Consider the following 115,343-nt stretch of genomic DNA (forward strand, 5'->3'; position numbering starts at 1 on the left):
GTCCGCGGGCACCCTGTTTCTCATGCTGGGCGTCTGCGGAGCATACTGGCGGCTCTACCGACCCGACCGCGAGCAGCCCCAGACGATGAGCGGCACGGAGCTGTCTAGACGCCGATGAGCTCGACGAGCTCGCTCACCCTGGCATCCCAACTGTGTGTGCGGGCGAACGAAAGGCGAGCCCTGCGCTCTTCCGCCGCCAAGGGCACCATCGTCGCCGCTCCGACTGCGGCGGCGAAACGGTCGGGCCCATCGGCGATGACGACCAGATCGGAGTCGAGCCAGTGAACCGCCGGCAGGTCGGTGGAGACCACCCGCAGCCCCGAGGCGAGATATTCGAGGGTCTTCAGCGGAAAGCTCGCGCGATTGAACTCGGTATCCGCGTACGGAGTGAGACCCACGGTGGCCTCGCGCAATAGGGCTTTCAGTTCGTCTTTATCGAGGCGACCGTGCCACGTGACGCCGGGAGCGGAGAGGAACTGATCGAGCTGCTGGGACACCGCTGGATCACGTTCGGCCCTCGGGCCGGCGACGTCGATGCGGATGCCCGCGGCGCGCACGGCCTCGAGCAACGCGACGTCCAGCCTCTCGTTCAGTTGCCCCACCACGACCGCGCTGCCCTGCGACGCGGTACCGAGAGCAGCGTCGTCGACCGGATCGCAGCCGTTGGCGAGCACGGAGACCGGGCGATCGAATCGCTGCACCAGATCGTCGACGAGAGTGGGCGAGACCGCGGCAACGACCGTCGCGGCAGCCATATTGGCCGCCAGCACTCGATCGGTTCGCCGACTGTCGACACCCATCAGCGCGGCGCCGGCCTGCCAGTCGTCGGTCACGTAGAGCAGGCGGGAGCGCGCGCCGAGCGCCGGGAACACGGTGCGGGGAGACGACAGGATGATCGCATCCACCGTTCCTCCCAACCGCGCGACAGCACGGCGGATCGCTGCTTCGTGCCAGCGGTCGGAGATGTCTCGGAGCACCGGGCGTGATGCGCCGGGAAGGCCGACGACCTGGAGCCGCGCGACCCCGGGAGCCACCAGATCGACGCCAGTTCGTGGCCGAGTGCCGTCAGCACGAGGCGTGAGGAACGACGATGGAGGGTCGACCCAGAGCACCGGCAGGCGACGTCCGATGGCGATGGCGAGCTGCCGGTCGGTGCCGGCCACATCGGTCCAGCGGCTCCCCGAGACGTAGACGATCGACGGCGACGGGATGGCCTGGGCGCTCACCGGCTGGCCACGGCTCGGCCGGCGACCGGGCGAGCGTTGAAGTCATCCGCCTGCTCACGGCCGAGGGCCCGACGCATCCGTTTGCCAAGGTAATAGGTGCTGTAGCGGGCAAGAGCCGCGAAATCTGCCACCGCGACTCTCGCCACGGACGGGCGCTGCTGCAGCGCGTCGCGATAGAACTGCTCTTGCCGCCCCCCGGCTGCGGTGAGGGAGAACCGCCCGGTCACGGTCTCGAGCCCGAAGGCCCCGAGCTCGACCTGTCTGGCCGGATCGGACAGGAGAGGGCGGAGGATGGCGTCGAGGTCGTCAGCGCCCGTCGCGGCGTCTGCTCCCACCCCGTACCAGCCCTGCCAGAGGAACTCGTCGAGGCTCTCGGGCGTGAGCAACTTCCAGTACCCGCCCTCCCCCTGAACCACGAGAGGCTTGCCGAAAGCGAGCGCGCGCAGGGCGGATCCGCCCATGCCGAGCGCGATGTCCGCGGCAGCGTAGGCGGGGCGAGGATCGCTGATCTGGCCAGTGAGGGTGACAACCGACATGCCGGTTCGCTGCTCGGCCAGGCGGATGCGCTCCTCGACCTCGTCTCGCGCGGGGCCGTCGCCGACCAGCACGAGCTGCGGAGGGTGCGCAGAATCACGCGCGATCTCGCTCACGACATCGATCGCGGCCAGAGTTCCCTCGAGCTTCAGCTCGTGAGCGAACCGGGTGACGGACACGATGGTCGCACGGCTCGGGTCGAGGCCGTGAGCGAGCCGGAAGTCATCCGTACCCACCGCGACGGTCGGATTGTTGATGCTGAGGTCAACCGGGGGTTCGATCACCATGGTGCCTCGGCGCCCTCGTCGATGTTCAGCGTCGGCGATCTGCTCGGTGCCGACCACCAGCGGCTGGGTGCGGGGGATGAAGCCGGGCACCGACATGGACATGACCGTCGACATGCTGACGACCCCCGGGCGCATCCGTGCGGCCAACGCCGCCTCGAGGGCCGGGGGCCACTCGTAGCCGTGCACGAGCTCGATGCCGCGGTCGTCGATGAGCTCGGCCAGAGCCCGGGCGACCGTCGGAGACGGCCGTTTGCCGGGCTTGGGCGCCGGAACGAACTCCAGCCCGAGCTCGGCGATTCGCTGCTCGAGCGCGCCTGGGGGCCCGAACACGATCACCTCGTGTCCGAGGTCCCGCACGGCGGCAGCGAGCTCGATGGCGTTCAACTGACTTCCACCGATGCCCAGATCGTGCGGATAGACCACGATTCTCATATGGTCATTCCCCGGTCGAACGCGGTCTCGGGACCGATCGCGTCATCGACGGGAACCGCGCTCGTGCCGAGAGTGCGGAACAGCGCGATCGTGGCCCGTTCCCGCAGCACGAGCAGGCCGATGATCGCCAGGGCGATGATGCCGGCGAGGAACGCGGCGAGGAAGGGGTTGGGGATGGTCTGGGCCAGCAGCCAGGACTCGCCCCAGACGACGAACCCCGCCACCAGCGGCAGCCACACCCGCGAGCCCACAGATCGAGCGCTCACCCCCGCTCGGGCCAATCGCCAGAGGTAGATCGGGGTGACGACCACGAGAGACACGGCGACCTGCGCCATGCCGACTCCGGCGATCCCGTGGAACAGTGCTCCGACGAGCAGCGCCGGTACGAGTGCGATCAGCCAGATCACCTGAACAACCAGCAGCGAGCCGGAACGCTTCTTGACCACGAGGTAGTCGTAACTGAGCTCGAACACGATTCGGAACGCGGCGAGCGCCGCGAGCCAGGTGAGGGCGCTTTCCGCCGGGATCCACTGCTCGCCGTAGACGAATTCGACGATCGGATGCGCGGCACCGGAGATGAAGAAACAGACCGGGATCGCGACGGCGGCCAGCACTCGCATGAGGGCGAGGAAGGTCGTGCGCATCTGCTCGGGGTCGTGCTGCAGGCGGGAAAATGCGGCAGGGGCGACACTGCGCAAGGGCTGCGAGAACACACTCACCGGCCAGCTCGAGAGGTTGAACGCCAGCACATAGAAACTCAACATGGTCGCCCCGAGGATGTTGCCGACCACGAGCTGGTCGGCGTACCCCACGGCGAAGACGATGATGCTGGATCCCGCGAGTGGCAGGCCGAACACCAGCAGCGGCCGCACGTGCTCGCGGTCCCAGCCGAACCGGAATGGCAGCGGGGAGAACGCGAACAGCAACACCGCAGAGACGACGGTGCCCGCGAGGCGTCCGATCGCCAAACTCATGGCGCCGAACCCGGTGAGCGCGAGCGCGACCGACACGATCGCTCCGACCCAGACGTTGCTCTGGTCGACGATCATGCGCGTGCCCTGCTTGAACTCGCGTTGCAACAGTGCGGCGGGCGTTGCGACGAAGCCATCGATCAGCACGCTGACCAGAAGCAGCCTGACCACGGGCGTGGCGGTGGGATCTCCCATCGCCTCGGCGAATGGTGCTGCGGCGAGATAGCCGCCGACGAACACGAGCGTGCTGCCGATGACCGAGATGGTGGTGACGGTCGACGCGATGGCACGCGGGTCGCCTGGCCACCGCACGATGGCGAGGCTTACACCGATGTCGTTGAAGCTCAGCACCGCCGCGAGGGCGACGAATGCGACCGCGTATGTTCCGAAAGCCTCCGGACCGAGCACGCGAGCGAGCACGATACCGATCCCGAGGCCGCCCACTTTAGACACCGCGGTATTCAGGAGACTCCAGCCGAGCGCGCGGGACGCCCCGGGGCCGCCCGCCGATTTCACCTTTCGTGCACGCACGTCAGACCGGTAACCCCGCGGAGCTGCGCGCGACGGCGGCGGCAAGCTGCTCGACGACGTACTCCTGCTGCGCCCGCGTGATGTGCGGGAACATCGGAAGCGACAGGATGCGATCAGACGAGTCCTCGGCGATCCGATACGAACCGCGCCCCAGACCGAGTCCCGAGTACGCCTCGGTGAGGTGCAACGGGGTCGGGTAGTGGATGGCTGCGCTGACACCGTGCTCGGCGAGCTCCGTGAGCACACGCTCGCGCTCGTCGACCTGCACCACGTACAGGTGCCATACCGGCACGGTGCCGGCGACCGGTGTTGGCGCGGTGACACCTTCGACGGTGGAGAGCAGGTGCCAGTAATACTCGGCCGCGGCGCGCCGACGCGCATTCCAGTCATCGAGTCGGCGCAGCTTGGCCGAGAGCACCACGGCTTGGATGGCGTCGAGACGGGAGTTGACGCCGATGCGGTCGTGCACGTACTTCGTGGTGCTTCCGTGTGCGCCGAGTGACCGCACTATGTGCGCAAGCTCAGGGTCGTTGGTGGTGACCGCGCCGGCATCCCCTGCTGCCCCCAGGTTCTTGCCCGGGTAGAAGCTGGTGGCAGCGATGGTGCCGAGCGAGCCGGCGCGACCGACGGGAGAGGACGAACCCTGCGCCTGCGCGTTGTCTTCGATCACCGGGATGCCGCTGCCGGCAGTGAGCTGCAGGATGCGCTCGACCGGCGCGACCTGACCGTACAGGTGCACGGGGACGATGGCCTGGGTACGCTGCGTGATGGCCGCGACGACGGCATCCGGGTCGATCAGCAGGTGAACCGGGTCGACATCCACCAGCACCGGAATGGCGCCGATGCGCGAGACCGCTTCTGCGGTCGCGATGAAGGTGTTCGCCGGCAGGATGACCTCTCCGCCGACTTCGACGCCCACCGCGCGAAGGGCGAGCTCGATCGCATCCGTTCCGTTCGCGACGCCGACGGCGTGCTCGACGCCGCAGTATGCCGCGAACTCGCTCTCGAAGTCGTCGACCGGCTGGCCCCCGATGAAGGCGGAGGTGGCGAACAACTGCTGCCACTTCGGCAGCACCTCGTCGGCGATCTCGTTCTGCTGTGACACCAGGTCGAGGAACGGAACCTTCATGCGGCAATCTCCAATCGTCGGGCCGGAACTCCGACCCAGGTCTCCCCTGCGGGAACATCTGTGGTGAGCACGGCCCCCATGCCGAGGGTTGCCCCGGGCCCGATGCGCACATTCTCGCGGACGGATGAATTCATTCCGAGGTATGCGGCCTCCCCGACCGACACCGTACCGCCCAGCACCACACCGGCACAGAGGGTCGCGAAGGAGGAGACCTCGTCGTCGTGGGTGAGGATGACGCCGGGCATCGCCACGACGTGGTCACCGAGGTGCACCCCGGTGGTGAGCACGACATTCGCGAGCAGGATACTGCCCACCCCCACCGTGCAGGTCGGCGGTATCACCACGCTGTCGTCGATGATCGTGGCGAAGTCTTCGGATGCCCGACCGACCTCGGCGAGACGACTCGCGATGGCACGTCGCCCGGCTCCCTTCCCCGCGCAGAGCAGAAGCTGTGCCTGCGGGTAATCGGTCGCGCGCTCGACCGAGCCGAGCACCGGCACGTCGTCGATCACGGTGCCGTGCTTGGTGGCGTCGTCATCGAGAAACCCGATGACGTCGTACTCCCCTCCCCGGCGGATCGCGGCGAGGGCCTCGCGGGCCAGGCCGCTCGCCGCAACGAGGAGGAGGTCTCTCACGCGGGCTCCGGCAGTCGGGCGGCCGCCTTCACGGCATCGATCACGCGGCTCTGCTCCTCATCGGTCATCTGGTGGAAGACCGGAAGGATGAGGGTGTTGTCGGTGAGACGCTCGGTGACGGTGAGGTCGGCATTCCCCGTGTCGACGCCGGCGTATGCCGGTTGACGGTGCGCGGCCATGATGCCGCGGCGGCCGGAGATATCGGCGAGCGCGAGCGACTCGAGCACCTCCTCTCGGGTGGCGCCGAACTCGGGGTGGATCTCCACCCAGTAGGACTGGAAGTTGCTCTCTCCCCAGGCGGGGTCGGCGATCGGGCGCAGACCGGGAACGCCAGCGAGCTCGTCGGAATAGCGTGCGGCGATCTCGCGGCGACGAGCGACGATCTCGGGCAGGCGTCCGAGCTGCACGATGCCGACCGCAGCCTGCATATCGGTCATGCGGTAGTTGTAGCCGACCTCGAGGTACTGCTCCGGCGGAGCCAGAACGCTGGCGGCCCGATCCTTGGCGGAGACGCTCATCGAGTGCTCACGCAGCTGGCGGGCACGGATGGCCCACTCCTCGTTGCTCGTGGTGAGCATGCCGCCCTCACCCGTGGTGAGCAGCTTGCGGGGGTGGAACGACCACGCGGCGATGTCTGCGCCTGCACCGACCGGGCGGCCCTTGTAGCGCGAGCCCGCACCGCAGGCGGCATCTTCGATCACGACGATGCCGCGCGGGTCGAGAAGGGCGCGGATCGAATCGATGTCGACCGGAACCCCGCCCTGGTCGACGATGATGACCGCCGTGGTCTTCTCGGTGAGGGCGAGGCCGAGAGTCTCTGCCGTGACGTTGCCGGTGAGCGGGTCGACATCCGCAAACACGGGACGGGCACCGACATAGGTCGGGGCGTTGGCCGTGGCGATGAACGAGAACGACGGCACGACGACGTCGTCACCACGCTTCACGCCGGCAACCACGAGGGCGAGGTGGAGGGCAGTGGTGCAGTTCGACGTCGCCACCGCGTGCTCGGCCTGCATGGCCTCGGCGAACGCAGCCTCGAAGGCAGCTACCCGGGGGCCCTGGGCGACCCAGCCGGAGGCGATGACCTCGGCAACAGCATCCGCTTCCTCGGTGCCGAGCCACGGCTTCATGACATTGATGCGGCTCATGCGGACACCGGAGTGCGGCCAGCGGCGATCTCCTCGCGCTGCGGGCGCCACCATGCCACCAGTTCACGCAGGCCCTCCTCGAGCCCGACCTGCGACTCGAAGCCGAGGTCGTTGCGGGCCGACGCGGTGTCGGCGAGGCGACGAACGACCCCGTTGACCGCGCGATCGGGCCCATGCTCGACCGAGAGGTCGGAGTCCATGGCGCGGAGCAGCGCCTGGGCGAGACCGAGCAGGCTGGTCTCCTCGCCGGCGGCGACGTTGTAGACGCCGTCGGTGATGTCGCTCTGGGCTGCGAGGATGTTCGCTCGCGCGATATCGGTCGTGTAAACGAAGTCCATGGTCTGGGCGCCGTCGCCGAAGATCAGGGGCGGCTGGCCATCGGCGATCCGCTCCATCCAACGGACGAGCACCTCGGTGTACAGGCCGTGCACGTCCATGCGCGGGCCGTAGACGTTGAAGTAGCGCAGTGCCACGTAATCGAGATCGTTCATCGCGCGGAAGCTGCGCAGCATCCCCTCGCCGAACGACTTGGCTGCGCCGTAGAACGTGTCGTTGTTGTGGTGGTGGTGACGTTCCGTGGTCGGGAACTCCTCGGCCATGCCGTAGACAGAGGCGCTCGACGCGGAGATGACTTTGGAGACCTTGTTCTCGACTGCCGCCTCGAAGATGTTGAACGATCCGTCTACTAGCACCTCGAGGGCCAGGCGCGGCTCCTCGGCGCACTGGGTGATGCGAATCGCGGCCTGGTGGAAGACCAGGTCCTTGCCCTTGACGACGTCGTGAACGAGGTCGCGGTCACGGATGTCTCCGTCGATGACGGTGACCTTCCCCGACGGCATCGCGGTCTCGAGGTTCGCCATGCGACCGCGCACGAAGTTGTCGAGCACGTCTACATGAGCCGCACCCGCCTCCAGCAGCTGGTCGACGATGGTCGATCCGATCGTGCCGGCGCCGCCGGTGACGAGTACATTCGCGCCCTGGATCTGGGTCATCTGGTTACCTCTTCCCGAGCCTCGCTGGACTCCACATTCGTGCTGTTTCCGTGTACTGCCAAGCTCGTGCTCGCCGCCTCGAGCACCGAGAGCACGCGCAGCCCCGCGCGGCCGTCGGTGCGGGCCGGACGGGATCCGCGGATGCTCGCGGCGAACTCCTCCGCCATGGCGGCGAGAGCCTCATGCTCTGGCAGCGCCGGCGACCAGGTGTCACCGAGGCGGTAGGAGATCGTCGAGGCACGACGATCCGCCTCATCGACGGACTGCTGCGCCAGGTCGACGCCGCGATCGTAGATGCTCAGGCGTTGCTGCGGATTGAGGTCATCCCAGACCAGGGTGCGCTTGGTGCCACCGATGATCATGCTGCGGATCTTGGTGGGGCTGAGCCAGTTGACGTGAACGTGCGCCATGGCGCCGCCCTCGAGAGGAAACTGCAGGTATCCGATACAGGCCTTGCCCGCGCCGAGCGGGTCTGCCCCGTGCGCGGAGACGGTGGGCGGAGTGAGACCGCCCGGCAGCACGAAGTCGATGATCGACAGGTCGTGCGGTGCGAGATCCCAGAGCACGTCGACATCCGGCTGGATGAGTCCCAGGTTGATGCGCACCGAGTCGATGAACAGGATGTCGCCGAGGTAGTCCTCGGCGATTAGCTCGCGGATCTTGAGCACGGCGGGCGTGTAGCAGTAGGTGTGGTCTGCCATCAGGGTGAGACCGCGGGATGCCGCCTCCTCGACCATCTCGAGTGCGCGCTCGCGGGTGTCGGCCAGCGGCTTCTCCACCACCACATGCTTGCCCGCACGGAGCGCGGCCATCACGACGGGGTGGTGGGTGCGGGCCGGGGTAGCGACGGCGATCGCGTCGATGTCGTCACGGGCGAGCAGCACGTCGAGGTCAGTCTCGACATCGATGCGTCCCACGCGGTCGGCGAGTTTCTGTGCGCGATCCTGGTCGAGGTCGCAGATCGCGACCAATTCCCAGTCCGGGCTGGTGCTGAAGTTGCGGGCCAGGTTCGGCCCCCAATATCCAGCTCCCACTACGGCGATACGCAGTCGTTGATCCATGGTGTTACCCCCAGTACATTCCAGGCTAAATTCGTTCCAACCACCAGCCCCCAGTAGGTGGGCTACGGCGTGGGGTTGAAGTTGACGTCGACCCAATAGTTGTGGTTCGCGTTGGATTTTGGCGCGGTGGTGCCGTAGACGTAGGCGCCGCCGAGCGTCGTGAGCGTTCCGCTGCTCACCGGGGTCGACAGACCGTTCAGATCGACCGCATAGTGGCCGGTCGGTAGGTAATAGGTAGCGCGGTACTCGGTGTTGGCCGCGATCGCGAGCGGCGTCGCGAACAGCACCGTCTGCCATCCGCCGTCCGTCTCCGAGGTGGCGTCCGCGCTTCCGAGCAGCGTGGTTCCCGACCAGAGGTACACGGTGTGCGTGCCGGTGTTGCCGGCTCCCTTGTAGAAGCGGATGCTCGACACCGTTCCCTTGACCGTCGACGAGAAGCGCACACCCACCTGAACCGGTCCGGGATCTGCCCACGTGGTGTTGGTCGGTGTCGCAGTGGCCGCGAAGAGCGTCGTTCCGGGGTTCGGATCGGTGACCGGGCCAGTCGGGGTGGGGGTCGGCGTCGGCGTCGGCGTCGGGGTGGGGGTCGGCGTCGGCGTCGGGGTGGGTGTCGGCGTCGGCGTCGGGGTGGGTGTCGGCGTCGGCGTCGGGGTGGGTGTCGGCGTCGGCGTCGGGGTGGGTGTCGGCGTCGGCGTCGGGGTGGGTGTCGGCGTCGGCGTCGGGGTGGGGGTGGGGGTCGGGGTCGGGGTCGGCGTCGGGGTCGGCGTCGGCGTCGGCGTCGGGGTCGGGGTCGGCGTCGGCGTTCCGGTCGGTGTCGTAGTCGTCGTTACCGCGAACAGCACGTCGACGAAGTAGTTCGTCGCCTGGAAGGTCGCCACCGGGCGTCCGCCGGACGGGGCGTACAGGTACAGCCCGTTGGTGGTCGCTGCTGCCGTGAGTGGCCCGGTCGTCTTCGCCGACGTGGCGAAGTACTGCCCGGTGCTCGAGTAATGGCCGACCGGCGCGAAGTACGAGACCGTGTACTTCTGGCCTGCGGTCAGCGCGACCGGTGCCGACAGCGTGGCGGTCTGCCATCCGGTCGCGGTCTCATTCGTGAACGTGACGGTGGCCAGCACGGTTCCGGTCGGAGACCACAGATGACCAACGTGCGTTCCCGTGTTGCCCGCTCCCTTGTAGAACCGGATGCCGGTGACCGACCCTGTGACCGACGGGGTGAACGAGACACCCAGTTCTACCGCATCGGAGTCGTTGTTCGACGCCACGCTCGGCGTCTCCGATCCGAAGATCGTCGTCGTCGTCGTGGTCGTGGTCGTGGTATCCACGGTGGTGAACGACCAGGTCATCGCCGACAGGGTTGCGCCGTTCGTCGCGGTCACTCCGGAGAGTGACACAGTGACGACCGCCTTGTTCGGCAGTACTGATGTCGGCGTGAAGGTCAGCGTCTTGCCGTCGGTGGACTTCGTCACGATGCCGGGGATGTTCGTGCCGCCACTGGAGGCGGTAAACGAATACCCGGTGCCGACAGGGGCCGACAGAGTGATCACGACCGCCGAGCTGCGACCCACATCGACTGTCCCGTCGACCGGCGTCTGGCTGATGACGACCAGCTTCGGCACCGTCGGGGCGAAGACCACGTCGACGAGGTAGCTTGCCGAACTGGTCGACCCCGGGAATGCGTCGGCGTAGGAGTACACGGCGCCTTGAGCGGGAACCTGTAGCGGCCCGGTGGTGACGGCTGCGGAGTAGTCGCCCACGTTCACCGAGTAGTACCCGACCGTAGTGCGGTAGCTGGCGACGTACGTCGTTCCGGCTGTCACCGACACGGGAGTGGCGAAGGTGACGGTCTGCCATCCGGCGGTGGACTCCGAGGTGAAGTTCGCCGTCGCGAGGCTGGTTCCGGTGGAAGACCAGAGCGTTCCGACGTGCGTGCCGGTGTTCTTTGGTCCCTTGTAGAACTTGACCGCCGTGATGGTGCCGTCGACGGTGGGGGTGAACTTCACTCCCAGCGTCACAGCAGCAGGGTCATCGGCCTGGAGCGTGCCCGGCGTAGTGCTGTCGCTGTAGAGCGAGCACGGGCAGACGCCGGCGGCAGGCGTGGTAGCCGCCGTGGTGAAGGTGTACGACGTTGTGCCGGAGAGCGCCCCACCGTTGGTCGCTGTGGCCGCGACCGTGACGGTGTAGAGCGTGCCGTTAGCCAGCGCAGCCGTCGGGGTGAACGTGACCGTGCGGCTCGTGGAGTTGTAGCTGCTCGTGCCGGCGACATTCGCCGAGGACGGACCGGTCACCGTAAGCGCTGCAGTCGATGGCGTGACGGCACGGGAGAACTGCGCGGTGATCGGAGCGGTGATCGCATTGCTGGTCGATCCCGCGTATGGGGTCTGGGCAACCACCGTCAATGGCGTCGTGTCGTCGGTGGTGAACAGCGCGTCGACGAAGTAGTTCGCGTTCTCGTAGGAACTCTGCGGGAACTCAGCGTTGGTGTTGTACACGCCCGCCGGTGGCACCCCGAACCCTCCCGCGACCGAAAGCGGGCCCGCCGTCTTTCCGCGGTAGTCCCAGTAGCCAGAGGTCGCCGAGTAATGACCCTTCGGTGCATAGTACGAAACCGTGTACGACGACCCGGCCGACACGGGTACCGCGGTACTGAAGGCTGCGCTCTGCCATCCCGTGGCGGTCTCGTTCGCGAAGGTCACGGTGGCGAGCTGAGTACCCGTCGAGCTCCACAACCTTCCGGTGTGCACCCCGGTGTTCGCAGCGCTCTTGTAGAAACGCACGCCGGTGACGAAGCCGTCGGTGGTGGGGCTGAACTTGAGACCGAGCTCGACCGCCGAGGCGTCTCCGGCATCCGCCACGGCAGGCGCCTCGGCGCCGAACACGCTGTACGGGCCTCCGACGGTATACGTGACGCTGGCCGGGGTCGCCGCGTAGTTCGCGCTGTCGTCGACCGCGCGAATCTTCACGGTCTGTGAGCCGGTTCCCTGCTGGACGAAGGTGTACGACCAGTTGGCCTTGCCCGTGGCGGGATGCCAGGTGGTTCCGCCGTCGGTCGAGACGTTGACGCCGGCGACGACGCCGCCGACATCAGAGGCCGTGCCGGAGACGGTCACCGAGGTTCCGTTCGCAATCGTCGCCCCAGCCTGCGGCGCGGTGATCGTCACGGTGGGCGCGGTCTTGTCGGTGCTCGCCGTCGCCGCTACGAGCGGCGAGGTGATCGTGGTCGCGGTAGCGCCCTGGTCAGCCAGGATGTTGACCTGGGCCTGCTGCATCCGCACGTCGGCGGCTGCTCCGGCACCGTCGTGTTCCTGGTCGAGTCCCCAGGTCCACTGGATGGTTCCGGCGCCGAAGACGAGGGCTCCGCTGGCGGCCCGGTACAGGGTCACATGGTGCGTCGTTGTACCGGCGGCGACGACCGACCCGTAGTCCTGGAGGTACTGCGGAGTCGCGCCGACGGTCGTGGAAAGATCAATGAGGCCGGACGGGCGGAAGCCGTTGTCGAGGTCTTCATCGGACTCGTACCCGATGGTGTGCGGGGCGAGCGCCTGAGTAGAACCTGCCGCGAGCGAGGTCAGCGAGGTGTTGCGCCACAGCCGACTCTTTCCCTCGGCCGCAGACACACTGATCGCCAGGTCGGTGTTGTTCGACATATACATCGTGCCGGTGAGGGAGTTCTCGGGCTGAGCGGCGCCATTGGCCGTGGAGGCGAAGCGCGGGTCGCGCCAGGTGCCCGTCCAGGTCGAGCTTGGATCGATCTTCGCGTTCGACCAGGTCTCTTTGTATGACACGAGGGTGCGATACGCGGTGGCGGAGGTATCGACTGACGCCTCGTAACGGGTGTGCCAGTAGACCTCATTGCCCGACAGGAATTCCATGTTGACCCCGGCGTCCCGCGCCGCCTCGACATTGGCACGCTGCCCGGTCGACCAATACTCGTCGTGACCGACAGAGAGGAAGACACTGTGATTGGTCAGCAGCGAGCCGTAGCGATCGGTATCCACGCCGCTGAAGTAGCTGACGTCATAGCCGTTCTTCTCCAGGAAGCGCACCATCGGGTACTCGTTGGCGAAGTAGAAGTCGCGCCCGCTGTCGTTGCCGCGCGTGACGATCGGCCGGTTGTAGCTGATCTTGTAGGCACGACCATTGGCCGCACCCTGGTAGAAGTCCGAACCGCCGTAGGTGTTGTAGGCCTGCCAGGTGGGGTCGGAGGTCTGGAACAGCACCTGCGAGTGGCTCGAGTCGTCGCGCACGATGAAGGTGATGTGGCTGCGGTCGCCGTTGTCTGCGCGCTGCAGGACGGCGATGTACACGCCAGATACCGCGTCGGAGGGAACGGTCCAGGACGCGGAGACGCCCCAGGTGCCACAGTCGTAGAGCTCGGTCGTCGAGTCGGAGATGCACTGCGGCTGCTTCTGCGGCAGCGTTGCCGACGGCGTGACCGTGGCGATTTTGCGCGCGCCGAGGCCCTGGTAATAGCCCGTGCGGTAGATGTTGATCGAGTACGCCGACGCCGTGGTGTCGATCTTGAAGTCGATCTTCTTGCCGACATTAACGCTGATATCGGTGGAGAAGCCCTGGATGGAGGGGTCGCCTGCGCCAGTGATGTCCCAGTCGTCCGGGTTGGCGCCGGGCTTGCTGTTCTCACACGCGATCAGATTGATCGTCGCGCCACAGGACGAACCGGTCGCGGTCGCCGCGGGTACGACGCCGACGACGATAGTCGAGAGGGCAAGCAATACGGCAGCGCCAATGGCCACTGACATACGGGTAACGCGTCGCTGGCGCGCAAAAATACTGGGTAGCGAGATTCGGGTTCTCACAGTGGCAATAGTGCCACAGCGGAAGTAACCCGACGACCCCCCTTTCGGGGACCGAGTACGTACCCCGTTTTACACGTCAGTGAACCTGGCCTCGTCGACCCGATCCGTCGCGAACCGATCTGTCGCGAATCGATCCGTCGCGAACCGATCTGTCGCGTCAATCGTCGCGGTGAGGATGCCCGGCTCGTCGAAGGCGTGCCCGGCATCCGGCACCATGGTGAACTCCGCCTCCGGCCAGGCACGATGCAGATCCCAGGCGGTGGTCGGCGGCGTGCAGGCGTCGTACCGGCCCTGGATGATCGCGCCCGGGATGTCTCGCAGCCGGTGTGCATCACGGATCAGCTGTCCCTCGTCGAACCACCCGTGGTTGACGAAGTAGTGGTTCTCGATGCGGGCGAAGGCGGTCGCGTAGTGCGGATCGGCGAATACCGCGACGACATCCGGGCGGGGCAGCAGGGTGATGGTCGACGCCTCCCAGGTCGACCACGCGACGGCCGCGGGCCCGTGTACTGCCGGGTCGACATCCGTCAACAGGCGGTGATAGGCGTCGATCAGGCCGCCGGCGCGTTGGTCGACCGGCACCGGCGCGACGAACGACTCCCAGAGGTCGGGAAACAGCTGATGAGCGCCGCCTCCCTCGTAGAACCAGTCGAGCTCGCGTTTGCGCAACGTGAAGATGCCGCGCAGCACCAGCTCGCTCACGCGGTCGGGGTGGGTCTCGGCATAGGCCAGCGCGAGCGCGCTCCCCCACGAACCGCCGAGCACGAGCCAGCGGTCGATTTCCAGGTGCTCGCGCAGACGCTCCAGGTCGGCGACCAGGTGCCAGGTCGTGTTGACGCTCAGGTCCGCATCCGGATCGCTCGCGTGTGGGAGGCTCTTGCCCGAGCCGCGCTGATCGAGGAGCACGATGCGGTAGCGCTCCGGATCGAACAACCGACGGTGCCTCGGGCCGCTCTCCCCGCCTGGCCCACCGTGCAGGAACACCGCGGGCTTGCCCTGGGGATTGCCACTGACCTCCCAGTAGATGCTCTGGCCGTCGCCGACCTCCAGCATTCCTGACTCGAACGGCTCGATTGCTGGGTAGAGATCACGCATTGCCCCAGCCTAGGAGGCCGGACTCTGCCTACGCGGCGCCGACCACCTCGAGGATTGCCTCTCCGTACTTCGCCAGCTTGTTCGCGCCGACGCCGGTCATGGTGCCGAGCACATCGAGGCTGGCCGGGCGGCCCGACGCGATCTCGCGCAGGGTCGCGTCGTGGAACACGACGTAGGCGGGCACGCCCTGCTCCTTCGCCTCAGCCGCGCGCCACGCGCGCAGGGCGTCGAACAGCGGCGTCGCGCCGGCGGGCAGGTCGGCGACGGCGGTGCGACGGGCGCGGGATGCCCGTACCGGGCGCTCCGCCTCGCGCCGCAGCATCACCGCGCGCGAACCGCCGAGCACCGCGGCGCTCGCCTCGGTGGTGAGCAGAGTTCCGAAGCCGTCGCTGTTCACCGCGAGAATGCCCTGGGCGAGCAGCTGGCGCACGACGCCGCGCCACTCCTGCTCGGTGAGCTCGGTGCCGATGCCGAATGTGCTCAGCGAGTCGTGGCGGTTCTGGGTGACCTTCGCGGTCATCCGGCCGAGCAGGATGTCGATGAGCTGCCCGGCGCCGTAGCGCTGATTACGTTCGCGCTGCAGCCTGACCACGGTGGAGAGCAGCTTCTGCGCGGGGATCGTGCCGTCCCACGCCTCGGGCGGCGACAGGCAGGTGTCGCAGTTGCCACACGGCGTTGAAGTCTCGCCGAAGTAGGCGAGCAACTGCACCCGGCGGCACTCGACCGTCTCGCAAAGTGCCAGCATGGCGTCGAGGTGCATGCCGAGGCGGCGGCGGTGCTCGGCGTCGCCCTCGGACTGGTCGATCATGCGGCGCTGCTGCATCACGTCTTGCAGGCCGTAGGCGAGCCACGCGGTGGAGGGCAGACCATCACGACCGGCGCGACCGGTCTCCTGGTAGTAGCCCTCGACCGACTTGGGCAGATCGAGGTGCATGACGAAGCGCACGTCCGGCTTGTCGATACCCATACCGAAGGCGATGGTGGCGACCATGACGATGCCGTCTTCACGCAGGAACCGCGACTGGTTGGCCGCGCGCACCCGGGTGTCGAGACCGGCGTGGTACGGCAGCGCGGGGATGCCACTCTGACTAAGGAAGTCGGCCGTCTGTTCTACCGACTTGCGCGACAGGCAGTACACGATTCCCGCATCGCCCGCGTGCTCGCTGCGCAGCAGTTCGAGCAGCTGCTGTTGGGGTGCGTTCTTCGGCGCGATCCGGTACTGGATGTTCGGCCGGTCGAAGCTTGCGACGAAGTGCTTGGCGTCGGCCAGCTGGAGTCGCTTCTGAATCTCGAGGTGGGTCTGCTCGGTCGCCGTCGCGGTGAGGGCGATGCGCGGCACGGCCGGCCAGCGCTCGTGCAGCATCGACAACTGCAGGTAGTCGGGGCGGAAGTCGTGACCCCACTGCGACACGCAGTGCGCCTCGTCGATGGCGAACAACGAGATGGTGCCGCGGTCGAGTAGATCGGCGGTGGAGGAGACGCGCAACCGCTCGGGCGCGAGGTAGAGCAGGTCGAGCTCCCCCTCGAGGAACGCGCGCTCGACGCGCTGGCGCTCGCCGGCATCTTGGGTGGAGTTGAGGAACGCCGCACGCACGCCGACGGCGGAGAGGGCATCCACCTGGTCTTGCATCAGGGCGATCAGCGGCGAGATGACCACGCCGGTGCCCTCGCGCACGAGTGCGGGAATCTGGTAGCAGAGCGACTTGCCGCCACCGGTCGGCATGAGCACGAGGGCGTCTCCGCCGTCGACGACCTGCTGGATGATCGCGGCCTGATTGCCGCGGAACGACTCGTAGCCGAACACGGTGTGCAGTGCCTCGGCGGCGCTGGCATAGCTCGGAGCCGCGGCCTTCACCGCGGCGACGGACACGACCTCCCGGTCGGGCGGGGGTGGCGGAGCGTCCCAATCATCGGGAGCATCCGAGTCATCGGGCGGGACGAGGTCATCCGGATCCCAGTCCGCGTCCGCATTCCAACTCACCTGGCGAGTCTAATCGTGACCACCGACGGCCCGGCCGGCCGCGGCCGCCATGGGGATAACCGCTACGGTATCGGGATGCTGGCAGTCGCAATCGGTGTGCTCGCTGCCCTCGTCTACGGTAGCGCGGACTTCATCGGCGGCATCGCGTCGAAGCGCATCAGCCCGGTGCGGGTGACCGCGATCGGCGGGCTATCCGGCCTGGTGGTGCTGCTTCTGCTCCTCCCGCTCGTCGGAGGCGCGTGGTCCTCGCAGGCCGTGATGCTCGGCGCCCTTTCCGGAGTGAGCGGCGCAATCGGCGTCGCCCTGCTCTATGCCTGCCTCGCGATCGGTCCGATGAGCATCCTGTCGCCGCTCACTGCCGTGGTGTCGGCGATCGTGCCTGTGCTTGCCGGCGCGATCCGCGGCGAGCGCCTCAACCTGCTCGGATACGTCGCGATCGGCATCGCGCTCGTCGCCGTCGTGCTGGTCGGCTTCGTGCCGGAGAAGGGGGCGCTGCGGCCCTCCGGTCGAGCTCTGCTCATGGCCGTCGGCGCGGGCGCGTTCATCGGCGGCTTCCTGATCATCATCGACCTGACGCCCGACGATTCCGGCCTGGCGCCGTTGGTGACCAGCCGCGCTGCCAACGCGGTGATCATGTTCGCTGCGGTCGGCATCCTGGCTCTGATGGCCCGACGTCGCGGGACCGCCCCGACGCGGCCGAGCTGGCGGCCCGGCCTCCGTCTCGCCGTCATCGGAGGAGTGGTGGATGCCTCGGCCAACGCCCTGCTACTGCTCGGTTTACGGCTGGGCGAACTCACCATCCAGTCGGTACTCACGGCGCTCTACCCGGCCGGCACGATCATCCTGGCTGCGGTGATCCTGCGCGAGCGCATCGCTCCGGTGCAGATCATCGGACTCGTGTTGGCCCTGGTCGCGGCCGCACTGCTGGCGCTGGCCTGATCCACTCCGTCTACCACCCTAACGAGGGACACCGTTTGGCCCCATGGCCCCTCACGTTCACCCGGTGTTGGTCGGATCCCCTTTGTCTAGGTGCGGTAGCACTCTCGCACCCGTTGACCACAGGAGCATTCCCATGACTCGAACACCCCTGTTTCGTTCCCCCTCACGACGCCGGCGCGTCTTCGCCATCGGCGCCATCATCGCCGCCGCCACCATCGTGGTCCCCACCGCCGCCAACGCGGCCGTCAACCTCGCTCTGAGCGACAACGGTGGCGCCGTGCGCAACACCGGCGACAAGACCCAGGAAGTGCGCTCGGCCATCAACGGCAACGCCGCCAAGAACGTCATCCTCCTCATCGGCGACGGCATGGGAGACTCCGAGATCACGGTAGCCCGCGACTATCAGTACGGTGCCGCCGGCCGATTCCCGGGCATCGACGCTCTGCCGCTGACCGGTCAGTACACGACCTACTCGCTCTACAAAGACGGCGTCAACAAGGGAAAGCCCGACTACGTTCCGGACTCAGCCGCCACCGGCAGCGCATGGTCGACGGGCACCAAGACCTACGACAACGCCATCTCGGTCGACATCAACGGCAAGCCGCAGCAGACGCTCATCGAGATCGCCAAGGCGAACGGCTTCAAGACCGGCAACGTCAGCACCGCAGAGATTCAGGATGCGACGCCGGCCGTCGAGGTCGCCCACGTCGCCTCGCGCAGCTGCTACGGCCCCGACACGGTAGCCTGCGGCGCCGACGCGCTGGCAGCGGGCGGTCTCGGATCGATTAGCGAGCAGCTGATCGGCACGCGCCCCGACGTCACCCTCGGCGGTGGCTCCACCACGTTCGAGCAGACGGCGAAGGCCGGCCAGTGGCAGGGCAAGACACTGTTTCAGCAGGCCAAGGATCGCGGTTACCAGGTCGTGACGGATGCTGCCGGTCTCAAGAACGTGCGCGCAGCAGACCAGACGTCGCCAGTGCTGGGCCTCTTCACCCCCGGCAACTTCCCCACACGGTACGCGCCTACGACCGCCACCATCGGTGGGGCGGACGCGGCTCCGGTCACCTGCCAGCCGAACCCGGATCGCCTGAGCACCGACCTGTCTCTGGCCTCCCTCACCACCAAGGCCATCTCGCTGCTGCAGAACAAGCAGGGAGGCAAGGGCTTCTTCTTGCAGGTCGAGGGGGCGAGCATCGACAAGCGCGATCACTCGGCCGATGCTTGTGGCCAGATCGGCGAGACCGTCGACCTCGATGAGGCAGTGCAGGCCGCGCTGGCGTTCGCCAAGAAAGACGGCAACACCCTCGTGATCGTCACCGCCGACCACGCCCACACCAGCCAGATCGTCGACAGCACCCCGCCGACGTCGCTGAGCACCGCCCTCACCACCAAGGACGGCACCACGCTCAAGGTTTCCTACGGCACCTCCGCGGCGGGCGGCTCACAGCAGCACACCGGTACCCAGCTTCGTATTGCGGGCTTCGGCCCTGGGGCCGCGAACGTGGTCGGACTCACCGACCAGACGGACAACTTCTTCACCATGGCCAACGCCCTGCGCCTCGACCGCAACACGGCGGCGCTGAGCAACCAGGCTCGGGCCAGCGTCGCGCGCGGCACCGTTCGCGCCGGCGACACGGTGACCGTTTCGGCGAAGCGATTCACCGGTGACCGCCAGGTATCCGCGACCGTGCGTCCGGGTGCGATCGACCTCGGCCAGAAGGACGTCATCGACGGCGCCCTGGAGTTCTCCTTCGACGCGCCCACCAAGGCGGGAAGCTACTCGGTCACTCTGACGGGAGCGCAGTCCGGCCACACCGAGACGGTGACGTTCTCGGTCCGCTAGGTACACAAAGCGAAACGCCCGCCCCTCGTGGGGCGGGCGTTTCGTCGTTCACACGGCAGTGCTCAGGCTGCGTCGAGCTGCGCGATCTCCTCCGGCGTCAGCTCCACATCCACGGCCTGCACCGAGTTACGGATGCTCTCCGGGCGCGACGCACCGGGGATCGGGATGACCCGAGGCGACTTGGACAGGTGCCAGGCGAGGCTGACCACCTGCGGGGTCAGCCCGCGGTCGTCGGCGATCTTCTTGAACGGGGCGAACCGGTCGCCGAGCTGCCCGGCCGCCGAGATACCACCGAGCGGGCTCCAGGGCAGAAACGCGATGCCGAGTTCGTCGCTGAGTACCAGTTCCGGCTCGCTCGAGCGATACGCGGGCGAGAACTGGTTCTGTACCGACACAAGCCGACCGCCCAACACCTCCTGGGCCACACGGATCTGCTCCGGGTTGGCGTTGGAGATGCCGGCCATGCGGATCTTGCCTTCGTCGAGCAGGTCGCGGATGGCGCCGACCGAGTCTTCATACGGCACCTTCACGTCGGGGCGGTGCAGCTGATACAGGCCGATCGCGTCGACGCCCAGTCGTTTCAGCGATGCCTCGGCCGCCTCTTTCAGGTGTTTCGGGCTGCTGTCGATCGTCCACGAGCCGTCCCCGGGGCGAAGGTGGCCGCCCTTGGTCGCGATCAACACCTGTGAGGTGTCGCCGCCGTACGAGGCCACGGCCTTCGCGATCAGCGACTCGTTGTGTCCCACCTCGCCGGCGTCGCGATGATAGGCGTCGGCCGTGTCGAAGAAGGTCACGCCCTCCTCGAGAGCCGCGTGGATGGTGGCGATGGAGCGCTGCTCGTCTGGTCGACCCTCGATCGACATGGGCATGCCGCCGAGTCCGATTGCGCTGACGGTGACGTCGCCGATGGTGCGTGTTTTCATGGTGTCTCTTTCGTTTCGCGAGTGTAGGTGGGGTGAGCGGTCACCAGGCGTAGTGCTCTGGTGCCGTCTTGTGGCCGGGGAAGATCTCGTCGAGTCGGGCGAGAGCGGCAGCATCCAGAGTCACGCCCAGGGCGCGGATGCCGGCGTCCAGCTGCTCTTGCGTGCGCGGTCCGATGATCGGCGCGGTCACCGCGGGCTGGTGCAGCAGCCAGGCCAGGCCCACATCTCCCGGCTCGCGTCCGAGCTCCTCGGCGAAGTCCTCATACGCCTCGATCGCCTCGCGATGGGTCTCGAGCGCCTCCTTCGCGCGGCCCTCGAGCCGGCGCTTGCCGTCGCGCTCCTTGCGTACGACGCCGCCGAGCAGCCCGCCCTGCAGCGGCGACCACGGAATGATGCCGAGGCCGTTCGCCTGCGCGGCCGGGATGACCTCGAGCTCGATGTCCCGCGTGAGCAGGTTGTAGATCGACTGCTCACTCACCAGCCCCGAGTAATTGCGCTTGCGGGCGGCCTCCTGGGCGGTCGCGATGTGCCAGCCGGCAAAATTGCTGCTGCCGGCATACAGGACCTTGCCCTGCCCGACCGCGGTCTCCATCGCCTGCCAGATCTCGTCCCACAGGGTCTCCCGGTCGACGTGATGGAACTGATAGAGGTCGACGTAGTCGGTCTGCAGGCGCTGAAGCGAGGCATCCAGCGCCAGACGGATGTTGCGGGCCGACAGCTTGCCATCGTTCGGCCAGTCCGTCATGTCGCCGTAGACCTTGGTGGCGAGCACCACCTTGTCGCGGCGGCCGCCGCCCTGGGCGAACCAGTTGCCGACGATCGTCTCGGTGGCGCCCTTACCGAGTTCGCCGCCGTAGACGTTGGCGGTGTCGAAGAAGTTGATGCCCTGGTCGAGGGCCGAATCCATGATCGAGTGGGAGTCGGGTTCCGGCGTCTGCGGACCGAAGTTCATGGTGCCGAGGCACAGGCGCGAAACGGTGAGGCCGGAGCGGCCGAGGTGTGTGTAGTCCATTGACCCCAGGGTGGCCTCGAGAACGGCCCTTGTCTAGCTCTCGTCGCCTAGCTTCGTCGTCTAGCTTTCATCGTCTAGCTTTCATCCAAGATGAGTCGCTTACCCATGGTCTCGGCCTGCTCCTGGCCGTACGCGAGGCCGCGATAGAAGCCGATCACCCGCTTGTTGTCGGAGCGGATCATCACGTGGATCTTCGGACATCCGAGCTCCGCCAGCAGCCGCTCGGCCTCGGCCATGAGGGCGTGACCGAAGCCATTGCCCTGCTGCGCCGGGTCGACCGCGAGGTAGTACACCGACCCGCGGTGCCCGTCGTAGCCGACCATCGCGCTGCCGACGACTGCACCGCCCAGCTCGCTGATTAGGAACAGCTCCGGCTGCACGGCGAGCTTGCGACGGATGTCCGCGCGCGGATCGTTCCACGGACGCACCAGGCCCGCCGCACTCCAGAGGGCAACCACGGCATCGGTGTCGGACTCGCGGAACGGGCGGATGAGCATCCGTCCACTGTATGCGCCAGGCCCACCGCCCTGCCTCATAACCACGTTTGCCCGAATCTGCAGGTTTGGAGGGTCTGAAACCTGCATTTTCGGGCAAACGTGGGTGGCTGGGACCTCAGAGACGACGAAGGGCGCCCACCCCGGAGGGTGAGCGCCCGTCGTTGCGGAACTGGTTACAGCGCGGCGAGCGTGCTGATCACGCTGTCGCCGGGAGCGGCTGGCTCGATCTGCGCCTTGATCTCGGCGCGACCCAGCAGCTCGTCCATGCGACGACGACGTGCACGCGAGATGAGCGTGACGACGGTGCCCTGCTTGCCCGCGCGGCCGGTACGGCCGGAGCGGTGCAGGTAGGTCTTGTACTCGTCGGGTGCGTCGGCCTGAATCACGAGGCTGATGTCATCCACGTGGATGCCGCGGGCCGCGACATCCGTTGCCACCAACACGTTGACCCGGCCGCTGGTGAGCAGCTGGAGGTTGCGCGTGCGGCGGGACTGGTTGAGGTCACCGTGCAGGGAGGTGGCCGGGATGCCGGCGTCCTCGAGCTGGTCGGCCAGCTGCTCGGCGAAGGCACGGGTGCGGGCGAAGATCAGCGTCTTGCCCTCGCCACCGGCGAGCTCCTCGATGATGCGACCCTTGTCGCGCTGCTCGATGAGCAGAACGCGGTGGTCGATGGTCGACGACGCCTGGTCCTCACCGGCGACCTCGTGAACCGACGGGTTCTTGAGGTACTGGTTGACGAGGGTGGCGACACCCTTGTCGAGCGTGGCGGAGAACAGCAGCTTCTGACCGCCCTTCTTGGTCTCGTCCAGGATGCGCTGCACCGGCTCGAGGAAGCCGAGGTCGCACATGTGGTCGGCCTCGTCGAGCACGGTGATCATGACTTCGGAGAGGTCGAGGCGACCCTGCTCCACGAGGTCTTCGACGCGACCCGGCGTGGCGATGACGATGTCGACACCGCGCTGGAGCGTGGAGACCTGCTTGAACTGGGGCACGCCACCGACGATGGTCGTGGTGAACAGGCCGACGCTGCGGGCGATCGGCTGCACGGTGCGGTCGATCTGCATGGCGAGTTCGCGGGTCGGGGCGAGGATCAGCGCACGGGGCTTGCGGCCCGGCTTGCGGTTCTTGCCACCCTCGTTCTCCATGAGGCGCTCGACGAGCGGTGCGCCGAAGGCGATGGTCTTGCCGGAGCCGGTCTTGCCACGGCCGAGCACGTCCTTGCCGGACAGCACGTCGGGGATGGTCGCAGCCTGGATCGGGAACGGGGTCTCGGCGCCCATCGCCGTGAGCTGGCGAGTCATGTTGTCGCCGATGCCGAGGTCTTTCCAGGTCTTGCCCACGGCGTCATCGGCCGTGATGGTCTTGGCCTCGAGGCGCTCGAGCACGACGTCTTCGTGCGCCGCGAACGACGCCGACTTCGTGTCGTGCTTCGCGGGGTAGTAGTCGCTGTCACGACGCGGCGCGCGGTCATCGAAGGAACGCGCGGGACGCTCCGTGCGGGCCGGGCGGTCACCGTACGACGGACGCTCCGTGCGGGCCGGACGGTCGCTGAACGACGGACGCTCCGTGCGGGCCGGACGGTCGCCGTACGAGGGACGCTCCGTGCGGGCCGGACGGTCACCGTACGACGGACGCTCGGTGCGGGCCGGGCGGTCGTCATATGAGCGGGCCGGACGGTCACCGTACGACGGACGCTCGGTGCGAGGCGCACGGTCGTTGGTGGCCGGGCGGTCACCGTACGAGGGACGCTCGGCACGGGCCGGGCGGTCGCCGTAAGCCGGACGCTCTGAGCGCTGCGGGCGGTCACCGTAAGAGGGACGCTCCGTGCGAGCCGGACGGTCGTTGTACGAGGGACGTTCGGTGCGGGCCGGACGGTCGCCGTAGGAGGGACGCTCGGTACGGGCCGGACGGTCGTTGTATGAGGAACGCTCGCCGCGCTGCGGGCGGTCACCATAGGAGGGACGCTCGGTGCGGGCGGGGCGGTCGTTGTAGGACGGGCGCTCGGTGCGAGCCGGGCGGTCACCATAGGAGGGACGCTCGGTGCGGGCGGGGCGGTCGTTGTAGGACGGGCGCTCGGTGCGGCCGTATGCGGGACGCTCGGTGCGCTGGGCACGGTCACCGTACGAGGGACGCTCGGAGCGGCCGGTCGTCGGGCGCTCGGCGCGCGGCTCCCAGTTGGGGCGGCGGTCGGTGGAGGCCGGGCGGTCGCCGGTGCGAGCGGCGCGGTCATCCTGCGTCCAGCGCTTCTTGGCCGGGGCAGCGTCACCGTGGAAACCGCGGTGGCCTTCGCTGCGGCTGCCGGTCTTGGGAGCGCCGGTGTTGTACTTCTTGGTCGGTCGGCCCGAGGCCGCCTTATTGTCGAAATTAGGCATAGGTGTTTTCCGGGTTGTGTTTAGTTGCATGGCAGCGCGCAACCAACAAGCAGCGCTTCTGCTGGAACCCGGGCAGTCTTTGGCCAGGACCGTTCACATACGTGATTGTTCCCTTTGTGAACCAAGGAGTAGTTGGTCCACGTTCTGCATGCGCGTTGTTATGTGCACTTCGCAGAGGGAAACCGGCCCGAAAGACTTACAAACCCATTCGCAAGATTTCGCGATGTCTAGAGCCGACTGGACTACGTTACCTGATATCGCGCCTATTTGCACGGGGATGGGGAAAGTGCGCAGACGTCTCCTTGCGGCCGTGACCGGCGCGATGATCACCCTCGCTCTGGTCGGATGCTCCGCCGGCCGCAGCACGCCGTCGCAGGAGAGCGTCACCATTCCGCAACCCGCGTATCCGCAGTTCAAGACCTACCCATCGGTGCTGGTGAAGGAGAACGTCACCTTCCGCCGCGACGGCGAACGTCGCGAGCGGCTCAACGTCTGCCAACCGCAGAAGAAAAGCGACGGCGACCGCGCCGGCATCGTTCTCGTGCACGGCGGGAGCTGGCGAGCGGGAGACAAGAGCAGCCCCGAATACAACAGCGTCTGCCAATGGCTCGCTTCGGCCGGTTTCGTGGTGTTTTCCCTCGACTACCGCCTCGCGCCCGAGTTCCCGTTTCCCGATGGGCTTGACGACGTGAAGGCCGCCGTGCGGTGGGTGCGAAGCCATGCCGACGACTACTCGGTCGACCCCGCGCGCATCGGCGCGATGGGCGGCTCTGCGGGCGGAAACCTGGTTTCGATGCTCGGCACGGCAGGTCACGGAAGCCGCGCCGCAGGTGCCCGAGTCGCCGCCGTCGCTGAGCTCAGCGGTCCGGCCGACCTCACCACGAAAGGCGCGGAGCTGCCGAACTTCATCCCGCTGCAGCTGGCTTACCTGAAGTGCGAAAAGCTCTCCGACTGCGCGTCCGCGAGAAAGGCGTCGCCGATCTACCAGGTGGATGTCACCGACCCGCCGTTCTTCGTCGGCCACTCGCTCAACGAGCGCATCCCGCTCTCCCAGAGTGAGGCGTTCGTTAAGGAACTGCGCGCGCACGGCGTCTCGACCACCTTCGTCACCGTGCGCGGCTCACTGCATTCGATCGCGATGCTCGGGCCGAACATGAAGAAGCGCATCGTCGCGTTCTTCCACGAGCACCTCGACCCAATTTAGCTGATGAACCGCGCGGCGTCCCCTCCGGTCGCCGCGACCTCGATCCGGCCCCGCATGTCGTCGGACATCTCGGGCAGGGCATCTAGCGGGTACCAGGCCGCCGCGGTGTTCTCGCCGTCAGCAGGAAACGGCTCCCCCGACACGTAGCTGCAGCGGAAGACCAGGTCGAGGTACCGCGATCTGTCGCCGTTGGAGTAGACGACCAGCGGGATGGTCTGCACTGCGCTGAGCAGGTCGGCCCGGGCGACGATATCCGCTTCCTCGAGCACCTCGCGCACCGCCGCCACCGCGGGCTCCTCGCCCGGGTCGACGATGCCGGTCACCGGCGTCCAGGCGCCACTGTCGGCGCGCTTCACCAGCAGCACCTCGCGCCCGGCTGGCGCGTCCCGCAGCACGACGGCGGTGACGCCCGAGAGCCACAGCTCGTCGTGCCCGATCTTCTCGCGCAGGGCCAGGACGAAGTCGGGGGTGGGCATGCGCCAACCCTAGCCAGCGCCCGCCGAGTCTTCACAAACGGCGGTTCGTTTCGCAACCACGCGCCGTTTGTGAAGACGCGGTGTACGCGGTGTACTCGGTGCGGCGTCGGCGATCTCCCGCGAGTTGTCATTGATCGACGTTTCAGATCGCGAATGAGGTCGATCTGTGACAACTCGTTAGTGGCAGTACCCGTCCGGAGCCGTTATTCAGGAGGTGCTGAACAACGGTCTCCCGAGCGTGATGAGTTGCGCAGAGCGCATCGAGTGCCGTTTGTGCGGTCCGGAAATCCACCAACAGCACGAAATGGCATCTCGACGTGCGCGGGCATCCGTTCTGCAGGAACTCCTGCAGAACGGAGTGCGAACCCCGACCGCTACGCCCGGGGCCGGGGCTACGCGGTGGGCGGCGGGAAGTCCGCTGCCGGGGCCGTGGTCGGGGCGGGCAGCGCCGCCAGCTCGCGCGCGGCGCGGCGGTCGTCACGCCGTTCCTTCGCGCCCTCCACCAGGTAGTAGAGCACCGGCAGCACGATCAGGGTGAGGAGAGTGGATGACACCAGCCCACCGATCACGACGATGGCGAGTGGCTGCGAGATGAAGCCGCCATGCCCGGTCAGCCCGACGCCGAGCGGGATCAGCGCGCCGATCGTCGCGAGCGCCGTCATGAGAATCGGACGAAGTCTGCGCGAGGCACCGTGCGTGATCGCGTCGGCCACCTTCATGCCGCGCCGCCGGTACTGGTTGATCAGGTCGACCAGCACGATCGCGTTGGTGACCACGATGCCGATCAGCATCAGCACACCGATCAGCGAGGCGACACCGAGCGGGATGCCCGAGATCACCTGCAGCAGGATGGCGCCGGTGGCCGCGAACGGCACCGACACGAGCAGCAGCAGCGGCTGGCGCAGGCTCTTGAATGTCGCGACCATCACCACGTAGACGATGAGTATGGCGGCCAGCAAGGCGAGACCGAGCTGCCCGAACGAGTCGCTCTGCTGCGAGGTGACCCCGCCGAGAGTCGCGTCGGCACTCGACGGAAGCTTCGCCTTGGCGACCGCGGCCGCGACCTCGGCCGAAGCGCTTCCGGTGTTGTCGGTGCCTGGCGTGACGGTGATGGTCGCGCTGCGCAGCCCCTTGATCGTGGTGACGCTCGACGGGCCCTTGACGGTGCTGACGGTCGCCAGGTCGCTGAGCGACTTCGGCCCGGTGACGGTGGGAATGCTGAAGTCCTTCAGCTCCTGGATCGACAGTGGTGCGCTCGAGTTGGCCACATAGATCGACAGCGTCTTCTCGTCGATCACGATGGAACCGGTAGCGCTCGGGTTCATCGCCTGGGTGACGATGCCGCCGACCTGGGTCTCGGTGAGTCCGGCCGCTGCGGCCTTGGCGCGGTCGATCTGCACCGCGATGTAGGGCAGCGATGCCGACAGGTTGCTGTTCGCGGCGGAGACGACGGAGAGGCCCTTGACTTTGTCGAGGATCGCGCTGGAGGCCTTCGCGAGGTCTGCCTGGCTGCCGGCGGTGATGTCCACCTCGATGTTGCTCGAAGCGAACCCCGACTGGGCGCCCGCGACGACGATGTCGCCTTCGCCGGTGATCTTCTTCAGCTCCCTGGTGATGGTGTTCTGCAGCTTCTCCTGGTCGGCATCGGGGTCGGTGGTCACCGAGTACGTTGTCGCCCCGCCGCCGGAGAACGCCGAGCGCAGTGCGCTGCCGCCGGAGCCGATAGTGAGGAGCACCGTATCGACGCCCGAGATGTCGCGCAGGGACTTTTCGACGGAGTCTGACGCGGCATCCTGCGCCTCGAGGCTGGTGCCGAGCGGGAGCGTCTGCGTCACCGTGACGGTGTTCTGGCCGCTGTTGCCGATGAAGTTGGTCTTGAGTCCGGTCGCGGCGACGCCGGAGCCGAGCAGGATGACGATGGCACCGATCAACACGATGGCCGGGAACTTCAGAGTCCAACGGATGACCGGCAGGTAGACCTTCTGCAGTCGCGTCGGGGTCTCCAGCTCATCCGCCTGGTCCGCGGTAACGAGCTCGGTACCTGCATGCTTGTGGCCCTGCTTTTTGCGGCTCTGTTTGGAGCGGCCGAGGAACCAGTACGCGAGAACCGGCACGATGGTGAGCGAGACGAACAGCGACGCGGCGAGCGCCATCGCCACGGTGAGCGCGAACGGCCGGAACAGCTCACCGGTGAGCCCGCCGACGAGCGCGATCGGCAGGAACACGGCCACCGTGGTGACCGTGGAGGCGGTGACCGCCGTAGCGACCTCGCGTACACCGGTGAGGATGGCCGCGAGTTTTTCTTCGCCCAGGGCCAGATGCCTCTTGATGTTCTCGATCACGACGATCGAGTCGTCGACCACGCGTCCGACGGCGATGGTGAGGGCGGCCAGCGTGATGATGTTGAGCGTGTAGCCGGAGGCGTTCATGCCGATGAAGGTGATGAGCACCGACAGCGGGATCGACACCGCGGCGACCAGCGTCGAGCGGAACGAGAACAGGAAGACGAAGATGATGATCACGGCGAAGACGAGGCCGAGCAGGCCCTCCTGCGCCAGGCTGTCGATCGACTGGGTGATCGAGGGCGCCTGATCGGAGACCACCGTCAGTTTCGTGTTGTTTCCGAGCTGCTTCTCCAGGGTCGGGATGTCTGCGCGCACGAGTTTGGACACCTCGACGGTGTTGCCCGCGGCGGTCTTCGTGATGCTCAGGGTGACGGCATCCTTGCCGTTGACGCGGGAGTAGCCGGCGATCGGGTCGTCGACGATGGCGACCTTCGCGACGTCGCCGATGGTCGGTGCGACCTCGCTCCGGCCGCCAAGCACCGGCAGTGCTTCGAGTTCGGCGACCGAGGTGAGCTTCTCGCCGGACTGCACGGTGAGGGTCTTGCCGTCTTCGGTGATCGAGCCACTCGCCAGCAGGGTGCCGTTGGCGCCGAGGGCGGTCTTGATCGCCTGGATGCTGAGGCCGTCCGCAAGGAGGGTGTCGGCATCCGGGGTGATGGTCACCCGCTGGGATGCAGCGCCGAGCAGGCTGACGTCGCTGACCCCGTTGAGCTGCTTCAGATCGGTGACGGTGAGAGACGAGAGCTTGGAAGCGAGGTCGTGCTTGTCGAGGTCGCTGGTGACGGCGAGCTGCACGACCGGGAAGTCGCTGAGGCTGAACGTGATGACCTGGGGCGTGACGCCGTCGGGCAGTCGGCTGGAGATGCGGTCGAGGGCGAGCTGAACCTTCTGCTCGGAGGTGGCGATGTCGGTTCCGTATTCGAACGAGGCGGTGACCGTCGATGCGGACGTGTTCGACGTCGCGGTCGTGCTGTCGAGGTGCTCGATGCCCTGGATTGCGCTCTCGATCGGCGTACTCACGTCGGTGTTCACGACGTCGGGTGATGCGCCCGGGTAGCCGGTGACGATGAACACCGATGGCAAGGAGAGCGAGGGGATGAGCTCCTGCTTGAGCGAGGCGAGGGAGATGCCGCCGAACACGGCGATCACGACCGAGATCAGGGCGATGAGCGAGCGGTTGCGCAGGCTGAAGACAGAAAACAGGTGCACGTGACTCTCCTGGTGCTGCGGCGGTGGGTGGCAGGGTGCGATAGCGCACGACGCCGTGCCTCTCGCCCAGTATCGCAGGGGGCCTGCGCCAGGCGCGTACTCCGAAGGGAGTAACGCGGTGCTCAGACCACTTCGGCCACGAACGACTGATCGAACAGCGGGCCGCGAGCGAGCGATTCCCAGGCGGCCGATAGAGCCGCGACCGCGCGGTCGGTCTCCTCGGCGGAATAGCTGATCGGGATGCGGAGGAAGCGCTCGAAGGCGCCGTCCAGGCCGAATCGCGGCCCGGCCGCGAGCAACAGCCCCTCGTTGCGAGCCGCGAGGGTCAGCTGCGAGCTGACCGGCGCGCCGAGGTTCACCCACGCGGTGAGCCCTCCCTCGACCCGTGGCATCCGCCAGTCGGGAAAGGCGGCGGCGAGCGCCGAGGTCAGGTGTTCCCGCCCAGCCCGCAGCTGCTGTCGTCGGGTCTCGAGGATGCTGTCGTAGTCGGCGAACAGCCGAGCAACCAGCAGCTGCTCGAGCGTGGGAGTGCCGAGGTCGCCGGCCATCCGTGCGCGGGCGAGTTTTTGGATGAGCTGCCGCTCCGCCCGGATCCAGCCCACCCGCAGACCACCCCAGAGGGTCTTGCCGACCGAGCCGATCAGCACGGCCGGCCCGTAGGCGGCCAGCGGCAGGGGGGTCTCGGCGCGATCGATGTCAAGTTCGGCCATGGTCTCGTCGGCGACGATGGTCGTCCCCTGCGCTGACGCGAGGTCGAGCATCCGTTGCCGCAGCTCCGGCGACATCGTGCAGCCGGTCGGGTTCTGGAAGTCGGGCATGACGTACCCCATGGCGGGGCTGGTGCGCTGCAACGCCTGCTCGAGGCCGGGGACATCCCACCCTTCATCGCCCTCGCCCAGATCCGTGGTCACGCTCACCGGGACGAGTCGGGCACCGGTGAGGCGCAACGCCTCATAGGCGTGCGGGTAGCTGGGCGATTCGACCAGCGCGCTGTCACCCCGACCGAGCAGCGTGCGCGAGAGCAGGGCGATGGCATGCTGAGCGCCGATCGTCACCATGATCTGCTCGGGCTCCGTCGGCAGGCCGCGCGCGGTGTAGCGATCGGCGATCGCCCGGCGCAGCACGGGCAGCCCGATCGGATCGAAGCCGGTGTCGCCCAGGTGCGCCGGCAGGTCCTCCGCGGCGAGCACCGCCGCACGCGCGACCAGCGCAGAGGCGGGAAGTGCGGCCTTGCTGAAGTCGAGGTAGCCGCCTGCCGTCGGCTCGTTCTGAAGCGGGGAGCGCCCGGGCAGCCGCGCGACGCTGCCAGACCCACGGATGCTGTCGAGGTATCCGGCATGCCGCAGCTCGCTGTACGCGGCCGTCACCGTCGTGCGGCTCACGCCCAGCTGCGCGGCGAGCTCACGCTCGGCCGGAAGCCGGGTGCCGAGCGCGATGCGCCCGTCGAGCACCAGCAGTCGCACGCGTTCGGCGAGCGCGGTGTAGGCCGGGCTCGCCGTCGAACCGCGCCACTCCGCCACGAGGGGGGCCAATATCCGAGCCGAGAGGGATGCCATCGGGCCACTTTATGCGAATTGGCATCTTGATAACAGGCCAATTCTGCAATTGGCTACGTCTATGCATCCGTCCCTGATCCTCAGTCGCCGCGTCGCCCAGCTGCTCGTCGGCCTGTTCGCCTACGGCTTCGCGATCGGGATGATGGTGCAGGCCGGCATCGGCGTCGCGCCGTGGGACGTGCTGTCGCAGGGCATCGCTCTCCACACCGGTATCCCGTTCGGCTGGGTCACCAACATCATCGGTGGGGTGGTGCTGCTGCTGTGGATCCCGATCCGCCAGAAACCGGGCCTCGGAACCCTGCTCAACGTGCTGCTCGTCGGCACCAGCGCACAGGTCGGCCTCACTCTCGTTCCCCCGCAGCACGAGTGGTGGTCGCAGGCGTTGTTGTTCGCCGGCGGGCTCGCCCTGCTCGCCGTGGCGACCGGGCTCTACATCGGCGCGAACTTCGGGCCGGGCCCGCGCGATGGACTCATGACGGGCATCCACCGCCGCTTCGGCTGGCGCATCTGGTTGGTGCGCACCGCGATCGAGGTCACGGTACTGGCCATCGGCTGGCTGCTCGGCGGCAATGTCGGCATCGGCACTGTCGCCTTCGCGCTGCTGATCGGCCCGATGGTCACCGTGACGATGCCGCTGCTCGCCGTGCCAGTGGCGCGCACGCGCGAAGTCGTCGAAGCGGCTGTGGTGTCATGATCGCCTCGCTGCCACGTGCTGCGATCGTGCTCTGGGCAATGCTCGCCACGCCACTTCCACAATGAAGCTAATCCGAACTGAACGACATCCGAACTGAAGCCACTTCCGAACTGAGCCACTTCCGAAATGAAGGTGATTCTCGAGACACGCCGCTCATCCAGCACGAAAAGGGTGTGTCGCGAGAAAATCTCCTTCATTTCGGAAATGGGCTGAGCTCCTTCGGTTCGGAAATGCGGGAGGCCAGTTCCGAAATAGCGGAGCTACAGCTCGCGGTCGGCGAAGATCCGCATGGCGTCGCGCACGAAGGTCGCGCCATCGACCCCGCCGTAGTTCGCCGCGAACCGCTCGTCTGCGACATACATGTCGCCCAGGCCGACGAAATACTCGCGGTCCACCGCAGGCAGACCGGGTATGCCGCTCAGCCAGTCGAACTGGCGCCGCGCTAAGGCCTGCGCACCCTCGCTCCCGACGGGGATTCCGGATGCCGCGGCCTCCCGCCACCCCGTCAGCAGCGAGTCCTGCCTCTCCCGCCAGCGCGCACGCTCCCCGTCGGACATGCCGCGCCACCACCGGTCGCCGTCCGCGTAGGATTTCGCGCCCCACCGCTCCTCGACCTCGTCCCGATAGACGGTGTGATCGAACCCGTCCAATGCTTCTTCCGCCATCAGTCCTTCTCCTGTTCTCAGTTTCTCGATCGTCGACTCGACCGTGCCGATCTGGCGATCGAGCCGGTCCTTCTCCTGGCGCAACCAGCGCAGGTGGGCGCCCAGGGCATCCGCGTCGTCGGTCTGCCCGGAGAGCAGTTCGCCGATAGCGGGCAACCCGAGCCCGAGATCGCGCAGCAGCAGGATGCGCTGCAGTCGCACGAGCGACGCCGCGTCGTAATAGCGGTAGCCGTTCGCCCCGATGCGGCTCGGCGCCAACAGTCCGAGCTGGCCGTAGTGGCGCAGCGTGCGGGAGGTGGTGCCCGAGAGGCGTGCGATCTGCTGAATTGACCAGTCCATACGCATGACCGTAGAGCTTGACGTCGCGTCAACGTCAAGAGCGAACTCTTGCATCGATCGGACATCGAGATATATCGTGTTCGTGTCGCACTCGCGATATATCTCGAATCATCGAAGGGAGCCGAGATGGCTCAGGAGAAATGGCTGGTGGATGGCGAGAAGGTCATCGACCTCGAGAACATCCACAGCCTGAAGGTCAGCATGATCGGCGGATCGATCAACATCGTCGGGCACGACGAGCCGGGCACCCGCGTCGAGGTGCACGCTGTGCGCGGCAAGTCCCTGCGAATCGCGGTAGACGGTGACCGCCTGGAGGTCGACCACCCACAACTCAGCTGGGACAACTTCATCGAGGTGTTCAGCAGCTTCACCGGCCGTGCCAGCGCCGACGTGAGCATCATGGTGCCGCGCGATGTCGCCCTCAAATTCGGCGTGGTCAGCGCCAACGCCCTGATCAGTGGACTCAGCACCAACGCCACCATCAGCACCGTCAGCGGCGACGTGGTCGTCGACGACCTCACCGGCGCCGTGCAACTCAATGCGGTGAGCGGGGAGATCGCGGTGCGCGGCCACCACGGCACCATCGGCGCCAAGACCGTGAGCGGCGACATCACCGCCACCGGCGAGATCGACAAGTACTCGAGCGACAGCGTCTCGGGTGACGTCTTTCTCGACCTCACCGGCACGCCCGACGTGGTGCGGGTGAACACCGTCAGTGGCGACGTCACCATGCGCCTCGCCGCTGGCCTCGCCGCGCAGTACACGATCTCCACCGTCGGCGGAAAGATTCAGCTCGACGACTCCGAGATCCGCGGCGTCAAGGGCAGCTACTCGGGGCGCTACGGCAACCTCGACCAGTACTGGCTCGAGTTCCGCGCCAACACCGTCAGCGGCAACATCAGCGTGCTTCACGCGGTGAGCGCATGACCCCGGTATTCGGCCACGGCCACCTGCGCCTGTACCTGCTGAGCCTGCTGTCTGAGCGCCCGATGCACGGCTACGAGCTGATGCAGGCACTCGGCGATCGCTTCGGCGGCACCTACATTCCGAGCGCTGGCACCATCTACCCGCGCCTTGCCAAGCTCGAAGACGAGGGCCTGGTCACCAAGGCCGCGGATGGTCGCAAGACCGTCTATGCGATCACGGATGCCGGGCGCGCCGAACTCGAGGCCCGCGCCGGCGAGCTCGACGACATCGAGAACGACGTCACCGACTCGGTGCGCCGACTTGCAGACGAGGTACGCACCTCGGTGGGCGATGCCATGAAGACCCTTCGCGCCGATCTCGCCTCCGCGGCACGGGATGCGAGACAGGATGCCCGACAGTCCGGTCGATCCAGCCGGGTCGAGCCGGAGTCTGTGACCATCACCTCGCGACTGCGCGAGGCCGAAGCGGTGGTCACCGAGTTTCGGCATCAACTGCGTGCCGACCTCCGCGTGATGGCCGCACACGGTGAGCTCGGCGAGGGAACGGTCACTTTGCTGCAGACGCGGTTGGACGAGGTGCGGAAAGCCGTACGCGCGGGTTCGTGATCGAGGGAATCTTCTCGGTTACTGAGATGTTAGGAACGGATTGCGCCCCTCGGCGAGCGCGGGTGTATCGTCGCACCTCGTGACTAGCGAAGTTCGGTCGCCCAAGCGGTGGCTGATCGGGGAACCGCTGGCGTCCGAGAAAATCGAAGGCCAGCTCCTCCCGAAGCATTTGGCGTTGCCTATTTTTGCTAGCGACGCCCTGTCTTCTGTTGCGTACGCGCCGCAGGAGCTTCTCCTTATCCTTACCCTCGGCGGGCTCGCGTTTTTGAGCTTCGCCCCATGGGTAGCTGCCGCCGTGGTGCTGCTGCTGATCGTGGTCGTCGCCTCCTATCGCCAGCTGATCAAGGCGTACCCGTCCGGCGGTGGCGATTACGAGGTCGCCCATCGCAATCTGGGCGAGAAGGCCGGCCTGGTGGTCGGATCCGCTTTGTTGGTCGACTACGTGCTCACCGTCGCGGTCTCGGTCGCATCCGGTGTGGACAACATCATCTCGGCCTTCCCCCAGCTGAATAACTACCGCGTCGAGATGGCGATCGGCTTCGTCGTCGTGCTGGCTGCGATCAACCTGCGCGGAGTTGCCGAGTCGAGCAAGGCCTTCGCGCTTCCGACCTACCTTTTCATCGCCAGCGTCGGGACCATGATCATCGTCGGTCTCGTGCGAGTCGCCCTCGGTGACGCCCCCATCGCCGCCTCCTCGGTGTTCACGGTCAAAAACCCGGAGCACCTGGCCCAGCTCGGCTTCATCCTGCTGCTGCTTCGGGCCTTCGCCAGCGGATGTTCGGCGCTCACCGGTGTCGAGGCGGTCGCGAACGGCGTGCAGGCGTTTCGCCACCCCAAGATCAAGAACGCCCAGGGCACGCTGGTGCTGATGGGTTCGATCGCCATCGTGCTGTTCGTCGGCCTGATGGTGCTCGCGCTGATCAGCAAGGTGCACTACGCAGAGTCGGCCTGCGATTTGCAGGGCTTCACGGACTGCACCACGGCGCCGCAGACATCCGTCATATCCCAGATCGCCGCCGCCGTCTTCCCGGGCAACGGCTATTTCATGTTCTACATCATCCAGGGGACGACGGCGCTGGTGCTGCTGCTCGCCGCGAACACCGCGTTCAACGGCTTCCCGCTGCTCGGTTCGGTGCTGGCCCGCGACAACTACGCTCCCAAGTCGCTTCAGACGCGCGGTGACCGCCTGGTGTATTCGAACGGCGTGCTCGTACTCAGCGGCGTCGCCATCCTGCTGCTCGCGGTCTATCGCGCCAACCCGACCGCGCTGATCCAGCTCTACATCATCGGCGTCTTCGTCTCGTTCACGCTCGGCCAGACCGGCATGGTCGTGCACTGGACCAGGATGCTGCGGGCCGGCTGCGCAAACCGCGGCCAGGTCTATCGCTCCCGGGCCATCAACGCCATCGGTGCGATCTTCACCGGCCTCGTGCTCATCGTGGTGACGATCACCAAGTTCACCCACGGTGCGTGGCTGGTCTTCGCCATCATGCCGGTGCTCTTCTACCTGATGTTGCGTATCAACCGGTACTACAAGAAGGTCGCGCAAGACATCGAGGTCGACCCGACCACCACGTTCGGTGCCACCGGCGACCACGCGATCGTGCTGGTCGGCCGCATGCAGAAGCCGATTCTGAAGGCCCTCGACTACGCCATCGCCGCGCGCCACGAGAGCATCGAGGCGATCCACGCGAACATCGACGAGAAGGCGTCCGAGCAGCTGTCGAAGCAGTGGGACGAGATGAACATCAAGGTGCCGCTGCGCATCATCCCCTCGCCCTATCGCGACATCAGCATGCCGCTGATCAAATACATCAAGGCCCGTCGGGCCGAACATGGCGCCGAAGTCATCACCGTGTACACCCCGATCTTCATCGTGGGCCACTGGTGGGAGAACCTGCTGCACAACCACAAGGCCCGCCGCATCCGCCAGAAGCTGATGCTGGTGCACGGCGTGACGGTAGCCATCGTGCCCTGGATGCTCGACTCGTCCAAGCAGCTCTACCACCGCCCGAATCGCCCGCTTCCCGGCCAGGATCGTCGTGGCGAACCACGTCGCCCGGTGATGCGCACGCCTCTTCCCCCGGCCGCTCCGGCGACTCGCGGCGCGTCGAGCCAGTCACGGACACGGAGCGAGCCCCAGGTCGACCGCGCCGCACGGGCCATTCCGACCACCGCCAAGACGGCCGCGCGCGCCACGCCGGCCGACGGAGGCTCCACGACCATCACCAGCGAAAAGACTCCGCCCGTACACTGACAGTGTGAGTTTTCGCCTCCCAGCTGCTGATATCTGGGCGGTTGCCGCCGGTGGCGTGATCGGGTCGGGTCTCCGGTACGGCATCGACCTGATCTTCCCGTTCGCAGACCCCGTCTTTCCCTGGCAGACGCTCGCGATCAACGTCACCGGCGCCTTCGCTCTCGCCCTGGTGACGGGGTCGCTCTGGATGCGCCCGTCGACACCGAGCTGGGTGAAGGCCGGTGTCGGCACCGGTGCCATCGGTTCGTACACCACGTTCTCGGCTTTTGCCGTCTCTCTGTTCTCTGAGCTGATCGCCGGCCACTGGATCACCCTCGTGTTGTATCTGCTCTGCACGATGGTGCTCGGCTTCGCCGCCACGGTGCTCGGACTCCGTCTTGCCAATCGCGCTACGTCAGACGACGGCAGGGTGACCCGATGAGCGCCATCGTCTTCCTCGCGGTCGTGGTGGTCGGCGCGGTCGGCGCACTGCTCCGGTACGGCCTATCGCAGGCCCTCGCCCGCTACGCGTGGTTCCCTTGGGCCGTGCTCGTCGTCAACGTCGTCGGCGCCGCGATCGGTGGAGTGTTCCTGGCGCTCCTGCATCATGCCGGCCTGGCCGACGAGTGGTACACAATCGCCGTCACCGGGTTCGCGGGCGGCCTCACCACTTTCAGCACCTGGTCGGTGCAGACGATCCTCTTGGTGATGACCGGCCACTGGCGCACGGCCGCGGTGAGCGTCGGCCTCAATCTCGTGGCCGGGTTCGCCGCCGTGGCCGCGGCGTACGGCATCGTGACGGCCGCTGTCGGCTGATTCGCCGCGCGTGCCGGGACGTGTCGGCGAAATGGCCCGACAGTACGGCTAGCTCAGGGCGAGGGTGCGGGTGACGAGGCGCGGGGTGATGAGTCGGTGTCGGGCATCCGTTGCCTCGGCATCCCACCCCACGACATCGTTGCCACGCTCGCCCAGCAGCAACATCAAAACCCCGTCGGCCACCTCGTCCACCGGCTGCTCGACGCTCGAAAGGCCGATGGCCGCGGCGACGGGGGTGTTGTCGTAGCCGATTACCGGGATGTCCGGGCCGAGCGCCAGCAGGGCACCCAGCGCGAGCGAGTCGCTTGCGCTGACGACCCCCTCCAGCACGACTCCCGAGTCGAGCAGCGCGCGCACGGCGTCGCGGCCCTGCGCGACGCCGTCTTCGGAGGCGACATCGAGTGCCGCGATCTCGCCCTCGGTCAGCGCGGTCGTCTCGCGCAGGGCATCCCGCCAGCCTCGGCGACGGTCGTCTCCGGTGCCCGATGGGCTCGGCCAGCCGAGGAAGGCGATCCGCTCGGCGCCTGACGCCGTGAGCGATCGGGTGGCTTCGCGAAGTCCTGCCCACCCGTCCACATCGACCCAGCGGTGCTGGGGATCGTCCATGTCGTCGATGCCCCACGGTCGCCCGAAGGTGACGAAGGGCACGTCGTTCTCGATCAGCCATTCGGTGCGGGTGTCGCCGTAGAACGTCGAGGTGAGCACGAAAGCGTCAACATCGGCGCCGTCGCGCAGGCGCGCGAACTGGCGGATCTCGTCGTCGGGATCGCGAGCGGTGAACAGGGTGATGCGCAGCCCGCGGGCATCTGCCTTTTCGGTGAGGGCGTGCAGAAAGCGGTCGAGCACGGCGCCGGAGATTCCGTTCGCCATCGGGTCGAGCCGCACACCGATGGTGGAACTCTTGCGGGTGCGAAGGCGCCGAGCGGATGCGTGCGGCCGGTAGCCAAGCTGCCGGATCGCTTCTTCGACCCTCTCCCGGGTGGCTGGGCGAACCAACTCCGGCGAATTGAGAACGTTCGACACGGTCTGTCGCGAGACGCCGGCCATGCGCCCGACGTCGAGCACGGTGGGGAGCTGCGTCACGCCGACCTCCGCTCGGTATTCGATCGTTCCAGTGTGATCGAGGCTACCGCCTCCGCTGTTGACGGGCGGTGATGGCCGGGTTAGAGTCGACAACGAATTTGATCGATCAAATAGCCGACGACGACGCCAGGTCTTGAACGATCAAATAGCAACCCGATGGAGGGCGCATGCTGGCGAGATCGATGCCCGGCCACTCCCCCGTCTTGCCGGGATCCCCGTCCGCCGCAGCGGACATCCGCATCTCCGGCCCCCTCGCAGTGCCCACTCGGGCACCATCCCCCCAAGGAGAATCACATGCAACGACGCACTTCTCGCTGGCTCCTCGCCGGCGCCTTGGCCGCATCGGGAGCGCTCGCGCTCACCGGCTGCGGCTCCGGATTCAGTAGCGGAGGCAGCACCGACAACGGAGCGCTGACCTCCTCGAACAAGGCTCTGACCGTGTTGATCGGATCGAGCGGCGACGCAGAGACCGCTGCGGTCAAGTCCGCGGTAGCCGACTGGTCGAGCTCGTCCGGCACCACAGCGACCGTGTCGGCCGCCAGCGACCTCGCCCAGCAGCTTGCCCAGGGCTTCTCATCCGGCAAGCCTGCCGACGTGTTCTACCTCTCCACCGATGCGCTGGCCGGGTTCGCCTCGAACGGCTCTCTGCTCGCCTACGGCGACAAGTTGAGCAACAAAGGCGACTTCTATCCCAGCCTGGTCAAGTCGTTCACCTACGACAAGAAGTTCTACTGCGCGCCCAAGGACTTCTCGACGCTCGCTCTCGAGATCAACACCGACATGTGGAAGGCCGCTGGCCTCACGGATGCCGACGTGCCCACCACCTGGGACCAGCTCGAGACCGTCGCGAAAAAGCTCACCACCGCCGACCACGTGGGTCTCGGCATCGGTGGCGAGTACGCCCGGGTGGGCGCCTTCATGACGCAGGCCGGTGGCAACCTGATGAACGCCGACAGCACCAAGGCCACGGCCGACACCGAAGCGAACGTGACGGCGCTCGACTACGTCAAGAAGCTCGAGAACGATGGAACCCTGAAGTTCGCCAAGGATCTTGGCGCGGGGTGGGGCGGAGAGGCCTTCGGCAAGGGCCTCGCGGCGATGACGATCGAGGGCAACTGGATCACCGGCGGTCTGCAGGCCGACTACCCCGACCTCAAGTACACGATTGTCCCGCTGCCGAAGGGGCCGGCCGGCGCCGGTACCCTGCAGTTCACCAACTGCTGGGGGATCGCCGCCGACAGCCCGAACCAGAAAGCCGCGCTGAAGCTGGTCGAGAAGCTGACCAGCGCGAGCGACCAGCTCGCCTTCTCGAAGGCATTCGGTCCGATGCCATCGATCCAGTCCGCTGCCGCCGAGTGGAAGAAGGCGAACCCGACCCTGGTTCCGTTCCTCGACGCCGCCGACTACGCCAAGGGCGTGCCGGCAGCCAAGGGTGCAGCTGACGTGGTGACCGACTTCAACTCGAAAATCGAGAGCCTCGCCACCAGCGACCCGAAGACCATCCTCGAGTCGACCCAGAAGAACCTCGAAGCGCTGGTGAAGTAGCGATGACGACCATCCCGAGGCAGCCGAGGCTCTCCGAACGGCGCCGGGCATCCGGTATCCGTCGCGGTGAGGCCGCCTCGGGGTGGCTGTTCACCGCGCCGATGCTGGTCCTGCTCGGACTGTTTTTGGTGATCCCGGTGCTCATGGCGCTGTCGGTGAGCTTCTCCGACTGGGGTGGGCGCGGCAGCCCGTTTGCGGGCGGCGTGGGTTTCGTCGGCCTCAAGAACTACGCGGCGCTGCTGGGCGGCGGCGGTCTCGCCGAGCAGGACTTCGGCACCGCCCTGAAGAACAACGCCTGGTACGTCGTGCTGGTAGTTCCGCTGCAGACAGCGGTTGCCATGTTCCTCGCGGTCATGGTGAACCGGCAGATCCTCAAGGGTCGAGGCTTCTTTCGCACCGCGTTCTACTTCCCCTCGGTAACCAGTTCGGTCGCGATCACCGTGCTCTGGCTGTTCCTGTTCAACTCGACCGGCGCGGTCAACAAGCTGTTGTCGTTCATCGGGGTTACCGGGCCGAACTGGTTCAACGACCCCAACGGGATCTTCCACTTCGGGGTCGATACGGGCCCGGCGTTTCTTGAAAAATCGACGGCCCTCGGCATCCCGCTGTGGGACTGGGTGGGCGGGCCATCCGTCGCCATGTCCGCGTTCGTTCTCCTCGCCATCTTCACCACCAGCGGCACCTTCATGCTGCTGTTCGTCGCTGCGCTGCAGAACCTCAGCGGCGAGGTCTACGAGGCGGCCGAGATGGATGGTGCGAACGGTTGGCAACGCTTCTGGCGAGTTACCCTGCCGCAGCTGCGACCCACGCTGTTCACGGTGTTGACACTCGGACTGATCGGGTGCTGGCAGGTGTTCGACCAGATCTACACCGGCACCAAAGGCGCACCGGGCAAGACCACGCTGACGCCCGCATACCTCTCCTATCAGGCCGCATTCCAGAATCAGCAGTGGGGTCAGGGCGCCGCGATCGCCTTCCTTCTGTTCGTGATCATCGTGCTGTTCACTCTGCTGCAACGCTGGGTGCTGTCGGAGAAGAAGGTGTCCAAGCGACGCATGCGCGCCTACCAGCTGCCACCGGGCGGCAATGGCGACGCCAATTACGCAATCGCCGCGACGGCGACGACCAGGCGGGGTGACGACTCATGACCACCCCGACTCTCCACCGGCGCGAGACCACCCCAAGCCGCGTCATCCTCGGCCGCTCTGTGCTCTACGCGGTGCTGATCGCCATCGCGGTGATCTACATCTTCCCGTTTCTCATCGACGTCGCGACGTCGTTCAAGACCGAACCGGATGCCGCGAAAGACCCGCTCTCGCTGGTGCCGGCCACGATCACCACCGCCGCCTACGAGAAGCTGTTTCTCAATTCGGACTTCCCGATCTGGTTCAAGAACTCGGCCATCGTCACCATCGTCGTCACCCTGGGACGGGTGTTCTTCGATTCCCTCGCGGGCTATGCGCTGGCGCGACTGCACTTTCGCGGGCGCTCGGTGATCTTCGCCGGGTTGATCGGCGTGATGTCGGTGCCGAGCGTCGTCTTGCTCATCCCGAAGTTTCTGGTGATCAACCAGCTCGGCATCTACGACTCCTATGCGGGCATGATCATCCCGCTGCTCACCGACGCGGCCGGCATCTTCATCATGAAGAACTTCTTCGAGTCGATTCCCCAGAGCGTGGAGGAGCAAGCCCGCATCGACGGTGCAGGAACATTCCGGGTCTTCTGGTCAGTGGTGCTGCCGATGGCGCGCCCGGCTCTCATCACGATCATCATCCTGTCGTTTCAGGGTTCGTGGAACGAGCTCAGCCACTTCATCATCTCGACCCAGTCGCCGGACCTCACCACTCTGACCAAGGGTGTTGCGTCCCTCGCGTCGGGACAGCTGAGCCAGGGTACGCAGTATCCGCTCAAGCTGGCCGCGGCCGCGATCATGACCATCCCGGTCGCAATCGTGTTCTTCATCTTCCAGAAACGGATCATGAACAACAGCGACGGTGCGGTCAAGGAATGACCGCACCACTCTGCTCCCTCCCCCCGACCTCCTGAGGAAATACATGGTTTCACAGCCCCTGCTCCACGACGCGACGGTAATCCTGCGCGCGCCCACCCAGGCGTGGTCTGCGCCGGATGGTGCCATCGGCGACAAGCCCATCCACGGCATCTACCATTCGGATGTGCGGGTCGTGTCGAGCGAAACGGTGACGGTCGGCGACCTCCCGGGCGAGCACATCGCCACCTCCCCCGGTGCTGCGGACACCGTCACCTTCGTGTCGCTGCTGCGGCACCTGGACGACACCGCCCCCGACCCCCGGGTGCGCGCCCTCCTCACCCGGACGGTGACCGCCGGCGGTGCCAGCAGCACACTGACGGTGGAGTCCACCCTCACCCAAGACGTGACCACCACCGTCGTCGTGCGCATCGAGAGTGACCTGGCCGCCATGGAGCTCGTCAAGTCGGGCGACCGTGGCGAGCCGGTGACCATCGACGTGGTCGGCGCTACCGCATCCTGGTCGAACGGACCGGTGTCGGCATCCGTCACCGCCGCGGGCGCCGAACTGGTTACCGACGAGCGCGCACTCGAGCTGCGCTGGACCGTGCTCATCCCCGCCAAGGGCTCTGTCGATGTCGGCTGGCATTACACGATGTCCGATGCCGAGGCGGTGGTGCGGGGCGTGACCACCCCGGTGCCGTGGAGCGTGCCCGTGCTGGCCGCCGGCGACGATCGGCTCGCGCGCTGGGTGAGCCGCGCGCTCGACGACCTCGACGGGCTGCGGTTGACCACGGCGCACTCCTCCGGCGAGTTTCTCGCCGCCGGCGCGCCATGGTTTTTCACCCTGTTCGGGCGTGACTCGATCTGGGCCGCGCGCTTCATGCTGCCGCTCGGAACGGCGCTCGCTGCAGACACCCTGCGGGTGCTCGCCGGGCTTCAGGGAACGACATCCGTCGCGGAGACCGCCGAGCAGCCGGGAAAGGTCATGCACGAGCTGCGCCGAGGTCAGCTGACCATTCCCGGTGAGGGAATCTCGCTGCCACCGCTGTACTACGGCACGGTCGACGCCACCCCGCTCTGGGCCTGCCTGCTTCACGACGCCTGGCGCTGGGGGATGCCCGACGACGAGGTGCGCGCGCTGCTGCCGAACCTGGTCGCTGCACTGGAGTGGATGCGCGACTTCGGGGATGCCGACGGCGACGGGCTGCTCGAATACGTCGACGAGACGGGCCACGGACTGTCGAATCAGGGCTGGAAAGACTCGGGCGACTCGGTCCAGTGGCGCGATGGCAGCCTGGCCGAGGGGCCGATCGCGCTCTGTGAGGTGCAGGCATATGCCTACGAGGCCGCGACGCATGGTGCCGATCTGCTCGATCACTTCGGGCTTCCCGGCGCGGACGAATGGCGCGCATGGGCAGCTCGGCTGCAGACGCGGTTTCGTGAGATGTTCTGGATCGCGAGCGACGACGGCGCCTACCCGGCGATCGCTCTCGACGCTCAGAAGCGCGCGGTCGATACCGTGACCAGCAACCTGGGCCATCTGCTCGGTACGGGGCTGCTGGATGACCGCGAGGCGCGCCTGGTAGCCCGCCGTCTGGGCTCACCCGAGCTCGACTCCGGCTACGGACTGCGCACCATGTCCACCGACTCGGTCGGGTATTGGCCCTTGAGCTATCACGGCGGCAGCGTCTGGGCTCACGACACCGCCATCGCCATTTCCGGGCTCACGCGAGACGGCTTCCACGCCGAGGCCAGCTCGCTCGCCTCCGGTCTGCTGGCCGCGGCCGCCGGATTCGACTACCGGATGCCGGAGCTGCACTCCGGCGATGCCGCGGCCGCGACATCCGTTCCCCTTCCGTACCCCGCCGCCTGCCGCCCACAAGCCTGGTCGGCCGCGGCCGCGATCTCGGTGCTGGGCAGCACGCTCGGACTCGTGCCATCGGCTCAGGACGGCAGCCTGCACGTCTCGCCGTCGACCACGGTGGGCGCGCTCTCGGTCTCCGGCCTACGACTCGGGACAGCGGATGTCGCGATCCAGGTCAGCACAGACGGCGAGGTCATCGCGGCCTCCGGCGCCGACATCACGGTCGGCTAATTCCGCCGATTGAGTAGCGCCCGGGGAACGAGGACGCGCATCGAAATCCACCACGGAATGGGTTTCGATACGGCTGCTCCTTCGTCGCGGCCTACTCAACCCACGAGGGGCTAGTGAGCGAGGTTCGAGAGGGTCGCCACAACCTGGCGGGCGATCATCCGTCCGGCGCGGTTGGCACCGATGGTGCTCGCCTGCGGGCCGTAGCCGGCGAAGAAGATGCGCGGATCTTTCCAGGATGCGCCCTGGCCGACCAGCATTCCTCCCTCCTTCTCGCGCAGCTTGAGTGGTGCGAGGTGACGCAGCTCCGGGCGGAACCCGGTTGACCAGATGATCGCGTCGGCGTGCTGGAAGCTGCCGTCGGCCATGCGTACGCCATCCGGTTCGATGGCGGTGAACATCGGCTTCGCGTCGAGAACGCCCCGCTCGATGCCGGCCTGGATGCGGCGGGTGCGGGGCACTCCGGTTCCACTCACGATGCTCGGCAGCGCGCGGCCGGCGCGGGCCGCCTCATCCTGCATGGCCACCGCGGCGACCGCCGTCTCCACATCGAACTCGCCGTCGCTGAACTCCACTGGGCGTCGGCTGACCCAGGTGAGGTGCGCTGCCACGTTCTCGAGCTCGAGCAGAAAGCCGATCGCAGAGGTGCCGCCGCCGACCACCACGACATCCTGGTCCGCGAACTCCTCGGCACTGACGTAGTCGGTGGTGTTGACGTGGCGCCCGGCGAACTCTGCCATTCCGGGGTACCAGGGCAGAAACGGCGAGCCCCAGGTGCCGGTGGCGTTTACGACGATGTCGGTGACGATCTCGTCTCGGCCGTCGGCGCCGACGTATTCGACGATGAGTTCCGTGCCGCGGTTATAGACACTCTTCACCTCGGCGGGGCGCACGATGGGCAGCGCGAAATGTTGCTCGTACCGCTCGTAATAGTCGGCAACGACGTCTTTCGCCGGTGCATGGCGGTCCGCGGTCTCGAAGCTGATCCCGAGCTCATCCATGCCGGGCAGGTCGTTGATGCGGTGCGCGGAACCGATGCGAAGAGCTTCCCACCGAAACTGCCAGGCGCCGCCGGTGGACGGACCACGATCGAGCACCACATATTCGGTGCCGGGCTGCAGCCCGAGCCTGCGCACGTAATACGACACCGAAAGCCCGGCCTGACCGGCTCCGATCACCACAACGGAGGTGCGCGAGGGGGCAGATATCACGCGACAACGTTAGCCGCCCAGGGTGAGAGCCAGGGCAACGAGCGGGCACAAGCTCGCATGCTAAAGTTATGCTTTAGATTTTGTGGATCCGTTGGTCGGTCCCGGGCTTCTCATCTCTCACCCGGGCAAGAATCGTGAGGGGGTCAAGCCATGGGGCGCGGCCGTCAAAAAGCTAAGCACACGAAGGTAGCCCGGGAGCTGAAATATTTCAGCCCGGACACCAACTACAACGCGCTCGAGCGCGAGCTGACGCATCCCTCCACGGGCGCTCCCGTCGACCCGAAGCTCGAAGAAGATCTCGAGAAGTGGCCGGAGTTCAACTCCGTCGTCGACGACGATGATGACTACGAGGAATACACCCCGGGTCAGGGTCGCACGGCGTAACTGGCTCTCCGTCGGTTGAGTAGCGCGCGAGGAACGAGCACGCGTATCGAAACCCACCACGTGACTGGTCTCGATGCGCGGACGCGCCAGAGCGCGTGCGCTACTCGACCGACGAAGTGGGCAGCGCGTGCGCTACTCGACCGACGAAGTAGGCGACGCGCCGTTACGCGCCGTTACGCGTAGGTGCCGAACAGTCGCACCGCTCCACCGTTGACGCCCTTGGCGCCCTGCTCGAAGCCGCCGAAGTCGCGCTCTCCGAACGAGATCTGCCCAACCGACCACGCGGGGATGCCGCCAGCCTCGATGCGCGCGATCACGCCGGCCGCAGCATCCGCCGCGACCACCGCGAACATGCCGATGCCGAGGTTCCAGGTTCCCTCGGTGTCTTCGAGGCTCATTCCGCCCCACTCTGACAGCACCTGAAAGACGGGGGCAGGGGTCCAGGTTGCGCGGTCAACCTCGACCCAGCTGCCGACGGGAAGCACCCGTGCGAGGTTGGCCGCGATGCCGCCGCCGGTGACGTGGCTGAGCGAGTGCACCGCTCCGGCAAGTTCGGGATCGGCGAGCAGCTCGAGCAGCGGGGTCGTGTAGAGCCGCGTCGGCTCGAGCAGAACCTCGCCGACGTTCCCGCCGAGTTCCTCCGAGAAATCGGTGTAGCCCACGCCGCGCTCGGCCAGCACGTGCCGCACCAACGAATACCCATTGGAGTGCAGGCCGGATGACCCCAGCGCCACCACCACGTCACCATCGGTGACCCGGTGCGCACCCAACAGTTCGTCCGCCTCCACCGCGCCGACCGCTGCCCCGGCGACGTCGTAGTCGTCCGGACCGAGAAGTCCGGGATGCTCGGCCGTCTCGCCGCCGACCAGCGCGGTGCCGGTCTCGGCGCAGGCGAGCGCGATGCCGGCCACGATGTCGGCGATGCGGGTGGGATAGACCTTGCCGCAGGCAATGTAGTCGGTCATGAACATGGGCTTCGCGCCCACCACCACGATGTCGTCGACGACCATGCCGACCAGGTCGAAACCGATGGAATCGTGCTTGTCGATCGCCTGGGCGATCGCGACCTTGGTGCCCACGCCATCCGTCGATGTGGCGAGCAGCGGGCGGGTGAAGGGCTTGAGGAAGGAGACGTCGAAGAGGCCGGCGAATCCGCCCACCCCGCCGAGCACCTCGGGACCGTGGGTGTTCGACACCGCGGACTTCATGAGTTCTACGGCGAGGTCACCTGCTGCGGTGTCGACTCCTGCTTCGGCGTATTTGCTGGCCATCCGAGTTCCGTTCCGCGGCATTTAGACTGGTCGTAATCCCCCCAATTCTACGGTCTGGAGTCTGCGCGCGAATGTGCGGCATTGTCGGCATAGTTTCTTCGGAACCGGCCAACCAACAGCTATACGACGCTCTTCTGCTCTTGCAGCACCGCGGCCAGGACTCGACCGGCATCGCCACGGCGGAGGGTCGCACCTTCCACATGGTGAAGGCGAAGGGGCAGGTGCGGGAGGCATTCCGCACCCGCGACATGCGCAATCTCCCGGGCAACATGGGCCTCGGCCACGTGCGTTACGCCACCAAGGGCAACGCGGCCAACGAGCAAGAGGCGCAGCCCTTCTACGTCAACGCGCCGTACGGCGTCGTGCTGGTGCACAACGGCAACCTCACCAACACGCGTGAGCTCACCGAAGAGCTGTTCAACATCGATCGTCGGCACCTCAACACCACCAGCGACACCGAGCTGCTGGTCAACGTGCTCGCCCACGAGCTGCAGGCGCAGGTGTCGGGTCCCGACCTCGACGCGGAGCAGATCTTCGCCGCGGTCGAGCGCGTGCACGAGCGGGTCGAGGGGTCGTACGCGACCATCGCGATCATCCCCGGCCATGGTCTTCTGGCGTTCCGCGATCCCTTCGGCATCCGGCCTCTGGTGCTGGGCAAGCGCACCCGCGGCCTGCTGCACACCGAGTGGATCGTCGCCTCCGAGTCGCTGGTGCTCGAGAGTGGCGGCTACGAGATGGTGCGGGATGTCGCCCCGGGCGAGGCGATCTTCATCACCCCGAGCGGCGAGATGGTCTCCAAACAGTGCGCTCGTAACGCGCAACTGATCCCTTGCTCATTCGAGTACGTCTACCTGGCCCGCCCCGACTCGATCATGAACGGCATCTCGGTCTACGAGGCCCGCCTGCGTCTCGGCGACCGGCTCGCCGACACCATCGCCAAGTACACGCCGATGGGCGACATCGACGTGGTCATGCCGATCCCTGACTCTTCCCGCCCGGCCGCCATGCAGGTGGCGCAGAAGCTCGGCGTCGAATACCGCGAGGGCTTCTACAAGAACCGCTACGTCGGTCGCACCTTCATCATGCCCGGCCAGGCCGAGCGCAAGAAGTCGGTAAAGCAGAAGCTGAACGCCATGGGCAGCGAGTTCCGCGGCAAGAACATCCTCATCGTCGACGACTCGATCGTGCGCGGCACCACCTCCAAGGAGATCGTGCAGATGGCCCGCGAGGCCGGAGCGAACAAGGTCACCTTCACCTCGGCCGCGCCCCCCGTGCGTTTTCCTCACGTCTACGGCATCAACATGCCGTCACGCCAGGAGCTTGTCGCCCACGGCCGCAAGATCCCCGAGATCGCGACAGAGCTCGGCGCCGACTACCTGATCTTCCAGGAGGTCGCCGACATGCAGGCGGCAATCATCGAGGGCTCGAACGTCTCCGCCCTCGAGATGAGCTGCTTCACCGGCGAGTACGTCACCGGAACCGTCAGCCCCGAGTACCTCGCCTGGGTGGAGCGCACGCAGCTCAGCTAGCCGCACTCTGCTCGGGCTGCCTTCTCCCCGGTGAGTTGCATGTTTTGGCTGTTTTCAGGGTCTGAGAGCAGCCAAAACATGCAACTCAGGGCTGGGGGGAGGCGTCGTCGTCATCGGGGTACGGCAGCGGGTCGACCGTGGTCTGCTCGGCCGGCACGCTTTTCGCGCGGCGGTACGAGACCCGGTCCAGGATTATCGCGACCAGCGCACCGAGCACGACGCCGGCGGGGATGCCGTAGAGCAGAAAATAGCCGACCGTCGCGATGAAACCCGTCGCGGGGTCGGTCGGGAACGCCGCCGTCACGATGATGGTGACGATCGCGCCAATCGCGCCACCCAACACCAGGAACACCGGCACCTTGGGCGCACGACGGATGCTGACCCGCGAGGTCACCACGCGGGCGATGGGCTCCACGGGCTCGGGTGCCGTCTCGGCACTCCCATTGGCGGGACTCTCGGGCGCGCTCTCGTTCGGGGGCGTGGTGCTCATCCCCCCATTGTCCCCTGAGCTTGCTGAGCGTCGCGACTCACGCCATTCGCCGGTCGAGTAGGCCGCGACGAAGGAGCAGCCGTATCGAGACCCACCGCACGGGGGTTTCGATACGCGTCCTCGTCCCTCGGGCGCTACTCAACCGGCGAACTACGCGTCCTCGTCCCTCGGGCGCTACTCAACCAGCGAACTGCGCGTCCGGCGGCAGGAAGTCAGCGCTCCCAGCGCAGCGGCAGCAGGGCGGCGAGGTCGGCGCGGGCGCCGGACGCCGCCACGCGCCCCTCCGCGACGGCGGCGGCCCAGTCGGTGCCGCCGGTGGCCAGCTCGAGCCAGGTCAAAGCATCCGTCTCGACTACGTTGGGCGGGGTGCCGCGGGTGTGGCCTGGGCCCTCGACGCACTGAACCGCGCCGAACGGCGGCACGCGCACCTCAACGGAGTTGCCGGGGACGTCTTCGGCGATCACCTGCAGCAGGTAGCGCACGGCGAGAGCAGTCGTCTCGCGGTCCGGTTCGGTGGCGAGCGCGCGGCGAACCGCCTCTGCTCCCTGGGCGTCGGGGATGGTGGGAGTAGGCATACCCCTACGGTACTCGGATGCGTGGTTGCGGCATCGGTGCACTGGGTACGCTTGCCCAGTGAGAATTCTCGTCCTCGGTTCCGGCGCCCGCGAACACGCGATCGTCACCGCCCTGTTGCGGGAGTCCCCGCGTCACGACATCACGGTCGCCCCCGGTAACGCCGGCATCGCGGCCAGTGGCGTGGAGGTGATCCACCTCGACCCGAGCAACCCCAGCGTCGTGACCGAATTCGCGCTGGAGAACAACACCGAACTGGTCGTGATCGGGCCGGAAGCGCCCCTCGTGGCGGGTGTAGCGGACGCGCTTCGGGAGCACGGCATCCCGACCTTCGGCCCCGGCAAGGCCGCCGCTGCCCTCGAAGGCAGCAAGACGTTCGCCAAACGCATCATGGAGGTGGCGGGAGTTCCCACCGGCCGTGCCCAGCGCATCGGGAGCTTCGAGGATGTCGCTGCCGCGCTCGACGAATACGGCGCCCCCTACGTGGTCAAGGCCGACGGCCTCGCCGCGGGTAAGGGCGTCATGGTCACGAGCGATCGCGACGATGCCCTGGCTCATGCCCGCTACTGGCTCGGCCACGGCAGCGTGTTGATCGAGGAGTTTCTCGCCGGCCAGGAGGTCTCGCTCTTTTTGCTGAGCGACGGCCACAACGTGCTCCCGCTCTCCCCCGCGCAAGACTTCAAGCGCCTACTCGACGGCGACGAGGGCCCGAACACGGGCGGCATGGGTGCATACTCGCCGCTGCCGTGGCTGCCCGCCGGCTTCGTCGACGAGGTCATCGACACCATCGCGCTGCCGACCGTGCGTGCGCTTGCCGCCGAGCAGACCCCGTTCATCGGTCTTCTGTACTGCGGGCTGATCATCACCGACGCCGGCGTGCGCGTGATCGAGTTCAACGCCCGCTTTGGCGACCCGGAGACCCAGGTGGTGCTGCCCCGCCTCGTCACCCCGCTCAGCGGTCTGCTGCTCGCGGCCGCCAGCGGCGAGCTCGGCGGCCTGCCCCGGCCGGAATTCTCGGATGACGTGGCCGTCACGGTCGTGCTGGCCAGCGAGGGCTACCCCGAATCTCCCATCACCGGCCGTCGCATCGTCGGGGTGGACACCGCGCTCGCCATCCACGGCGTGAGCATCGCGCACGCGGCGACCGCACTCGCCGACAACGACCAGGGCGATTCCGACCTCATCGCCACGGGCGGCCGCGTGCTCAGCGTCGTCGCGACCGGTGCCGACTTCGCCGAGGCGCGATCGCGCGCCTACCTCGCGCTCGAGGCCATCGACCTCGAGGGCGGCCAGTACCGCACCGACATCGCAGCGAAGGTAGCCGAATGACCGAACTCGCGGGCTGGACTCACGCCTACTCCGGCAAGGTGCGCGACCTCTACGTCGATATGGGCGTGACCGACCTCGAGCACGCCCGCCGCGTGCTCATGGTGGCCAGCGACCGCGTGAGTGCCTTCGACTACGTGCTGGAGCCGGGCATCCCGGGCAAGGGCGAGCTGCTCACCACCCTCAGCCTGTGGTGGTTCGACCAGCTGGAGGGCATCCCGAATCACCTGCTCTCGGGCATGACGGAAGACGCGACCGGTCAGCCGGCCACCGAGATCCCCGACGCCGTGCAGGGCCGCGCCATGCTGGCCCGCACGCTGGACATGTTTCCGATCGAGTGCGTGGTGCGCGGATACCTGGTCGGGTCGGGCTGGCTCGAATATCAGCAGAGCCAGACGGTGTGCGGCATCCCGCTGCCGACCGGGCTGCAGAACGGCGACCGCCTGCCCGAGCCCATCTATACCCCCGCGTTCAAGGCGCCGATGGGGGCGCACGACGAGAACATCAGCTTCGAGCGCACAGTCGAGCTCGTCGGGCCGGAGATCGCGGAGTCGCTGCGCACGCTGAGCCTGGAGATCTTCCGCCGGGCATCCGCCATCGCCGCGAAGCGCGGGCTGATCCTCGCCGACACGAAGTTCGAGTTCGGTGCACATCACGACACCGGGCTGATCACGCTGGCCGACGAGGTGCTTACCAGCGACAGCTCCCGGTATTGGGATGCCGCGACCTACGCCGCCGGTGGCCCGAACCGACTGGACAGCTTCGACAAGCAGATCGTGCGCAACTGGCTGAGCGCCAACTGGGACAAGACCGGCACCCCGCCCGAACTTCCCGCCGAGATCGTGGCCCAGACGGCCGCGCGGTATCGCGAGCTGATCGAACGCCTGACCGGCGGCGGAACAGACTGACCGGAGAGCGGATGATCGAGCGGTCAGTCGCCGCGCCGGATGAAGCCGGAGATCAGCTCCCCGACGAGCACCGCGGTGGCGGCCGGCCCTCGTGTCGGCGTGATCGGCAGGATCGACGTGTCGGCGACCCGCAGCCCCGGCACCCCGTGAACCCTGCCGAACTGATCGACCACCGCTGCCGGATCGGTCGCAGCGCCGAATGGCGCGCTCCCACACAGATGGATCGCCGTGCCGAGGTGGCCGAGCATCCAGGAGTCGAGCGCGGCATCATCCTCGAGCACCACGTCGGTCAGCTCGGTGAGACGGCGGAAGAGCTGTCGGTACGCCCGGCTGCGCAGTAGCGCCACCGTCGTGCGCACCGCCTCTCGCATGCGGGCGCGGTCGCTCTCGCTCGAGAGGTAGTTGTAGTCGATCCCCGGCTGCACCGTCGGGTCGGCGCTCTCCAGGGTGATCTGCCCGCGCGAGGTCTCGGCCTGCACGGCGACCAGAAGCGCCAGATCGTTCTGGTGCGCTACCTGCTGCCCGAAACGCCGGAGCGACACCCCTCTCATGGCGCGCGCCGACCGCAACGGATGCCTGGCCGCCGCCCGCACCCCGACCGCGGTGCTCTGCCCGCTCCCGGTGAGCAGGTACCCCATCGGCTTGAGCAGCGGGATGATCTCCAGGTCGCCGACATGGGGAGATCCGGCGGCAGTGAAGTTGAGACACGACGCCATCGATTGGGTGGTCGAGTAGTCGACGATGTCGCGCAACGGCTCCCAGCCGACAGCGAGCTCCGGATGATCGCTGAACGCCCGGCCGACGGGCAGGTCGGCGATCACGGGGATACCGAGCTCCTCCAGCTGTTGGCGCGGTCCGATGCCGGAGAGCAGCAGCAGATGTGGCGATTTCACCGATCCCGCCGAGAGCACGATCTCCCTCGCGCGGATGATCTCGATCTCCCCCCGACAGGAGACCTCGACCCCCACAGCTCGCCCGCCGTCGAACACCACCCGCCGCACATAGCTTTCGCCCTGCACCGTCAGATTCGGCCGCGATCTCGCAGGGTTGAGGTAGGCGATACCAGTGTTAAGACGTATGCCGTTAGCGGCATTCATCGGGATCGGGCCGTAGCCGGGCTCGGTCTGATCGTTCTTGTCCGGCTCGGCGACGAAACCGAGTTCGGCTGCCGCCCGAGCGAATGCTCTGGTTGCGACGTGATCCTGCGGCGGGCGCTCGACCACCATCGGGCCATCCTCACCGTGCACCGCCGAGGCTCCGAAATCGAGATCGCGCTCCATCCGGCGGTAGACCGGCAGCGCGTTCTCCCAGGCCCATTCGCCATTGCCGCCCGCCGACCAGCGGTCAAAATCCTCGCGCCGGCCACGGATGAAATATGCGCCGTTGATGGTGCTCGAGCCCCCGAGAATCTTGCCGCGGGCGATGGAGTACGGCAGGTCGGGAGTGAGGTGGCCGAGGAAGGACCAGTTGTCGGGGTAGCCGGGGAGAGCGCCGCGGACCGTGCCGGGGTCGAGAAGCTCCGGCGGGAAGTCATCCGTCGCTTGCGGGGTCGGCCCGGCCTCCAGCACGAGCACGCGACGCTGCGGATCCTCGCTCAGGCGAGCGCCGACGACAGCCCCGGCCGAACCCGCGCCGACGACGATGACGTCGTACTCGATGACGTCGTACTCGATGACGTCATCGTCGGGGGCGGGCATTGCCCCAGTATCGTCCTCGCACCCGAAAGCGCTAGCCGCCGTCGCCCAGCGATTCCGCCGAGAATCCGTCACGGAGCATGGCGAACGCGGACTGCAACAGCTCGGTGAGATCGGCGTCGTCGTGCTTGAGCCATTGCTCGTAGGCGGAGAGCGAGGTGCCGAGGAAGATCCAGGCGATCGCCTGAGGGCGGATGCTGTCTTCGGGGATTCCGAGCCGATACGCCGCGTAGTCCGAGACCACCCTGCGCCACTCGACGTAGCGCAGCGTCGAATGCGCGACGAGAGCCGGAACGTTCAGCAGCAGGTCCATGCGCGCGCGGTGAAACGGCACCTCCTCGACCGGGAAGCGGTTGAACTCGATCACCGCGACCGACAGAGCCTCGACGAGCGGCATGTCCTCCGGGAGGTTCGCCAGAAGCTCGCGCATCGATGCGAGCCCCGCATCGAAGTCCCCCCACGGCAGATCGTTCTTCGAGGCGAAGTACCGAAACAGGGTACGGCGGCCGATTCCGGCGGCTGCGGCGATGTCGTCGACGGTGGTCTGCTCGAATCCGTTCTCGATGAACAGTTGCAGCGCGATGTGGCTCAGCTGCGATCGCGAGGTGGAGGGTTGGCGACCAATCCGGACGCTCGCTTGGTCGTCGCTTGTGCTACTCACAGCAAGTTCCTCTTCCCATCGGCACTCGGTGTCATTAGTGTGAAATCAATCACAGGCACCGTCGACACAGCAGTCGATAACTAGCACGAGGAGATTCGCCATGGGTCCCACAGAGCAGGCCGAAGAAGTGACCGACATCGTCGAAACCGACACTCTCGTTGAAGAAGTGTCCATCGACGGCATGTGCGGCGTCTACTAAGACGACCCGATGTCTACCGTCGACCTCGACCAGGGATGGGATCTCCATCCGAAGGTCTCGGTCAGGCCGGAACCGTTCGGGGCCCTGCTGTATCACTTCGATACCCGGCGTCTCTCGTTCCTGAAAGACCGCACCCTCCTCGCGGTGGTGCAATCCCTGTCCGCCTCCCCCACCGTCCGTGACGCGTTGACGTCAGCGGGCGTGGGTGACGCGGATCTCCCACGGTACCAGCGTGCTCTCGACACGCTCGCCCAATCATCCATGGTCATCGAAAGGGCAGCATGACCCTCCTGGACTCACCCCGCAGCGCACCACCGGCACCGACGCCGGGAACACGGCTGGTCGACCTGTTCGAGTACGGTCTCGACGCCCCGATCTGCCTCACCTGGGAACTCACCTACGCGTGCAACCTCTCCTGCGTTCACTGCCTGTCGAGCTCCGGACGGCGCGATCCGCGCGAACTGACCACCGATGAGGCCAAGGCCGTCATCGACGAGTTCGAACGGATGCAGGTCTTCTATGTGAACATCGGCGGCGGCGAGCCGACGGTGCGCCCCGATTTCTGGGAGCTGCTCGACTACGCCACGGATCATCACGTCGGGGTGAAGTTCTCGACCAACGGCATCAAGATCACCCCGGAGATCGCTCGACGCATCGCCGCCAACGACTACCTCGACGTGCAGATCTCGCTCGACGGTGCGACCGCAGAGGTCAACGACTACATCCGCGGCCCCAAGTCATACGACACGGCGCTTCGAGCGCTGCAGAACCTGTACGACGCCGGCATGAAGAACTACAAGATCTCGGTGGTCTGCACCCGCCAGAACATCCCCCAGCTCGACGACTTCAAGGAGATCGCCGACCGTTTCGGCGCACAGCTGCGCCTCACCCGCCTGCGTCCGTCAGGGCGGGGAGCGGATGTCTGGGACGAACTGCACCCCACCCACGAGCAGCAGCGCGAACTCTACGACTGGCTGGTGAAGAACGGCGAGGGCGTGCTGACCGGTGATTCCTTCTTCCACCTCTCCGCCTTCGGGGATGCCCTGCCCGGCCTGAATCTGTGCGGCGCGGGTCGCGTGGTCTGCCTGATCGATCCGGTCGGTGACGTGTATGCCTGCCCCTTCGCCATCCATGAGGAGTTCCTCGCCGGAAACGTCCGCTCCGAGGGCGGTTTTCAGGAGGTCTGGCAGCACTCCGAACTGTTCCTACGCTTGCGCGAACCGCAGTCGGGCGGGGCCTGCGCCTCGTGCAACTTCTTCGACACCTGCAAGGGCGGATGCATGGCCGCCAAGTTCTTCACCGGCCTCCCCCTCGACGGCCCCGACCCGGAATGCGTCCAGGGCTACGGCGAGGAGCTGCTCAAAAGCCGCAAGGAGAAAGACGGCGGGCCGGTTCTGCCCACCTCCGCAATCGTCGATCACTCGCACCGCACGACGAGGAAGGTGCGCGAGGGCATGGGGCCGGTGCAGCTCACTCTGAGCAGGCGCTCCGGGATCGCGCCCACCGGCGTCAACGCCGACTGTGAACCCGACCCGCTGATCGGTTTCAGGCAGGCCGCACCGCCGGCATCAGCACAGCCTGCATCACCACCGCCGGCATCCGCCAGTGCGCTCGTGGGGAAGAACTTGCTGGGACCCACTACCTCGGGCTGCGCTTGCGGTGGCGATACCTGCGCTAGCTAGATCTTCGAGTCACCGAGAACCGCGTTTTGCCACGCGGTCCTCGGGCGACCCGGGAAAAGGTTCCCACCAGAGAACCGTTCGACACACACAAGTTCGATCAACTGAATAAGAGAGAAGGAACATGCAATGGGGCGTGTAGAAGGCAAGGTCGCGTTCATCACTGGAGCAGCTCGAGGACAGGGACGCAGTCACGCACTGAGGCTCGCCCAGGAGGGCGCAGACATCATCGCCGTGGATCTCTGCGACCACATTCCGAACGTCCAATACCCCTCCGCCACCGAGGCGGACCTGGCAGAGACAGTGCGCCAGGTCGAGGCGCTCGACAGACGGATCATCGCCAGCAAGGTCGACGTGCGCGATCGGGCCGCGATGAAGAAGGCGATCGACGACGGCGTCGCTCAGCTCGGCCACCTCGACATCGTGGTCGCCAATGCCGGAATCTGCGTCATCGCCGCGTGGGACGAGACCACGGAAGACATCTTCGACCAGACCATCGCGACCAACGTGAAGGGTGTGTGGAACACCGTGAGCCTGACCGCTCCGCATCTCGTCGCGGCCGGCGGTGGATCGATGGTGCTGACCAGTTCTGCCGCCGGCATCAAGGGGCTGCCGTTCCTGAGCGCTTACGTCACGGCAAAGCACGGTGTCGTCGGAATCATGCGGTCGTACGCCACGGAGCTCGCCGAGTACAACATCCGCGTCAACACCCTGCACCCCACCGGGGTCGACACCCCGATGGGCGACATGCCCGACAACCCATTCGGCCCCCTGCTGGAGAAGCACCCGAGCCTCGGCGGGATGCTCGCCAACCTGCTGCCGATCCAGATCACCCAGCCCGTCGATCAATCGAACGCCGTGCTGTTCCTCGCTTCGGACGAAGCCCGTTACATCACCTCGACGGAGCTGACCGTCGACGCCGGCAATACGCGGTACTGAAAAGGAGAAGAAACCCATGGCAGGACAACTCGAAGGAAAAGTCGCCTTCATCACCGGCGCGGCCCGCGGTCAGGGCCGCAGCCACGCCATCCGTCTGGCCCAGGAAGGAGCCGACATCATCGCGATCGACATCGCGGCGCAGATCGACACCGTTCCCTACCCCATGGCCACCGAGGCCGACCTGGCCGAGACCGTGAAAGCGGTCGAGGCGCTCGACCGACGCATCGTGGCGTCGGTGGCAGATGTGCGCGACAAGAGTGCACTGCAGACCGCATTCGACCAGGGCGTCGCCGCGCTGGGGTTGGTACAGATCGTCTCGGCGAACGCCGGCATCGCGCCGATGTCGCTGCACCCGTCAGCTCAGGAGTGGCAGGACGTGCTCGACGTCAACCTCACGGGTGTCTACAACACCGTCGAGGTCGCCATTGCGCAGATGATCGAGGGCGGCAAAGGCGGGTCGATCATCCTGACCAGCTCGACAGCGGGGCTTACCGGCATCGGTGGCAACACCCCCGGTGGACTCGGTTACACCGCTGCCAAACACGGGGTGGTCGGGCTGATGCGCGCGTATGCGAACTACCTTGCCCAGTTCTCCATCCGGGTCAACACGGTTCATCCGACCGGGGTGAAGACGCCGATGGTGATGAACGAGGCAATGCAGGAGTTCATCCAGTCCGACCCCGCGATGGGCCAGGCGATGGCCAATGCCCTCCCGGTCGACATGGTCGAGCCCGTCGACATCTCCAACGCCGTGCTCTGGCTGGCGTCGGACGCGGCGCGGTACGTCACCGGAATCACGCTCCCGATCGACGCCGGTTTCGTGAACAAGCGCTGATCGATCAGCGCTGCTCGAACCATCGGTGCAGCGCGAACAATAGATAGAGAGAAGAAAGCATCATGGGAAGACTAGAAGGCAAGGTTGCCTTCATCACCGGGGCCGCCCGCGGCCAGGGGCGCAGCCATGCGGTGAGGATGGCGCAAGAGGGCGCAGACATCATCGCGATCGACATCGAAGATCAAATGGGAACCGTTCCATACGACATGGCAACGCCTGCGGACATGGCCGAGACCGTCAGACAGATTGAAGCCCTCGACCGCCGCATCATCGCCTCGAAAGCGGATGTTCGCGACTTCGACGCGGTGAAGGCCGCGCTGGATGACGGCGTCGCCCAGCTCGGAAAGCTCGACATCGTCTCGGCCAACGCTGGAATCTTCAGCTTCGGCACGATGGAGGAGCTCACCGACCTTGAGTGGGACGAGCTGCAGGATGTGAACCTCAAGGGCGTCTGGCACACGGCCAAAGCCGCGATCCCCCACCTCCGAGCAAATGGCGGCGGGGCGATGATCCTCACCAGCTCATCGGCGGGTGTGAAGGCCGTGCCCAACATCGGTCACTACGTCGCCGCGAAGCACGGCGTCATCGGATTGATGAAGACCCTGGCGCTCGAGCTCGCAGGAGACATGATCAGGGTCAATACCGTCAACCCGACGAGCGTCGACACGGACATGATCCAGAACGCGGCGACGGCCGCGCTCTTCGCGCCCGACCTGCCGGTGGAGGAGCGCACCCGGGAGGTGCTCGGCGAGAGATTCAAGACGATGAACGCCATACCGATCCCCTGGGTCGAGGCCGTCGACATCTCGAACGCGGTGCTCTTCCTTGCCTCAGACGAGGCGCGGTACATCACGGGGGTCGTCTTCCCCATCGACGCCGGACAGTTGGTGAAGTGATCATGGGACGGGTAGAAGGCAAGGTCGCGTTCGTTTCCGGCGCTGCTCGCGGGCAGGGACGCAGCCACGCGCTGCGGCTCGCCCAGGAGGGCGCCGACATCATCGCTATCGACATCGAAGGCCAGATCGACTCGGTGCCGTATCCCATGGCGACTCCGGATGACATGGCCGAGACGGTGCGGCAGGTCGAGGCACTCGATCGCCGCATCATCGCGACCAAGGCCGACGTTCGAGACTACGACGCGGTCAAGGCCGCGGTAGACGAGGGCGTCGCTCAGCTCGGGCGGTTGGACATCGTCTCGGCGAACGCGGGCATCTTCAGCTTCGGCGAGAGCGACAAGCTCGACGAGGAGCACTGGCAGGACATGCTCGACGTCAACCTCACCGGGGTATGGCACGTGGCGAAGGCGACCATCCCGCACCTGAAGGCTGCGGGCGGCGGCGCGATGATCCTCACGAGCTCCGACGCGGGGCTCAAGGGCATGGCGAACATCCCGCACTACGTGTCTGCCAAGCACGGTGTCGTCGGCCTGATGCGCACGCTGGCGCTCGAGTTGGCGCCGCACTTCATCCGGGTGAACACGCTGAACCCGACCACGGTGAATACGGACATGATCAAGAACGCGGCGACCTACGCCCTGTTCGCGCCCGATCTGCCCACCGAGGAGCAGACGCTGGAGAACATCCAGCCGCGCTTCACCGCGATGAATGCGATGCCGATCCCGTGGGTGGAGCCGCTCGACATCTCGAACGCCCTGTTGTTCCTCGCCTCGGACGAAGCGCGCTACGTCACCGGCGTCGCACTCCCGGTCGACGCGGGCTGGCTGCTCAAGTAGCGCGGGCACCGAAGTATCGGAACACCCACTGGTGGGGGCGGCCATCGCCGTCCCCACCTCACCCGAGCGACTCAGAAGAAGGAAGCACCCATGGCACAGCTCGCGCACGCCGCCACCGACATCATCGCGACGCGCGATCGCATCGCCGCACACATCGTCGGCCGTGAGCGCGAGCTGGAACTCACCCTGGCCGCCGTCGCCGCCGGCCGCGACATGCTGCTCGAGGGTCCCCCAGGAACCAGCAAGACGACGATGCTGAAGGCGATCACCGAGGAGTGGGGAATCCCGCTGTTCTTCGTCGAGGGCAACGCCGATCTCACGCCGGCCAAGCTGGTCGGCCACAACAATCCGGCGCGCGTGCTTAGGGAAGACTACAGCGCCGACAACTTCGTGCCTGGGCCGCTGGTACAGGCCATGGAGGCGGGTGGATTTCTCTACATCGAGGAGTTCAATCGCGCACCGGAAGACACGCTCAACACCCTTCTGACCGCGATGGCCGACCGCTCGATCACCGTGCCCCGGGTCGGCACCTTCGTCGCGCTCGCGACATTCCGGGTGATCGCCTCGATGAATCCGTACGACAACGTCGGCACCACCAGACTCTCGACGAGCGTCAGCGACCGCCTCAACCGCTTGGCCGTCGAGTATCAGGACGCCCCAGCCGAGCGCGGCATCGTCGAACTCCGCACCGCGGCGGCCGGCGCCCTCGGCGAGCGCCTGGTGGCGGATGCCGTGGCCGTCACACGCGCGACGCGCGAGCACGCAGACATCCGGCAGGGCAGCAGCGTGCGCGGGGCCATCGATTCGGTGCTGGTGGCCGGTCAGCTCGCACTGCTGCGCGGCCTGGACGGTCCGACAGACCGCGACTACCCCGAACTGTTCTTCGACGCGATGATCGTCGCGTTGTCCGGCCGCATCCACCTGGACGAGGCCGCGGCGACCACGCCGGAACTCGTGCTGAGGGAGATTTGGGAGGACCGCTTCATCCTGGATCCGGCGACGGCCGAGCCCGGCTGAAGGGAGGTCGAGGCGGACTCGCCCATCCAGCGCAAGAGCGAGAAGGCGCGCGCTCCGCTGCGACGCACGCCCAAGACCCTCGAGGAAGAACCCACGGTGTTCGAGCCGTCGGCGGGCAGCGGCGGAATGGTGCTGCAGCCGAAGGGCGAGAAGCGCGGCACTCCGGGCAAGCCCCCGCCAGGGACGATGGCCACCGGGATGACCGACGAGGATGCCTCGCTGGTGCCCGGCGACCTCGACGCCGTGCCGGCCGATCCGCTCGTGCGCGCCAAGGCGACCGAGATCATGGCGCGGCTGGCCATCCCTCGGCCGCGCACCGACCGCTCCGCGCGGCGCGGTTCGGGAACACTCGCCAGCATGCGATACAGCTACGGGTCCGACGAGATCGACCTCGACCGCACACTCGAGGTGCTGGCCGAGAAGCCGTTCCCCGACGACGAAGACATCATCGTTCGCGATCGAGTGCGCACCCGTCGGGCGGTGGTGCTCGCGGTAGACGTGTCCGGGTCGATGAAGGGCGAGCGGATGCAGAGCGCGGCCGCCACGGTCGGCGCGCTCTCCGCCGAACTGCAGCGCGATGCTCTCGGGGTGATCGCCTTCTGGTCGGATGCCGCCGTGCTGCTCGATCTGGGCCGACCGATTCGCCCCCTCGATCTGCTCGACACCATGCTGCAGATGCCCGCCCGGGGGCTGACGAACGTCTCATTCCCGCTGGAGTTGGCGGCGCAGCAGCTGTCACGGGTCCCCGCTCGCGATGCGCGCGTGATCCTGCTCTCCGACTGCGTGCACAACGCGGGCCCCGATCCCCGAATCGCCGCTGCACGGTTGCCACGGCTCGACGTGCTGATCGACGTGAGCGGCGAGAAAGACATCGAGCTGGGGCGCGAGCTCGCGGCCAGCGGGCACGGAACAGCGCAACTCATTCGCACCTATCGGGATGTGGCGCCCGCCCTGAGTGCGCTGTTCATCACCTGATACCCCTTGATATGACACTGGGTGCCATTAGTCTGAAGAGAGAGAACAGAGGAGTTCATCATGGCCAGGAATGCGTGGTTCGAGACGGTAGCCGAGGCGCAGCGTCGCGCGAAGAAGCGGCTGCCGTCATCCGTCTACGGAGCGCTCGTCGCCGGTTCCGAGCGCGGGTTGACCATCGACGACAACATGGGCGCCTTCGCCGAGCTGCAGTTCGCGCCCCACGTGGCCGGGCACAAGGCAGAGCGGGACCTGTCGACCACGGTCATGGGCATCCCGATCTCATTCCCGGTGATCATCTCCCCCACCGGCGTGCAGGCGGTGCACCCGGAAGGCGAGGTGGCGGTCTCCCGTGCCGCCAACAACCGCGGCACCATCATGGGCCTCAGCTCGTTCGCCTCAAAACCGGTCGAAGAGGTCACCGCAGCGAACCCGAACACGTTCTTTCAGATGTACTGGAGCGGCACCCGCGATGCCATGGTGCAGCGGATGGAACGTGCTCGCGCCGCCGGAGCGAAGGGCCTGATCTCGACCCTCGACTGGTCGTTCTCCAACGGACGCGATTGGGGCAGCCCGCAGATTCCCGAGAAGGTGAACCTCAAGGCGATCTGGGACCTCGCACCGAACGTGCTGCCGCACCCGAAGTGGCTCTGGACCTTCGCCAAGACCGGCCGCATCCCCGACCTGACCGCGCCGAACCTCACGCCCCCCGGCGGTGAGGCTCCGACCTTCTTCGGCGCATATTACGAATGGATGCAGACCCCTCCTCCCACCTGGGAAGACATCGCCTGGCTGCGCGAGGCCTGGGGCGGTCCCTTCATGCTCAAGGGCGTCACCCGTCTCGACGACGCCCGCCGTGCGGTCGACGCCGGCGTTACGGCGATCTCGGTCTCCAACCACGGCGGCAACAACCTCGACTCCACGCCGGCGACCATCAGGATGCTGTCATCCGTCGCCCATGAGGTGGGCGACGAGATCGAGGTCGTGCTCGACGGCGGCATTCGCCGCGGCAGCGATGTGGCGAAGGCGTTGGCACTCGGAGCCCGTGCCGTGATGATCGGTCGCGCTTATCTGTGGGGCCTCGCCGCGAACGGCCAGGCTGGCGTCGAGAACGTGCTGGACATCCTGCGTGGCGGGCTGGACTCGGCGATACTCGGCCTCGGACACTCGTCGATCCACGAGCTGTCGCCGAATGACTTCTACATTCCGCCGACGTTCCAGCGCACCCTGGGCGCCAACCCGCCTGCGCGCACCGCGAGCGAGGCGAGCGAGGCGACCGGCGAGAGCGCTCCGGCCGCGACGACCCTGCCTCCGGTGCCCGAGCGGCGCGCGCGAGTCGCCCCGAAGGCGACGGCGGCCGCCAGCTAGCCTGAGCGAATGATCCACGAGTTGGCGACGGGAGCGTGGCCGGGATTCGAGGGTGCGCCGCTGCTGCTCGTCCCCCTCGGCTCCACCGAGCAGCACGGCCCTCACCTCCCCTTCGACACCGACGCGGTGATCGCGACCGCGGTCGCGCGGGGCCTCGTGGAGCGGCTGGCGGGTGACGCCGTCATCGCCCCGACCCTGAATTACGGCTCCAGCGGGGAGCATCAGGGCTTTCCCGGCACCGCCTCGATCGGGCAGGAGGCGCTGCGCTCGCTGCTCATCGAGCTAGTGCGGTCGGTCGACGCATGGGCGGGGAGCGTGATCTTCGTCAATGGGCACGGGGGCAACATCCGCCCCCTCTCGACTGCCGTGACCGAGCTGATCGCCGAGCAGCACTCGGTGGCCTGGCTGCCCTGCGCCGTGCGCGGAGGCGATGCCCATGCCGGGCGCACCGAGACCTCCCTGATGCTGCACCTCGCCCCACAGACGGTTCGCCTCGAGCACGCCGAGCCCGGAAACACCGCCCCGCTGAGCGAGCTCACCGACCTCGCGACCGGGGGGCTGATCGCGGTCACGGCCAACGGCATCCTCGGGGATCCGACCGGAGCCACGGCGGCCGAAGGCGCGGAGCTGCTCGAGGCCATGATCGCCGGGGCCGCCCGCCGGGTCGCCGCCTGCTCGCTCGACGCCCGTGGCTGCCTGAGGGACGCCGAGTGACCCTTCCCGCTCCTCACCTGCCGCTCGGCTTCACTGTCGAGCTGAATCGGCGTGCTCGCCTGACTGACGGCGGCCGGTCGCTCATCGGCGGCTCCCCCACTCGGGTGCTCTACCTCACCGAGACCGCCGCGCGGTTGATCGTCGACGGGCGGGTGACGGTGACGGATGCCGCGTCCCGCGCGCTCGCGGACCGCCTGCTCGAGACTGCCATCGCCGACCCGGTGCTGGCATCGCTGCCGACGCCGGACCCGGCAGAGGTCACCTACGTCGTTCCGGTCTACGGCCGGCCCGCGGCGCTCGAACGGTTGCTCGTGAGCATCGGCGATGGATCACGCGTGATCATCGTTGACGACGTCTCGCCCGATCGGGCCGCAATCGTGGAGGTCGCCGAACGCTTCGGAGCCGACCTCGTTCTGCTCGAGCAGAATCACGGCCCCGCCAACGCGCGCAATGTGGGGCTTCGCCGAGTGACCACTCCATTCGTCGCCTTCGTCGACTCCGACATCGTGCTCGACCCGGCGGCGACACCGGCGCTGCTCGCCCACTTCGCCGATCCGCGGGTGGCGCTGGCCGCACCCCGGGTGCTCGGACTGAGGGATGACCGCGGGCTCAACTGGATCGGACGCTACGAGGAGGCGCGCTCCTCCCTCGACCTCGGCATCCACCCCGCGACGGTGCGACCACGCTCCCCGGTGTCGTGGGTGCCCGGCGCCTTCCTGGTCGGCAGGGTCGATGCGATCGGCGATGGTTTCAGCGCCGAGATGCGCGAGGGAGAAGACGTCGACTTCGTCTGGCGACTCGCGGCGGATGGCTGGCGCATCCGCTTCGAACCGGCCGCGCGGGTGTGGCACGAACACCGGCAGACCACGCGGGACTGGCTCGGTCGAAAGGCGTTCTACGGCAGCTCGGCGCACCCGCTGGCGCTGCGGCATCCGCACGACATCGCGCCAGCGGTGCTCGCGCCGTGGAGCGTCGGCGTGATCGCGGCGCTGCTGGCCGGGCGCCGGTGGTCGGTGCCGGTTGCGCTCGTCATCTCGACCGTGGCCGCGGTGCGGATCGCCCGGCGACTGGGGCGCAGCGAGCATCCGTATCGGGTTGCCACGCGGCTCACCGCGGCGGGTGTCGGGGCCTCGATCACGCAGGCGATGGCACTGCTGGTGCGGCACTGGTGGCCGGTCGCGGTGATCGCGAGTTTCTTCTCCACGAGCATCCGGCGAGCGCTGCTGCTCTCCGCCGTGGTGGACGCCGCACTCGAGTATCGCCGCACCAGACCCGACCTCGACCCGCTGCGGTTCGGCGTCGCGCGGCGTCTCGATGACCTCGCCTATGGCACCGGCGTGTGGTGGAGCGCACTCAAGGGGCGGTCGGTGCTGGCGCTGCTTCCCGACATCCGCAGCAAGTTCTGACCGGATCCCGCCGGCGTCAGTTGATGATCTCGCCGCGCTCGTCCTGGGCGAGAACGGCGAGTCGCTCCCGCCAGCCCTGCAGCGCCTCGGGGGTCAGCCGTTTCCAGTCGGTGACCTCGGCGACGATCCTGATCGGATCAGCGCTGCGATACGACCGCGTGGGATTGCCGGGGAACTTCCTGTCGGTGACGTTCGGGTCGTTCTCGAATGCTCCGGTCGGCTCAACGAGGTAGACCCGCGGTTCCGCGTCCCCCGCAGCAAGCTCCGCCGCGAGACCGGCGCCATCGGCAACCGCCGTGAAATAGATGTGATTCATCACTATCTCGGGCCGGTAGTTCGACCGGAAGCCGGCGGTGAGCAGATCACCGAGTTTCAGGTCGGCCTTCGTTCCATGGAAGAACGGACCATCGTCTAGCGCTCCACTCATCGCGACAGTTTAAAAGACCTTCCCGTTTCGACGCCACCGCGCCAGAGCATGGGTAGGCTTTTCGAGTGAAGACGTCACCGGTGCTGACCTCCCTGGCAGAGGTCGCGGCCACGATCCTCACGCTCCCCGGAGCCGGCCGCGAGATCGTCGGAATCGCCGGTGCCCCCGGCTCGGGAAAATCCACGATCGCCGCGCGGGTGGTCGAGTTGCTCGGCCCTAGCGCCGCGCTGCTGAGCATGGACGGCTGGCACCTGCCGCAGGCTCGGCTGGTCGAACTGGGTCGCCGCGAACGGATGGGAGCGGCCGACACCTTCGACGTTGACGGCTTCGTGCGCACTCTCGCCGACCTGCGCGCCTCCACCGGCACGGTGACCGCACCCGGTTTCGATCGCACGATCGAGGAATCCGTGGCCGACGCGATCTCCATTCCGCCCGAAATACACACGGTCGTGGTGGAGGGAAACTACCTGCTGCACGACGGCGACGGGTGGGAACGCGTCGCGTCGCTTCTGGACGCGACCTTCGTGATCCGGGTGAGCCCGGACATCCGTCGCGCCCGCCTGATCGCCCGGCACGAACGGTTCGGCAAGACTCCGGATGATGCTGCCGCCTGGGCACTCGGACCGGACGAGGCAAACGCCCGGCTCATCGACCTCGGCGCCGGCCGGGCGGATTACACGATCGCGCTGTAGCCCAGCGGCTAGCTACCGATGGCGCGCTCGCGCGGGGAGCGACGCTTCTCGAACTCCTGCGTGCGCGCGGGTTCGGGAGTATCGATGCCGGGCTCGGGCACGATCGGGTCGTTCCACTGCTTGATGACCGCCCAGGCCACGGCCGCAGTCGGGACTGACAGCAGGGTGCCGACGATTCCGCCGAGGATGGTGCCAGCGGTCAGAGCCACCAGCACGACCAGGCCGTGCAGCTGCAGCGACCGTCCGAGCACCACCGGGGAGAGGAAGTTGCCCTCGAGCTGTTGCACCGCGATCACGATGATCGCCACCACGATCGCGGCGGTGAGGTCGACGGTCACGAGGGTCACCAGGGCTGCGATGATTCCGGCGGCCGTGGCACCGACCAGTGGGATAAAGGCCGCGATGAATACGACGATCGCCAGGGGAATCGCCAGCGGAACTCGCAAGATGAGCATGCCGATGCCGATGCAGACCGCGTCGACGAGGGCGACGATCGTGGTGCCGCGCACGTAGCCGCCGAGCGACTGCACCGCGCTGTCGCCGCCGCGACGGAGTTTGGCGTGCAGTATCGGCGTGAACGGGGAGATCAGGAAAGCCCAGATCATCGGGCCGTCTTTCATGAAGTAGAACAGCACGATGACGGCCAGCACGGTGCCGGTGATCAGCTCGATCGCGATAGACGCGCCCGTAGTCACCCCGGCGAGAGCGCCGGTACCGAAGTCGGCGCTGGTCACGAACTGCGTGAGCGTCTTCTGGATGTCGGCGATCTGCTGTTTCCCGATCGGCAGGTCGCCGCTCTGAATGAAGTCGCCGACCGCCGTGATGCCGTTGGTGACGGATTTCTGCAGGCTCGAGAACTGCGACTGCACCTGGAACACGGCGATGGTCACTATGCCGCCGAGGACGATCACGCCGGCAAGCAGCGACAGGATCGCGGCGATGATGCGCGGCATGTGCTTCTCGAGCACCCGCACCAACGGGCGGAAAGCCGAGGCGACGATCAGCGCGATCAGCACCGGGATGACGACGAGCTTCAGCTGCACCGCGGCATAGACCACGAGCGAAACCACCGCGAGCACGATGAGAGCTTGCAGGCACCGCGTGGCGAGGCGGCCGAGAACATCCGTCCACAGCGCCGCCGGGGCGCGCTCGGCGACCGCGAAATCCGTAACCGTCTTGGCGCGCTCAGTTCTCCACATGACCCAGAGAATACGGGCGCCGTGCTCGGGCGGAAGGGGGTTGCGTCGGAGCGGCGGAACTGCACGGGGCGTCGGTGCGCCGCTGAACTAGACTGAACTAATCCACCAATCTCGAAATCGTTGGAGTCATCGGTGCCCACAATCGTCGTCGAAGTCATGCCCAAGGCCGAACTTCTCGATCCCCAGGGGAAGGCCGTCGCCGGCGCCCTGTCCCGCCTTGGCAAGACCGAGTACACGGGAGTCCGCATCGGCAAGCGCTTCGAGCTGACCGTAGACGAGGTGACGGATGCCGTGCTCGCCGAGGTCACGGAACTCGCGAACGACATGTTCTCGAACTCGGTAATCGAAGACGTCGTCTCGATCTCCGTCGTCGGTACGACCCCGGTCGGTCACGATGACCTGCTGGCGGTCTCCGTGGACACGGTGGACAAGAATTGACCCGCGTCGGGGTCGTCACGTTTCCGGGGTCGCTCGACGACCGTGACGCGCAGCGCGCCGTGCGCCTCGCCGGTGCTGAGGCGGTCGCGCTCTGGCACGGCGACCACGACCTGCAGGGCGTCGACGCGATCGTGCTTCCCGGCGGCTTCAGCTACGGCGACTATCTGCGCTGTGGTGCTATCGCCTCGCTCTCGCCGATCATGGCCGAGGTGATCTCCGCCGCGAACTCCGGCATGCCCGTGCTGGGCATCTGCAACGGTTTCCAGATGCTGACCGAGGCGCACCTGCTGCCCGGCGGCCTGATTCGCAACGACCACGGCAGCTTCATCTGCCGCGACCAGGTGCTCCGGGTCGAGAGCACCGGCACCGCCTGGACTAACAGTTTCGACACCGGGGCCGAGATCGTGATCCCGCTCAAGAACGGCGAGGGCGGCTTCATCGCAGACGCGGAGACGATCGAGCGCCTCGAAGGCGACGGTCGGGTCGTGTTCCGCTACGTCGACGTCAACCCGAACGGTTCGCTCAACGACATCGCCGGAATCAGCAACGAGCGTGGCAACGTGGTCGGACTGATGCCGCACCCCGAGCACGCGATCGAAGAGGGCTTCGGCCCCGACACCGCACTCGCGATGCGCAACGGCACCGACGGCCTCACCGTGTTCACGTCGGCGATCACGGCGCTCATCTCGGCGTAACGCCGCCGATCGAGTAGCGCACGCCCTCTAGGGCGAACGCGTATCGAGATCCCCGCACGCATCCCCCGACGATTCAGCTCGCCGCCGACCGCACCGCGATGGTGATGTCGTCGAGGTTCGGGAGCGCGTGCTCGAGCCGGTGCTTCGCCTCTCGCACGGTCGCCTCGGCGTCGGCGAGCGAGGCATCCGTCACCACCACCGTGGCAGCGCCCTGCAATCGATGCCCAGACCAGCGCAATTGCATCCGCTGCACCGAACGGATGCCCGGCGCACTGTGCAGCGCGTGGGTCGCGGTGTCGATGAGGGCGGGTTCGACCCCATCCATCAGACGTCGTCCGATACTGCGCACCGTTCCCCACAGCAGCACGATGATTGCCGCGGAGATGACGAGGCCCACGATGGGGTCGGCCAGCGGGAATCCCAGCAGCACCCCGACGGCACCGACCACGACTGCCAGCGAGGTGAAACCGTCGATGCGGGCATGCACGCCGTCGGCGACGAGAGCGGCAGAGCCGATCTTCTGACCGACCCGGATGCGGTAGAGCGCGACGGTCTCGTTGCCCGCGAATCCGATCACTCCGGCCGCGACGACCCACCACAGGTTATGCAGCGGTTGCGGGTGGAAGAAGCGTTCGATCGACTGGTACGCGGCGACCACCGCCGACACCGCGACTACCGCGATGATGAACAGCCCCGCCAGGTCTTCTGCGCGGCCGTAGCCGTAGCTGTAGCGTTTCGTGGCGATGCGCCGTCCGAGCACGAAGGCGATCCAAAGGGGCACTGCGGTAAGCGCATCGGAGAAGTTGTGGATGGTGTCGGCGAAGAGCGCCACCGATCCGCTGATAAGGACCACGACGAACTGCAGCACGGTGGTCGCGAGCAGCACGAACAGGCTGATCTTCAGGGCACGAACGCCCTGCTCGCTCGCCTCCAACGCATCGTCGATCGAGTCCGCCGCGTCATGGCTGTGCGGCACGAACAGACCGTAGAAGAAGCCACGGATGCCGGTCGGGTGCGAGTGACCACCCGTGCCGTGCTCGTGCTCGTGCTCGTGCTCGTGCTCGTGCGCATGGTGCTGGTGGTGGTCGTCGTGGGCCCCGCTCACTGCGCCACCGCCTCGTCACCGTGATGGTGTCGCGGCGTGCCGCCCAGCGAGTGCTCGGCCTGGAAGATTGCATCCGAAACGAGCTGGCTCGCGTGCTCGTTTGCCAGTCGGTAGAAGACGCGGGTCCCCTCCTGCCGCGTGGTAACGAAGCGTGCGAGCCGCAGCTTGGCGAGGTGTTGCGAGACCGCGGCCGGAGACTTGTCGACGGTCGCCGAGAGGGTGTTCACCGATTGCTCGCCATCACGGAGCGCCAGGATCAGCCGCACCCGTGTCGCGTCGGCCAGCATCCCGAACACCTCGACCGCGAGTTCGACGTACTGGCTGTCGGGGTCGCGACCGCATATCCGCTTATCTGCATCCATACGCAGATTCTTTCATTAAATCGACCAGCGTCTTTTCCGAAATGAAGGCAATTTTCGCGTGACACACCTTTTCCACGGCTCGAGCACGGCATGTCGGAAGCGATTCCTGCATTTCGGAAGTGCCGGAAGTGCCGGAAGTGCCGGAGGCGTCGGAAGTGGGCTGGCTTACGCCTGGTCGGCGCGGGCCGCGGGATTCTGAATCGGGATCGAGGTGGTGAACTGACTGGCCCGCTCGTCGGCCTCGGCTGATCCGTGGAACAGTCCGCCGGTGTCGGTCGACGGCGCGCTCGGGCGGGGGGCAGGCTGGTCCTGAACGATCTCGATGCGGCTGTGCGGCAGCGCTTCTGGATCTGTGGACTGCAGCCACTCCACCATCTGCTCGCGCACCAGGCAGCGAAGATCGAACAGGGTCGGTGCATCGATCGCGGTCACCAGGATGCGGACGCGAACGAAGCCGCCGACGGCATCCGTCACCTGCAGCACCGACGCGCGCTGATCCCAGAGCGTTGTGCCGGCGAGGATCTGCTCCAGCCTCTCGCGCATGCGGACGGGGCTCACGCGCCAATCGAGGTCGAACTCGACCGAGCCGAGCAGCTCACTCGAGTTGCGTGTCCAGTTCTCGAACGGCGTCGTCGTGAAGTAGGTGGAGGGCAGCACGAGTCGGCGGTCATCCCAGATGTGCACCACCACGTAGGTGAGGGTGATCTCCTCGATGCGCCCCCACTCCCCGTCGGCGACGACCACGTCATCCACGCGAAGAGCGTCATTGAAGGCGAGCTGCACGCCGGCGAAGACGTTGCCCAGCGTGGACTGCGCGGCGAGGCCCGCGATAACCGAGACCACGCCGGCGGAGGCGAGCACGCTCGCGCCCACGGCCTGCACGCCGGGGAAGGTGAGCAGTATCGCTGCGATACCGACGATCACGATGATCACGCTCGCGAGCCGCCGCACGATGATCAGCTGCGTGCGCAGGCGGCGGCGCAACCGGTTGTCGGGAACGTCGGTGCGGTAGTAGCCCATGGTGAGACCGAGGGCGAAGCCGACGATATTGGTGAGGAACCAGGTGGCGACCGCGATGGTCAGGATGAGGAAGCCGTGGTTGACGCGCCCGGCCCAGACGGGCAGCGGCCAGGTCATGGCGACGGCGATCCAGAGGGCGACGACGACGAGCAAGACCCGGAACGGATGCCGCGCCCGGCTTCTCAGCAGACGGCCCCAGTCGCGACCGTGCGAGGCCACTCGCACGAGCACCGTGGTGGCGGCGATGACGAGCACCGCGGCAACGGCCGCGATGACCACAGCGAGGGCGAGGCCCCACCAGGTCGTCCACTCGAACACGGCTGCTCCTCTCGCCACGGATAACCCAGGCTAGCGAGGTCTGCGGCGGGTCGGGTTGCTACGAGAGGGTGCCGCGCACGATGGAGTTTCCCGAGTGTGCGGGGCTACCGTTTTCTGGCTCCTCGGAGATATCGACGACCGGATACGCGCCGGTACTGATCTCAGCCGGCATGGTGAAGCGTCCGCTATCCCCCACCAGCACGCCCAGGCTGATCAGTTTCTTCAGGGAGGCGGACATGATCCATACCTCTCGGAACGCACCGGATGACTCCGGTGCCGAGGTGAGGGTCACCACCAGCTGGCGCGTGCCAGAGGCGGTCGTCTCGACCTTGGCTTCGCCTCGAGCCCGCGGCCAGTCGGGGAAAGCCCGCAGGGTTGCGGCGGCGACAACCGTATCTGAGGGTGACTGCCGAGCTCCGATGATGGCTGCTCCGCCCCCGATGCCTACGATCAGGGCGACCGACGCCACGATCGACGCAAGCCCGAGTGGGATCCGACGCCTCCCCAACCGTGACCGCCGCCGGTGGGCGACGCGGTGCTCTCCCCGCCGCAGCCCCTCGAGGCGGTCGGGCTCGCGACCAGATGCATCGGCCGCGTCGACGACGACTGTTTCTGCGGAGGGGCCCGCGGAATAGGTGCCCTCGGCATCGGGGTCCTCACGAACCGCGGCAGAGATGCGGTCCCACACCGCCGGCCGCGGGGCGGTCAACTCGTCGAGTATCGGCGTCGTTCGGGCGAGCCTGACGACATGGGACAACTTCTCGAACTCCGCCCGACATTCGTCGCAGGCGTAGGTGTGCGCCCGGTCGGTCGAGGAGACATCCGGATCGAACAGTGCCATCAGGGCGATGACCTCAGGACTGACGTGCTCCACCATCCACCTCCAACCGTTCTCGCATTGCACCCAGACTTCGACGTATGTGGCTCTTTACCGTGCCGAGCGGAAGATTCAGGCTCTGTGCGATTTGCACGTGAGTGAGACGGTCGAAGAACGCCATGTTCATGATTCGTCGCGGCACGGGATCTAGACGGGAGAGTTCGTCGGCCAGGAGCATCCGTTCAACCACGTCGTCGGTCCAGGCCAGGGAGTCCCGGTCGAGAGACTGTGCCATCGTTTCACGGTCGCGCCGCTCGCGCGCTCGTTTGTCGAGAGCATCGACGATCTTGTTGTGCGTGATGCCCATCAGCCAGGCCACCAGGCGCGACCGGCTGGGATCGAAGTTCTGACGCGACTGCCACGCCGCGATGAACACGTGCTGCGTCACATCCTCGGCGTCTGTCGCGTTACCGAGGGAGCGGATCGCGAGGGTGTACACGAGACTCCCCCATCGCTCGTAGATGACGGCGAGCGCCGCCTCATCTCCCGCCTTGAACGCGGTCACGAGGGAGTGCTCGGCGCTGTCAGACAACACGTCGGCCATGGCACTCCTCGTTGATAGTTCGACTCTCTTGAGAGTCTGTCGGTACTGGGGCTACTGCGGTGTGGCGGTCACGACAATATTGTCGAGGTAATGGCCCGTGGCGGCGTTGAATTTTCCGCCGCAGGTAATCAAGATCAGCCGGGGCGGTCCCGCGCGGTCGAAGTAGTCGGCCATCGGAGCCCCTTCTTTCGCGACCTCCTGCACCGCGGTGGTCACGTAGTTGTGCACCGATCCGTTGCCCGCCTGGATGGCAATCGGAGAACCTGCAGGCAGGTCTCTGATCCGACTGAAGGGCCCGACCCCGCCGACGCGTGCATCGATATGGGCAACGATGACCGTTGTTCCCGCCGCAGACATGGGGCCTGAACCGAACTCGTACCACCCCGCTATGCGGGAGTCAGACGGAACGGCCATCTGGCCGTCGTCACCGAGCCCCTGGGGCAGCACCTGCATATCGATGGATGCTGCAGGAACGGTGATGCGCACGGGCGGCACAGTCGGGCTCATGTCCTGGGCCGATAGTCGACCATCCGTGCGCGGGATGGCCGGCCCCTCCGCCGTTGGCCGTGGTGTCGGCGTGGGCGACGGCGTGGCCTGGTACGTGGTTGCCGTCACCGCTGGTGCGCTACAGCCAGCGAGGGCAGCCGCAGCCAGGGCGAGGACTGCAATAAGTCCTGCCCTGGCCGCGGTCGGCGAGCTGCTGCGATTAGTGCTGCGCAAGAGCCTTTTTCCTACGGATGACGATGGCCGACCCGAATGCGACCACGATCATCACTCCGCCGAGCCCGAGAGCCCAGGCGACGGAATTGCCCTGCATTGCTGCATCCAGTGCCGCAGCACCCGTCTCTCCGGTGGGAACACCGGCCGGAGGAGTGTGCAGGCCCGAGATCGTCTGCACGGCAAGTGCGAGAGTGTTGGCTTCAGCACTGCCGTATGCGTACACGATCGTGTTCACACCCTCACGGATGGCCACGTCGGCCGGTCCGATCAGCGCTGGCGTGGTTGTTCCGGTGGCAGTCACCGACGCGGACACGGTCGTGGCGTCAAGGTTGAGAACCTTCTCGTTGGGGTTGGTCAGGTTCGAGACCACTGCCGCTCCTCCGGCAACCACGTCAACAGCCGGAGCGGCCGCAACGTGGCGTACCGTCAGCCGGCCCTGGCCGGGCGCCGTCTTGGAGATGTCGTTGGTGAACAGGGTGGCGGTTGGACTGCCGTCCGCCTTGAGGTGTGCAACGGCCGAGTAGTTCGTGTTCGCGGCGAGCGGGAGATCGATCGGTCCGATGATGGTCCGGTCGGTTGCCGAGGTGGCGTCTGCCGGGGTGATCGCCACCGAGTATGTTGCCGGGGCCAGAGCCAGCGGTCCGGCGACGGTGCCGGGAACGAAGTCATCAAGTGTGAGGGCACCGTTGACCCAGACATCGACTGTCGTCCCCGGAATTCCGTGCACGACAGACAGTTCTGCGTCGCCGGGGGCGGCCTGGGCCGACGCGGGCACGGCCAACGCCGCTATCGCAAAGGCGCCGATCGCGGCGCCGGTAATGATTCGTTTGTTCATGGGGTTCTCCGGTTTCTCCCTGACGGACGTGGATTGCCTTGCTGACTAGTACTTCCCCGAAGAACGCGTTCTGGATGCAGAAGTCACCGAATTATTTGTGCGGATGCTGCGCAGCGACCTCGCAGCGGGTGCGAGGGCAGCCCGCCCGCTACCCCTCGCGTAGAATTAATGCGACCGGCACTCCCTCTATCCAGGAGCATCTCGCCACGTGAGCATCCCCACCGCCAGCCCTTCCCCGTCCTCCTCCATCGTGGTCAGCGCACCTGACACGGTCGCAAACGCGGAGGCCACCCCGGAGAAGGAGCAGCCGTACGCGGCGCTCGGCCTCACCGAGCCGGAGTATCTCAGCATCCGTTCCATCCTCGGGCGGCGTCCGACGAGCGGCGAGCTCGCGATGTACTCGGTCATGTGGAGCGAACACTGCTCGTATAAGTCCTCGAAGCGGTACCTGCGCCAGTTCGGCGACAAGGTCACCCCCGCCATGAAGAAGAACCTCATGGTCGGCATGGGCGAGAACGCCGGCGTCGTCGACGTCGGCCAGGGTTGGGCGGTCACGTTCAAGATCGAGAGCCACAACCACCCCTCGTACATCGAACCCTTCCAGGGCGCGGCGACCGGCGTCGGCGGCATCGTGCGCGACATCATCTCGATGGGCGCCCGCCCGGTTGCGGTCATGGATGCGCTGCGATTCGGTGCCATCGACGACCCCGACACGGCCCGCGTCGTGCACGGCGTCGTCTCCGGAATCAGCTTCTACGGCAACTGCCTCGGCCTGCCGAACATCGGCGGCGAGACCTGGTTCGACCCGGTGTACCAGGCAAACCCCCTGGTCAATGCCCTCGCGGTCGGCGTGCTGCGCCACGAAGACCTCCACCTGGCCAACGCCAAGGGCGTGGGAAACAAGGTCGTTCTGTTCGGTGCGCGCACCGGCGGCGACGGCATCGGCGGGGCATCCATTCTCGCCTCTGACTCGTTCTCCGAGGGCGGCCCGACCAAGCGCCCGGCCGTGCAGGTCGGCGACCCCTTCGCCGAGAAGGTGCTCATCGAGTGCTGCCTCGAGCTGTTCCAGCAGAAGCTGGTCGAGGGCATCCAGGATCTCGGAGCAGCCGGCATCAGCTGCGCGACCAGCGAGCTCGCCTCCAACGGCGACGGTGGAATGTTCATCGAACTCGAGAAAGTACTGCTGCGCGATCCGACGCTCACGGCCGAGGAGATCCTCATGTCGGAGAGCCAGGAGCGGATGATGGCCATCGTCACGCCCGACAAGCTCGAGGGCTTCCTCGCCGTCGTGAACAAGTGGGATGTCGAAACCAGCGTGCTGGGCGAGGTCACCGACTCCGGACGCCTCATCATCAACTGGCACGGCGAGGAGATCGTCAACGTCGAGCCGCGCACCGTCGCTCTCGACGGCCCGGTCTACGACCGCCCGGTCGCCTACCCCACCTGGATCGACGAGCTGCAGGCGTCAACGACGGCAACGCTGCCCCGCGCCACCTCCGACGAGCAGCTGAAGGCGCAGGCGACCGCCCTGCTCGGCAGCGGCAACCTCGCCTCCAAGGAGTGGATCACCAACCAGTACGACCGCTACGTCGGCGGCAACACGGCGCTCAGCTTCCCCGACGACGGCGGAATGGTCCGTGTCGACGAGGAGAGCGGCCTCGGCTTCGCCGTCGCGACGGATGCCAACGGCCGCTACGCGCAGCTCGACCCGTACCGCGGTGCGCAGCTCGCCCTCGCCGAGGCCTTCCGCAACGTGGCCGTGAGCGGAGCCACCCCGGTCGCGGTCAGCGACTGCCTCAACTTCGGCTCGCCGGAGAACCCCGAGGTCATGTGGCAGTTCTCCAAGGCGGTCGAGGGACTGGCCGACGGATGCCTCGAACTCGAGATTCCCGTCACCGGCGGCAACGTCAGCTTCTACAACCAGACCGGCGACGTGCCGATCCACCCGACGCCGGTCGTCGCCGTGCTCGGCGTGATCGACGACGTCGCGGAGCGCATCCCGTCTGGCTGGCAGGACGAGGGAAACAACATCTACCTGCTCGGCACCACGCGCGAGGAGCTCGACGGTTCGGCCTGGGCCGGCGTCGTGCACGACCACCTCGGCGGCGTGCCGCCGCTGGTCGACTTCCCGGCCGAGCAGCGTCTGGCCGGGCTGATCAAGGCGGCCTCCGCGCAGAACATCATCGCCTCAGCGCACGATCTCTCCGACGGCGGCCTGATCCAGGCGGTCTCCGAGTCGGTGCTGCGCTTCGGTGTCGGCGCCCGCCTGTGGATCACCGAGCTCATGCAGCGCGACGGCGTCGATGCCACAGCCGCCCTGTTCTCCGAGTCCGGGGCCCGCGCGATCGTGAGTGTTCCGCGCGAGGACGACGTGCGGTTCGTCGGGCTGTGCGAAGGCCGCGGCATCCCGGCACTGCGCATCGGTGTGACCGACGGCAGCAGCCTCGAGCTGCAGGACCGGTTCACCCTCACCCAGGACGAGTTGCAGTCGACCTACCGCGGCACGCTGCCGGAGCACTTCGGCCCGGTCGTGGGCTACGCACCGCTCTCGTAGCGCACTCCGCGAGGCCTCAGATCGGGAAGCGCTGACCGACGAGGTCCTCGGAGGTGCGCCACAGGCTCGCGCCGGCACCCGCGCCGTGGCTCTGCGCCGCGGGCTTCTGCCGCACGGGAGGGCCGCTGAGGTTGTTGCGTGGACCCCAGTAGTCGCCGCCGCGAGCATCCGGATCCGTCGCAGCGCGCACGATCGACCACGCTGCGGTCTCCTTGGAGCCGCCGATGAAGAACAGAAGGCGGGCCCTCAGCCGTTCGCCCGACGTCGGCTCGAGCACGCCCGGTCGCCGTGGGCTGTTGCCGTCCTGGGCGCCTCCGGGGTGGGCGACCAGCGCCGTCACCGAACTGCCGGCGGCACGCAGTCGTCGATCAAGCTCGAAGCCGAAGGACTGCGTCGCGTGTTTCGAGCGGGCGTAGGTGCCGAACGCCGAGTATCGCCCCTTGGTGCTCTGCAGATCGTCGAGATCGAACCCGCGGAGCCTGGTCGCGCCGCTTCCCACCGTCACGATGCGGCTGGCTGGCGTCTTCTCGAGTGTCGGAAAAAGGAGCGCTGTCAACAAGAAGTGCCCGAGGTGATTGGTGCCGAACATCAGCTCGTTGCCGTCTTCGGTTTCGGCTCGGCCCTTCGTCGCCATGATCGACCCGGCGTTTTCGATCAGCGCTTCGATGCGCGGCAGCGACGAGAGCGTGGCGGCTGCGGCACGCACCGAGGCGAATGACGAGAGGTCGAGCAGTACAGCGCTCACCTGTGCGCCCGGCACCTGGGCACGGATCGCGGCAAGCGCGGCATCCGCTCTGGCCTGCGTGCGACTGGTGATCACCACCTGCCCGCCCGCCGCGGCGAGCTGTTCAGCGATGAAGTAACCGATGCCGGCGTTGCCTCCGGTCACCACGAAGGTCTTGCCGACCTGGGTCGGGATGTGCTCGGGGTCCCAGGGCATCAGTCGTCGAGCTCATCGGGAAGAGTCGTGGTGCGGATGGCGCCGGTGGCGATCTGCTCGTGCTGGTGGATGACCTCGGCGATGATGAAGTTCAGAAACTTCTCGCCGAACGCCGGGTCGAGATGCGACTCCTCGGCGAGCGCCTTCAGCCGATGGATCTGCTGCTTCTCGCGGGTGGGATCGGCGGCAGGCAACCCGTTCGCCGCCTTCAGCCGACCGACTGTCTGGGTGAACTTGAATCGTTCGGCGAGCAGATGCACGAGAGACGCATCGATATTGTCGATGCTCTGCCGCAGGCTGAGGAGTTGAGCTTGTGCGTCAGTGGGTTCGGCCATGAGTCGAGGCTATCGCTCGGCCGTGGTCGAGCAGGCCGCGAATGCGCTGTGTGACACGCGCGGCCCGCTCGGTGGGGGGCTAGTCGACCAGGGTCAGCGTGACGTCGATGTTGCCGCGGGTGGCGTTGGAGTACGGGCAGACCTTGTGGGCGGCATCCACCAGCTCCTGGCGGCGGTCGGCCGGCACGTTAGGCGCGTAGACGTCGAGCTCGACCGCCAGGCCGAATCCACCCTCACCGTTGCTGCCGATTCCGACGCTGGCCGAGACCGAGGCGTCGCTGGTGTCGAGCTTGAGGCCGCGGCCCACCGCGTGGATAGCGCTGAGGAAGCAGGTCGAGTATCCGGCCGCGAACAGCTGCTCGGGGTTGGTGCCCTCGCCGGAGCCCCCCATCTCCTTGGGAACACGGGTGTCAAAGTCGAGCCGATCGTCTTCAGAACGGACGTGTCCGTCGCGTCCTGCTCCGGTGGCGTGGGCGATTGCGGTGTATGCGATTTCCATGCTTAAAGCCTAAAACGACCGCGGAGGTGCTCCGTCACGGCGGGATAATCGTCAGTATGTACACGGCTGACGATTCCGACGACGACTTCGACCGTCTCGTCCGTGATGGCTCGGCGACACCCACCGATGGCTGGGACTTCTCCTGGTTCGACGGGCGCGCCATCGAGAACCGCCCGAGCTGGGGGTACTCGCGACTGCTCGTGCCGCTGTACTCCCGCGCCGAGGCGGTGCTCGACGTGCAGACCGGCGGCGCCGAGGTCTACTCCGAAGCTCTGGATGCCGCGCACCCGCGCCCCTCCACGGTGCTCGCCACCGAGTCCTGGGGCCCCAACCTCGAGCTGGCGCGCGCGGCGCTGGCACCGTTCGGCGGCCGGGTTGATCAGGTTTCGGATGCCGCGGACTTCCCCCTCGCCGACGCCTCCGTCGACGTCGTCTCCAGCCGCCACCCGACAGCCAATCGCTTCGACGAGGTCGCTCGCGTGCTGCGGCCGGGCGGCACGTTCATCAGCCAGCAGGTCGTGGGGCTCGCGACCAACCGGGAGATCTACGAGTTCTTCCTCGGGCCACAGGACCACGATCCGGAGGAGGGGCTGCGACTGATCGGCGAGGGAGTGGCGGCGGTCGGACTGCGGCTCGACGACCTGCGGTACGAGGAGACGAAGGTCGAGTTCTTCGACGTGGGCGCGCTCGTGTACTTCTTGCGCAAGGTGCTCTGGACGGTGCCCGACTTCACCGTTGAGCGCTACCGCGACAAGCTCATCGAGGTGCATGCGGAGATCCTGCAGAACGGTGCCTTCGTGTCGTACAGCCGCCACGCGCTGGTGTTGGCGACCAGACTCTAACGACTGCGGAACAGTACCGGGCGGTCGCCGTGACGGGACAGCCGCGCCTCGAGACCGGCGCGGACATCCGGCCATTCGTCGGCGAGGATCGAGTAGACGGCGGTGTCGCGCCAACTGCCGTCGGCACGCGGCCGGTCGTGTCGCAGCACCCCTTCGAACGTGGCGCCGATCCCCGCGATGGCCGCGCGGGAACGCTCGTTGAGGGAATCGGCCTGAAGCTTCACGCGCTCGAAGCCGTGGTCGAATGCCAGCCCCAGCATGAGCAGCTTGGTCTCGGCGTTGACGGCAGTTCCCCAGGCCCGCGGGTCATAGGCTGTCCAGCCGATGTGGGTCGAGCCCCACTGCGGCATGAAGTCGGAGAGGGTCGAGGTGCCGACCAATTCGCCGTCGTGCGGGCCGCCAGTGAGCACTACGGCGTAGGGGTTGCCGGTCTCGAACGGGTAGTACCCGTTCGCGAACTCGATGAATTGCGCCTCGCTCTGCGGAACTCCGGCCGGCCCCCCGCCATAGCCACCGGCGAAGACCTGGGGCGTGCCAATAGCGCGGAATAGGGCCGGTAGCTGGTCGTGCGTCAACGGCTCGAGCGTCACGAAACGGCCGGGCAAGCGGGCGGGCGTAGGGCGTGTCGCAGTCATCTGCCACAGTCTGGCAGCGCGGGATGCCACGATGGTACCCGTGAGCAGCGCCGCACTCTTCGCCCGATCATCCAGCTCGTTTCTCGAGCTGCTGGGACAGGTCTCCGACGACCAATGGGAGCTTCCCGGCCTCGGGGTCTGGACCGTGCGCAGCCTTGCCGGCCACACGGCGCGCGCCATCCTCACGGTGGAGAGCTACCTCAATCAGGAGGAGCCCAGCGACATCACCATCCCCTCCGCCGAGGCCTACTACTCCAGCGTCTTCTCCCACTTCACGGATGCCGCAGCGGTCGCCGCGCGCGGCGTCGAGGCCGGCGTGTGGCTGGGTTCCAATCCCGCCGCCCAGGTCTCCTCGGCTCTGACCCGCACCCTCGCGCTGGTGGACGCCCAGCCTGCCAATCGGCTGGTCTCGATCGGCGGCATGGGAATCCTGCTCACGGAATACCTGCGCACCCGCGTGCTCGAGCTGGTGGTGCACACCATCGACCTGAGTCGAGCCACGGGCATCCGTCACAGCCTGCCGGATGCGACCATCGCCGATGCCCTTGCTTTGGCCAGCGCGACCGCGGCAGAGAAGGGCCAGGGCGAGACAGTGCTGCTGGCGCTCACCGGCCGCGTCGCTCTGCCGTCGGGCTTCAGCGTCGTGTAGTCACTGCGGCGTGGTTCAGGTCTCCTCCTGCAGCTGTTGCTCGGCCAGGTAGCGGCCCCACCGCCGATACAGAGTGGCGTATTCGAAGACGCCGTCAGCGAAGTCGTCAGCCGAGATCTCGGGCAGGGTGATGCACTGTGCCCGCGGCAGAGAAGAGCACACCTCCGCCGCGATGGTGCTGAGCTCGCGCGCATCCTGGATCAGCACACCGCTCACGAAGGATCCGGCTTGAACGTAGCGGGAGACGTCGGGCACCTCGGTGACGAACAGTCGCGCCCCCGGCGCCATCGTCGCGTCGAGAAACCAGACCAGACGTTCGAAGTCCCGGCGCCATGCCGCGATCGGAACGAAGGAAAGCAGATCCGTGATGCCCGGCGAGAGCACGATCAGGTCGTAACTGGCGAGACCGCGGAGGCCCCGGAGCGACTCCCCGGTGGCCGCAAGCCGCAACTTGGGCTGCGCGAGCGCCTCCCACTCGACCCCGCGACCGGTCAGCTCATGTAACCGATGAGCGAGCTGATGAGCGACCCCCAGACGGTTGCTGTGCACCCCAAGGGCCGAGCCGCTGAGCCCACCGACCACCAGCACGTTGAGCGTGTTCGGCCCCTCGATGAGACCGTGGGGGGCGTCATCGGGAATTCCTGCCGCCAGGCGGGTTGGCGCCCCGGCGATGTAGCTCTTGGCCAACAACGGACGCACCGCGGCGAGCCCCCACCGCAGCACACGGCGACCCAGCCGTGGCGGCGGGGCCGCGGAGTTGTCGGAGTCCGTCATCCCCTGAATCTACTGACCGTTCCCCGGATTCGCACCGGGATCGCCGAACTGAGCAATATTCCTCAGCGGACGAGCTGCGCCCGTTCGTGCGGAATGTGCCTGCTCGTGGAGGCACAATGCGCACGAACGGGCACAATCGCGAGGGGCACGGCTCCTAGCCGAGCAGGTCGTGCCGCACGACGATCGCCTCGCGGCCGGGGCCGACGCCGATCGCCGAGATGCGGGAACCACTCATCTTCTCCAGCGCGAGCACGTAGTTCTGCGCATTGACCGGCAGATCTTCGAAGCTGCGGGCGCCGGTGATGTCTTCGGACCAGCCCGGGAACTGCTCGTAGATCGGCTTCGCGTGGTGGAAGTCCGACTGCGACACCGGAACCTCCTCGACCCGCTGGCCGTCTACCTCGTAGGCCACACAGACCGGGATGTACTCGAGCCCGGTCAGCACGTCGAGCTTGGTCAGCACGAAGTCGGTGACGCCGTTGATGCGGGCGCTGTAGCGCGCGACCGGAGCGTCGTACCATCCGCAGCGGCGCGGACGCCCGGTGGTGGTGCCGAACTCGAAGCCGTGCGAGCGCAGGAATTCGCCCGACTCGTCGAACAGCTCGGTGGGGAACGGGCCGGCGCCGACGCGGGTCGTGTAGGCCTTGACCACGCCGATGACCCGGTCGAAACGGTTGGGGGCGACGCCGGACCCGGTCGCCGCGCCGCCACTGGTGGCGTTCGAGGAGGTCACGAAGGGATACGTGCCGTGGTCGACATCCAGCATCGTGGCCTGGCCGCCTTCGAACAGCACGGTCTTGCCGGCGTCGAGCGCCTGGTTGAGCACCAGGCCGGTGTCGGCGACCATCGGACGCAGCCGCTCGGCGTAGCTCAGCAGGTCTTCCACGACCTCGTCGACGCCGATCGCACGACGGTTGTAGATCTTGACCAGCAGGTGGTTCTTGAGATCGAGAGCTCCCTCGACCTTCTGGCGCAGGATGTTCTCGTCGAAAATGTCCTGAATACGGATGCCGACCCGGTTGATCTTGTCGGCATACGCCGGACCGATGCCCCGCCCGGTCGTGCCGATCTGACGCTTGCCGAGGAAGCGCTCGGTCACCTTGTCGATCGTGCGGTGGTACTGCGTGATCACGTGGGCGTTCGCGCTGACCAGAAGCTTGGAGATGTCGACGCCGCGCGAGCCGAGAGCCTCGAGCTCGTGGAACAGCACCTCGATGTCGACGACGACGCCGTTAGCGATCACGGGCGTGACGCCCTCACTGAGGATTCCCGACGGCAGCAGGTGAAGTGCGTACTTCTGGCTGCCGATCACGACGGTGTGGCCGGCGTTGTTTCCGCCGTTGAACTTGACGACGTAGTCGACGCGGCTTCCGAGAAGGTCAGTGGCCTTGCCCTTGCCCTCATCGCCCCATTGGGCGCCGATCAGAACGACTGCAGGCATAGGAGATCCGTTCGAGTTGGGTGGGGATGCACCTCATTCTACCGAGACTGCTCAGGGGGGCCCTCGAATGACCAGGTAACTTGCACAAGGCTGTGCAAGTTATTACGATGAGGTGATGACCATCCCCACGTCCGTGCGCGCCCCGCGCCGCGACGCCGCCGAGAACCGCGAGGCTCTGCTCGCCGCCGCCCGGGTCGTGCTCAACCGCGACCCGTCCAGCTCGCTCGAGACGATCGCCGCCGAGGCCGGTCTCAGCCGGCGCTCCGTGTACGGCCACTTCGCCACCCGCGACGACCTGCTGCGCGAACTCGTCACCGTCGGCGCCCGCCGCGTCGCCACCGCACTCTCCACCATCAGCCATCCCGACCCGCTCACCCGGCTCGCGCTGATCGCGTCGCACCTCTGGCGCGAGGTCGAGAGCGTACGGATGATGGCGGTCCTCGCCGTGCGCGGCCCACTCGCGAAGAACACCGCCTCCTTGCTCAGCCCCATCCGGGTCAGCGTGCGCGAGGCCATCCACGACGGGCAGGCCGACGGCAGCATGCGCACCGATCTCGATCCGGCCCTGCTGGCCCGTCTGGTCGAAGACACCGCGCTTCTCGTGCTCGAGGAGTCTGCCGAGCATCCACTCGCCGCCCGCGACGGGCACCGCCTCACCATGCTCATGGTGCTCGGCTGCGTCGGCCTCGGCTGGACGGCGGCTGGCACCTTCATCGACGACACCCCCGAACTGCAGTGGAAGGACCACTCCTGATGCGTATCACCCTCGACGACGCCGCCATCGGCGAAGGGCTCGGCGCAGACGTGCCGCCCACCAGCCTCACCGTTGTGAGCGGCGCCCCCGTGGCGCTCGCGGTGGAAGGCGACGAGCGTCCGCTGCTGATCTCGATGCTGCTCGGCGGGCGGCTCAAGCCCGAGTCTGGCCGTGTTCTCATCGACGGTCGCTCCGACTTCGCCGATCTGCGCAATCGCACCGCCCTGGTGGACACCCCGTGGGTCGCCGAGCCCTCCGCCGGCATCGACCTGCGCGTCATCGTGGCCGAGGAATTCGCCTTCGCCGGTCAGCCGACGGGACGCCGGGCCGTCGACGTATTCCTCTCCCGGCATGGGCTCGAAGAGTATGGCTCGCTGCCGATCCGGTCCCTGCCCGCTGGCGATCGCATCCGCCTATTCAGCGAACTCGCCGTGCTGCGCGACGAGGTGGACGGCATCATCGTCACCTCGCCAGAGCGCCACGGTGCCGGCGTCGAGGACTGGTACGAACCGCTCACCGGAATCGCCGACCGCGGCATCCTCGTCATCATCGTGACGGATGTCGCGACCGCCGCATCCCTCACCGCTCTCGGCGCCGCACTTCCCGCCGACCTCACCACCGCTTCTGAAAGCTGATCGCCATGACCATCGTTCCCCTCATTCGAGCCGAGTTCGCCCGGCTCACCGCGAGCAAGCTCGGCATCGCCTCGCTGATCGCACTCATGACGGTGCCGCTGTTCTACGGCGGGCTGTACCTCTGGGGCAACCACGACCCGTACAGCAACCTCAAGAACATCCCGGCGGCGGTCGTCGTCGCCGACACCGGCACCACCGTCGATGGAAAGACCACCAATTACGGCGAGAAGACCGCGACCTCACTGCTGAAAGACAAGAAGTTCGACTGGGTCGAGGTCTCGGCGAAGCAGGCACGCGCCGGGGTGAAGAAGGGCACATACGACTTCTCGGTCAGCTTCCCGGCCGACTTCTCCACCAAGCTCGCCTCCGCCGCCGGCGACAACCCGTCCGCTGCCCGCATCGACCTCACCACCGACGACACCAACAGCTACCTCAGCACCACCATCGCCAAGCAGGCGACCGAGATGGTGCGCGTGGAGATCGCCAAGCAGGTCGGCGCGAAGGCGTCCCTCACCCTGTTGGATTCGATCGGCGACATCCGCGACGGACTCGTGAAAGCGGATGACGGCGCCACCAAGCTCTCCGACGGTGCGGCCACCGCGGCCTCGGGTGCGAACTCCCTCGCCTCGGGTAACGCACAGCTCGCGTCGGGGGCGGCGACCCTGAGCTCGGGACTCGCGCAGCTCGACGCGAAAGCATCGGGGCTGCCCGCGAACACGCAGAAGCTGAGCGCGGGGGCGAGCGCGCTGTCGAGCGGGCTGCAGGCCGCTGTAACGCCGGGGCCGAAATCGGTCGCGGCCCTGCAGTCGGGCGCTGCTCAGCTCGCCGCCGCAGCGCCGAGCGCAACCGAGCAAGCAGAGATCATCGGAGCTCTCACCCTTGCTGGCGCTTCTCCTCAGGAGATCGCCCAAGTGAATGCACAACTCAGCGGGATCCGCGATGGCTCTGCACAGCTCTCATCGAGCATCACGACCGACCTCGTGCCCAGCGTCACCGCCGCTGCATCCGGCGCGGCCCAGGTCGCAGCCGGCGCCGCGGCGCTCAACTCCGCCGCGCCGACCCTGGCCTCCGCGGTGCACAGCGCCGCGACCGGGGCAGCCAGTCTGTCGACCGGGGCCGCTCAGGCCTCGAGTGGGGCATCCGATCTGTCCGGCGGGGTAAATCAGCTCGCCTCGGGATCATCAGAACTGTCGAGCTCGCTCGGGGACGCCGTGCAGAAGATCCCGACGATGAGCGGCGCCGATCGCACGACCGCGTCGAACCTCATTGCCGACCCGCTGTCGGTGAAGCAGGACGCGATCACCGAAGCGGCGGACTACGGTGCCGGGCTCGCGCCGTTCTTCCTCAGTCTCGCCTCGTGGATCGGCATCTATGCGCTGTTCCTGATCGTGCGGCCGCTGTCCCGCCGCGCACTCACGGCGGTGCGACGGCCGATCCGCACGATGCTCGCCGGCTGGCTGACCCCGGCCATTCTCGGGGTGATCCAGATGGTGGCCCTGTTCGCCGTCGTCACGCTCGCCCTCGGGCTTCCCGTGGCAAACCCGGTCGGACTCGTCGCGTTCATGGCCTTCGTGGCGCTCTCGTTCGCCGCGATCGTGCTCGCGCTCAACGTGCTGCTCGGCAGCGTCGGGCAGTTCCTCGCGCTGATCTTCATGGTGGTGCAGCTGGTCGTCGCCGGCGGCACCTTCCCGTGGCAGACACTGCCGGGTCCGTTGCGCGCGCTGCACCAGGCGCTTCCGATGAGTCATGCGGTAGACGGCATCCGCCAGCTCATGTACGGCGGACTCAGCTCCGACGTCTGGCAGGCGATCCTGCCGCTGCTGTTCTGGCTGGTCGGCTCGCTGCTCGTCGCCGCATTAGGCGCCCGTCGCCAGGGCAAGTTCCGCACCCTGCGGGAGCTGCGCCCCTCCGCCATCGGCGGCTGACCCTACTCGCCGGTCGAGTAGCGCCCGAGAGACGACGACGCGTATCGAGACCCGCCCGGGGCGGTTTCGATACGCGAACGCGCCAGAGCGCGTGCGCTACTCAACCAACGGCCTACTCAACCAACGTCGTACTCCACCGGCGGAACGGGCGTGCTGGGTCACCCAGGCGTGCATGGCGACGGCGGCCGCGGCCGAGGCGTTGAGGCTGCGGGTGCTGCCGTATTGCGTGATCTCCACGACATCGGTTGCGGCAGCCACGGCCTCCGCGGAGAGGCCCGGTCCCTCCTGCCCGAACAGGAGCACGCAGCGCTCGGGGAACGTGAAACCCTCGATGGGGACGGAACCGTCGACGTTGTCGAGAGCGACGATCGGGAGCCGGGCATCCGTCGCCCACAGCGTGAACGCGGCGACATCGGGGTGATAGAGCACGTGCTGGTAGCGGTCGGTGACCATGGCACCGCGCTTGTTCCACCGCTTGCGGCCGATGATGTGCACCGTGTCGGCGGCGAAGGCGTTGGCGCTGCGCACGATCGAGCCGATGTTCATGTCGTGCTGCCAGTTCTCGATCGCGACGTGGAACGGAAAGCGGCGCTCGTCGAGGTCGGCGACGATCGCCTCCATGGTCCAGTATCGGTAGCGATCGATGACGTTGCGGCTATCACCGCGGGCGAGCAGCTCGGGGTCGTAGAACTCTTCGGTAGGCAGTTCGCCCTTCCACGGTCCGACGCCGTGGGTGGTCAGCTCGGCGCTCGGATCGGGGGTTTCACTCACTCGTCTACGCTAGCCGCCATTCAGGTCTCGTCGTCGTGGTCGCCGCGCACCCAGGCCGCATACCGCTCGGCCGAACGGATGACCGCGGCTCTCGCACCGTCACGGATCGCGTTGCCGAAGTTGCCGTAGGCCCGGTCGAACTCCCGCTCGCTAACCGTTGCTGCAACACGTTCGACCACGGCCGCCGATAGCGGGATGCCGTTCGGGAAGCTGCGCATGAAGGTCACCCACCGCTCCGACGGACCCGGGAAGAACGTGTCTCCCGCCAGCACCACGCCGCGGCCGTCCCCGCCGTCCCAGTGCAGCACCGCGCTGCCCGGAAAGTGGCCGCCGATGGTGCGCAACGTCACGCCGGGCAGGATGTCGAGCTCGCCTGACCACGTCTCGATCGCCGGGTCATCGCGCTGCGCCCACCCACGGTCGGCGGCATTGACGAGGATCGGAACCCCGCCGAGCGCCCGCGACCATTCCACCTGCGCCCCGAACATGTGCGGGTGACTCGTTGCGATCGCAACGACTCCGGTCAGCGTCGCGGCCGTTTCGTCGACGAAGCCTATCGGGTCCCAGAGAAGGCTGCCGGCATCCGTCTGCACCAGCATTGCCTGCTGGCCGATGCCGACGCCCGGGTCCGACCGGATGCCGAGCAGCCCGGGTTCGACCTCGTGCGTCTCGAGTCGGGTCCCACGGTCACGTAGCCGCTCGATAGTTGTCCAGGCCTGACCGCTCGGAGGGACGAACTGCCGCTCGTCCGCGCAGATCGCGCAGGCTGTTGGCGATTTCTCTGTATCGGGATATTCGACCGCGCACGCCGCACAGATCCAGACCGGCATCGACACCTCCTCGTGTTTCGGTCGACGCTACCCGCGTCGAGTCGGCAGTTGTTGTCGCGTGCAGCAAGCTCAGGCGACAACAACTGCCAACTGGATGACCGACTACTCGGCCCGCGCGCGACGGACGCGAAGCACGATCAGCGCGAGTCCCGCGGCGAGCAGCGAGAAGCGGCGCCGCCAGCGCCAGACCAGCTATAACAGCACCGATTCGGACCTTCGCATTCATTGACATCCCACTCTCTCGGCCCGCGGAAGGGAGGGCCACGTTGAGAGTGGGGGGTAGCAGTGAACCCAGAACGAACTGTGGGCGAACGACGGCGGTTCACCCACCGAGCAGTGCGGCCACCACAACGAGCACCGGGATCGAGCCGATGGTGGTGATGAGCACTGCGTCACGAGCGATGATCTCGCCGCGGCCGTAACGCGAGGCATAGTTGAAGACGTTCTGCGCTGCGGGCAGCGCAGCGAGGGCGACGACCACGAATAGCGGATGCCCGCCCAGCCCGAAAACGACGCGCCCGAGTAGCCAGGCCGCCGCCGGCATCACGACCAACTTGATCGCGGACGCGAGCAGCACATCCCTACGCCCGCTGCCCGGCTGCAGTAGCTTCTGGCCGTGCAGCGACATGCCGAAGGCGAGCAGCACGACCGGAACGGCCGCATCTCCGAGAAGCACGAAGGGCTGCAGCACCGGGGCGGGCACGTGCACTCCGGTGAGCGCGAACAGCACGCCGAGGGCGGACCCGATGATGAGAGGGTTGCTCACCAGCCCGCGCAGGATGTGACCGAGCGAGACGCGGCCGGTGGTGGTCGCATCGAGGATGGTGAGAGCGATAGGGGCGAAGATCAGCAACTGCAACAGCACCACCGGAGCCGAGTATGCGGCGCTGCCGAGGACGTATACCGCGACGGGAATGCCGATATTGTTCGCGTTGACGTAGCCCGCGGCCAGCGAACCGATCACGAGTTCTGGTGTCGGCCGCCGCCAGAACAGGCGCGCGATCACCAGGTAGACGGTGAAGGCGACGACCGCAGCAGCTAGCGAGACCACCGTGAGCGACGAGAACAACTCGTGCACGGGAGCCTTCGCGAGCACCGTGAACAGCAGCGCGGGCGACAGGACGAAGAAGACGATGCGGTTGAGTACGTAGCCGGCGTTCGGGCCCAGGATGCCGAGACGACCGACGAGATATCCGACCAGGATGATGAACGCGATGATCGCGAACCCGACCAGCACTCCACCCACCGTCGAACTCCCCGCGTCCCAACCAGCCTAGTGACCGGGCCGTTAGCATGGCCCCATGACTGATCGCGGTGAAATCGAGTGCTGGCTGACCGATATGGACGGCGTACTCGTCCATGAGAACCACCCCCTGCCCGGAGCCTCCGACCTGCTGGAGCAGTGGCGCGATCAGGGCAAGCCCTATCTTGTGCTCACCAACAACTCGATCTTCACCCCCCGCGATCTGAGTGCACGACTCAAGGCATCCGGACTCGATGTGCCCGAGGACCGCATCTGGACCTCGGCGCTCGCCACCGCAGACTTCCTCGCCTCCCAGATGCCCGGCGGGTCGGCCTTCGTGATCGGCGAGGCCGGCATCACCACGGCCCTGCACGAAGCCGGCTTCATCATGACCGACACTGCCCCCGACTACGTGGTGGTCGGCGAGACGCGCAACTACTCGTTCGAGGCGATCACCCGCGCCATCCGTCTCATCGGGGCGGGTGCCCGCTTCATCGTCACCAACCCGGATGCCACGGGGCCGAGCTCTGAAGGACCCTTGCCAGCCACTGGTGCCGTGGCCGCCCTCATCACGAAGGCGACCGGCAAGGAGCCCTACGTCGTGGGCAAGCCGAACCCGATGATGTTCCGCTCCGCGATGAACAAGATCGGCGCACACTCGGAGAACACCGGGATGATCGGCGACCGCATGGACACCGACATCGTCGCCGGCATCGAGGCAGGGCTACACACGATCCTGGTGCTCACCGGAATCAGCGACCAGGCCGAGATCGAGCGCTACCCGTTCCGCCCCGACGAGATTCTGAGCGGCGTGCACGAACTGCTCGAGAAAGGGCCGATCGAGAGCGAGCTGTAGCCGCCTTCGAACTCGGCTAGCCGGTCGCGGCGACGCTTCCGGTCAGCGGCTCTGCCGAGGCGCGGTTCACGAAGCAGAAGTAGTCGTGCTGACCCTCGGCCCACTCGGCGTCGGTCGCCGCGTATGAGGCCTGCACCTGAATGTTCGCGTATGCCCCGGCCGCGGCGAGATTGACGACCGTCGGCGAGCCGCAGAGCAGGTTGATCTGGGCCTGGAGGGCCGGCACTCCCGGGTAGGCGGCAGGGGCGTCCGGGAATGTTCCGCGGAAGATCATCTGCGCGGGATGCGGCGCCGCGCAGTCCACCACGGTAAAGGTCTCGGCCCAGACGGAGGTGAAGGGATCGACACACTCTCCCCCGCGTAGCTCGTTCCACTTGTGCGGTCCGGCGGCCGCAGGACCGGTCACGACCGGGGCCGCAGTCGGGGTGGGCGTGGGTGTCGGCGTGGGCGTCGGGCTCGCGGTCGGGGTCTTCGTCGGGGCTGCGACCGGTGTCGCCGCTGACGACAGGCGCGTGCCGAGATAGAACAGGCCGATGAGAAGCAGCACGGCGACGAGCGCCGCGCCGATCAAGATCAGGATGTGCGGGTTGCGCCACATCGGCGCGTGGCCGTCCCCGGCCTGGCGGCTCGGCTCGGCAGGCGCAGCGTCTTCGACGGGCGCCGGAATCGCAACCGTGCTCGCTGTGGTGGGCGCGGTGGCAGGCGAGCCGATCGGCGGGAAGAACTCGAGCGGAACGGTCTCGCCGCTCGGGCCGGGTGGCGTCTCCCACGGGAAGATGACCCGGGGTGGCCCTTCGACAGGCTCAGGGACCGTGGGCTCAGGTATCGATGGGGCCGCTGGCGCACCGAAGCCCCAGTCGAAGGCCGCGGGCTCGGGAGAAGCAGGCACCCCCTCGTGCGACGGCTCATCCGACCCGAACTGGCGGGCGAACCAGGCCTGCGGATCAGTGTCGTTCAGACCGTTCGAGTCGTCGTCGTCTCGCCCGGTCATCGCCGTCGTCCGACCGCTCGAAGGTCAGCCACGAAGTCCCAGGTCGTCCAGACCGATCGCGGCGAAGTACGGGTAGCCCGCCGCCTCGATCTTCTCGCGCGCACCGGTGTCGCGGTCCACGACGACGGCGACGCCGGCGATGATTGCGCCGACCTTCTCGAGCGCCGCGATCGCGGCGAGAGGCGATCCACCGGTGGTGGAGGTGTCTTCGAGCACGATGACACGCTTGCCTGCGAGCTCCGGTCCCTCGACCTGGCGACCGCGGCCGTGGTCTTTCGGCTCCTTGCGAACAACGAAGGCGTCGTAGGCCGCGCCGCGGGCGGCACCCTGGTGCAAAATGGCGGTCGCGACCGGGTCGGCGCCCATGGTCATGCCGCCGACGGCCACGACATCCGGCACCTCTGCGATGAGGTCGAGCATGACCTGCCCGATGAGCGGGGCGACGCGATGGTCGAGGCTCACCTTGCGCAGGTCGACGTAATAGGTCGCCTTCTTGCCGCTGGTGAGGGTGAAGTCCCCGTGGAACACCGCGTCAGATGAGATGTAGTCGATGAGCTTCTGGCGGACGGATGCTGGGGTATCTTCAGGCACGGATTCACTGTAGCCGAGGGCCTGTGGCCGCATCCGTCTGGCGGAGTGACTACCGTTGACCGCATGCGCGTCGCCACCTGGAATGTGAACTCCATCCGTACCCGTGTCGGCAGGGTCGTCGACTGGTTGGGGCGAGCCGACATCGACGTTCTCGCCATGCAGGAGCTGAAGTGCAAAGAGAACCAGTTTCCGTTCGACGCCTTCGAGGCCGCCGGGTATGAGGTGCAGATGCACGGCCTCAACCAGTGGAACGGCGTCGGGTTCGCCAGCCGCCTCCCGATGGAAGAGGTGACCGTCGGCTTCCCCTCCGCCCCCGGTTTCGGCAAACCGAGTGAGGATGGCGCGCTGCCGCTCGAAGCGCGCTCGATGGGTGTCACCGTCGACGGCGTGCGGCTCTGGAGCCTCTACGTGCCCAACGGGCGCGCACTCGGCGACCCGCACTACGCCTACAAGTTGGACTGGCTCGCGAAACTCGCCTCCGACACGAAGACCTGGATGACGCAACATCCGTCCACCCCCCTCGCGCTTATGGGCGACTGGAACATCGCCCCCCTTGACACGGATGTCTGGCCCACCTGGGACTTCGCGAACAACACCCACACCTCGGCTCCGGAGCGCGCGGCCCTCGCCGAATTCACCACGATCGGGCTCACGGATGTCGTGCGTCCGCTGGTTCCCGAGGGGTACACCTTCTGGGATTACCAGCAGCTGCGATTCCCTCGCAACGAGGGCATGCGGATCGACTTCATCCTGGCCTCGACGCATTTCGCCGACCTCGTGACCGGCGCCGAGATCGTTCGAGAAGAGCGCAAGGGCGATGGCCCGAGCGATCACGTCCCGGTCGTCGTCGACCTCGACGTGGCCGTCGATGACGACGACCGCCCGATGATTTTCTAGCCACCCACAGCGGCTGCCGACCTCGAAACACGGGACGCGGGTACATTTCTGCACATGTCCGATATACCTGAACAGGAAGTGCCGCAGGCGGAGTCTTTCGCCACGAGCAGTATCGTGACCACGGTTTTCGACTCGATCTTGGCCGATGTGCATGAGGGGCGGCTGCTGCCGGGAACTCGCATCAGCGACTCCGACCTAGCTGAGAAGCTCGGGGTCTCTCGCACCCCGGTGCGTGAGGCACTTCAGCGCCTGCGCGAGATCGGCATCATCGAGGCCTCCGCTAGCCGGTTCACCCGCATATCGATCATCAGTCCGCAACAGACCGCCGACGCGATGGTCGTCTGGGTCGCGCTGTACGGAGCGCTGGTTTCGGAGGTCATCTCGCGCGTACCGCCGGAGATGGTGCTGGCGATGCGCGCCGACCACGACCGGTTCGTCGAGCACCTGATGAACCCCGATCCGCAGAAGCTAGCGACCGCCAATGCCGACTTCTTCGCTCACTTCGTCACCTTGTCCACCAATCCGGCGCTGCAGCGCGGGATCACCTCGGTGGTGCACCAGATCCGGCTGGGCAGCCTCCACCTTCCCGATTACATCGATTTGCGCGCGCTCAGCGTTGCCCAGGACCTGCTGGTGCATGCCGCCCGCGATCATGATCGCGCCGCCGCTCTCGGATCGATGCGCATGCTCGGGCTGATCGAGATTCCCGTCGAGGATTCGGAGCAGGCGGACGCCAACGACAAAGTGGTGCGGACAGAATTCTGAGTCACCCCCACATTTGGGGCCAAGTGTCCCCCACAATGCGGACCAATATACTGGTAGCTTCGATGTGAAGGCATAGAGATGGTGGAACGTCGAAGTGCCGGCCCGAACGGTTGACGCAGTTACCCCGCTTGAAAACCCCCGCAGATCGAGCGCTGTGAACGCCACACACGAGCCATGACGTCACATACCCAGACGTCAGCAGTGGATCGGCCTCCCCGAGGGCCGGTCCGCTGGCTTAGTTAAGGGGTAGTTTCGACGACATGCCAGAACTCGAGGTCGCCGGCGCGACGTTGTACTACGAGACCGAGGGCCGCGTCTCCGACCCGGCTCTGCTGCTCATCCACGCTGGTCTCGCCAGCTTGCGGATGTGGGACCCCTTGGTTCCCGAGCTCGCGACCGACCACTACGTCATCCGCTACGACACCAGGGGCTACGGCAGCACGGTATCGACGGAGGCCGCGTACTCTAACCGCACCGATGCCATCGATCTGCTCGACCACCTCGGCATCGTGCGGGTGACCGTGATCGGATGCTCGCGCGGCGGCTCGATCGGCATCGACCTGGCCCTGGAATACCCCGATCGCATCGTGGGGCTGGTCACGATCGGCTCGGCGCCCGGAGGCTGTCCGCCACCGCAGCTCAGCGCCCGGGAAGACGAACTGTTCGCCGCGATCAGTGCCGCCTTCGAGGAGGGCGACCTCGAGCGTGCCCACGACCTGGAAGTGGAGGCGTGGGCTTTCGGCCCCTCCCGAACTCCGGCCGACGTTGCTCCGTCGTTCGCCGCCACTGCATACGCCCTGCACCGGGCGAACCTGGCGCGCGCCGACGAAAACCCGCGCGCGATCCCACTCGATCCTCCCGCTTTCGGTCGGCTCGATGCGCTCGACCTGCCCGCGCTGATTATGGTGGGCGACCTCGACATCGGCGCCGAGCTGCGTCACTACGACTACCTCCTCGACGCGATCCCCGGTGCCGATGGTTGCCAGTTCGCCGGTGCCGCACATCTTCCGAGCGTGGAATATCCGGACGAGTTCGAGGCCGTGGTGCGCGGCTGGCTGGCCGACAAGCGACTCTGAGTCGACATCCGCCCTACCCACGATTGTGCGCGCATTGCAGCGCATTCGACGAAAACCTGCGTCTAGGGCAAAGAAACGCTCAAGACCCTTCGGTTAGCCTGGATTCCTCACAACTTTTGTGACCCACCACGTCTGGAATCGGAGGTCGAACCATGAGCATCGCTGAAACACCAGTAGACGCAATCGTCGGGGAGCCCGAGGTTCTGGAAGACGCCCCGACTCTCGAAGACCTGGTTCTGGAAGACACGGCCTTGGAGAACACGGCGCAATGGCAGGCCATCAAGTCCGCCGCGGTCGCCCTGCAAGAGCTGCAGGCGAAGGATGGCAGCATCCCGAACGCCGCTGACCACGCCGCCGCCCGCGAGCACACCGCCACCATCGCACGCACCGTTCTCTCCTTCACGGTGGCCCTCCCCCACGACGTGGCCTACCTCCAGGCACTCAGCCTTGACTTCGCGCGCTGGGCCGATGAGGACTTCGGCGTGCCGGACTTCTACGACTCGCTCATGGCATTCCAGCCACAGCTCGATCGCATCGACGGCCTGCGCCACCTCGTCGTCTTCCCGATGCTGACCCAGAACGGCAGCACCAGCCGCCTGGTCGAGGCCGTGCTGATCGAGGTGCTCTGGCCGGAGTTCGTCTCCGAGCTCGAGGCCGGCGACTACGCGAACGCACTTTTCGTGCCGATCCGCTTCATCGACTTCACCCCTGGCTACGACACCAACTCGGCCGTGCTGTTCCCCGAAACTGTGGCGATGCGCGAGATCCCGACCTTCACCTGGGGAGCGATCTTCGCCGATCGCGAGGCCGCACGGTTCCGCCGGGTCGTGCGCGCGGCATCCGAGATCACGAAGCTCGAGCTTCCCGCCGACGCAGCCCGGCTGCTCGACGACCAGCGCCTCACCGAAGAGACCTTCGTGATGTGGGACCTCATCCACGACCGCACGCACATGCGCGGTGACCTGCCCTTCGATCCGTTCATGATCAAGCAGCGGATGCCGTTCTTCCTCTATTCGCTTGAGGAGCTTCGCTGCGACCTCACCGCCTTCCGCGAAGCGGTCACGATCGAACACGCCGAGCAAACGGATGCCGTCACCCGCGACCGCGCCAGGCTGGTTCAGTACGCGGTGATCTTCGATCGCATCTTCCGCTTCGCCATCACCGGGTCCCGCGTGCGCAACTACGACGGCCTCGGCGGTCAGCTGCTGTTCGCCTGGCTGCATCAGCACCACGTGCTGCACTGGACCGACACCCGGCTCACCATCGATTGGGACGAGGTGCCGGAGGTGGTCATCGCGCTCGGGCGCGAAATCGAGGAGCTGTACTGGCGCTCGATCGACCGGCCGAAGACCGCGCACTGGCTCGCCGCCTACGACCTGGTGTCGGCGACGGTGACCCCGCACCCCGCGTCGAACTGGGCGAAGCGCGAGCTGCCGTTGGACGGCCCGCCGAAGGGCTTCACCGACGCCGTGCTCGACGACGAATTTCCGCTCTCGATGTTCTACGAGGCCCTCTCCAAGAAGATGGCCGGCGTGATCGAGTCGACCGAAGGCATCACCGCGCGCGGCTGACGCGCGCGGGTTCCTCTCTTCCGGGTCCGTCTGTACGGTGGATCGGGACGAGAGGGAGCATCGATGCTGCAGGTCCACCGCGTGTCCAGGAGGTTCGGCGAGCGTCGGGCCCTCGACGATGTGAGTTTCACGGTGGGGGGCGGCCGCATCACCGGCTTCGTCGGCGCCAACGGAGCCGGCAAGACGACGGCGATGCGGATCATCCTCGGCGTGCTCACCCCCGACTCCGGCACGGTGACCGTCGATGGACGCCCGATCGACGCCGACGACCGGCACGCCATCGGCTACATGCCCGAAGAGCGCGGTCTCTACCCGAAGATGAAGGTTGCCGAGCAGGTCGCCTACCTCGGCAGGCTGCACGGGATGTCGAAGAAAGCCGCAGAGGACAGCACGTCACGCCTGCTCGACCGCCTCGCCATTGCCGAGCGCGCGAACGACGCCGTCGAAACACTGTCGCTCGGCAACCAGCAGCGCGCCCAGATCGCCGCCGCGCTGGTGCACGAACCGACGGCCTTGGTACTTGACGAGCCGTTCTCCGGGCTCGACCCGATCGGCGTCGAAACGGTGCTCTCCGTGCTGCGGGATGCGGCGGCAGGCGGCGCACCCGTGCTGTTCTCCAGTCATCAGCTCGATGTCGTCGAGCGGCTCTGCGACGATCTGGTCATCATCGCCGACGGCCAGGTGCGTGCGGCCGGATCGCGCGACCAGCTCCGCGCAGAGCACGGCGGCGACAGCTGGCAGCTCAGCACGCCGGGCGACCTGAGCTGGGTGGCGTCGGTGAGCGGGGTGACGGGAGTCGAAGCCGCGGGTGACGGGGTGCTGTTTCACGCGGACGCCTCCACCGCGCAGAACGTAGTGAGGCGAGCCGTGGAGGCCGGGCCCGTGACGAGCTTCGGGCCGCAGCATCCGTCGCTCGCCCAGATCTTCGCGGAGGTGGTGAAGTGACCGCCCGCAGCATTCCCTCCGCGGCATGGCTGGTCGCTCGGCGCGAGGTGACCATGCGTCTGCGCAGCAAGGCCTTCCTGATCTCGACCGGCATTCTGTTGTTGGCCGTGCTCGCGGGAATCGTGATCGGCGGCATCGCGAGTGCGACGGCCTCCGACCCCAAGGTCGCGGCCGTCGGAACGGCCCAGGCCGCCGCCGATCGCGCTACCGGACTAGTGGTGCGGCACGTCGACAGCGTGGCCGAAGCACGATCGCTCGTGAAGAAGGGAACCGTGGACGCCGCCCTCGTGCCCTCGACGAAGACGCCGCTCGGCTACGAGGTGATCGGCGACAGCTCGCCGCCCGAGGCGGTGATCGCGAAGCTCAGCATCTCTCCGCCCGTCACTCTGCTCGACCCGCCCAGCCAGAACGGGCTGCTCACCTACCTCGTGGCGCTCGGCTTCGGACTGGTGTTCTTCGTCTCGTCGATCACGTTTGGCAGCACCATCGCGCAGAGCGTGATCGAAGAGAAGCAGACGCGGGTGGTCGAGATTTTGATGACCGCCATCCCGGTGCGGGCGCTGCTCGCCGGCAAGGTTCTGGGCAACAGCATCCTCGCCTTCGCGCAGATCGCGGCGATCGCCGTGCTCACCGTCGGCGGTTTGCTGATCACGGGGCAGACCTCGGTGATCGGGCTTATCGGGCCGGCACTGATCTGGTTCGTCGTCTTCTTCGCGCTCGGCTTCGTGCTGCTTGCCGCGCTCTTCTCGGCCGCTGCCTCGCTGGTCTCGCGGCAGGAGGACGCGGCATCCGTCACTACCCCGCTGACGATGCTGGTGATGGTGCCGTATCTGTTGGTGATCCTGTTCAACGACAACGCTCTCGTGCTGGGGATCATGTCGTACGTGCCGTTCAGCGCTCCGGTGGGAATGCCGATGCGGATCTTCCTCGGGACCGCGCAGTGGTGGGAGCCGATTTTGTCCCTGGTGATCCTGCTGGTGTCGACGCTGCTGGTGATCATCCTCGGCGCCCGGATCTACTCGAACTCGCTGCTGCGTATGGGCGGACGGGTGAAGCTGAAGGAGGCGTTGGCGCGGTAGGGCGGTGCGGGATCCGCATCCTGGTTGGGCCCGTCAACATGATGAGATCGCCGAATCGTCGCTCAACAGGACGGATTCGGGAGTTTTGCCCGCCGCATCCTGTTGACGGATGCGTCGCCGTTTAGTGGCGCAGAGCGCGCAGAGCCTCGTCGAAGTCCGGGCCGAACGACGCCTCGAAGGGCTCCCCCGACTCGTGCAGTTCTCCGTCGAGCACCTGGCCGAGGCGGATCTCGTAGCGCGAGTCGGTGCCGGTCGGGCAGACCCGGGCGACGAGCTGGTAGCCGACCTCGATGTCGACAGGCCAGACCTGATCGACCTGCGCGTGTGTCTGCGAAATGTTCACCCCACCAACATTATCTATGCGGCGAGATTTTCTCGACTCGGAATCGACGATTCGTCCAGGCAATTCCTCCAATATCGCCCGAAACCATGGATATTCGAGCAGGATGCTGGACATTCTTCACGTTGACTTAGTTCGGTCGTGCACTGAGCGGGCAGCTCGCGCGGCTCGCCGGAGAGCCGCGGCCCAGTCGGTGTCGAATCCACCGGGCTCGACGGGGGTGACTGTGATGCCGAAGCCAGCGACCTCTTGGGCAAGCGACTCGGTGAGACCCTCGAGCGCCCACGTGGATGCATGGTAGCCACCGGGGTTCGGGAAGGCCGCGACGCCGCCGATTGTCGACACCTGGATGATGTGTGCCCCGAGGCCTGCTCCCGCATGATCGGCAGCACGGCCTGCGTGGCATTGACCACGCCGAACAGGTTGGTCTCGAGCTGGTCGCGCAGCTGCTCCGGCGTGATCTCCTCGACAGTGCCGAAGAGGCCATATCCCGCGTTATTGACGACGATGTCAATCTGCCCGAACGTGTCGTGCGCTGTCTTCACCGCGCCGAAAGCCTGCTCGCGGTTGGTGACATCGAGCTGGATCGGCCGGACGGCGTCGCCGTACTTCTCCACCAGGTCATCCAGCGCCGACATATTACGTGCTGTGGCGGCGACCTTGTCACCGCGGTCGAGGGCGGCAACAACAAACTCGCGCCCGAAGCCCTTCGACGTTCCTGTGACAAACCAAACCTTGCTCATGATAGAAATCTCCCTCTCTGAGCTTCACCTGAAGCGCCAGATTTGCTGAAGGTCATAACTGACACTGGGTGTCAGGTATGCCATCCAGTGGTACGCGTGAAAGCATGACCGACGACGCACCGACTGGGTTGCGCGAGCGCACCCGCCGCATCGTGCAGTCAGAACTCACTCACTGTTGTCGCGCAGGATTTGTTTCTCGCCCACGGTTACGAGTCGACCACCGTCGACCAAATTGCGGCGGCTGCCGGCATGTCGAAGCGAACCTTCTTCCGTTATCTCGCCTCGAAGGAAAACCTCGTCATCGGGAAATATGATTTTTTGGGAGACCGTATGGCTGAGGTCCTCGCACAGCGGCCCGACGATGAGCCAGTGTGGCTGTCACTGCGTCGAGTCTTCGACCTGACCGTGGCTTATGTGCAGAACGAGCAGGAGAGAATCCGCAGCGACGCGATGGAACGGATCATGCAGAGCACTCCGGCCCTGAACGCCGGGTACCTCGACAAACTGTCGAGGATGCAGGCCCTACTCGTCGACGGTGTCCGTCAGCGCCTCGGCCCGAGGGAAGCGGACGGAACCGGCCCGGATCCGCGGCCCGCGGCCATAGTGGGGGCCGCATTCGCCTGCCTGCTCGCCGCCAGGACGACCTGGCTCGCCTCGGATCAGGCGCGTCCCTTCGCCGAATTGCTCGACGAGTCGATGGCCGCGCTATCGCTCGGATAGCGGTTCGCCGATAGCGCGGCCCACAGCGTGATCGCGTGGACGTCCTCGACCACCGCATCCACCGGGAAGAATCAGCCGAAGCGGCCGTTCACGTAGTCGAAGGTGCGCGCATCGATCGGCTCCGAGAACATCGCCTCTGTGTCGCCGTGCTCGACGATCGCGCCGGGCGTTCCCTGCGCGGCGAGGAAGAAGGCGCACTGGGTCGATACCCGCTGGGCCTGCTGCATGTTGTGGGTGACGATCACGATCGTGACGTCGTTGACCAACTCGAGCATGGTCTCTTCGATGACGCGGGTCGAGGTGGGGTCGAGGGCAGAGCACGGCTCGTCCATCAGCAGTACACGCGGGGTCACCGCCAGCGAGCGTGCGATGCAGAGCCGCTGCTGCTGCCCACCGGAGAGTCCGCCGCCGGGAGCCCGCAGGCGATCCTTCACCTCTTTCCAGAGGCCGGCCTTGGTGAGGCAACTCTCGACCAGGAAGTCGCGCTGGTCGCGATCGGCGTGGGTTCCGGTGAGTTTGAGCCCCGCCAGCACGTTGTCGTAGATCGACATCGCCGGAAACGGGTTCGGCTTCTGAAAGACCATTCCGATGCTCTTGCGCGCCTCGACCAGCTTGCGATCGGCGTTGTAGATGTCCTGCCCGTCGATCAGCACCTCACCGGCGAGGCTGGCGGATGGCACCAGCTCGTGCATCCGGTTCAGGATGCGCAGGAAAGTCGACTTGCCGCACCCCGAAGGCCCGATGAGCGACGTGATAACGCCGGCCGGCATCGTCAGGGAGACCCGATCGAGTACCTGGTGGTCGCCAAACCAGGCGGAGATGTCGCGTGCCTCGAGGGATGCCAGCGGCTCGGGTTCTGCAGGTGGCAGATCGAGCGCGGGTGCCGACCGTCGCGGCAGACGGGCGAACAACGAGCGCGGCGAGGGCAGCACGCGGGTGACATCGGTGAGTTGGTCGGTCATGGGGTTCCCTGCGATCAGAGGAGGTTGGGCAAGAGGATGGTCACCTGGTTGGTGACGTAGATACCGGCGAGCACGGTGAGCGGAACGAACACGATCCAGGTCTTCTGTGCGCCGATGCGGCGGTAGGCCCAGACCGCGCCGATCTCGACCACGATGAGGAACTGCAGCGCGAACACCAGCGCCCAGACCGTGGTGGTGTCGGAGGCGAGAGGCGCGTCTTCAGGCGGCAAAGAAACGATCGTGGTCTGACGCTGCCCTACGGGTAGCGCCGCGGAGGTCGCCTGTGCATCGACATAGGCAACGCCGGATGGAGCGAATGGCGCTCCTCGAGCGGTTTCCAGAATCAGACGGCTCTGCTTACCATTCGGCGCTGTGGGCACCGGATCTCCGGCGTAGCGCACGCCAATCACGGAAAAATCAGTAACACCCTGCCCGGTGCGCGCCGTGAAGGTATCGCCCGGGGCGAGCTCTTGGATTCGCGCAAAAGGCCCACCGAATGCCGAAGCGCGACCCAGGATCACACTGGTGCCGATTTGCCCCGGCAGTACCGTGTCGCGTCGATGACCGGGGCCGGCGGTGAGTGTGCTCGAGGATGTTCCCTCCACGAACACCTGGTTAACGCCCAGGCTGGGGATGGATATGAATCCGAGCGGAGTGCCGTCTTCGAGAAGGTGGTCGTCGAAATCCCCTTCGCTCACAGGAAGAGTCCCCGCGGCAAACTGTTCCGAGATGGAGTCGCGTAGTCGTTGTTGCGCCACCAGGTGTTGCACCTGACTGAGAACCGTAACGTTCAGCACGAATGCGATCAGGAGCGCAGCGACAATGGCGAGAGTGCTTCGAACAAAGAACTGAGCCGGCGTGAGCACAACTGGTGGACGCGGAGCACGCGGGAGCCGTCGCGGAGGCTTAGGCGTACGCGGAGGTTTCGGGGCGGAGCCGCGACGATTGCCTGAAGCCGGCGGGGCCTCGATGACTGGACTGATCACCCGACGCTCCGGAAAATCAGCGCGAGGCGCGCTAACCAGGCAAAGCGGACGCCGAGCAAGGCAATGACCGCGAGCGCTCCGCCGCAGCCGATGGCGACAACCGGCGGGACCACGACAAACGAGTCGCGGGTCACCGAAGACAGCTTCTTGCCGTCGACGATTTTCGGGGGGGAGAACTTGACGTGGGTGTGAATCGCAGTCCACTGTCCGAAGCCGGAGAGACTGGTCTCGACAACGCGAGTCTCGTTCGGCTTCAGCGCGCTAATCGGGAGTTTGTGTGAGGTTCCGATACGTGAGCCCACCGGGGATGTGGCCCAAAACTCGGCGGTGGAGTCGATGCTCGACTTGGCATCATTGCGCACAGTGAACCGGAGCAAGACCTTGCTGTCGACGGGTGAACTCGACCAGACGTAGTGCGAGGAGAGACCGCTGACAAAGACGATCCCACCGAGCCCACCGTCGTGCGACGACTCGTGAGGAGTCGATGCGCTCGGCGATGGCATCGGAGATTCACTTTCCGAGGGAGATGATCCCCCGCCGCCCGACCCAGCGCCCGACGGCGACGGCGACGGCGCCACCGTTACCGTCAATCCGATTCCGTCGTCTGACGGTGCCGCCATCGCAGACAGGCCGAATCCGCCCCCGGCGATCAACAGAACACCGAGACCGAGAAGCGCCGCGAAAAGTCGTCGAGCTAGCACATTGCGTCTAGCTGGCGTCATTGTTCACACCCGTCGTGATGAGTTGGTCCTCGATTGCCTCGGCTGCCTTGCGTCGCGCCTCGCTCTCGGTGTGCTCGATCCAGGCGGTCGCGCGGATGCGGTCGGAACGCCGGCGGAGGCGCACGATCAGGACCACGAGGCCAGCAACCACGAGCAGGATCAGCACCCACCACGGCATCACGAATAGGGTTGAGTCTCGCTCGATGGTTCGCAGGGGGCCCGGGTTCAGAGCATCTTTATCCACAGTTGGCACAAGATTCACGTGCGGATTGAGGTAGCCCAGCTGCGGAACGCCGGGAACAGCAACGGTCACGACTCTCGTGCTGCCCGGTAGCAGTTCAGAAACACTGGTGCGGACTAGCCCGGAGGCACCGATGCCGAGGTAGGTCTTGACGTTCACCACCATGTCGGCGCCGAGGGCCACGTTCCCATTGTTGCGAACGGTGAACTTCACGTCGGTGGTGCCGTTGAAAGGGTTGAGCGATCCCGCGTAGTCGGCCGAGATATTGCCAACGGTCAACGCGGGCTGCAGGGCTCCCTTAACCCGCACGTACATGCGGGTAGCAACTCGGCGATCAACCATGATTGACCCCTGCGCCGTGGCAACGGAGATTACGATTCCACCGGCGTGGTCCCCAGGAGCAGCATTCGACGGCACATCCAGACGGAACGAGACGACCTTCGTCTCACCGGCGGCGATCGGCAGATCTATCGAATGCTGACCGTTCGCAAAGGTCACCCACGAGCCTCCATCAACCGGAGCCTGCTTGGTATCGAGAAGACTGAAAGCGCCCTGGGCTGTGTCGAAAGCATCTGTCGCCAAGATTTTCATCGTCTGCGCGGTGGACCCCGTGTTGCGCACGAGATATGAGTCGTCGACGTGCTGACCAGGGTCGACCTGATAGCTGAACCGAGATCGATCGTCGGTGCTTGTCCCGTCGGATGGCGCGCCGGAGATTCCGGTGGTGTCGTCCGCGCGCGCAGGGGAGGCAGCGGAGAAAAGTCCAGCACCTAGGGCGACGAATACTGCAAGGGCGGCAATGTGTCGAAGTGAGCGTTCGACATTCGGGTTGGCGAGCACGGTCTATCTATCCAAACTGAGCTTGACGGCGGTGATCGCGGCGCTTAACTGCAACTGAACGCGGGCGATGCGGTATGGAAAACGTGGGCGGGAGAAGCCACGAGCACCCGTGACTTCTCCCGCCGGTTATCGCGGGTACTACTTCGAGGTGAGCGTGAGCGTCAGGGTCGAGTCGTACGTGCCGGCCGCAGCCGTCGCCGGGGCGACGAATGTGAGGTCGGCGTTCACGACGGTGTCACCGACGTTTACGCCGTTGTCCGCCGAGGCGAACGCTGCGTCGTAGACGGCGGTTCCGGCGGCTTGCTTCGTCCCGGCAGTGATGTTCGCACCGGTCGGCTTGCTGATCAGCTTGGGCGCGAAGCCCAGCTGCGCCTTCGAGATCGTCTTGGTGTTGTCACCCTCGAGCACGAAGTCCGTCACCTTGGTAGTAAGGTCCCAGCCCGTGTGGCTCGCGACGCGCCCGTCACTCACCTTCACGTCGCCGAGCGTTCCGGTCGACGTGGAGAGCTGCGTGGCCGGATCGAGCACCGGGTTACCGATGAGCACAGTGGTCGCCGCGGGGGCAACCAGGCTGAGTACGCCATCCTGGGCTGCGAGAGTGGTCGCTTTCAGGTTGAGGTCAGCGGAGCCGGTCGGCGGGGTGGGCGGGGTGGTCGAGCCGGTCTCGGTGGGCTGGTCGACCGTGAACTTTCCCGTGACGGCGGTCACGTGGATCGACGCGAAGAAGACACCAGTGGATGCCAGCTTCGAACCGTTGTTGATAGTGCAGGCAAGGCCGATGCTGTAGTCACCGCCCGCTGCCTTCACTGCTGCCGCGTTGCCGACATTCTGCTGATACGGGGACGTAGTGAACTGAGCGACGTTCTTGCTGCCGGCCGGGTAGAACAACGAAGACCCCACCGCCGAGTAGTTGGCCATGGTGAATTCCTGCCCCTTGGGGGCGAGGAAGGTTACCGAACCGGTCGCGTCGGCGGGGCACACGTACGGAGTGGAAACGTCTGCGGGATTGTTGAATCCGAAATTGTCGTCGTTCCAGTCGATGACGGACCCGGCCGGGATCAGCGCGTTGGTGTTGCTGTCGCCGATGTACACCGGCGCCTGGGATCCGTTGGGCTGGATTGCGGCGGAGGCCGAGATCGCGACCGTTGCGCCAGCAACGACTGCGAGAACGGCCGCGCCTACGAGAATGGTGCGCGATTTAGTGAAGGAGAGCATGGTGGTTGTGCCTTTCTATCGGGTTAGGAGGCGTTGGCGCGGAGGATGGTGGTGGACGACGGAGCGAGGAAGCCGAACTTGGCCTTGACAGCGCCCGAGGTGGTCGGGCCGGTGCCGAAGTTGCTGAGGCTCTTCGCCTTCGTGGGGTTCACGAGGTCAGCAAGACCCTGCTCGAACTTCGCGTTCGCACTGTCGATTCGTGCGTACTCAACGACCATGTAGGTGTCTCGACCCCACACGGAGTTGGCGTAGTAGGTCGAGTTGGCAGCGAGCGCGGTGCCGGTTCCGGTGAAAGGCGCAGTGCCGATCGGCGAACCCAGCGCTGCGGCTCCGGTACGGTTCTGAGCTGCGCCGTTGCTCTGCGCGATGAAGCTCGCGACGGAGAACGGAGCGATCTGGCCGACGGCCGTAAGGGCGGTTCCATCGTTCTCGTTGATGGCGGCGAACGTAGGGTTAGCCCCGTTGTTCGTGACACAGTTGACGAGCGCCTGGTTGTCGGTCACGCCAATCGCGCCCAGGAAAAACTTGCGGGTGCCCGAGCCTGCCTGCGGCAGCAACGGCTGCACCGTTACTCCGTTGATCACGTTCGCGCCGGCAACGCAGGTGTAGATCTGCGTGAGCTGCGCGGTGGTGATGGAACCGAGCGCCGCGGCCGATCCGTTGAACGCATAGGTAACCGCATCGCGAGCGAAGGGCACGTAGGCGAGTACACCGCTTGCGGTGTTGGTAGCCGAGCCAGGGCCGCTGGAGGAGCGAGCGACATCGACCTGACCGGGGATCTTCATTGTCGGCGTCGAGTTGTTCGCGACGGCAAAGGTCTCTCCGTCGATCGAGCGGCTGAGAGCCTTCACGCCGTCACCAGACCCAGCGGGTCGAGCGAAGGACGGGCCACCCTGCTTCACCTGGATGGCTGCCGAGCCGAACGCGTCGAAGGAACCGAGCGAAGCTCCGGAGCTTGCGAGCACGCGCACCGAAGACCCCGTGATGGAGGTGCCGTTAACCAGGGCGTTCGAGACGTCCTGGAGAGTGTCGGACCCTACGAGTGTGTAGCTATTGGAGATCGGGTCTGCGTGAGCGGGAACTGCGATGGCGACACCGGCGATGGCGACACCGACTGCTGCGCAAACGGCAGCGGCCTTGATCTTCTTCACTTCGTTTCCTTTCGAGGGGGGGGGTTCGACCACTCGCGGGAGGCGGTTGATCGACTTGGCGTCCGCTGCGACGGACGTCGGCTGGCGTTCGGGTCCAAGAATGTGGGGCATCAGATCCGTCGTCTGAGTCGGGGGATGATTGGAACAGCGAGCGCGGCGATGATGCCGGCGAGGAGGCTGAGTGGGACCGCGGACGCGATCTCGCTCATGTCGTGGTCCTTTGGGGTGACGCCACTGGTAAGGCTCAGCGCTGGGTCCCCCGATGCACTAGGTCCAGCGAATGTCGGAGAAGGCGTGTCGCTCGAACCTCCAGTGCCCGCGCTGGTCGCATCGTCTGCGCTTACCGCCGAGTCGCCCGATTCGACGGTTGGCGGCAGGACCGAAACTCCCGCGACGATCGCAGCGGCAGCGTTTTTCGAAAGTTCACGCCACGATGCGGGAAGCGGTGCATATCCGTCTGGCAACTGCCCCTGTGCCGTTCCCGGTTCCTGCCCCTTCGTCGACGCATAGTTGATGAATGCGGCGTACGAGTCCCGAGTTGCCTGGTCGTTCTGAGTCGGATTCGTCGCGGCATAGACCGGCATAGTTAGCGGGTACGCGGTTGGTGCCGCTTTCGCGGCCTCGCCCGCAGGGTTGTACTCGTACACCTGCGCCTGCGCGGCCGTTCGTGTCATCGCCGCTGACGCCGCAGTCATTGCCTCGGCGGTAGGCGAAGCGAACGCACCGGCGGGGTTCCGAAGTGACGCGGACACGAGCTGATACTTCGCCGCCGACGCCGTGTCCGTGAGGCCGAGCACGTTCTGGAAGCCTGGATTGTTTCTGACCGCCTTGATGTAAGCAGGCGGTGTCTTCGTGATGTCCCAAGGGCCGAGCACCTGTCCATCTCCGCGAAGGGTGAGGTAGCCACCGGTGTCAAGGTCGTTTGTATATGGGCGCCAGGTGACCAGGTTGAGAGCGCCAGCCCCGTTGGGTACAGCGGGTACTTCAGCCGGGTCCGACTTCGGGAACGAATCCATGGGTAGGGAAAGTCCAACTTTGGCCGGGTTGATCGAAGCGTCGGTCGAATTCCACGGATTGACGAACATTCCCCAGGCATCAGGTTTGCCGGCGACGAAGTCACGACCTTCCTGGTCGGCCATCACATAACGCCAGAGCTGAAATGCCACGTCGGACCGGCCCTGCGGAACCAAGAGATCGGCGAGTGACGGCGAAACGAGGGCCTGAGTCTTCCACTCTGGGTCGTTGATCGCCAGGAAGTCAGGATCAGTCGTCAGGTTCCGGGCATTGTGCCCCGGGTTGGCTGGGCTGTGGTATCCGATGTCACTCTTGTCACCAGGCAAAGAGTCCAGATACGAGTTCGTGAGTAGCTTCGCGATCAGACGCGGAGTGAGCTTCATCGAGCTAAATGCCTGATTCGCCTTGGCCAGGTCGGCAGAGTCGGTGTTCGGGCCTGCGAGCGGTCGCCTATCGATGGCGAACGCGACAGAGATTCCCGATAGTGCGATAGGGGCGTAGACGTCTGGATCGGGCGAACCGTCGGATGTATCGAGAGCGCGCGAGGTGAGCGCGAGCGCCGCAGGTACGGCTGGATCGCTGGCCGCTCTGAGCGCATCGGGCTCGGCCCCGGTGCTGATGGTGAAGATCGAGCCCGAGCTCCCCGCGCACAAAACGGGCTGCCAGGATCCGACTGCACCAGCGACGAGCTCGCTGCCGGAAATCTGCTTCTCGGCTGACCCGATCGGGCAATTGATTCCAATGGGCTTAAAGTTCACGCGGAACGCGATGCGGTGCTTCCACGCGTCCCAGAACAGCCCGGAGTGGACTATATGGCTCTCGCCAGCGTCTTGGGTTCCTCGCGGTACGACGACTATCCAGCAGGACTTCCCTGTGATCGCCGCACCCGTGGTGACGACCTTGGCACCGCAGTCAATTCCAGACGACTGTTGCGCGGTCTGCACCTCGAACTTCACCGAGCCCTTGCCGTCCGCGCTCGACCCCGCCCACTTAACCTCGTTGGAGCTGTAGGCAGTGAAGAACTCGTTGGTGTTGGGGTCGACTGTGTCGAGCTTCACGTGATTCACGACGGACGCGATTACCTTGCCCGACGGCGCCCGGAACGGGATCGAAGTATAGGTGGGGTGCGCGAAACCGTCGCCCGGAGCGGTGAACGGATCATCCTGCGGTGCCACCTCGTCGTCGGTGACGAAGTTGTCGCGGGTAGCCCCAGGGGTGAGGAAGCCGCCGTACTGGCAGGTCGTGCGGTCGGGCTGAGCTGGCTGCCCGGCCGCCACTGCGGGGTCGTCGCCCCAGCACTGCATGATTTGCAAGAAGTTCTCTCCACCGTTGTCGGTGGCGGGCTGGGTGGATTTCTCGGCTCCGGTCCAGCTGATTTGAAGACCTTGCGCGACAAGGTCTTTGGTCTGAGCGATGGTGACCGAGAGATCCTTCATTGGTGCGTGTGCTAAATCGTCGTCAGCCTGCTTGGCCGTGATCGTCACCGCTGACGAGTCACTCGCGGTGGCCGAGGGCGCTCCGGTCCCGAAGGCTACAGAAATACCGCCGACGACAAGGGCGACGAGAAGGCCGACGACAACCGAGGCGAGCCACGGTTTCTGCGCATGGGATTTCGAGGGCGAAAGCACGGGTTACTCCAAGTGGGGATCCAGCGTTTACTGGGGGCGGGGAAAAAGTATGGGCGGTTGGTGTCATCGGGATGAACGAATTGGGTACTGGAACTCTGCGAATAACGACGTAACGGGGCTGCCCAATCCGGCCGATGGCACGCCGACCACCGGTGCCTCTCGGCACCGGTGGTCGGCTGATCGTGAGCTACTTCTTGGGGTCTGCGCCGAGCTTTTTCAGCCGTGACGAGAGCAGAGCGGGAAGCACGATGACGAGTACGAGGAATGCCCCGGCCCCGAGCATCACGAACTGTCCCGTTCCCCAACTCGCGCTGGCGAGCGTGTAGGGGGTGGAAACCGCCCCTCCCGTCGCACCGGAGCTCGCGGACGCGTCGGCGGACCCTATATCCGCCGCACTGCCAGCGGATGACGAGGCGCCATCGGTCATGGCACCTCCGGCGGCGTTGGCGGTATTGCTGGATGATCCGCCTTTACCGCTACCGCTGACCACTGTCGCGGTTCCGGCAGCACCGGCTGTCCCCGTCGTGCACTGGTCGGGGCCCTGTTTATCGCAGGCCGCCGGCTGCGGGGCTGTTACCGCGAGCTGATTGTTCGACGGCGAGTCACCCTTCTTGAAGGTGGGGTTGTTGCACGAGTTCGGATCAACGTTGGCGGAGCCCGCTCCGGGAACTCGCTTGATCTGGTCGAATCCGGCCAGCACGAGGTTCATCGGCAGCGGTGAGTACCCGAGCGCCGCGGCCTGCTGTTGTCCCTCGCACAGCATGTAGCTGGCGAAGGTGCCGAGAGTGTTTCCCTTGTCTGTGTTGAATACCCCTCCAACCTCGGTCGGAACAATCATGTACGAGTAGCTAGACAGGGGGTAAGTGCGCTTGTCCGGGTTGTTGTACACCCCGTCGAGGATCTGCGTCAGGTACTCAGCAGACGAGGCGTTCGTATTGATCTGCGCCTTCAGTAGCGCAACGGCGACCGAGGGCGCGGTGGGCTCCACGTAGTAGCCGGAGGAGTTCAAGATCTTGGCGACGGGGAATCCCGACTTGAGAGCGTACGAGTACTCGACGTAGGTGATCGCCCCTTCGCCGTAGGCCTGGCTCACGTATCCGGCGACACCGAGTGATCCGTTCTGCGCCTTCGTCGCCCCCTTTACCGGGTACTGCGAGGTCAGCCCAGCCTTGCCTGAGAACGACTGCCACAGCGCCGGGTACTGCTTAGACATCCAGAGGGTGAATTGCGCCGTCGATCCCGAGCCGTCCGAGCGAACTACGGGAACGATCGGCTTGTTGGGCATAGCCAGACCGGGATTATCCGCCGCGATCTGCGGATCATTCCAGTTCGTGATCTTGCCGGTGAATATCTTGGTGACCGTCTCGCCGCCGAGTCGCAGGTTAGTCACGCGTTTGCCACCGATTTTCACGTTGTACATGAACGACGTCCCACCGGCAACGATCGGCATGTACGCGAACCCGCGCGGGGGCTTTTCCGCCGCAGACCCGTCCTCGGGAGAGGCCTGAAACGGAATCTCGCTCACTGCAAAGTCGACCGTGCCAGCGACGAAGTCGCGGCGCCCGGCGGACGAGCCGGTCCCGGAGTAGTTCACCGTCATTCCGTAGTTTGCTGCGACATTCTTTCGCCACTGATCGAGCGCATTCTGCGACCACGTCGAACCCGTTCCGCTGATCGGGGTGTAGGTCGCGGCCGCGGCTCGCTGGGGAGAGGAGCCCACCGCTGCCGCACCTGCGAAGAACATGACCGCGAGCAACATGCTGAAAAGTTGGATGATGCGAAAACGGGTGGTCACGAGGCGGGCTCCTGGGGTGCGGGTAGAGCGGTTGCGGGCTGAGTCTGAGCGGGCTGAGGCGGTTCGGGTGCGAGCGGCCGCGACATCCGTTGCAGGTCGTCGGCGGATGCTGCGCTGACGCGACGGCGCTGGCGATCGGTAAGCTGCCCCGGCCCGCGTCCGCCGATGACGCGGGCGACCGCGAACAGCGCGAGCACGAGCAGCAGCAGCACGGCGGCGGTGCCGAAGCCGCGGGCGATCATGTTCGGCTCCGGCGACTTGACGAAGTCGAAGACCTGCAGCGGCAGCGAGATCATCGGCCCGGAGAACGGATTCAGGTTGAGCACCGAGGTCACGCCCGAGGTCAGCAAGACGGGTGAGGTCTCCCCGATTCCGCGGGCGGTGCCCAGGATGATCGCGGTGACGAGCCCCGACCGCGCCGTCGGAAGTACCACGTGCCAGACGGTGGCCCAGCGTGTGGAGCCGAGGGCGTATGACGCCTCGCGGAGATTTCCCGGAACGAGTCGCAGCACGACATCCGAGGCCCTGATCACGATGGGAAGCATCATCACGGTGATCGCCATCGCGGCCGCGAAGCCCGACCGCTGGTGCGTGATCAACTGGATGACCGCGACGTAGACGAACAGGCCGGCGACGATCGACGGCAGTGCGGTCATCGCGTCGGCTATGGTGCGCACGAAGCGGGCGAATCGTCCGCCGATCTCGTTGAGGAAGACCGCGGTGGTGATGCCCAACGGAATGGTGATGGTGAGCGCGATGCCGATCTGGATCAGCGAGCCCACGATGGCGTGCAGGATTCCGCCGAGTGACAGCGGATCGAGCGGCCCCGCGAGCTCCATCGTCTCGGTGAAGAAGTTGAGATGCGGCAGCGCCTCTCGCCCGCGGATCAGAGTGTAGGCCACGACGAAGATTAAGGCCCCGAACAGGATGACCCCGGCGCTCGCCAGCAGCACCGTCATGATCCTGTCCTTGACGTCTTGCCGGTCGGAGCGGATCGCGACCAGCAGCGCGTAGAACCCGATGAAGAGGAGGAACGCGACGACGAACCAGCCGACCGCCCCCGACAACGGAAGAAACCAGCCGAACAGCAGTGTGGTGAGCGCGAGACTGGCGGCGAGCGCCCCGAGCAGGTCGAAACGCTGGTCGAGCGTAGCGGTGCGCAGGCGACGGCGCGGGCCGGAGTCGGTGCGGTCGTGTCGTGGCGTGCTGGTGCGCGCCGGGCGACCGTCGTCGAGCACCTGTTCGAGTTCCGCAGTGTCCACGGCAGCGCTATCGATGGAGTCCACGGTGGTCGACACGGTCACCCCGTTTCTGCGCCAGAGCGCGACCGGGCGACGATGGACGACGCCGTGAAGTTGACGATGAGGGTGATGATGAACAGCACCAAGCCCGCGGCCATGAGCGCGGAGAGTCCGAACTCGCTCGCCTCGCCGTAGCGGAGCGCGATGAGAGCAGAGACCGAGTTGGTACCGGTGGTGAGCACATGCCAGTTGATGGTGAAGATCGGCGAGATGATCAGGTAGACAGCGATAGTCTCGCCGAGCGCTCGGCCCAGCCCGAGCATCGTTCCGCCGATGATGCCGCCGCGTCCGAAGGGCAGCACCACGGTGCGGATCATCCCCCAACGGGTCGAGCCGAGGGCGAGAGCAGCTTCCCGCTCCCCCACCGGCGCCTGCGAGAAGGCCTCCCGCATCACCGAGGTCTGGGTGGGAACGACCATCAGCCCGACCACGATGCCGGCGATGAAGGCCGAGGAGGTGTACGAACTCGCCTCGGTGAGGTGGTGGCCGGTCGAGTCGGTCGCCGAGAGAAACGGAATCCAGCCGAAGTAGGTGGAGATCCACTCCGACACCGGGATGACGTTCTCCTGCAGGAAGAACAGACCCCAGAGGCCGTAGATCACGCTCGGCACCGCGGCCATCAGGTCGACCAGGGAGACGAGAGCCGACCGCATCCGCCCCGGCACGATCTCGGAGAGCAGCAACGCGGTGCCGATTGCGAGCGGAACGCCGACGCACATTGCGATGACGGCGATCGTGATGGTGCCGAACAGCACAGCGGCGATGCCGAACTGGTGCGTCTCCGGCGACCAGCGCTGCTCGAACAGGAACGAGATGCCCGACACGGAGAGTGCGTTGCCCGCCCGCACCGAGAGGAAGAGTCCGACAGCCAGCATGATCCCGACCGTGGTCGCACCGGCGGTGTAACTCACTGCCCGGAAGGCCGAGTCGGAACGCGATGGCGCAGACAGCAATGATCGCTTCACCGGCGGCAACACCGTGCCGCGGTCGTCACGCAAGGCGGTTTCGATCGCCACAGCTCACCTCTCTCGTTCGCGCCATGGCGCGGCATTGTGCCCCAGACCAGAGCGTGGGGGCCATAGGTGAACAGCACGGGTCACCGGCGTGGCCGCAGCGTGGACTACAACGTGCCGGGTCATGGTGTCGCGTCATTGTGTGGGTCCGGTCGTCGGTGTCATGCTCGGGGTCGCAGTCGGGGAGGCGATCGGGGCCGCACGCGCGACCAGCACAGCAACTTCCGATCCGACCGGCGCTTTCTCCGCCTCCGCCGGCTCGCTCGACAGCACGGTTCCATCGGCGTGGTCGGCATCCACTCGACGAATCAGGCTCGGGATGAACCCTGCCGCCCGCACCGCGTCCACCGCGGCGGTCGCGCTCAGCCCGACCACCCGGGGCACGGCGTTGGAGCCGCTAGCGACACTCACGTCGACCGCGGTGCCGCGGTCGATTCGCGACCCGGCCGGCTGAGAAGCAGAGAGCACCGTGTCGGCGACCGCAGCGACATCCGTTCTGGTCACGATGCCGGTCGCCAGCCCCACGGCCGCGAGCGCCGATTGGGCGTCGCCGAGGCTCAGGCCGGTGAGCGTCGGGACGGTCGAGCGGGTGCGATCCACGGCGATGACAGAGATCGTAGGTGTCGGAGTCGGGGTAGTCGTGGGCGTCGGGGTGGCGGTCGCGGCCGACCTCGTCGGCGCGGGCCCCGGCGCCCCCGACGCCGCTGCCCAGCCGAGGCCGAGCACGGCCAGTACCACCGCGACGCCAGCCCACAGTGGAGCATTGTCGATTCGGGGCCGGCGTCGAACCTTCGCCGACGATGCGACCGGCGCGCGACGCGCGGGCGCGAGCAGCTCGGTCTTTACCTCGAGAGAGACCGTCGTCACCCCGGGGACCGTGAAGCGCGTGGTGCCGCCCGCCGGCGTTTCAGCGTCCGACTGTGTTGCAGAAAGCTCGACCACCGCCAGCGCGGTCAGCATCTCCTCCGCACCGTCGAAGCGGTTCTCGGGAGCTTTCGCGAGCGCGGTAATGATCAGCCGGTCGAGGGAGGTCGGAAGACCGGGCCGCAGCACGGACGGCACGGGCGCCGGTGCCTGAACGTGTGCTCTCAGCATCGCCTCGGCGCTCGGCCGCTCGAATGGCGCACGGCCGACGACGGCGAAGTAGAGAGTGGCACCGGCCTGGTAGAGGTCAGAACGGCGGTCGACCGGGAGTCCGAGCGCGTGCTCGGGCGAGACGTAGGCCGGGTTGCCGAGCAGAGTGTCGTCGGCCGGGTTGCCCGCGGGCGCACACAGCCCGAAGTCGATCAGCCGTACTGTTCCTGGTCGCAGGCGCCCCCGGCGGTCGACGTCGAGCATCACGTTCGACGGGGTCACGTCGCGGTGCACCAGCCCGGCATGGTGGACCGCGGCGAGCGCGGCGACCAATTCGCGACCGACGTCGACGACATCCGTCGCGGTCAGCGGCCCCCGCGCCGCGACCACATCGGCCAGGGTGTGTCCCGCGACCGACTCGAGGGCTATCCAGGCCTGGGGTTGTCCGGCGGCATCGTGGCTGCCGCGATCCACCACGAGGACGACTCCCGGATGCGCGGCCCGCTCGGCCGCATCGGCCTCCGCGAAGAAAGCTGCCGTGGCTTTCTCATCGACCGCAAGATGCGGGTGCAGCAGCTTGAGCGCCACAGCGTCACCGCTGCGCTCGTCCACCGCCGCGAACACCGACGCAAAGCCGCCGGAGCCGAGCAGGTCACCGAGCAGGAATCGCCCCGCGATCAACCCGCGCGCGTCGGTCACCGTCGACCACGTTCCGGGCGCACCGACCGGGTACCGGGTTGCACCGTGGCGACCGCGAGCGACGCGACGGCGAGTTCGAGCGAGTTGCGGCGGTCGCGCTCGGTCACGAACCACCGCGACGCGGTCATGACCGGCACGCCCGAGATGCTGGCGAACCAGCCGAACAGGTTCCGGGTTTCATTGCTGACCAGGTGAGTCTCAATCCGTGCGCTCGCGGCCACCAGGCGCTCGACCCGCTCCTCCGCGTTGTCCACTCCCGGGTAGAGGAGGGCGCTGCGCGCGAGGATGCGGTTGTTCAGCGAGAGCAGCTGCCAGACGACGATCGAGGGCACCGCCACATCCGTCGGCAATCCGTAGGTTGGAGCCGGGCCGCCGATAACGCGACGGCAGTGCTCCTGCCACGGCTCCAGGGCAGGCGCATGACGCGACGAGAATCGCAGCAGCGAGATGCGCGGGCCGATCGACATGGGTAGGTGACTTTCGTTGTGCCGGCTCGGGCGCCGAGGCGAATGCAGTCAATTGAGATCGGGGGAACAGCGACCCCGAGGCCCGTGCACAACGACGCAACGAGCGGTGAACAGTGAATGTCGCATCCCCCGTTTGGGGGGGATTTCCAGGGATGACGCGCTAGGGACTCAGGCACCGAAACGGCGCGAGACAATGGAGGGTGACCGAATTCCTCCCCCTCCACGACACCGACTACCGCGGCTTCGCCTCCGACAACTACGCCGGAGCCCACCCCGAGATCATCGCGGCGATCGCCGCGGCCAACGGCGGCCACCAGATCGCCTATGGCGAAGACGACTACACCGCGCGTCTGCAGGAGGTCATGCGCGAGCACTTCGGCGACCAGGCCGAGGCCTTCCCGGTCTTCAACGGCACGGGAGCAAACGTCACGGCGCTCACCTCGGTGATGCCGCGCTGGGGTGCGGTCGTCGCGTCATCCACCGCGCACAT

At 66.6% G+C, this 115,343-nt stretch carries 108 protein-coding genes (2 of these 108 running past the window's edge); 48 read left to right on the forward strand and 60 right to left on the reverse strand.

What is annotated here, in order from left to right; all coding sequences use genetic code 11:
* On the forward strand, positions 1–118 hold the 3' end of the coding sequence (locus IV501_RS16610) for an O-antigen ligase family protein (protein WP_200556708.1). Its footprint begins 1,184 nt before the window's first position; the window shows 118 of its 1,302 coding nt (coding positions 1,185–1,302); its start codon lies off the left edge, out of view; its stop codon occupies positions 116–118.
* On the opposite strand, the gene IV501_RS16615 is transcribed toward IV501_RS16610, so the two are convergent.
* The 11 genes from IV501_RS16615 to recQ all read right to left on the reverse strand — a co-directional run bounded on the left by IV501_RS16615 (position 105) and on the right by recQ (position 16,725).
* Complete coding sequence (locus tag IV501_RS16615) at positions 105–1,226, reverse strand: glycosyltransferase (protein WP_200556709.1); 1,122 nt, start codon at positions 1,224–1,226, stop codon at positions 105–107. The two genes, IV501_RS16610 and IV501_RS16615, sit on opposite strands and share 14 nt — an antisense overlap.
* On the reverse strand, positions 1,223–2,479 hold the full coding sequence (locus IV501_RS12795; protein ID WP_200556710.1) for a glycosyltransferase family 4 protein: 1,257 nt from the start codon (positions 2,477–2,479) through the stop codon (positions 1,223–1,225). The genes IV501_RS16615 and IV501_RS12795 overlap by 4 nt, the downstream gene beginning before the upstream one ends.
* Positions 2,476–3,981: a lipopolysaccharide biosynthesis protein gene (locus IV501_RS12800; protein ID WP_307812279.1), complete on the reverse strand. Its 1,506-nt coding sequence runs from the start codon at positions 3,979–3,981 to the stop codon at positions 2,476–2,478. Before IV501_RS12800 ends, IV501_RS12795 begins: the two co-directional genes overlap by 4 nt.
* Position 3,982: 1 nt before the next feature.
* The gene (locus IV501_RS12805; RefSeq protein ID WP_200556713.1) at positions 3,983–5,110 is read right to left on the reverse strand and encodes a DegT/DnrJ/EryC1/StrS family aminotransferase; all 1,128 of its coding nucleotides are present in this window, start codon (positions 5,108–5,110) and stop codon (positions 3,983–3,985) included.
* Positions 5,107–5,745: an acetyltransferase gene (locus IV501_RS12810; RefSeq protein ID WP_200556714.1), complete on the reverse strand. Its 639-nt coding sequence runs from the start codon at positions 5,743–5,745 to the stop codon at positions 5,107–5,109. The genes IV501_RS12805 and IV501_RS12810 overlap by 4 nt, the downstream gene beginning before the upstream one ends.
* On the reverse strand, positions 5,742–6,893 hold the full coding sequence (locus IV501_RS12815) for a DegT/DnrJ/EryC1/StrS family aminotransferase (RefSeq protein ID WP_234698522.1): 1,152 nt from the start codon (positions 6,891–6,893) through the stop codon (positions 5,742–5,744). The genes IV501_RS12810 and IV501_RS12815 overlap by 4 nt, the downstream gene beginning before the upstream one ends.
* On the reverse strand, positions 6,890–7,885 hold the full coding sequence (locus IV501_RS12820; RefSeq protein ID WP_200556715.1) for an SDR family NAD(P)-dependent oxidoreductase: 996 nt from the start codon (positions 7,883–7,885) through the stop codon (positions 6,890–6,892). Before IV501_RS12820 ends, IV501_RS12815 begins: the two co-directional genes overlap by 4 nt.
* Complete coding sequence (locus tag IV501_RS12825; RefSeq protein ID WP_200556716.1) at positions 7,882–8,946, reverse strand: Gfo/Idh/MocA family protein; 1,065 nt, start codon at positions 8,944–8,946, stop codon at positions 7,882–7,884. The genes IV501_RS12820 and IV501_RS12825 overlap by 4 nt, the downstream gene beginning before the upstream one ends.
* Before the next feature lie 62 nt (positions 8,947–9,008).
* The gene (locus IV501_RS12830) at positions 9,009–13,703 is read right to left on the reverse strand and encodes a DUF4082 domain-containing protein (RefSeq protein WP_200556717.1); all 4,695 of its coding nucleotides are present in this window, start codon (positions 13,701–13,703) and stop codon (positions 9,009–9,011) included.
* 126 nt (positions 13,704–13,829) lie between these two features.
* Entirely contained in the window at positions 13,830–14,855 is a 1,026-nt protein-coding gene (gene pip / locus IV501_RS12835; RefSeq protein ID WP_200556718.1) for a prolyl aminopeptidase, read from the reverse strand.
* A 28-nt stretch (positions 14,856–14,883) separates the two neighbouring features.
* Positions 14,884–16,725: a DNA helicase RecQ gene (recQ, locus tag IV501_RS12840; RefSeq protein WP_372430755.1), complete on the reverse strand. Its 1,842-nt coding sequence runs from the start codon at positions 16,723–16,725 to the stop codon at positions 14,884–14,886.
* A gap of 126 nt (positions 16,726–16,851) precedes the next feature.
* Between recQ and IV501_RS12845 the strand changes: the two genes are divergently transcribed.
* Together IV501_RS12845 and phoA are read left to right on the forward strand one after the other, a co-directional pair.
* The gene (locus IV501_RS12845) at positions 16,852–17,775 is read left to right on the forward strand and encodes a DMT family transporter (protein ID WP_307812280.1); all 924 of its coding nucleotides are present in this window, start codon (positions 16,852–16,854) and stop codon (positions 17,773–17,775) included.
* Between the two features lie 133 nt (positions 17,776–17,908).
* Positions 17,909–19,618, forward strand: a complete 1,710-nt coding sequence (phoA, locus tag IV501_RS12850; RefSeq protein WP_234698523.1) for an alkaline phosphatase — start codon at positions 17,909–17,911, stop codon at positions 19,616–19,618.
* Between the two features lie 62 nt (positions 19,619–19,680).
* Here the strand turns inward: phoA and IV501_RS12855 are convergent, their stop codons facing one another.
* The 4 genes from IV501_RS12855 to IV501_RS12870 all read right to left on the reverse strand — a co-directional run bounded on the left by IV501_RS12855 (position 19,681) and on the right by IV501_RS12870 (position 24,422).
* The gene (locus tag IV501_RS12855; protein WP_200556720.1) at positions 19,681–20,541 is read right to left on the reverse strand and encodes an aldo/keto reductase; all 861 of its coding nucleotides are present in this window, start codon (positions 20,539–20,541) and stop codon (positions 19,681–19,683) included.
* Between the two features lie 40 nt (positions 20,542–20,581).
* Entirely contained in the window at positions 20,582–21,553 is a 972-nt protein-coding gene (locus IV501_RS12860; protein WP_200556721.1) for an aldo/keto reductase, read from the reverse strand.
* Positions 21,554–21,627: 74 nt separating this feature from the next.
* Positions 21,628–22,050: a GNAT family acetyltransferase gene (locus IV501_RS12865; protein WP_200556722.1), complete on the reverse strand. Its 423-nt coding sequence runs from the start codon at positions 22,048–22,050 to the stop codon at positions 21,628–21,630.
* Between the two features lie 173 nt (positions 22,051–22,223).
* The gene (locus IV501_RS12870) at positions 22,224–24,422 is read right to left on the reverse strand and encodes a DEAD/DEAH box helicase (RefSeq protein WP_200556723.1); all 2,199 of its coding nucleotides are present in this window, start codon (positions 24,420–24,422) and stop codon (positions 22,224–22,226) included.
* A gap of 286 nt (positions 24,423–24,708) precedes the next feature.
* On the opposite strand from IV501_RS12870, the gene IV501_RS12875 reads away from it, so the two are divergent.
* Positions 24,709–25,626: an alpha/beta hydrolase gene (locus IV501_RS12875; RefSeq protein ID WP_200556724.1), complete on the forward strand. Its 918-nt coding sequence runs from the start codon at positions 24,709–24,711 to the stop codon at positions 25,624–25,626.
* On the opposite strand, the gene IV501_RS12880 is transcribed toward IV501_RS12875, so the two are convergent.
* The 3 genes from IV501_RS12880 to yczR form a co-directional block, all read right to left on the reverse strand.
* A complete protein-coding gene (locus IV501_RS12880; RefSeq protein ID WP_200556725.1) occupies positions 25,623–26,102 on the reverse strand; it encodes an NUDIX hydrolase in 480 nt (159 codons plus the stop codon). The genes IV501_RS12875 and IV501_RS12880 overlap by 4 nt on opposite strands.
* Positions 26,103–26,494: 392 nt before the next feature.
* Positions 26,495–29,656, reverse strand: a complete 3,162-nt coding sequence (locus tag IV501_RS12885) for an efflux RND transporter permease subunit (protein WP_200556726.1) — start codon at positions 29,654–29,656, stop codon at positions 26,495–26,497.
* Between the two features lie 122 nt (positions 29,657–29,778).
* Positions 29,779–31,212 carry a MocR-like transcription factor YczR gene (yczR, locus tag IV501_RS12890; protein WP_200556727.1) on the reverse strand — a complete coding sequence of 478 codons (1,434 nt, stop codon included), beginning with the start codon at positions 31,210–31,212 and terminating at the stop codon, positions 29,779–29,781.
* 61 nt (positions 31,213–31,273) lie between these two features.
* On the opposite strand from yczR, the gene yczE reads away from it, so the two are divergent.
* Complete coding sequence (gene yczE / locus IV501_RS12895; protein ID WP_200556728.1) at positions 31,274–31,906, forward strand: membrane protein YczE; 633 nt, start codon at positions 31,274–31,276, stop codon at positions 31,904–31,906.
* A gap of 260 nt (positions 31,907–32,166) precedes the next feature.
* Here the strand turns inward: yczE and IV501_RS12900 are convergent, their stop codons facing one another.
* The gene (locus IV501_RS12900) at positions 32,167–32,910 is read right to left on the reverse strand and encodes a MerR family transcriptional regulator (protein ID WP_200556729.1); all 744 of its coding nucleotides are present in this window, start codon (positions 32,908–32,910) and stop codon (positions 32,167–32,169) included.
* Between the two features lie 126 nt (positions 32,911–33,036).
* Here IV501_RS12900 and IV501_RS12905 point away from each other — a divergent pair, with 126 nt between their 5' ends.
* The 5 genes from IV501_RS12905 to IV501_RS12925 all read left to right on the forward strand — a co-directional run bounded on the left by IV501_RS12905 (position 33,037) and on the right by IV501_RS12925 (position 37,494).
* Positions 33,037–33,837 (forward strand): DUF4097 family beta strand repeat-containing protein, encoded by an 801-nt coding sequence (locus tag IV501_RS12905; RefSeq protein ID WP_200556730.1) that lies wholly within the window; start codon positions 33,037–33,039, stop codon positions 33,835–33,837.
* Positions 33,834–34,442: a PadR family transcriptional regulator gene (locus IV501_RS12910; RefSeq protein ID WP_200556731.1), complete on the forward strand. Its 609-nt coding sequence runs from the start codon at positions 33,834–33,836 to the stop codon at positions 34,440–34,442. The genes IV501_RS12905 and IV501_RS12910 overlap by 4 nt, the downstream gene beginning before the upstream one ends.
* Before the next feature lie 112 nt (positions 34,443–34,554).
* Positions 34,555–36,699: an APC family permease gene (locus tag IV501_RS12915; RefSeq protein WP_200556968.1), complete on the forward strand. Its 2,145-nt coding sequence runs from the start codon at positions 34,555–34,557 to the stop codon at positions 36,697–36,699.
* A 4-nt stretch (positions 36,700–36,703) separates the two neighbouring features.
* Positions 36,704–37,120, forward strand: coding sequence for a fluoride efflux transporter FluC (locus tag IV501_RS12920; protein ID WP_200556732.1), 417 nt, complete (start codon positions 36,704–36,706; stop codon positions 37,118–37,120).
* Entirely contained in the window at positions 37,117–37,494 is a 378-nt protein-coding gene (locus IV501_RS12925) for a fluoride efflux transporter FluC (protein ID WP_200556733.1), read from the forward strand. The genes IV501_RS12920 and IV501_RS12925 overlap by 4 nt, the downstream gene beginning before the upstream one ends.
* 48 nt (positions 37,495–37,542) lie before the next feature.
* On the opposite strand, the gene IV501_RS12930 is transcribed toward IV501_RS12925, so the two are convergent.
* On the reverse strand, positions 37,543–38,577 hold the full coding sequence (locus IV501_RS12930; protein WP_200556734.1) for a LacI family DNA-binding transcriptional regulator: 1,035 nt from the start codon (positions 38,575–38,577) through the stop codon (positions 37,543–37,545).
* A 294-nt stretch (positions 38,578–38,871) separates the two neighbouring features.
* On the opposite strand from IV501_RS12930, the gene IV501_RS12935 reads away from it, so the two are divergent.
* The 4 genes from IV501_RS12935 to IV501_RS12950 are packed head-to-tail and all read left to right on the forward strand — an operon-like array spanning position 38,872 to position 44,207.
* Positions 38,872–40,122, forward strand: a complete 1,251-nt coding sequence (locus tag IV501_RS12935; RefSeq protein WP_200556735.1) for a sugar ABC transporter substrate-binding protein — start codon at positions 38,872–38,874, stop codon at positions 40,120–40,122.
* A gap of 2 nt (positions 40,123–40,124) precedes the next feature.
* Complete coding sequence (locus tag IV501_RS12940) at positions 40,125–41,270, forward strand: carbohydrate ABC transporter permease (RefSeq protein WP_200556736.1); 1,146 nt, start codon at positions 40,125–40,127, stop codon at positions 41,268–41,270.
* Complete coding sequence (locus tag IV501_RS12945; RefSeq protein ID WP_200556737.1) at positions 41,267–42,133, forward strand: carbohydrate ABC transporter permease; 867 nt, start codon at positions 41,267–41,269, stop codon at positions 42,131–42,133. The genes IV501_RS12940 and IV501_RS12945 overlap by 4 nt, the downstream gene beginning before the upstream one ends.
* A 43-nt stretch (positions 42,134–42,176) precedes the next feature.
* Positions 42,177–44,207 carry a glycogen debranching N-terminal domain-containing protein gene (locus IV501_RS12950; protein WP_200556738.1) on the forward strand — a complete coding sequence of 677 codons (2,031 nt, stop codon included), beginning with the start codon at positions 42,177–42,179 and terminating at the stop codon, positions 44,205–44,207.
* A 110-nt stretch (positions 44,208–44,317) separates the two neighbouring features.
* Here the strand turns inward: IV501_RS12950 and IV501_RS12955 are convergent, their stop codons facing one another.
* A complete protein-coding gene (locus tag IV501_RS12955; RefSeq protein WP_200556739.1) occupies positions 44,318–45,415 on the reverse strand; it encodes an NAD(P)-binding domain-containing protein in 1,098 nt (365 codons plus the stop codon).
* A 150-nt stretch (positions 45,416–45,565) separates the two neighbouring features.
* Between IV501_RS12955 and IV501_RS12960 the strand changes: the two genes are divergently transcribed.
* Positions 45,566–45,799: a DUF3073 domain-containing protein gene (locus IV501_RS12960; protein ID WP_200556740.1), complete on the forward strand. Its 234-nt coding sequence runs from the start codon at positions 45,566–45,568 to the stop codon at positions 45,797–45,799.
* A gap of 173 nt (positions 45,800–45,972) precedes the next feature.
* Here the strand turns inward: IV501_RS12960 and purM are convergent, their stop codons facing one another.
* Positions 45,973–47,070, reverse strand: coding sequence for a phosphoribosylformylglycinamidine cyclo-ligase (gene purM / locus IV501_RS12965; RefSeq protein ID WP_200556741.1), 1,098 nt, complete (start codon positions 47,068–47,070; stop codon positions 45,973–45,975).
* A 71-nt stretch (positions 47,071–47,141) separates the two neighbouring features.
* Here purM and purF point away from each other — a divergent pair, with 71 nt between their 5' ends.
* Positions 47,142–48,599, forward strand: coding sequence for an amidophosphoribosyltransferase (gene purF / locus IV501_RS12970; protein ID WP_200556742.1), 1,458 nt, complete (start codon positions 47,142–47,144; stop codon positions 48,597–48,599).
* An 85-nt stretch (positions 48,600–48,684) separates the two neighbouring features.
* Here the strand turns inward: purF and IV501_RS12975 are convergent, their stop codons facing one another.
* Both IV501_RS12975 and IV501_RS12980 read right to left on the reverse strand, forming a co-directional pair.
* The gene (locus IV501_RS12975) at positions 48,685–49,089 is read right to left on the reverse strand and encodes a hypothetical protein (RefSeq protein WP_200556743.1); all 405 of its coding nucleotides are present in this window, start codon (positions 49,087–49,089) and stop codon (positions 48,685–48,687) included.
* A gap of 212 nt (positions 49,090–49,301) precedes the next feature.
* Positions 49,302–49,664: a sterol carrier family protein gene (locus IV501_RS12980; protein WP_200556744.1), complete on the reverse strand. Its 363-nt coding sequence runs from the start codon at positions 49,662–49,664 to the stop codon at positions 49,302–49,304.
* A 58-nt stretch (positions 49,665–49,722) separates the two neighbouring features.
* On the opposite strand from IV501_RS12980, the gene purD reads away from it, so the two are divergent.
* A complete protein-coding gene (gene purD, locus IV501_RS12985; RefSeq protein WP_200556745.1) occupies positions 49,723–50,991 on the forward strand; it encodes a phosphoribosylamine--glycine ligase in 1,269 nt (422 codons plus the stop codon).
* On the forward strand, positions 50,988–51,896 hold the full coding sequence (locus tag IV501_RS12990; protein WP_200556746.1) for a phosphoribosylaminoimidazolesuccinocarboxamide synthase: 909 nt from the start codon (positions 50,988–50,990) through the stop codon (positions 51,894–51,896). Before purD ends, IV501_RS12990 begins: the two co-directional genes overlap by 4 nt.
* A gap of 23 nt (positions 51,897–51,919) precedes the next feature.
* Here IV501_RS12990 and IV501_RS12995 read toward each other — a convergent pair whose 3' ends face one another.
* Both IV501_RS12995 and mftR read right to left on the reverse strand, forming a co-directional pair.
* Positions 51,920–53,593: a GMC family oxidoreductase N-terminal domain-containing protein gene (locus IV501_RS12995; protein ID WP_200556747.1), complete on the reverse strand. Its 1,674-nt coding sequence runs from the start codon at positions 53,591–53,593 to the stop codon at positions 51,920–51,922.
* Positions 53,594–53,624: 31 nt separating this feature from the next.
* Complete coding sequence (gene mftR, locus IV501_RS13000) at positions 53,625–54,251, reverse strand: mycofactocin system transcriptional regulator MftR (RefSeq protein ID WP_200556748.1); 627 nt, start codon at positions 54,249–54,251, stop codon at positions 53,625–53,627.
* A 100-nt stretch (positions 54,252–54,351) separates the two neighbouring features.
* Here mftR and mftA point away from each other — a divergent pair, with 100 nt between their 5' ends.
* The 12 genes from mftA (at position 54,352) to mftF (ending at position 65,112) form a co-directional block, all read left to right on the forward strand.
* Entirely contained in the window at positions 54,352–54,450 is a 99-nt protein-coding gene (gene mftA, locus IV501_RS13005; RefSeq protein ID WP_200556749.1) for a mycofactocin precursor MftA, read from the forward strand.
* 9 nt (positions 54,451–54,459) lie between these two features.
* The gene (gene mftB / locus IV501_RS13010) at positions 54,460–54,735 is read left to right on the forward strand and encodes a mycofactocin biosynthesis chaperone MftB (protein ID WP_200556750.1); all 276 of its coding nucleotides are present in this window, start codon (positions 54,460–54,462) and stop codon (positions 54,733–54,735) included.
* Positions 54,732–56,132, forward strand: coding sequence for a mycofactocin radical SAM maturase (gene mftC / locus IV501_RS13015; protein ID WP_234698525.1), 1,401 nt, complete (start codon positions 54,732–54,734; stop codon positions 56,130–56,132). Before mftB ends, mftC begins: the two co-directional genes overlap by 4 nt.
* 126 nt (positions 56,133–56,258) lie before the next feature.
* A complete protein-coding gene (locus tag IV501_RS13020; protein WP_200556751.1) occupies positions 56,259–57,068 on the forward strand; it encodes a mycofactocin-coupled SDR family oxidoreductase in 810 nt (269 codons plus the stop codon).
* A 16-nt stretch (positions 57,069–57,084) separates the two neighbouring features.
* Complete coding sequence (locus IV501_RS13025) at positions 57,085–57,903, forward strand: mycofactocin-coupled SDR family oxidoreductase (protein WP_200556752.1); 819 nt, start codon at positions 57,085–57,087, stop codon at positions 57,901–57,903.
* A gap of 62 nt (positions 57,904–57,965) precedes the next feature.
* Positions 57,966–58,799 (forward strand): mycofactocin-coupled SDR family oxidoreductase, encoded by an 834-nt coding sequence (locus IV501_RS13030; RefSeq protein ID WP_200556753.1) that lies wholly within the window; start codon positions 57,966–57,968, stop codon positions 58,797–58,799.
* A gap of 2 nt (positions 58,800–58,801) precedes the next feature.
* Positions 58,802–59,635 (forward strand): mycofactocin-coupled SDR family oxidoreductase, encoded by an 834-nt coding sequence (locus IV501_RS13035; RefSeq protein ID WP_200556754.1) that lies wholly within the window; start codon positions 58,802–58,804, stop codon positions 59,633–59,635.
* A gap of 90 nt (positions 59,636–59,725) precedes the next feature.
* Positions 59,726–60,652: an AAA family ATPase gene (locus IV501_RS13040; RefSeq protein ID WP_200556755.1), complete on the forward strand. Its 927-nt coding sequence runs from the start codon at positions 59,726–59,728 to the stop codon at positions 60,650–60,652.
* Between the two features lie 96 nt (positions 60,653–60,748).
* Entirely contained in the window at positions 60,749–61,627 is an 879-nt protein-coding gene (locus IV501_RS16220) for a vWA domain-containing protein (protein ID WP_200556756.1), read from the forward strand.
* 60 nt (positions 61,628–61,687) lie between these two features.
* Positions 61,688–62,992 (forward strand): pre-mycofactocin synthase MftD, encoded by a 1,305-nt coding sequence (mftD, locus tag IV501_RS13050; protein ID WP_200556757.1) that lies wholly within the window; start codon positions 61,688–61,690, stop codon positions 62,990–62,992.
* 9 nt (positions 62,993–63,001) lie between these two features.
* Positions 63,002–63,706 (forward strand): mycofactocin biosynthesis peptidyl-dipeptidase MftE, encoded by a 705-nt coding sequence (gene mftE / locus IV501_RS13055; RefSeq protein WP_200556758.1) that lies wholly within the window; start codon positions 63,002–63,004, stop codon positions 63,704–63,706.
* Positions 63,703–65,112: a mycofactocin biosynthesis glycosyltransferase MftF gene (gene mftF / locus IV501_RS13060; RefSeq protein WP_200556759.1), complete on the forward strand. Its 1,410-nt coding sequence runs from the start codon at positions 63,703–63,705 to the stop codon at positions 65,110–65,112. Before mftE ends, mftF begins: the two co-directional genes overlap by 4 nt.
* A gap of 16 nt (positions 65,113–65,128) precedes the next feature.
* Here mftF and arr read toward each other — a convergent pair whose 3' ends face one another.
* Positions 65,129–65,539, reverse strand: coding sequence for an NAD(+)--rifampin ADP-ribosyltransferase (gene arr / locus IV501_RS13065; RefSeq protein WP_200556760.1), 411 nt, complete (start codon positions 65,537–65,539; stop codon positions 65,129–65,131).
* A gap of 65 nt (positions 65,540–65,604) precedes the next feature.
* Here arr and IV501_RS13070 point away from each other — a divergent pair, with 65 nt between their 5' ends.
* On the forward strand, positions 65,605–66,231 hold the full coding sequence (locus tag IV501_RS13070) for a nucleoside/nucleotide kinase family protein (protein WP_307812281.1): 627 nt from the start codon (positions 65,605–65,607) through the stop codon (positions 66,229–66,231).
* Between the two features lie 8 nt (positions 66,232–66,239).
* Here the strand turns inward: IV501_RS13070 and IV501_RS13075 are convergent, their stop codons facing one another.
* Positions 66,240–67,430, reverse strand: coding sequence for an AI-2E family transporter (locus IV501_RS13075; RefSeq protein WP_200556761.1), 1,191 nt, complete (start codon positions 67,428–67,430; stop codon positions 66,240–66,242).
* Between the two features lie 132 nt (positions 67,431–67,562).
* Between IV501_RS13075 and purS the strand changes: the two genes are divergently transcribed.
* Both purS and purQ read left to right on the forward strand, forming a co-directional pair.
* Positions 67,563–67,868 (forward strand): phosphoribosylformylglycinamidine synthase subunit PurS, encoded by a 306-nt coding sequence (gene purS / locus IV501_RS13080; protein ID WP_200556762.1) that lies wholly within the window; start codon positions 67,563–67,565, stop codon positions 67,866–67,868.
* Positions 67,865–68,563, forward strand: a complete 699-nt coding sequence (gene purQ / locus IV501_RS13085) for a phosphoribosylformylglycinamidine synthase subunit PurQ (RefSeq protein WP_200556763.1) — start codon at positions 67,865–67,867, stop codon at positions 68,561–68,563. The genes purS and purQ overlap by 4 nt, the downstream gene beginning before the upstream one ends.
* Positions 68,564–68,636: 73 nt before the next feature.
* Here the strand turns inward: purQ and IV501_RS13090 are convergent, their stop codons facing one another.
* The 7 genes from IV501_RS13090 to IV501_RS13120 all read right to left on the reverse strand — a co-directional run bounded on the left by IV501_RS13090 (position 68,637) and on the right by IV501_RS13120 (position 74,344).
* Entirely contained in the window at positions 68,637–69,668 is a 1,032-nt protein-coding gene (locus tag IV501_RS13090) for a cation diffusion facilitator family transporter (protein WP_200556764.1), read from the reverse strand.
* The gene (locus IV501_RS13095; protein ID WP_200556765.1) at positions 69,665–70,030 is read right to left on the reverse strand and encodes an ArsR/SmtB family transcription factor; all 366 of its coding nucleotides are present in this window, start codon (positions 70,028–70,030) and stop codon (positions 69,665–69,667) included. Before IV501_RS13095 ends, IV501_RS13090 begins: the two co-directional genes overlap by 4 nt.
* Before the next feature lie 165 nt (positions 70,031–70,195).
* Positions 70,196–71,368, reverse strand: coding sequence for a mechanosensitive ion channel family protein (locus IV501_RS13100; RefSeq protein WP_200556766.1), 1,173 nt, complete (start codon positions 71,366–71,368; stop codon positions 70,196–70,198).
* Positions 71,369–71,426: 58 nt separating this feature from the next.
* Positions 71,427–72,245: an anti-sigma factor gene (locus IV501_RS13105; RefSeq protein WP_200556767.1), complete on the reverse strand. Its 819-nt coding sequence runs from the start codon at positions 72,243–72,245 to the stop codon at positions 71,427–71,429.
* Positions 72,223–72,789 (reverse strand): RNA polymerase sigma factor, encoded by a 567-nt coding sequence (locus IV501_RS13110; RefSeq protein ID WP_200556768.1) that lies wholly within the window; start codon positions 72,787–72,789, stop codon positions 72,223–72,225. The genes IV501_RS13105 and IV501_RS13110 overlap by 23 nt, the downstream gene beginning before the upstream one ends.
* Positions 72,790–72,840: 51 nt before the next feature.
* Entirely contained in the window at positions 72,841–73,509 is a 669-nt protein-coding gene (locus IV501_RS13115) for a class F sortase (protein ID WP_200556769.1), read from the reverse strand.
* On the reverse strand, positions 73,496–74,344 hold the full coding sequence (locus tag IV501_RS13120; RefSeq protein ID WP_200556770.1) for a DUF4397 domain-containing protein: 849 nt from the start codon (positions 74,342–74,344) through the stop codon (positions 73,496–73,498). Before IV501_RS13120 ends, IV501_RS13115 begins: the two co-directional genes overlap by 14 nt.
* A 208-nt stretch (positions 74,345–74,552) precedes the next feature.
* Between IV501_RS13120 and purL the strand changes: the two genes are divergently transcribed.
* Positions 74,553–76,898, forward strand: coding sequence for a phosphoribosylformylglycinamidine synthase subunit PurL (gene purL / locus IV501_RS13125; protein WP_307812282.1), 2,346 nt, complete (start codon positions 74,553–74,555; stop codon positions 76,896–76,898).
* Between the two features lie 16 nt (positions 76,899–76,914).
* On the opposite strand, the gene IV501_RS13130 is transcribed toward purL, so the two are convergent.
* From IV501_RS13130 to IV501_RS13140, 3 genes are all read right to left on the reverse strand, one after another.
* Positions 76,915–77,838: an SDR family NAD(P)-dependent oxidoreductase gene (locus IV501_RS13130; protein ID WP_200556771.1), complete on the reverse strand. Its 924-nt coding sequence runs from the start codon at positions 77,836–77,838 to the stop codon at positions 76,915–76,917.
* Complete coding sequence (locus IV501_RS13135) at positions 77,838–78,173, reverse strand: chorismate mutase (RefSeq protein ID WP_200556772.1); 336 nt, start codon at positions 78,171–78,173, stop codon at positions 77,838–77,840. The genes IV501_RS13130 and IV501_RS13135 overlap by 1 nt, the downstream gene beginning before the upstream one ends.
* Positions 78,174–78,252: 79 nt before the next feature.
* A complete protein-coding gene (locus tag IV501_RS13140; protein ID WP_200556773.1) occupies positions 78,253–78,672 on the reverse strand; it encodes an organic hydroperoxide resistance protein in 420 nt (139 codons plus the stop codon).
* Positions 78,673–78,728: 56 nt separating this feature from the next.
* Between IV501_RS13140 and IV501_RS13145 the strand changes: the two genes are divergently transcribed.
* Positions 78,729–79,514 carry a class I SAM-dependent methyltransferase gene (locus IV501_RS13145; RefSeq protein WP_200556775.1) on the forward strand — a complete coding sequence of 262 codons (786 nt, stop codon included), beginning with the start codon at positions 78,729–78,731 and terminating at the stop codon, positions 79,512–79,514.
* On the opposite strand, the gene IV501_RS13150 is transcribed toward IV501_RS13145, so the two are convergent.
* Positions 79,511–80,149 (reverse strand): GNAT family N-acetyltransferase, encoded by a 639-nt coding sequence (locus tag IV501_RS13150; RefSeq protein ID WP_200556776.1) that lies wholly within the window; start codon positions 80,147–80,149, stop codon positions 79,511–79,513. The two genes, IV501_RS13145 and IV501_RS13150, sit on opposite strands and share 4 nt — an antisense overlap.
* Positions 80,150–80,189: 40 nt before the next feature.
* Here IV501_RS13150 and IV501_RS13155 point away from each other — a divergent pair, with 40 nt between their 5' ends.
* A complete protein-coding gene (locus IV501_RS13155) occupies positions 80,190–80,798 on the forward strand; it encodes a maleylpyruvate isomerase N-terminal domain-containing protein (protein ID WP_200556778.1) in 609 nt (202 codons plus the stop codon).
* A gap of 15 nt (positions 80,799–80,813) precedes the next feature.
* Here the strand turns inward: IV501_RS13155 and IV501_RS13160 are convergent, their stop codons facing one another.
* Together IV501_RS13160 and IV501_RS13165 are read right to left on the reverse strand one after the other, a co-directional pair.
* Positions 80,814–81,572 carry an SGNH/GDSL hydrolase family protein gene (locus IV501_RS13160; protein WP_200556779.1) on the reverse strand — a complete coding sequence of 253 codons (759 nt, stop codon included), beginning with the start codon at positions 81,570–81,572 and terminating at the stop codon, positions 80,814–80,816.
* 154 nt (positions 81,573–81,726) lie between these two features.
* Positions 81,727–83,013 (reverse strand): adenylosuccinate synthase, encoded by a 1,287-nt coding sequence (locus IV501_RS13165; RefSeq protein ID WP_200556780.1) that lies wholly within the window; start codon positions 83,011–83,013, stop codon positions 81,727–81,729.
* A 115-nt stretch (positions 83,014–83,128) separates the two neighbouring features.
* Between IV501_RS13165 and IV501_RS13170 the strand changes: the two genes are divergently transcribed.
* The 3 genes from IV501_RS13170 to IV501_RS13180 are packed head-to-tail and all read left to right on the forward strand — an operon-like array spanning position 83,129 to position 86,327.
* Positions 83,129–83,767, forward strand: coding sequence for a TetR/AcrR family transcriptional regulator (locus IV501_RS13170; RefSeq protein WP_234698527.1), 639 nt, complete (start codon positions 83,129–83,131; stop codon positions 83,765–83,767).
* The gene (locus tag IV501_RS13175; protein ID WP_200556781.1) at positions 83,767–84,402 is read left to right on the forward strand and encodes a hypothetical protein; all 636 of its coding nucleotides are present in this window, start codon (positions 83,767–83,769) and stop codon (positions 84,400–84,402) included. Before IV501_RS13170 ends, IV501_RS13175 begins: the two co-directional genes overlap by 1 nt.
* Positions 84,403–84,407: 5 nt before the next feature.
* On the forward strand, positions 84,408–86,327 hold the full coding sequence (locus IV501_RS13180; protein WP_200556782.1) for a YhgE/Pip domain-containing protein: 1,920 nt from the start codon (positions 84,408–84,410) through the stop codon (positions 86,325–86,327).
* 96 nt (positions 86,328–86,423) lie between these two features.
* Here IV501_RS13180 and IV501_RS13185 read toward each other — a convergent pair whose 3' ends face one another.
* The 3 genes from IV501_RS13185 to IV501_RS13195 all read right to left on the reverse strand — a co-directional run bounded on the left by IV501_RS13185 (position 86,424) and on the right by IV501_RS13195 (position 89,174).
* Positions 86,424–87,098, reverse strand: a complete 675-nt coding sequence (locus IV501_RS13185) for a TrmH family RNA methyltransferase (RefSeq protein ID WP_200556783.1) — start codon at positions 87,096–87,098, stop codon at positions 86,424–86,426.
* Positions 87,099–87,118: 20 nt separating this feature from the next.
* Entirely contained in the window at positions 87,119–87,928 is an 810-nt protein-coding gene (locus tag IV501_RS13190; protein WP_200556784.1) for an MBL fold metallo-hydrolase, read from the reverse strand.
* 322 nt (positions 87,929–88,250) lie between these two features.
* A complete protein-coding gene (locus IV501_RS13195) occupies positions 88,251–89,174 on the reverse strand; it encodes an AEC family transporter (RefSeq protein WP_200556785.1) in 924 nt (307 codons plus the stop codon).
* 55 nt (positions 89,175–89,229) lie between these two features.
* Between IV501_RS13195 and IV501_RS13200 the strand changes: the two genes are divergently transcribed.
* On the forward strand, positions 89,230–90,027 hold the full coding sequence (locus IV501_RS13200) for an HAD-IIA family hydrolase (RefSeq protein WP_200556786.1): 798 nt from the start codon (positions 89,230–89,232) through the stop codon (positions 90,025–90,027).
* A gap of 16 nt (positions 90,028–90,043) precedes the next feature.
* Here the strand turns inward: IV501_RS13200 and IV501_RS13205 are convergent, their stop codons facing one another.
* Positions 90,044–91,018, reverse strand: coding sequence for a hypothetical protein (locus tag IV501_RS13205; protein WP_200556787.1), 975 nt, complete (start codon positions 91,016–91,018; stop codon positions 90,044–90,046).
* 24 nt (positions 91,019–91,042) lie between these two features.
* Entirely contained in the window at positions 91,043–91,609 is a 567-nt protein-coding gene (gene pyrE, locus IV501_RS13210) for an orotate phosphoribosyltransferase (RefSeq protein WP_307812283.1), read from the reverse strand.
* Between the two features lie 63 nt (positions 91,610–91,672).
* Between pyrE and IV501_RS13215 the strand changes: the two genes are divergently transcribed.
* From IV501_RS13215 to IV501_RS13240, 6 genes are all read left to right on the forward strand, one after another.
* A complete protein-coding gene (locus IV501_RS13215; protein WP_200556789.1) occupies positions 91,673–92,506 on the forward strand; it encodes an exodeoxyribonuclease III in 834 nt (277 codons plus the stop codon).
* A 54-nt stretch (positions 92,507–92,560) separates the two neighbouring features.
* The gene (locus tag IV501_RS13220; protein ID WP_200556790.1) at positions 92,561–93,271 is read left to right on the forward strand and encodes a GntR family transcriptional regulator; all 711 of its coding nucleotides are present in this window, start codon (positions 92,561–92,563) and stop codon (positions 93,269–93,271) included.
* A gap of 260 nt (positions 93,272–93,531) precedes the next feature.
* Positions 93,532–94,347, forward strand: coding sequence for an alpha/beta fold hydrolase (locus IV501_RS13225; RefSeq protein ID WP_200556791.1), 816 nt, complete (start codon positions 93,532–93,534; stop codon positions 94,345–94,347).
* Between the two features lie 152 nt (positions 94,348–94,499).
* On the forward strand, positions 94,500–95,918 hold the full coding sequence (locus IV501_RS13230; RefSeq protein ID WP_200556792.1) for a DUF6421 family protein: 1,419 nt from the start codon (positions 94,500–94,502) through the stop codon (positions 95,916–95,918).
* Positions 95,919–95,981: 63 nt separating this feature from the next.
* On the forward strand, positions 95,982–96,863 hold the full coding sequence (locus IV501_RS13235; RefSeq protein ID WP_200556793.1) for an ABC transporter ATP-binding protein: 882 nt from the start codon (positions 95,982–95,984) through the stop codon (positions 96,861–96,863).
* Entirely contained in the window at positions 96,860–97,942 is a 1,083-nt protein-coding gene (locus tag IV501_RS13240) for an ABC transporter permease (RefSeq protein WP_307812284.1), read from the forward strand. Before IV501_RS13235 ends, IV501_RS13240 begins: the two co-directional genes overlap by 4 nt.
* A gap of 121 nt (positions 97,943–98,063) precedes the next feature.
* Here the strand turns inward: IV501_RS13240 and IV501_RS13245 are convergent, their stop codons facing one another.
* Positions 98,064–98,285 (reverse strand): hypothetical protein, encoded by a 222-nt coding sequence (locus tag IV501_RS13245; RefSeq protein ID WP_200556794.1) that lies wholly within the window; start codon positions 98,283–98,285, stop codon positions 98,064–98,066.
* 14 nt (positions 98,286–98,299) lie between these two features.
* The gene (locus IV501_RS16725) at positions 98,300–99,025 is read right to left on the reverse strand and encodes an SDR family NAD(P)-dependent oxidoreductase (protein ID WP_443667556.1); all 726 of its coding nucleotides are present in this window, start codon (positions 99,023–99,025) and stop codon (positions 98,300–98,302) included.
* Between the two features lie 189 nt (positions 99,026–99,214).
* Here IV501_RS16725 and IV501_RS13255 point away from each other — a divergent pair, with 189 nt between their 5' ends.
* Entirely contained in the window at positions 99,215–99,745 is a 531-nt protein-coding gene (locus tag IV501_RS13255; RefSeq protein ID WP_200556795.1) for a TetR family transcriptional regulator, read from the forward strand.
* Positions 99,746–99,816: 71 nt separating this feature from the next.
* Here IV501_RS13255 and IV501_RS13260 read toward each other — a convergent pair whose 3' ends face one another.
* The 12 genes from IV501_RS13260 to IV501_RS13315 all read right to left on the reverse strand — a co-directional run bounded on the left by IV501_RS13260 (position 99,817) and on the right by IV501_RS13315 (position 114,853).
* A complete protein-coding gene (locus IV501_RS13260) occupies positions 99,817–100,707 on the reverse strand; it encodes a phosphate ABC transporter ATP-binding protein (protein WP_200556796.1) in 891 nt (296 codons plus the stop codon).
* A gap of 14 nt (positions 100,708–100,721) precedes the next feature.
* Positions 100,722–101,405, reverse strand: a complete 684-nt coding sequence (locus IV501_RS13265) for a sortase (protein WP_307812285.1) — start codon at positions 101,403–101,405, stop codon at positions 100,722–100,724.
* A 284-nt stretch (positions 101,406–101,689) separates the two neighbouring features.
* Positions 101,690–102,196 (reverse strand): hypothetical protein, encoded by a 507-nt coding sequence (locus IV501_RS13270; RefSeq protein WP_200556797.1) that lies wholly within the window; start codon positions 102,194–102,196, stop codon positions 101,690–101,692.
* 205 nt (positions 102,197–102,401) lie between these two features.
* Positions 102,402–103,238: a COG1470 family protein gene (locus IV501_RS13275; RefSeq protein ID WP_504739219.1), complete on the reverse strand. Its 837-nt coding sequence runs from the start codon at positions 103,236–103,238 to the stop codon at positions 102,402–102,404.
* Positions 103,239–103,634: 396 nt separating this feature from the next.
* Entirely contained in the window at positions 103,635–104,711 is a 1,077-nt protein-coding gene (locus IV501_RS13280; RefSeq protein ID WP_200556799.1) for a hypothetical protein, read from the reverse strand.
* Positions 104,712–104,734: 23 nt separating this feature from the next.
* A complete protein-coding gene (locus IV501_RS13285) occupies positions 104,735–105,862 on the reverse strand; it encodes a hypothetical protein (protein ID WP_200556800.1) in 1,128 nt (375 codons plus the stop codon).
* A 110-nt stretch (positions 105,863–105,972) separates the two neighbouring features.
* Positions 105,973–108,504: a hypothetical protein gene (locus IV501_RS13290; RefSeq protein ID WP_200556801.1), complete on the reverse strand. Its 2,532-nt coding sequence runs from the start codon at positions 108,502–108,504 to the stop codon at positions 105,973–105,975.
* Between the two features lie 187 nt (positions 108,505–108,691).
* A complete protein-coding gene (pstS, locus tag IV501_RS13295) occupies positions 108,692–110,299 on the reverse strand; it encodes a phosphate ABC transporter substrate-binding protein PstS (protein ID WP_307812286.1) in 1,608 nt (535 codons plus the stop codon).
* A complete protein-coding gene (gene pstA, locus IV501_RS13300) occupies positions 110,296–111,597 on the reverse strand; it encodes a phosphate ABC transporter permease PstA (RefSeq protein ID WP_307812287.1) in 1,302 nt (433 codons plus the stop codon). The genes pstS and pstA overlap by 4 nt, the downstream gene beginning before the upstream one ends.
* A gap of 2 nt (positions 111,598–111,599) precedes the next feature.
* On the reverse strand, positions 111,600–112,616 hold the full coding sequence (pstC, locus tag IV501_RS13305; RefSeq protein ID WP_307812288.1) for a phosphate ABC transporter permease subunit PstC: 1,017 nt from the start codon (positions 112,614–112,616) through the stop codon (positions 111,600–111,602).
* A gap of 132 nt (positions 112,617–112,748) precedes the next feature.
* Positions 112,749–114,386: a protein kinase domain-containing protein gene (locus IV501_RS13310; RefSeq protein ID WP_200556802.1), complete on the reverse strand. Its 1,638-nt coding sequence runs from the start codon at positions 114,384–114,386 to the stop codon at positions 112,749–112,751.
* On the reverse strand, positions 114,383–114,853 hold the full coding sequence (locus IV501_RS13315) for a hypothetical protein (protein ID WP_200556803.1): 471 nt from the start codon (positions 114,851–114,853) through the stop codon (positions 114,383–114,385). Before IV501_RS13315 ends, IV501_RS13310 begins: the two co-directional genes overlap by 4 nt.
* A gap of 200 nt (positions 114,854–115,053) precedes the next feature.
* Between IV501_RS13315 and IV501_RS13320 the strand changes: the two genes are divergently transcribed.
* On the forward strand, positions 115,054–115,343 hold the 5' end (the start) of the coding sequence (locus IV501_RS13320; protein ID WP_200556804.1) for a threonine aldolase family protein. It continues 775 nt past the right edge of the window; only the first 290 of its 1,065 coding nucleotides appear in the window; it begins with the start codon at positions 115,054–115,056; its stop codon lies off the right edge, out of view.

The organism is Lacisediminihabitans changchengi (assembly GCF_016634425.1).
In the GTDB taxonomy this organism is placed as follows: Bacteria; Actinomycetota; Actinomycetes; order Actinomycetales; family Microbacteriaceae; genus Lacisediminihabitans; species Lacisediminihabitans changchengi.

Coding starts and splice junctions, on each gene's coding strand:
- IV501_RS12795 (WP_200556710.1), bottom strand. CDS start 2,479: ATGAGAATCGTGGTCTATCCGCACGATCTGGGCATCGGTGGAAGTCAG.
- IV501_RS12805 (WP_200556713.1), bottom strand. CDS start 5,110: ATGAAGGTTCCGTTCCTCGACCTGGTGTCACAGCAGAACGAGATCGCC.
- IV501_RS12815 (WP_234698522.1), bottom strand. CDS start 6,893: ATGAGCCGCATCAATGTCATGAAGCCGTGGCTCGGCACCGAGGAAGCG.
- IV501_RS12820 (WP_200556715.1), bottom strand. CDS start 7,885: ATGACCCAGATCCAGGGCGCGAATGTACTCGTCACCGGCGGCGCCGGC.
- IV501_RS12825 (WP_200556716.1), bottom strand. CDS start 8,946: ATGGATCAACGACTGCGTATCGCCGTAGTGGGAGCTGGATATTGGGGG.
- IV501_RS12830 (WP_200556717.1), bottom strand. CDS start 13,703: ATGTCAGTGGCCATTGGCGCTGCCGTATTGCTTGCCCTCTCGACTATC.
- pip (WP_200556718.1), bottom strand. CDS start 14,855: ATGCGTGATCTCTACCCAGCAATCGAGCCGTTCGAGTCAGGAATGCTG.
- phoA (WP_234698523.1), top strand. CDS start 17,909: ATGACTCGAACACCCCTGTTTCGTTCCCCCTCACGACGCCGGCGCGTC.
- IV501_RS12855 (WP_200556720.1), bottom strand. CDS start 20,541: ATGAAAACACGCACCATCGGCGACGTCACCGTCAGCGCAATCGGACTC.
- IV501_RS12860 (WP_200556721.1), bottom strand. CDS start 21,553: ATGGACTACACACACCTCGGCCGCTCCGGCCTCACCGTTTCGCGCCTG.
- IV501_RS12865 (WP_200556722.1), bottom strand. CDS start 22,050: ATGCTCATCCGCCCGTTCCGCGAGTCCGACACCGATGCCGTGGTTGCC.
- IV501_RS12870 (WP_200556723.1), bottom strand. CDS start 24,422: ATGCCTAATTTCGACAATAAGGCGGCCTCGGGCCGACCGACCAAGAAG.
- IV501_RS12880 (WP_200556725.1), bottom strand. CDS start 26,102: ATGCCCACCCCCGACTTCGTCCTGGCCCTGCGCGAGAAGATCGGGCAC.
- yczR (WP_200556727.1), bottom strand. CDS start 31,212: ATGGCATCCCTCTCGGCTCGGATATTGGCCCCCCTCGTGGCGGAGTGG.
- yczE (WP_200556728.1), top strand. CDS start 31,274: ATGCATCCGTCCCTGATCCTCAGTCGCCGCGTCGCCCAGCTGCTCGTC.
- IV501_RS12900 (WP_200556729.1), bottom strand. CDS start 32,910: ATGGACTGGTCAATTCAGCAGATCGCACGCCTCTCGGGCACCACCTCC.
- IV501_RS12905 (WP_200556730.1), top strand. CDS start 33,037: ATGGCTCAGGAGAAATGGCTGGTGGATGGCGAGAAGGTCATCGACCTC.
- IV501_RS12910 (WP_200556731.1), top strand. CDS start 33,834: ATGACCCCGGTATTCGGCCACGGCCACCTGCGCCTGTACCTGCTGAGC.
- IV501_RS12925 (WP_200556733.1), top strand. CDS start 37,117: ATGAGCGCCATCGTCTTCCTCGCGGTCGTGGTGGTCGGCGCGGTCGGC.
- IV501_RS12935 (WP_200556735.1), top strand. CDS start 38,872: ATGCAACGACGCACTTCTCGCTGGCTCCTCGCCGGCGCCTTGGCCGCA.
- IV501_RS12940 (WP_200556736.1), top strand. CDS start 40,125: ATGACGACCATCCCGAGGCAGCCGAGGCTCTCCGAACGGCGCCGGGCA.
- IV501_RS12945 (WP_200556737.1), top strand. CDS start 41,267: ATGACCACCCCGACTCTCCACCGGCGCGAGACCACCCCAAGCCGCGTC.
- IV501_RS12950 (WP_200556738.1), top strand. CDS start 42,177: ATGGTTTCACAGCCCCTGCTCCACGACGCGACGGTAATCCTGCGCGCG.
- IV501_RS12960 (WP_200556740.1), top strand. CDS start 45,566: ATGGGGCGCGGCCGTCAAAAAGCTAAGCACACGAAGGTAGCCCGGGAG.
- purM (WP_200556741.1), bottom strand. CDS start 47,070: ATGGCCAGCAAATACGCCGAAGCAGGAGTCGACACCGCAGCAGGTGAC.
- purF (WP_200556742.1), top strand. CDS start 47,142: ATGTGCGGCATTGTCGGCATAGTTTCTTCGGAACCGGCCAACCAACAG.
- IV501_RS12975 (WP_200556743.1), bottom strand. CDS start 49,089: ATGAGCACCACGCCCCCGAACGAGAGCGCGCCCGAGAGTCCCGCCAAT.
- IV501_RS12980 (WP_200556744.1), bottom strand. CDS start 49,664: ATGCCTACTCCCACCATCCCCGACGCCCAGGGAGCAGAGGCGGTTCGC.
- IV501_RS12990 (WP_200556746.1), top strand. CDS start 50,988: ATGACCGAACTCGCGGGCTGGACTCACGCCTACTCCGGCAAGGTGCGC.
- IV501_RS12995 (WP_200556747.1), bottom strand. CDS start 53,593: ATGCCCGCCCCCGACGATGACGTCATCGAGTACGACGTCATCGAGTAC.
- mftA (WP_200556749.1), top strand. CDS start 54,352: ATGGGTCCCACAGAGCAGGCCGAAGAAGTGACCGACATCGTCGAAACC.
- mftB (WP_200556750.1), top strand. CDS start 54,460: ATGTCTACCGTCGACCTCGACCAGGGATGGGATCTCCATCCGAAGGTC.
- mftC (WP_234698525.1), top strand. CDS start 54,732: ATGACCCTCCTGGACTCACCCCGCAGCGCACCACCGGCACCGACGCCG.
- IV501_RS13020 (WP_200556751.1), top strand. CDS start 56,259: ATGGGGCGTGTAGAAGGCAAGGTCGCGTTCATCACTGGAGCAGCTCGA.
- IV501_RS13025 (WP_200556752.1), top strand. CDS start 57,085: ATGGCAGGACAACTCGAAGGAAAAGTCGCCTTCATCACCGGCGCGGCC.
- IV501_RS13030 (WP_200556753.1), top strand. CDS start 57,966: ATGGGAAGACTAGAAGGCAAGGTTGCCTTCATCACCGGGGCCGCCCGC.
- IV501_RS13035 (WP_200556754.1), top strand. CDS start 58,802: ATGGGACGGGTAGAAGGCAAGGTCGCGTTCGTTTCCGGCGCTGCTCGC.
- IV501_RS13040 (WP_200556755.1), top strand. CDS start 59,726: ATGGCACAGCTCGCGCACGCCGCCACCGACATCATCGCGACGCGCGAT.
- mftD (WP_200556757.1), top strand. CDS start 61,688: ATGGCCAGGAATGCGTGGTTCGAGACGGTAGCCGAGGCGCAGCGTCGC.
- mftE (WP_200556758.1), top strand. CDS start 63,002: ATGATCCACGAGTTGGCGACGGGAGCGTGGCCGGGATTCGAGGGTGCG.
- arr (WP_200556760.1), bottom strand. CDS start 65,539: ATGAGTGGAGCGCTAGACGATGGTCCGTTCTTCCATGGAACGAAGGCC.
- IV501_RS13075 (WP_200556761.1), bottom strand. CDS start 67,430: ATGTGGAGAACTGAGCGCGCCAAGACGGTTACGGATTTCGCGGTCGCC.
- IV501_RS13095 (WP_200556765.1), bottom strand. CDS start 70,030: ATGGATGCAGATAAGCGGATATGCGGTCGCGACCCCGACAGCCAGTAC.
- IV501_RS13105 (WP_200556767.1), bottom strand. CDS start 72,245: ATGGTGGAGCACGTCAGTCCTGAGGTCATCGCCCTGATGGCACTGTTC.
- IV501_RS13110 (WP_200556768.1), bottom strand. CDS start 72,789: ATGGCCGACGTGTTGTCTGACAGCGCCGAGCACTCCCTCGTGACCGCG.
- IV501_RS13120 (WP_200556770.1), bottom strand. CDS start 74,344: ATGAACAAACGAATCATTACCGGCGCCGCGATCGGCGCCTTTGCGATA.
- IV501_RS13130 (WP_200556771.1), bottom strand. CDS start 77,838: ATGCCCTGGGACCCCGAGCACATCCCGACCCAGGTCGGCAAGACCTTC.
- IV501_RS13135 (WP_200556772.1), bottom strand. CDS start 78,173: ATGGCCGAACCCACTGACGCACAAGCTCAACTCCTCAGCCTGCGGCAG.
- IV501_RS13140 (WP_200556773.1), bottom strand. CDS start 78,672: ATGGAAATCGCATACACCGCAATCGCCCACGCCACCGGAGCAGGACGC.
- IV501_RS13145 (WP_200556775.1), top strand. CDS start 78,729: ATGTACACGGCTGACGATTCCGACGACGACTTCGACCGTCTCGTCCGT.
- IV501_RS13150 (WP_200556776.1), bottom strand. CDS start 80,149: ATGACTGCGACACGCCCTACGCCCGCCCGCTTGCCCGGCCGTTTCGTG.
- IV501_RS13160 (WP_200556779.1), bottom strand. CDS start 81,572: ATGACGGACTCCGACAACTCCGCGGCCCCGCCGCCACGGCTGGGTCGC.
- IV501_RS13165 (WP_200556780.1), bottom strand. CDS start 83,013: ATGCCTGCAGTCGTTCTGATCGGCGCCCAATGGGGCGATGAGGGCAAG.
- IV501_RS13170 (WP_234698527.1), top strand. CDS start 83,129: ATGACCATCCCCACGTCCGTGCGCGCCCCGCGCCGCGACGCCGCCGAG.
- IV501_RS13175 (WP_200556781.1), top strand. CDS start 83,767: ATGCGTATCACCCTCGACGACGCCGCCATCGGCGAAGGGCTCGGCGCA.
- IV501_RS13180 (WP_200556782.1), top strand. CDS start 84,408: ATGACCATCGTTCCCCTCATTCGAGCCGAGTTCGCCCGGCTCACCGCG.
- IV501_RS13190 (WP_200556784.1), bottom strand. CDS start 87,928: ATGCCGGTCTGGATCTGTGCGGCGTGCGCGGTCGAATATCCCGATACA.
- IV501_RS13200 (WP_200556786.1), top strand. CDS start 89,230: ATGACTGATCGCGGTGAAATCGAGTGCTGGCTGACCGATATGGACGGC.
- IV501_RS13205 (WP_200556787.1), bottom strand. CDS start 91,018: ATGACCGGGCGAGACGACGACGACTCGAACGGTCTGAACGACACTGAT.
- IV501_RS13215 (WP_200556789.1), top strand. CDS start 91,673: ATGCGCGTCGCCACCTGGAATGTGAACTCCATCCGTACCCGTGTCGGC.
- IV501_RS13220 (WP_200556790.1), top strand. CDS start 92,561: ATGTCCGATATACCTGAACAGGAAGTGCCGCAGGCGGAGTCTTTCGCC.
- IV501_RS13225 (WP_200556791.1), top strand. CDS start 93,532: ATGCCAGAACTCGAGGTCGCCGGCGCGACGTTGTACTACGAGACCGAG.
- IV501_RS13230 (WP_200556792.1), top strand. CDS start 94,500: ATGAGCATCGCTGAAACACCAGTAGACGCAATCGTCGGGGAGCCCGAG.
- IV501_RS13235 (WP_200556793.1), top strand. CDS start 95,982: ATGCTGCAGGTCCACCGCGTGTCCAGGAGGTTCGGCGAGCGTCGGGCC.
- IV501_RS16725 (WP_443667556.1), bottom strand. CDS start 99,025: ATGAGCAAGGTTTGGTTTGTCACAGGAACGTCGAAGGGCTTCGGGCGC.
- IV501_RS13260 (WP_200556796.1), bottom strand. CDS start 100,707: ATGACCGACCAACTCACCGATGTCACCCGCGTGCTGCCCTCGCCGCGC.
- IV501_RS13270 (WP_200556797.1), bottom strand. CDS start 102,196: ATGCCATCGCCGAGCGCATCGACTCCTCACGAGTCGTCGCACGACGGT.
- IV501_RS13280 (WP_200556799.1), bottom strand. CDS start 104,711: ATGCTCTCCTTCACTAAATCGCGCACCATTCTCGTAGGCGCGGCCGTT.
- IV501_RS13315 (WP_200556803.1), bottom strand. CDS start 114,853: ATGTCGATCGGCCCGCGCATCTCGCTGCTGCGATTCTCGTCGCGTCAT.